This is a genomic window from Klebsiella sp. BDA134-6 (genome assembly GCF_015601345.1).
In the GTDB taxonomy this organism is placed as follows: Bacteria; Pseudomonadota; Gammaproteobacteria; order Enterobacterales; family Enterobacteriaceae; genus Klebsiella; species Klebsiella grimontii.
Window position 1 is genome coordinate 1,034,471 of sequence record NZ_CP064784.1, and the last position, 115,343, is coordinate 1,149,813.

General features: G+C 54.6%; 99 protein-coding genes, 4 tRNA genes and 3 rRNA genes (2 of these 106 running past the window's edge). 66 read left to right on the forward strand and 40 right to left on the reverse strand.

Annotated elements, in window-relative coordinates; translation table 11 throughout:
- A protein-coding gene (gene pulA, locus IYV58_RS04785; protein ID WP_195729458.1) for a pullulanase-type alpha-1,6-glucosidase crosses the window boundary here: on the forward strand, nt 1–2,453 show its 3' portion. The gene continues 820 nt to the left of window position 1, outside the view; the window shows 2,453 of its 3,273 coding nt (coding positions 821–3,273); the start codon falls outside the window, past its left edge; the stop codon is at nt 2,451–2,453.
- Between the two features lie 71 nt (nt 2,454–2,524).
- Complete coding sequence (gene gspB, locus IYV58_RS04790; RefSeq protein ID WP_142470431.1) at nt 2,525–3,049, forward strand: type II secretion system assembly factor GspB; 525 nt, start codon at nt 2,525–2,527, stop codon at nt 3,047–3,049.
- A 29-nt stretch (nt 3,050–3,078) separates the two neighbouring features.
- On the opposite strand, the gene pulS is transcribed toward gspB, so the two are convergent.
- Entirely contained in the window at nt 3,079–3,456 is a 378-nt protein-coding gene (pulS, locus tag IYV58_RS04795; protein WP_004129085.1) for a GspS family T2SS pilot lipoprotein variant PulS, read from the reverse strand.
- Nucleotides 3,457–4,151: 695 nt separating this feature from the next.
- On the opposite strand from pulS, the gene mrcB reads away from it, so the two are divergent.
- The 5 genes from mrcB to fhuB all read left to right on the forward strand — a co-directional run bounded on the left by mrcB (nt 4,152) and on the right by fhuB (nt 12,940).
- The gene (gene mrcB, locus IYV58_RS04800; protein ID WP_004129087.1) at nt 4,152–6,704 is read left to right on the forward strand and encodes a bifunctional glycosyl transferase/transpeptidase; all 2,553 of its coding nucleotides are present in this window, start codon (nt 4,152–4,154) and stop codon (nt 6,702–6,704) included.
- A gap of 274 nt (nt 6,705–6,978) precedes the next feature.
- A complete protein-coding gene (fhuA, locus tag IYV58_RS04805) occupies nt 6,979–9,228 on the forward strand; it encodes a ferrichrome porin FhuA (RefSeq protein ID WP_004129088.1) in 2,250 nt (749 codons plus the stop codon).
- 45 nt (nt 9,229–9,273) lie between these two features.
- On the forward strand, nt 9,274–10,071 hold the full coding sequence (fhuC, locus tag IYV58_RS04810; protein ID WP_004129090.1) for a Fe3+-hydroxamate ABC transporter ATP-binding protein FhuC: 798 nt from the start codon (nt 9,274–9,276) through the stop codon (nt 10,069–10,071).
- Nucleotides 10,071–10,961, forward strand: coding sequence for a Fe(3+)-hydroxamate ABC transporter substrate-binding protein FhuD (fhuD, locus tag IYV58_RS04815; RefSeq protein WP_004129091.1), 891 nt, complete (start codon nt 10,071–10,073; stop codon nt 10,959–10,961). Before fhuC ends, fhuD begins: the two co-directional genes overlap by 1 nt.
- Nucleotides 10,958–12,940, forward strand: coding sequence for a Fe(3+)-hydroxamate ABC transporter permease FhuB (gene fhuB, locus IYV58_RS04820; RefSeq protein WP_004129092.1), 1,983 nt, complete (start codon nt 10,958–10,960; stop codon nt 12,938–12,940). The genes fhuD and fhuB overlap by 4 nt, the downstream gene beginning before the upstream one ends.
- A gap of 118 nt (nt 12,941–13,058) precedes the next feature.
- On the opposite strand, the gene hemL is transcribed toward fhuB, so the two are convergent.
- Nucleotides 13,059–14,339 carry a glutamate-1-semialdehyde 2,1-aminomutase gene (gene hemL / locus IYV58_RS04825; protein WP_004129093.1) on the reverse strand — a complete coding sequence of 427 codons (1,281 nt, stop codon included), beginning with the start codon at nt 14,337–14,339 and terminating at the stop codon, nt 13,059–13,061.
- 304 nt (nt 14,340–14,643) lie between these two features.
- Between hemL and clcA the strand changes: the two genes are divergently transcribed.
- The gene (gene clcA, locus IYV58_RS04830) at nt 14,644–16,062 is read left to right on the forward strand and encodes a H(+)/Cl(-) exchange transporter ClcA (RefSeq protein WP_032742254.1); all 1,419 of its coding nucleotides are present in this window, start codon (nt 14,644–14,646) and stop codon (nt 16,060–16,062) included.
- Nucleotides 16,063–16,143: 81 nt separating this feature from the next.
- Complete coding sequence (erpA, locus tag IYV58_RS04835) at nt 16,144–16,488, forward strand: iron-sulfur cluster insertion protein ErpA (RefSeq protein WP_004098733.1); 345 nt, start codon at nt 16,144–16,146, stop codon at nt 16,486–16,488.
- 87 nt (nt 16,489–16,575) lie between these two features.
- Here the strand turns inward: erpA and IYV58_RS04840 are convergent, their stop codons facing one another.
- The 3 genes from IYV58_RS04840 to mtnN all read right to left on the reverse strand — a co-directional run bounded on the left by IYV58_RS04840 (nt 16,576) and on the right by mtnN (nt 18,871).
- The gene (locus IYV58_RS04840; RefSeq protein ID WP_004129095.1) at nt 16,576–17,199 is read right to left on the reverse strand and encodes a TRIC cation channel family protein; all 624 of its coding nucleotides are present in this window, start codon (nt 17,197–17,199) and stop codon (nt 16,576–16,578) included.
- A gap of 180 nt (nt 17,200–17,379) precedes the next feature.
- The gene (btuF, locus tag IYV58_RS04845) at nt 17,380–18,180 is read right to left on the reverse strand and encodes a vitamin B12 ABC transporter substrate-binding protein BtuF (RefSeq protein ID WP_142468512.1); all 801 of its coding nucleotides are present in this window, start codon (nt 18,178–18,180) and stop codon (nt 17,380–17,382) included.
- Nucleotides 18,173–18,871: a 5'-methylthioadenosine/S-adenosylhomocysteine nucleosidase gene (gene mtnN / locus IYV58_RS04850; protein ID WP_004129100.1), complete on the reverse strand. Its 699-nt coding sequence runs from the start codon at nt 18,869–18,871 to the stop codon at nt 18,173–18,175. Before mtnN ends, btuF begins: the two co-directional genes overlap by 8 nt.
- Nucleotides 18,872–18,955: 84 nt before the next feature.
- Here mtnN and dgt point away from each other — a divergent pair, with 84 nt between their 5' ends.
- From dgt to cdaR, 3 genes are all read left to right on the forward strand, one after another.
- Complete coding sequence (gene dgt / locus IYV58_RS04855) at nt 18,956–20,470, forward strand: dGTPase (protein ID WP_032742042.1); 1,515 nt, start codon at nt 18,956–18,958, stop codon at nt 20,468–20,470.
- A 134-nt stretch (nt 20,471–20,604) separates the two neighbouring features.
- Nucleotides 20,605–22,044: a serine endoprotease DegP gene (degP, locus tag IYV58_RS04860; RefSeq protein ID WP_004098740.1), complete on the forward strand. Its 1,440-nt coding sequence runs from the start codon at nt 20,605–20,607 to the stop codon at nt 22,042–22,044.
- Nucleotides 22,045–22,233: 189 nt separating this feature from the next.
- A complete protein-coding gene (cdaR, locus tag IYV58_RS04865) occupies nt 22,234–23,391 on the forward strand; it encodes a DNA-binding transcriptional regulator CdaR (protein ID WP_004098741.1) in 1,158 nt (385 codons plus the stop codon).
- 47 nt (nt 23,392–23,438) lie between these two features.
- Here the strand turns inward: cdaR and IYV58_RS04870 are convergent, their stop codons facing one another.
- The 4 genes from IYV58_RS04870 to map form a co-directional block, all read right to left on the reverse strand.
- Nucleotides 23,439–23,828, reverse strand: a complete 390-nt coding sequence (locus IYV58_RS04870; RefSeq protein WP_004098742.1) for a DUF3461 family protein — start codon at nt 23,826–23,828, stop codon at nt 23,439–23,441.
- 107 nt (nt 23,829–23,935) lie between these two features.
- Entirely contained in the window at nt 23,936–24,760 is an 825-nt protein-coding gene (dapD, locus tag IYV58_RS04875) for a 2,3,4,5-tetrahydropyridine-2,6-dicarboxylate N-succinyltransferase (protein WP_004129103.1), read from the reverse strand.
- A gap of 33 nt (nt 24,761–24,793) precedes the next feature.
- Entirely contained in the window at nt 24,794–27,457 is a 2,664-nt protein-coding gene (gene glnD, locus IYV58_RS04880; RefSeq protein WP_123828450.1) for a bifunctional uridylyltransferase/uridylyl-removing protein GlnD, read from the reverse strand.
- A 191-nt stretch (nt 27,458–27,648) separates the two neighbouring features.
- On the reverse strand, nt 27,649–28,443 hold the full coding sequence (map, locus tag IYV58_RS04885; protein WP_004129107.1) for a type I methionyl aminopeptidase: 795 nt from the start codon (nt 28,441–28,443) through the stop codon (nt 27,649–27,651).
- A 323-nt stretch (nt 28,444–28,766) separates the two neighbouring features.
- On the opposite strand from map, the gene rpsB reads away from it, so the two are divergent.
- From rpsB to tilS, 21 genes are all read left to right on the forward strand, one after another.
- On the forward strand, nt 28,767–29,492 hold the full coding sequence (gene rpsB / locus IYV58_RS04890; RefSeq protein ID WP_003856207.1) for a 30S ribosomal protein S2: 726 nt from the start codon (nt 28,767–28,769) through the stop codon (nt 29,490–29,492).
- 119 nt (nt 29,493–29,611) lie between these two features.
- Complete coding sequence (gene tsf / locus IYV58_RS04895) at nt 29,612–30,463, forward strand: translation elongation factor Ts (protein WP_004098746.1); 852 nt, start codon at nt 29,612–29,614, stop codon at nt 30,461–30,463.
- Nucleotides 30,464–30,609: 146 nt separating this feature from the next.
- Nucleotides 30,610–31,335: a UMP kinase gene (gene pyrH, locus IYV58_RS04900; protein ID WP_004098747.1), complete on the forward strand. Its 726-nt coding sequence runs from the start codon at nt 30,610–30,612 to the stop codon at nt 31,333–31,335.
- A gap of 205 nt (nt 31,336–31,540) precedes the next feature.
- A complete protein-coding gene (gene frr, locus IYV58_RS04905) occupies nt 31,541–32,098 on the forward strand; it encodes a ribosome recycling factor (protein WP_004098748.1) in 558 nt (185 codons plus the stop codon).
- A gap of 226 nt (nt 32,099–32,324) precedes the next feature.
- On the forward strand, nt 32,325–33,524 hold the full coding sequence (ispC, locus tag IYV58_RS04910; protein WP_004129108.1) for a 1-deoxy-D-xylulose-5-phosphate reductoisomerase: 1,200 nt from the start codon (nt 32,325–32,327) through the stop codon (nt 33,522–33,524).
- Nucleotides 33,525–33,766: 242 nt separating this feature from the next.
- Complete coding sequence (gene ispU / locus IYV58_RS04915; RefSeq protein WP_004129109.1) at nt 33,767–34,525, forward strand: (2E,6E)-farnesyl-diphosphate-specific ditrans,polycis-undecaprenyl-diphosphate synthase; 759 nt, start codon at nt 33,767–33,769, stop codon at nt 34,523–34,525.
- 12 nt (nt 34,526–34,537) lie between these two features.
- Nucleotides 34,538–35,395, forward strand: coding sequence for a phosphatidate cytidylyltransferase (cdsA, locus tag IYV58_RS04920; protein WP_004129110.1), 858 nt, complete (start codon nt 34,538–34,540; stop codon nt 35,393–35,395).
- 11 nt (nt 35,396–35,406) lie between these two features.
- Nucleotides 35,407–36,759 (forward strand): sigma E protease regulator RseP, encoded by a 1,353-nt coding sequence (gene rseP, locus IYV58_RS04925; protein WP_004129112.1) that lies wholly within the window; start codon nt 35,407–35,409, stop codon nt 36,757–36,759.
- 31 nt (nt 36,760–36,790) lie between these two features.
- Entirely contained in the window at nt 36,791–39,220 is a 2,430-nt protein-coding gene (gene bamA, locus IYV58_RS04930; RefSeq protein ID WP_004129114.1) for an outer membrane protein assembly factor BamA, read from the forward strand.
- A gap of 130 nt (nt 39,221–39,350) precedes the next feature.
- Nucleotides 39,351–39,836: a molecular chaperone Skp gene (gene skp, locus IYV58_RS04935; protein WP_004129116.1), complete on the forward strand. Its 486-nt coding sequence runs from the start codon at nt 39,351–39,353 to the stop codon at nt 39,834–39,836.
- 3 nt (nt 39,837–39,839) lie between these two features.
- On the forward strand, nt 39,840–40,865 hold the full coding sequence (lpxD, locus tag IYV58_RS04940; protein ID WP_004129118.1) for a UDP-3-O-(3-hydroxymyristoyl)glucosamine N-acyltransferase: 1,026 nt from the start codon (nt 39,840–39,842) through the stop codon (nt 40,863–40,865).
- 101 nt (nt 40,866–40,966) lie between these two features.
- Nucleotides 40,967–41,422 carry a 3-hydroxyacyl-ACP dehydratase FabZ gene (fabZ, locus tag IYV58_RS04945; RefSeq protein WP_004098761.1) on the forward strand — a complete coding sequence of 152 codons (456 nt, stop codon included), beginning with the start codon at nt 40,967–40,969 and terminating at the stop codon, nt 41,420–41,422.
- Between the two features lie 3 nt (nt 41,423–41,425).
- Nucleotides 41,426–42,214 carry an acyl-ACP--UDP-N-acetylglucosamine O-acyltransferase gene (gene lpxA, locus IYV58_RS04950; protein ID WP_004129120.1) on the forward strand — a complete coding sequence of 263 codons (789 nt, stop codon included), beginning with the start codon at nt 41,426–41,428 and terminating at the stop codon, nt 42,212–42,214.
- Nucleotides 42,214–43,362 carry a lipid-A-disaccharide synthase gene (gene lpxB / locus IYV58_RS04955; RefSeq protein ID WP_004129121.1) on the forward strand — a complete coding sequence of 383 codons (1,149 nt, stop codon included), beginning with the start codon at nt 42,214–42,216 and terminating at the stop codon, nt 43,360–43,362. The genes lpxA and lpxB overlap by 1 nt, the downstream gene beginning before the upstream one ends.
- Nucleotides 43,359–43,955: a ribonuclease HII gene (rnhB, locus tag IYV58_RS04960; RefSeq protein ID WP_195729459.1), complete on the forward strand. Its 597-nt coding sequence runs from the start codon at nt 43,359–43,361 to the stop codon at nt 43,953–43,955. The genes lpxB and rnhB overlap by 4 nt, the downstream gene beginning before the upstream one ends.
- A 38-nt stretch (nt 43,956–43,993) precedes the next feature.
- On the forward strand, nt 43,994–47,476 hold the full coding sequence (dnaE, locus tag IYV58_RS04965) for a DNA polymerase III subunit alpha (RefSeq protein WP_004129123.1): 3,483 nt from the start codon (nt 43,994–43,996) through the stop codon (nt 47,474–47,476).
- 12 nt (nt 47,477–47,488) lie between these two features.
- The gene (accA, locus tag IYV58_RS04970; protein ID WP_004129124.1) at nt 47,489–48,448 is read left to right on the forward strand and encodes an acetyl-CoA carboxylase carboxyl transferase subunit alpha; all 960 of its coding nucleotides are present in this window, start codon (nt 47,489–47,491) and stop codon (nt 48,446–48,448) included.
- Between the two features lie 188 nt (nt 48,449–48,636).
- Complete coding sequence (locus IYV58_RS04975; RefSeq protein WP_004129125.1) at nt 48,637–50,424, forward strand: chitinase; 1,788 nt, start codon at nt 48,637–48,639, stop codon at nt 50,422–50,424.
- 76 nt (nt 50,425–50,500) lie between these two features.
- Nucleotides 50,501–52,639: a lysine decarboxylase LdcC gene (locus IYV58_RS04980; protein ID WP_049123085.1), complete on the forward strand. Its 2,139-nt coding sequence runs from the start codon at nt 50,501–50,503 to the stop codon at nt 52,637–52,639.
- Between the two features lie 62 nt (nt 52,640–52,701).
- Entirely contained in the window at nt 52,702–53,091 is a 390-nt protein-coding gene (locus tag IYV58_RS04985; protein ID WP_004129130.1) for a VOC family protein, read from the forward strand.
- Between the two features lie 69 nt (nt 53,092–53,160).
- On the forward strand, nt 53,161–54,462 hold the full coding sequence (tilS, locus tag IYV58_RS04990; RefSeq protein WP_195729693.1) for a tRNA lysidine(34) synthetase TilS: 1,302 nt from the start codon (nt 53,161–53,163) through the stop codon (nt 54,460–54,462).
- A gap of 15 nt (nt 54,463–54,477) precedes the next feature.
- Here tilS and rof read toward each other — a convergent pair whose 3' ends face one another.
- Entirely contained in the window at nt 54,478–54,738 is a 261-nt protein-coding gene (gene rof, locus IYV58_RS04995) for a Rho-binding antiterminator (protein ID WP_004129134.1), read from the reverse strand.
- A complete protein-coding gene (locus tag IYV58_RS05000; RefSeq protein ID WP_004098778.1) occupies nt 54,725–54,925 on the reverse strand; it encodes a YaeP family protein in 201 nt (66 codons plus the stop codon). The genes rof and IYV58_RS05000 overlap by 14 nt, the downstream gene beginning before the upstream one ends.
- Nucleotides 54,926–55,121: 196 nt before the next feature.
- On the opposite strand from IYV58_RS05000, the gene IYV58_RS05005 reads away from it, so the two are divergent.
- From IYV58_RS05005 to nlpE, 3 genes are read left to right on the forward strand one after another with little or no spacing between them, the layout of a single operon-like run.
- Complete coding sequence (locus IYV58_RS05005; RefSeq protein ID WP_195729460.1) at nt 55,122–55,667, forward strand: YaeQ family protein; 546 nt, start codon at nt 55,122–55,124, stop codon at nt 55,665–55,667.
- On the forward strand, nt 55,664–56,077 hold the full coding sequence (gene arfB, locus IYV58_RS05010) for an alternative ribosome rescue aminoacyl-tRNA hydrolase ArfB (protein ID WP_004129138.1): 414 nt from the start codon (nt 55,664–55,666) through the stop codon (nt 56,075–56,077). The genes IYV58_RS05005 and arfB overlap by 4 nt, the downstream gene beginning before the upstream one ends.
- 20 nt (nt 56,078–56,097) lie before the next feature.
- On the forward strand, nt 56,098–56,820 hold the full coding sequence (gene nlpE, locus IYV58_RS05015; RefSeq protein ID WP_032742044.1) for an envelope stress response activation lipoprotein NlpE: 723 nt from the start codon (nt 56,098–56,100) through the stop codon (nt 56,818–56,820).
- On the opposite strand, the gene IYV58_RS05020 is transcribed toward nlpE, so the two are convergent.
- The 7 genes from IYV58_RS05020 to metN all read right to left on the reverse strand — a co-directional run bounded on the left by IYV58_RS05020 (nt 56,821) and on the right by metN (nt 63,275).
- Nucleotides 56,821–57,642: a YaeF family permuted papain-like enzyme gene (locus IYV58_RS05020; protein WP_004129142.1), complete on the reverse strand. Its 822-nt coding sequence runs from the start codon at nt 57,640–57,642 to the stop codon at nt 56,821–56,823.
- A 51-nt stretch (nt 57,643–57,693) separates the two neighbouring features.
- Nucleotides 57,694–59,412 (reverse strand): proline--tRNA ligase, encoded by a 1,719-nt coding sequence (gene proS / locus IYV58_RS05025; RefSeq protein WP_087829063.1) that lies wholly within the window; start codon nt 59,410–59,412, stop codon nt 57,694–57,696.
- Nucleotides 59,413–59,522: 110 nt separating this feature from the next.
- Entirely contained in the window at nt 59,523–60,230 is a 708-nt protein-coding gene (tsaA, locus tag IYV58_RS05030; RefSeq protein ID WP_004129147.1) for a tRNA (N6-threonylcarbamoyladenosine(37)-N6)-methyltransferase TrmO, read from the reverse strand.
- Entirely contained in the window at nt 60,227–60,634 is a 408-nt protein-coding gene (gene rcsF, locus IYV58_RS05035) for an Rcs stress response system protein RcsF (RefSeq protein WP_004098790.1), read from the reverse strand. The genes tsaA and rcsF overlap by 4 nt, the downstream gene beginning before the upstream one ends.
- A gap of 108 nt (nt 60,635–60,742) precedes the next feature.
- Complete coding sequence (gene metQ / locus IYV58_RS05040; protein ID WP_004098791.1) at nt 60,743–61,558, reverse strand: methionine ABC transporter substrate-binding lipoprotein MetQ; 816 nt, start codon at nt 61,556–61,558, stop codon at nt 60,743–60,745.
- A 39-nt stretch (nt 61,559–61,597) separates the two neighbouring features.
- Nucleotides 61,598–62,251 carry a methionine ABC transporter permease MetI gene (locus IYV58_RS05045; RefSeq protein WP_004129148.1) on the reverse strand — a complete coding sequence of 218 codons (654 nt, stop codon included), beginning with the start codon at nt 62,249–62,251 and terminating at the stop codon, nt 61,598–61,600.
- On the reverse strand, nt 62,244–63,275 hold the full coding sequence (gene metN / locus IYV58_RS05050) for a methionine ABC transporter ATP-binding protein MetN (RefSeq protein WP_142446310.1): 1,032 nt from the start codon (nt 63,273–63,275) through the stop codon (nt 62,244–62,246). Before metN ends, IYV58_RS05045 begins: the two co-directional genes overlap by 8 nt.
- Before the next feature lie 188 nt (nt 63,276–63,463).
- Here metN and gmhB point away from each other — a divergent pair, with 188 nt between their 5' ends.
- The 8 genes from gmhB (at nt 63,464) to dkgB (ending at nt 70,773) form a co-directional block, all read left to right on the forward strand.
- Nucleotides 63,464–64,030, forward strand: coding sequence for a D-glycero-beta-D-manno-heptose 1,7-bisphosphate 7-phosphatase (gene gmhB / locus IYV58_RS05055; RefSeq protein WP_004129150.1), 567 nt, complete (start codon nt 63,464–63,466; stop codon nt 64,028–64,030).
- A gap of 369 nt (nt 64,031–64,399) precedes the next feature.
- Nucleotides 64,400–65,939, forward strand: a 16S ribosomal RNA gene (locus IYV58_RS05060).
- A 72-nt stretch (nt 65,940–66,011) separates the two neighbouring features.
- Nucleotides 66,012–66,088: transfer RNA gene (locus tag IYV58_RS05065), tRNA-Ile, on the forward strand.
- A gap of 108 nt (nt 66,089–66,196) precedes the next feature.
- A tRNA-Ala gene (locus IYV58_RS05070) sits at nt 66,197–66,272 on the forward strand.
- Between the two features lie 178 nt (nt 66,273–66,450).
- Nucleotides 66,451–69,357, forward strand: a 23S ribosomal RNA gene (locus tag IYV58_RS05075).
- Between the two features lie 201 nt (nt 69,358–69,558).
- Nucleotides 69,559–69,674 (forward strand): 5S ribosomal RNA (rrf, locus tag IYV58_RS05080).
- Together the 16S, 23S and 5S rRNA genes with 3 tRNA genes alongside form the textbook arrangement of a ribosomal RNA operon.
- 55 nt (nt 69,675–69,729) lie before the next feature.
- Nucleotides 69,730–69,806: transfer RNA gene (locus IYV58_RS05085), tRNA-Asp, on the forward strand.
- A gap of 163 nt (nt 69,807–69,969) precedes the next feature.
- Nucleotides 69,970–70,773 carry a 2,5-didehydrogluconate reductase DkgB gene (dkgB, locus tag IYV58_RS05090; protein WP_004129152.1) on the forward strand — a complete coding sequence of 268 codons (804 nt, stop codon included), beginning with the start codon at nt 69,970–69,972 and terminating at the stop codon, nt 70,771–70,773.
- 30 nt (nt 70,774–70,803) lie between these two features.
- On the opposite strand, the gene yafC is transcribed toward dkgB, so the two are convergent.
- Nucleotides 70,804–71,706 carry a DNA-binding transcriptional regulator YafC gene (gene yafC / locus IYV58_RS05095; protein ID WP_004129153.1) on the reverse strand — a complete coding sequence of 301 codons (903 nt, stop codon included), beginning with the start codon at nt 71,704–71,706 and terminating at the stop codon, nt 70,804–70,806.
- Nucleotides 71,707–71,810: 104 nt separating this feature from the next.
- Between yafC and IYV58_RS05100 the strand changes: the two genes are divergently transcribed.
- The 3 genes from IYV58_RS05100 (at nt 71,811) to IYV58_RS05110 (ending at nt 74,759) form a co-directional block, all read left to right on the forward strand.
- On the forward strand, nt 71,811–73,001 hold the full coding sequence (locus IYV58_RS05100; protein WP_004129154.1) for an MFS transporter: 1,191 nt from the start codon (nt 71,811–71,813) through the stop codon (nt 72,999–73,001).
- A 103-nt stretch (nt 73,002–73,104) separates the two neighbouring features.
- A complete protein-coding gene (locus IYV58_RS05105; RefSeq protein WP_024359141.1) occupies nt 73,105–73,902 on the forward strand; it encodes an endonuclease/exonuclease/phosphatase family protein in 798 nt (265 codons plus the stop codon).
- 86 nt (nt 73,903–73,988) lie between these two features.
- Nucleotides 73,989–74,759 carry a class I SAM-dependent methyltransferase gene (locus IYV58_RS05110; RefSeq protein WP_004129155.1) on the forward strand — a complete coding sequence of 257 codons (771 nt, stop codon included), beginning with the start codon at nt 73,989–73,991 and terminating at the stop codon, nt 74,757–74,759.
- A 57-nt stretch (nt 74,760–74,816) separates the two neighbouring features.
- Here IYV58_RS05110 and mltD read toward each other — a convergent pair whose 3' ends face one another.
- Together mltD and gloB are read right to left on the reverse strand one after the other, a co-directional pair.
- Complete coding sequence (gene mltD / locus IYV58_RS05115; RefSeq protein ID WP_004129156.1) at nt 74,817–76,184, reverse strand: murein transglycosylase D; 1,368 nt, start codon at nt 76,182–76,184, stop codon at nt 74,817–74,819.
- A gap of 71 nt (nt 76,185–76,255) precedes the next feature.
- Complete coding sequence (gloB, locus tag IYV58_RS05120; RefSeq protein ID WP_195729461.1) at nt 76,256–77,011, reverse strand: hydroxyacylglutathione hydrolase; 756 nt, start codon at nt 77,009–77,011, stop codon at nt 76,256–76,258.
- A 32-nt stretch (nt 77,012–77,043) separates the two neighbouring features.
- Here gloB and IYV58_RS05125 point away from each other — a divergent pair, with 32 nt between their 5' ends.
- The gene (locus IYV58_RS05125) at nt 77,044–77,766 is read left to right on the forward strand and encodes a class I SAM-dependent methyltransferase (protein ID WP_004129158.1); all 723 of its coding nucleotides are present in this window, start codon (nt 77,044–77,046) and stop codon (nt 77,764–77,766) included.
- Here IYV58_RS05125 and rnhA read toward each other — a convergent pair.
- A complete protein-coding gene (rnhA, locus tag IYV58_RS05130) occupies nt 77,763–78,230 on the reverse strand; it encodes a ribonuclease HI (RefSeq protein WP_004129160.1) in 468 nt (155 codons plus the stop codon). The two genes, IYV58_RS05125 and rnhA, sit on opposite strands and share 4 nt — an antisense overlap.
- A 65-nt stretch (nt 78,231–78,295) precedes the next feature.
- Here rnhA and dnaQ point away from each other — a divergent pair, with 65 nt between their 5' ends.
- Together dnaQ and IYV58_RS05140 are read left to right on the forward strand one after the other, a co-directional pair.
- A complete protein-coding gene (dnaQ, locus tag IYV58_RS05135; RefSeq protein WP_004133854.1) occupies nt 78,296–79,027 on the forward strand; it encodes a DNA polymerase III subunit epsilon in 732 nt (243 codons plus the stop codon).
- A gap of 132 nt (nt 79,028–79,159) precedes the next feature.
- A tRNA-Asp gene (locus tag IYV58_RS05140) sits at nt 79,160–79,236 on the forward strand.
- A 245-nt stretch (nt 79,237–79,481) separates the two neighbouring features.
- On the opposite strand, the gene IYV58_RS05145 is transcribed toward IYV58_RS05140, so the two are convergent.
- Together IYV58_RS05145 and fadE are read right to left on the reverse strand one after the other, a co-directional pair.
- Complete coding sequence (locus IYV58_RS05145; protein WP_087828258.1) at nt 79,482–80,252, reverse strand: amidohydrolase; 771 nt, start codon at nt 80,250–80,252, stop codon at nt 79,482–79,484.
- A 183-nt stretch (nt 80,253–80,435) separates the two neighbouring features.
- Nucleotides 80,436–82,880 carry an acyl-CoA dehydrogenase FadE gene (gene fadE, locus IYV58_RS05150; protein ID WP_004129165.1) on the reverse strand — a complete coding sequence of 815 codons (2,445 nt, stop codon included), beginning with the start codon at nt 82,878–82,880 and terminating at the stop codon, nt 80,436–80,438.
- Between the two features lie 238 nt (nt 82,881–83,118).
- On the opposite strand from fadE, the gene lpcA reads away from it, so the two are divergent.
- Nucleotides 83,119–83,700 (forward strand): D-sedoheptulose 7-phosphate isomerase, encoded by a 582-nt coding sequence (gene lpcA / locus IYV58_RS05155; RefSeq protein WP_004099149.1) that lies wholly within the window; start codon nt 83,119–83,121, stop codon nt 83,698–83,700.
- A gap of 209 nt (nt 83,701–83,909) precedes the next feature.
- The gene (locus tag IYV58_RS05160; RefSeq protein ID WP_004129167.1) at nt 83,910–84,677 is read left to right on the forward strand and encodes a class II glutamine amidotransferase; all 768 of its coding nucleotides are present in this window, start codon (nt 83,910–83,912) and stop codon (nt 84,675–84,677) included.
- Here IYV58_RS05160 and dpaA read toward each other — a convergent pair.
- On the reverse strand, nt 84,648–85,388 hold the full coding sequence (gene dpaA, locus IYV58_RS05165; RefSeq protein WP_004129169.1) for a peptidoglycan meso-diaminopimelic acid protein amidase: 741 nt from the start codon (nt 85,386–85,388) through the stop codon (nt 84,648–84,650). The two genes, IYV58_RS05160 and dpaA, sit on opposite strands and share 30 nt — an antisense overlap.
- Nucleotides 85,389–85,801: 413 nt before the next feature.
- Here dpaA and IYV58_RS05170 point away from each other — a divergent pair, with 413 nt between their 5' ends.
- The 7 genes from IYV58_RS05170 to nqrM are packed head-to-tail and all read left to right on the forward strand — an operon-like array spanning nt 85,802 to nt 91,861.
- Nucleotides 85,802–87,145 carry a Na(+)-translocating NADH-quinone reductase subunit A gene (locus IYV58_RS05170; protein ID WP_004129173.1) on the forward strand — a complete coding sequence of 448 codons (1,344 nt, stop codon included), beginning with the start codon at nt 85,802–85,804 and terminating at the stop codon, nt 87,143–87,145.
- A gap of 3 nt (nt 87,146–87,148) precedes the next feature.
- Nucleotides 87,149–88,387: an NADH:ubiquinone reductase (Na(+)-transporting) subunit B gene (locus IYV58_RS05175; protein WP_004129175.1), complete on the forward strand. Its 1,239-nt coding sequence runs from the start codon at nt 87,149–87,151 to the stop codon at nt 88,385–88,387.
- Entirely contained in the window at nt 88,380–89,174 is a 795-nt protein-coding gene (locus IYV58_RS05180; RefSeq protein ID WP_004129178.1) for a Na(+)-translocating NADH-quinone reductase subunit C, read from the forward strand. Before IYV58_RS05175 ends, IYV58_RS05180 begins: the two co-directional genes overlap by 8 nt.
- Entirely contained in the window at nt 89,167–89,805 is a 639-nt protein-coding gene (locus tag IYV58_RS05185) for an NADH:ubiquinone reductase (Na(+)-transporting) subunit D (RefSeq protein WP_004099162.1), read from the forward strand. Before IYV58_RS05180 ends, IYV58_RS05185 begins: the two co-directional genes overlap by 8 nt.
- A 6-nt stretch (nt 89,806–89,811) precedes the next feature.
- Nucleotides 89,812–90,408, forward strand: coding sequence for an NADH:ubiquinone reductase (Na(+)-transporting) subunit E (gene nqrE / locus IYV58_RS05190; RefSeq protein ID WP_004129181.1), 597 nt, complete (start codon nt 89,812–89,814; stop codon nt 90,406–90,408).
- Between the two features lie 11 nt (nt 90,409–90,419).
- Nucleotides 90,420–91,643 carry an NADH:ubiquinone reductase (Na(+)-transporting) subunit F gene (gene nqrF / locus IYV58_RS05195; RefSeq protein WP_004129183.1) on the forward strand — a complete coding sequence of 408 codons (1,224 nt, stop codon included), beginning with the start codon at nt 90,420–90,422 and terminating at the stop codon, nt 91,641–91,643.
- A gap of 2 nt (nt 91,644–91,645) precedes the next feature.
- On the forward strand, nt 91,646–91,861 hold the full coding sequence (nqrM, locus tag IYV58_RS05200) for a (Na+)-NQR maturation NqrM (RefSeq protein WP_049114465.1): 216 nt from the start codon (nt 91,646–91,648) through the stop codon (nt 91,859–91,861).
- 33 nt (nt 91,862–91,894) lie between these two features.
- Here the strand turns inward: nqrM and IYV58_RS05205 are convergent, their stop codons facing one another.
- Nucleotides 91,895–92,752, reverse strand: a complete 858-nt coding sequence (locus IYV58_RS05205) for a glycerophosphodiester phosphodiesterase family protein (RefSeq protein ID WP_004129188.1) — start codon at nt 92,750–92,752, stop codon at nt 91,895–91,897.
- Nucleotides 92,753–92,911: 159 nt separating this feature from the next.
- Between IYV58_RS05205 and dinB the strand changes: the two genes are divergently transcribed.
- The 4 genes from dinB to prfH all read left to right on the forward strand — a co-directional run bounded on the left by dinB (nt 92,912) and on the right by prfH (nt 96,334).
- Nucleotides 92,912–93,967, forward strand: a complete 1,056-nt coding sequence (dinB, locus tag IYV58_RS05210; protein ID WP_004129190.1) for a DNA polymerase IV — start codon at nt 92,912–92,914, stop codon at nt 93,965–93,967.
- Between the two features lie 5 nt (nt 93,968–93,972).
- A complete protein-coding gene (locus IYV58_RS05215; RefSeq protein WP_406601391.1) occupies nt 93,973–94,425 on the forward strand; it encodes a GNAT family N-acetyltransferase in 453 nt (150 codons plus the stop codon).
- A gap of 173 nt (nt 94,426–94,598) precedes the next feature.
- Nucleotides 94,599–95,738, forward strand: coding sequence for an RNA ligase RtcB family protein (locus IYV58_RS05220; RefSeq protein ID WP_004129194.1), 1,140 nt, complete (start codon nt 94,599–94,601; stop codon nt 95,736–95,738).
- Nucleotides 95,735–96,334 carry a peptide chain release factor H gene (gene prfH / locus IYV58_RS05225; protein WP_087828262.1) on the forward strand — a complete coding sequence of 200 codons (600 nt, stop codon included), beginning with the start codon at nt 95,735–95,737 and terminating at the stop codon, nt 96,332–96,334. The genes IYV58_RS05220 and prfH overlap by 4 nt, the downstream gene beginning before the upstream one ends.
- A 56-nt stretch (nt 96,335–96,390) precedes the next feature.
- On the opposite strand, the gene pepD is transcribed toward prfH, so the two are convergent.
- Nucleotides 96,391–97,848: a cytosol nonspecific dipeptidase gene (gene pepD / locus IYV58_RS05230; RefSeq protein ID WP_087828263.1), complete on the reverse strand. Its 1,458-nt coding sequence runs from the start codon at nt 97,846–97,848 to the stop codon at nt 96,391–96,393.
- Nucleotides 97,849–98,106: 258 nt separating this feature from the next.
- Between pepD and gpt the strand changes: the two genes are divergently transcribed.
- From gpt to crl, 3 genes are all read left to right on the forward strand, one after another.
- The gene (gene gpt, locus IYV58_RS05235; protein ID WP_004129200.1) at nt 98,107–98,565 is read left to right on the forward strand and encodes a xanthine phosphoribosyltransferase; all 459 of its coding nucleotides are present in this window, start codon (nt 98,107–98,109) and stop codon (nt 98,563–98,565) included.
- A 106-nt stretch (nt 98,566–98,671) separates the two neighbouring features.
- The gene (gene frsA, locus IYV58_RS05240) at nt 98,672–99,916 is read left to right on the forward strand and encodes an esterase FrsA (RefSeq protein WP_004129202.1); all 1,245 of its coding nucleotides are present in this window, start codon (nt 98,672–98,674) and stop codon (nt 99,914–99,916) included.
- Between the two features lie 57 nt (nt 99,917–99,973).
- Complete coding sequence (crl, locus tag IYV58_RS05245) at nt 99,974–100,372, forward strand: sigma factor-binding protein Crl (protein ID WP_004099188.1); 399 nt, start codon at nt 99,974–99,976, stop codon at nt 100,370–100,372.
- A gap of 77 nt (nt 100,373–100,449) precedes the next feature.
- On the opposite strand, the gene IYV58_RS05250 is transcribed toward crl, so the two are convergent.
- The 13 genes from IYV58_RS05250 to gabD form a co-directional block, all read right to left on the reverse strand.
- On the reverse strand, nt 100,450–100,956 hold the full coding sequence (locus IYV58_RS05250; RefSeq protein ID WP_049114460.1) for a serine acetyltransferase: 507 nt from the start codon (nt 100,954–100,956) through the stop codon (nt 100,450–100,452).
- A gap of 2 nt (nt 100,957–100,958) precedes the next feature.
- Complete coding sequence (locus IYV58_RS05255) at nt 100,959–102,377, reverse strand: DUF4832 domain-containing protein (protein WP_112165907.1); 1,419 nt, start codon at nt 102,375–102,377, stop codon at nt 100,959–100,961.
- 2 nt (nt 102,378–102,379) lie between these two features.
- Entirely contained in the window at nt 102,380–102,790 is a 411-nt protein-coding gene (locus IYV58_RS05260; RefSeq protein WP_004129207.1) for a hypothetical protein, read from the reverse strand.
- Nucleotides 102,787–103,902: a glycosyltransferase family 4 protein gene (locus IYV58_RS05265; RefSeq protein WP_004129209.1), complete on the reverse strand. Its 1,116-nt coding sequence runs from the start codon at nt 103,900–103,902 to the stop codon at nt 102,787–102,789. Before IYV58_RS05265 ends, IYV58_RS05260 begins: the two co-directional genes overlap by 4 nt.
- On the reverse strand, nt 103,899–105,113 hold the full coding sequence (locus IYV58_RS05270) for a glycosyltransferase family 4 protein (RefSeq protein WP_142469192.1): 1,215 nt from the start codon (nt 105,111–105,113) through the stop codon (nt 103,899–103,901). Before IYV58_RS05270 ends, IYV58_RS05265 begins: the two co-directional genes overlap by 4 nt.
- On the reverse strand, nt 105,094–106,119 hold the full coding sequence (locus tag IYV58_RS05275; RefSeq protein WP_004129212.1) for a glycosyltransferase family 2 protein: 1,026 nt from the start codon (nt 106,117–106,119) through the stop codon (nt 105,094–105,096). Before IYV58_RS05275 ends, IYV58_RS05270 begins: the two co-directional genes overlap by 20 nt.
- Complete coding sequence (locus IYV58_RS05280; protein ID WP_087828268.1) at nt 106,112–107,494, reverse strand: capsular biosynthesis protein; 1,383 nt, start codon at nt 107,492–107,494, stop codon at nt 106,112–106,114. Before IYV58_RS05280 ends, IYV58_RS05275 begins: the two co-directional genes overlap by 8 nt.
- A complete protein-coding gene (locus IYV58_RS05285; RefSeq protein WP_004129214.1) occupies nt 107,485–108,702 on the reverse strand; it encodes a polysaccharide biosynthesis protein in 1,218 nt (405 codons plus the stop codon). The genes IYV58_RS05280 and IYV58_RS05285 overlap by 10 nt, the downstream gene beginning before the upstream one ends.
- Before the next feature lie 5 nt (nt 108,703–108,707).
- On the reverse strand, nt 108,708–110,795 hold the full coding sequence (locus tag IYV58_RS05290) for a GumC family protein (RefSeq protein ID WP_142446301.1): 2,088 nt from the start codon (nt 110,793–110,795) through the stop codon (nt 108,708–108,710).
- Nucleotide 110,796: 1 nt separating this feature from the next.
- On the reverse strand, nt 110,797–111,351 hold the full coding sequence (locus IYV58_RS05295) for a polysaccharide biosynthesis/export family protein (protein ID WP_004129216.1): 555 nt from the start codon (nt 111,349–111,351) through the stop codon (nt 110,797–110,799).
- Complete coding sequence (locus IYV58_RS05300; RefSeq protein WP_195729462.1) at nt 111,348–112,634, reverse strand: outer membrane beta-barrel protein; 1,287 nt, start codon at nt 112,632–112,634, stop codon at nt 111,348–111,350. The genes IYV58_RS05295 and IYV58_RS05300 overlap by 4 nt, the downstream gene beginning before the upstream one ends.
- The gene (locus IYV58_RS05305) at nt 112,624–114,027 is read right to left on the reverse strand and encodes an undecaprenyl-phosphate glucose phosphotransferase (RefSeq protein ID WP_004129221.1); all 1,404 of its coding nucleotides are present in this window, start codon (nt 114,025–114,027) and stop codon (nt 112,624–112,626) included. Before IYV58_RS05305 ends, IYV58_RS05300 begins: the two co-directional genes overlap by 11 nt.
- A 338-nt stretch (nt 114,028–114,365) precedes the next feature.
- A protein-coding gene (gene gabD, locus IYV58_RS05310; RefSeq protein ID WP_004129222.1) for an NADP-dependent succinate-semialdehyde dehydrogenase crosses the window boundary here: on the reverse strand, nt 114,366–115,343 show its 3' portion. Its footprint extends 471 nt past the window's final position; only the last 978 of its 1,449 coding nucleotides appear in the window; its start codon lies beyond the right edge, outside the window; the stop codon is at nt 114,366–114,368.

Below are 115,343 nucleotides of genomic sequence, written 5' to 3' on the forward strand. Positions count from 1 at the left end.
CAGAGGACGGGATCCTGATTTCCGCCACACAGGTGCAGACGGCGGGCGTCCTGGATGACACCTATGCCGAAGCGGCGGAAGCGCTGAGCTACGGCGCGCAGTTGACCGACGGCGGCGTCACCTTCCGCGTCTGGGCGCCGACCGCTCAGCAGGTGGATGTGGTGGTCTACAGCGCGGACAAAAAAGTGATTGGCAGCCATCCGATGACCCGCGACAGCGCTTCCGGCGCGTGGTCATGGCAGGGCGGTAGCGATCTGAAAGGCGCGTTCTACCGCTATGCGATGACGGTTTATCACCCGCAGTCGCGCAAGGTTGAACAGTACGAAGTCACCGACCCGTATGCGCATAGCCTGTCGACCAACTCGGAGTACAGCCAGGTTGTCGATCTCAACGACAGCGCGCTGAAGCCTGACGGCTGGGACAGCCTGACGATGCCGCATGCCCAGAAGACGAAAGCGGATTTAGCGAAGATGACGATCCATGAATCGCATATTCGCGATCTCTCTGCGTGGGACCAGACCGTTCCGGCCGAACTGCGCGGAAAATACCTTGCGCTGACCGCCGGCGACAGCAATATGGTGCAGCATCTGAAGAAGCTCTCCGCTTCAGGCGTCACGCACGTTGAGCTGCTACCGGTCTTCGATCTGGCGACGGTGAACGAGTTCAGCGACAAAGTCGCCGATATTCAGCAACCGTTCAGCCGCCTGTGCGAAGTGAACAGCGCGGTGAAAAGCAGCGAGTTCGCCGGATACTGCGACAGCGGCTCCACGGTGGAAGAGGTACTGAATCAGCTTAAGCAGAGCGATAGCCAGGATAATCCGCAGGTGCAGGCGCTGAATACGCTGGTGGCGCAGACCGACTCCTATAACTGGGGCTACGATCCGTTCCACTATACGGTTCCTGAAGGATCCTACGCGACCGATCCGGAAGGCACGGCGCGCATTAAAGAGTTCCGCACCATGATTCAGGCGATCAAGCAGGATCTGGGGATGAACGTCATTATGGACGTGGTCTACAACCACACCAACGCCGCGGGCCCGACCGACCGCACGTCGGTGCTGGATAAGATCGTGCCCTGGTACTATCAGCGTCTGAATGAAACCACCGGCAGCGTCGAATCCGCCACCTGCTGTTCCGACTCCGCGCCGGAGCATCGGATGTTTGCCAAGCTGATCGCCGACTCGCTGGCGGTGTGGACCACGGACTACAAAATCGATGGTTTCCGCTTCGATCTGATGGGCTATCACCCGAAAGCGCAAATTCTGTCAGCGTGGGAGCGCATTAAGGCCCTGAACCCGGATATCTACTTCTTCGGCGAAGGCTGGGACTCTAACCAGAGCGATCGTTTTGAAATCGCCTCGCAGATTAACCTGAAAGGTACCGGCATCGGCACGTTCTCCGATCGCCTGCGCGATTCCGTGCGCGGCGGCGGCCCGTTCGATTCCGGCGATGCGCTGCGTCAGAACCAGGGCGTCGGCAGCGGCGCGGGCGTGTTGCCAAACGAACTCGCCAGCCTGAGTGATGACCAGGTCCGCCATCTGGCCGATCTGACCCGTCTGGGGATGGCCGGTAACCTCGCTGATTTTGTGATGATCGACAAAGACGGCGCGGCGAAGAAAGGCAGCGAAATTGACTATAACGGCGCGCCTGGCGGCTACGCCGCAGACCCGACGGAAGTCGTCAACTATGTTTCGAAGCACGACAACCAGACGCTGTGGGACATGATTAGCTATAAAGCGTCCCAGGAAGCCGACCTGGCGACCCGCGTTCGCATGCAGGCCGTTTCGTTGGCGACGGTGATGCTGGGGCAGGGGATCGCGTTCGATCAGCAGGGCTCGGAACTGCTGCGTTCGAAATCCTTTACCCGCGACTCCTACGATTCCGGTGACTGGTTCAACCGCGTGGATTATTCCCTGCAGGATAATAACTACAACGTTGGCATGCCGCGCATCAGCGATGACGGCAGCAACTATGACGTAATTACTCGCGTCAAAGAGATGGTTGCCACTCCGGGCGAAGCGGAGCTGAAGCAGATGACCGCGTTCTACCAGGAACTGACCGAGCTGCGGAAATCCTCGCCGTTGTTTACCTTAGGCGACGGCAGCGCGGTAATGAAGCGCGTTGATTTCCGTAATACCGGTTCAGACCAGCAGGCCGGTCTGCTGGTGATGACCGTGGATGACGGGATGAAAGCGGGCGCCAGCCTGGATAGCCGCCTTGACGGCCTGGTAGTGGCGATTAACGCCGCGCCGGAAAGCCGCACGCTGAATGAGTTTGCCGGTGAAACGCTGCAGCTGAGCGCGATCCAGCAGGCGGTGGGCGAAAATTCGCTGGCAAACGGCGTGCAGATTGCCGCTGACGGCACCGTCACCCTGCCGGCCTGGTCCGTTGCGGTGCTGGAGCTGCCGCAGGGCGATGGCCAGGGCGCCGGGCTGCCGGTAAGCAGTAAGTAAAACCATAACCTCCCGGCCCGCGGGGCCAAAACCCCGGGCCGGGATGGTGTGTCTTGATTAAGGAGAAACCCGTGCTTATTCGCCCGCAAGAGCCGTACCCGCAGTCTGAGCCCCCGGCGGCGGTGGGAAGAATGGTGCAGATCCCCTACGTGACCGTACCGCTGTACGCCGCGCTGCTGATTGCGCTCGGATGGTTCGGCGGCGAGCAGTGGCGGAACAAACCCGAGCCGCAGTCGATGAGGCCGCCGGTAGCCCATGCGGCGTTAGTTCCGCTGAATCAACCTGCGGTCAAAGCTGCCGTGACGCCGGTTAACGCCGAGCCCGAAATTGAGGCTGAACCGGAAATAGCGATAGATGAAGATAACCTGCCGCCTCTGCGCTACAGCGCGCACGTCTACGCCTCGCTGGCGGAGAAACGCAGCATTGTATTAAACGGACAATCCTGGAGGGAGGGCGATTCACCGCTGGCAAACCTGGTTATTGAGCAGATTCAGCAGGATCTCACCGTATTTAGCTTCAACGGTAAAACATTTACCCTCGCGGCGCTGGATGACTGGCCGGGTGGGAAGATTGAGGAGAGTCCGCAGGCGGAATAAAAATTGCGCGAGCGGAATTAAAATAAGCGCTATTTATTGCCGCGCAGGCTATCAATAAAGGGCGCCAGCTGGCGATTAAACTGGCTGCATTTTGTCGCTTCCGGGGTACTGTCCTGCTGGAGTTGTTGATATAGCTGCGTGCTGCGTTGGCTTAAAAGATTAGCGTCAATATTCGCCCATCCGCGCTTTTTACCCACGTTTATTGCCGCACGGTTAATCGCTTCATCGGCGGGAAGATCGCTGCGGTTGCACTTATTCTTCAGATAGCGCGCCCCGGCAGCGACGGAGGCAAGCTGCTCTAGCTGGGCCTGACCGCTCACGGCAGGACTGAGGGTTGTCGGGCGATTTTGCTGACAACCTGAGAGCAGGACGACCGCCATCAGCGGAAATAGAATAAAGTTGCGCATAATATATTAATCGGAAAAATTAATTGGCTGACAGTTTAACAAATATTTATCCGTAGTCATCAGAAAATCTGCCAAATTATATACCCTAAATAATTCGTGTTGCTTAAAGGCGGCAAGGGAGTGAGTCCCCAGGAGCATAGATAACTATGTGACTGGGGGAATGAGCGTAGCCAACACATAAGCAACTTGAAGTATGACGGGTATAAATGTTAAGCGGCTCTCGTTTTTATCATTGTGCGCTTTTAAATTCCTTTTCTTTCATCTGCGTTATTCCTTTTTGCTGGCGGAAATACTATTTTCCGGCGTTGCCGTTCCGCTTTCTTTTGGCGGCATGTAGAAGGATACGGACGGACATGTTTATGTTGTTAAAAAACATAATAATTTCCCTTTTGTTACCTGATGAGCATGTAAAATGCTGGTTAAGAATGTCGCGGTTTAGTGCTATCCTGTATCGCCTGGACAACAAGTACCGTGTCCCGAACTATTCTGTCGATGAAGCCGGTAACAATATGATTTGTATGGTGAATTTTTAAAGTGAAAATCATGCGAGCGACATGATAACGCGTCGCGCAGTTCATAAATGGTCGCCTGAAAGCCAAAACGGTCGGGCGTCAATTTGAGAGATTTCTTCTTTCCCCCAATCGGGGAAACATTGAGAATCAGGCCTTTACGCCTGTAAGTTGCGGAGAAAAAGCATGGCGGGAGATGACCGCGAGCCGATCGGACGGAAGGGGAGACCCTCGCGCCCGGCAAAACAAAAGGTAACTCGTCGTCGGGTTCGGGAAGAGGACTACGATGACGATTACGATGATGACTATGAGGATGAAAAACCGATGCCGCGGAAAGGAAAAGGCAAAGGCGGTAAACCCCCTCGTCGTAAACGCGCCTGGCTATGGCTGCTGATTAAGATTGGGGTTGTCTGCGCGGTGTTGATTGCCGCCTATGGCGTCTACCTCGATCAGAAAATCCGTAGCCGCATTGATGGTAAAGTCTGGGATCTGCCCGCCGCGGTCTATGGCCGGATGGTCAACCTTGAGCCGGATATGCAGATCAGCAAAAACGAAATGGTGCGCCTGCTTAACGCCACGCAGTATCGCCAGGTGAGCGCGATGACGCGCCCGGGCGAATATACGGTACAGGCCAACAGTATCGAGATGATTCGCCGTCCGTTCGATTTCCCGGACAGTAAAGAAGGGCAGGTGCGCGCGCGTCTGACCTTCAACGGCGATCGCCTGGACACCATCGAGAATATGGATAATAACCGCCAGTTCGGTTTCTTCCGTCTCGATCCGCGCCTGATCACCATGCTGCAATCGGCCAACGGCGAACAGCGTCTGTTTGTTAAGCGCAACGGCTTCCCGGATCTGCTGGTTGATACCCTGCTGGCGACGGAAGACCGCCATTTCTACGAACACGACGGCATCAGTCTCTACTCGATTGGCCGCGCGGTGCTGGCGAACCTGACCGCCGGGCGTACGGTGCAGGGGGCGAGTACGCTGACCCAGCAGCTGGTGAAGAACCTGTTCCTCTCCAGCGAACGTTCTTACTGGCGTAAGGCTAACGAAGCCTATATGGCGCTGATCGTTGATGCCCGCTACAGCAAGGATCGTATCCTTGAGCTGTATATGAACGAAGTGTACCTCGGTCAGAGCGGCGATAACGAGATCCGCGGCTTCCCGCTGGCGAGCCTCTATTACTTTGGCCGTCCGGTGGAAGAGCTGAGCCTCGATCAGCAGGCGCTGCTGGTGGGGATGGTAAAAGGCGCGTCGGTCTACAACCCATGGCGTAACCCGAAACTGGCGCTGGAGCGACGCAACCTTGTGCTGCGTCTGCTGCAGCAGCAGCAGGTTATCGATCAGGAGCTGTATGACATGCTGAGCGCGCGTCCGCTGGGCGTACAGCCGCGCGGCGGGGTTATCTCTCCGCAGCCGGCGTTTATGCAGATGGTGCGCCAGGAGCTGCAGGCGAAACTGGGCGACAAAGTGAAAGATCTCTCTGGCGTGAAGATCTTCACCACCTTCGACTCAGTCGCGCAGGATGCGGCGGAAAAGGCGGCGACGGAAGGTATTCCGGCGCTGAAGAAACAGCGTAAGCTGCCGGATCTGGAAACCGCGATGGTGGTTGTCGACCGCTTCACCGGCGAGGTGCGGGCAATGGTCGGCGGGGCGGAGCCGCAGTTTGCCGGCTATAACCGCGCAATGCAGGCGCGCCGTTCGATTGGTTCACTGGCAAAACCGGCGACCTATCTGACCGCGCTGAGCCAGCCGAACCAGTATCGTCTCAATACCTGGATTGCCGATGCGCCAATCTCGATTCGTCTGTCTAACGGCCAGACATGGTCGCCGCAGAACGACGACCGTCGCTACAGCGATAGCGGTAAAGTGATGCTGGTCGACGCGCTAACGCGTTCAATGAACGTGCCGACGGTGAACCTCGGGATGGCGCTGGGCTTGCCGGCGGTGGTCGATACCTGGACTAAACTGGGCGCGCCGAAGAATCAGCTGAACGCGGTTCCGTCGATGCTGCTGGGGGCGTTGAACCTGACGCCGATTGAAGTGGCGCAGGCGTTCCAGACCATCGCCAGCGGGGGCAACCGCGCGCCGCTGTCAGCGCTGCGGTCCGTTATCGCCGAAGATGGTACCGTGCTCTATCAGAGCTATCCGCAGGCGGAGCGCGCGGTGCCGGCCCAGGCGGCTTACATGACGCTATGGACCATGCAGCAGGTTGTGCAGCGCGGTACCGGTCGCCAGCTGGGCGCGAAGTATCCGGGTCTGCATCTGGCGGGTAAAACCGGGACCACCAACAACAACGTTGATACCTGGTTTGCCGGTATTGACGGCGGTCAGGTGACCATTACCTGGGTGGGTCGCGATAATAACCAGCCGACCAAGCTGTACGGCGCCAGCGGCGCGATGTCGATTTATCAACGCTATCTGGCAAACCAGACCCCGACCCCGCTGGTGCTGACGCCGCCGGAAGATGTGGTGGATATGGGTGTCGATGGCAGCGGTAACTTTGTCTGCAGCGGCGGCATGCGTTCGCTGCCGGTATGGACGACCACGCCGGACGCGCTGTGCCGCCAGGGCGAACAGATCCAACAGCAGCAGCTTGAACAGCAACAGGCGAATAACCCGTTTAATCAGTCCGGGCAGCAGCAGCCGCAGCAAAACCAGCAGCAGCAACCGCCGAAGCAGGAGAAGAGCGATGGCGTCGCGGGCTGGATTAAGGATATGTTCGGCAGTAATTAACGATCCGCTTCATCCTTCAAGCCGACGTTTCGTCGCTTAAATGGATGCTGAAATAAAGGCCCCCTAATACCTCAGTATTAGGGGGCCTTTTTATATCGATAAATTAATTAACACCCGCTTAACTCCACACTTACCGTCTGGTTATTTATTCATCCTTTGATATTTCGTCAGGGGCATATTTCTTGCCTTGCCGCGATCGTTTCGCCTATTATGTCAGCCGTTATAATAATAATTCTCGTTTACGTTATCATTCACTTCTATTAGAGATATACCCATGGCGCGTCTTAAAACTGCTCAGCCAAATCACTCGCTGCGTAAACTCGCAGCTGTAGTAGCCACGGCGGTTAGCGGCATGTCTGTTTATGCACAGGCGGCAGTTGAACCGAAAGAAGAAACCATTACCGTTACTGCCGCTCCGGCCCCGCAGGAGAGCGCCTGGGGACCGGCAGCGACCATCGCGGCGCGACAATCGGCCACCGGAACCAAAACAGATACGCCTATTCAAAAGGTGCCACAGTCTATTTCCGTGGTGACCGCTGAGGAGATGGCGCTACATCAACCGAAGTCCGTTAAAGAAGCACTGAGCTATACGCCTGGTGTTGCCGTGGGAACGCGTGGTGCCTCTAATACTTATGACTATCTGATCATCCGCGGTTTCGCTGCTGATGGCCAAAGCCAGAATAACTTTCTGAATGGCCTGAAAATGCAGGGTAACTTCTATAATGATGCGGTGATTGATCCCTATATGCTGGAGCGTGCGGAAGTCATGCGCGGTCCGATTTCCGTACTTTACGGAAAGAGCAGTCCGGGTGGTTTGCTGAATATGGTCAGCAAACGTCCTACAACGGAGCCGCTAAAAGAAGTCCAGTTTAAAATGGGCACCGATAATCTATGGCAGACCGGTTTTGACTTCAGCGATGCGATTGACGAGGACGGCGTTTATTCTTATCGCCTGACTGGTCTGGCGCGCTCCGCTAATGCACAGCAGAAGGGCGCTGAGGAGCAACGTTACGCGATTGCACCCGCTTTTAGCTGGCGCCCGGATGACAAAACTAACTTTACGTTTCTCTCCTACTTTCAGAATGAGCCGGAGACTGGTTACTACGGGTGGTTGCCGAAAGAGGGAACGGTGTCACCGTTACCGAACGGTAATCGTCTCCCAACCGACTTCAACGAAGGCGCCAACAACAATACTTACTCACGTAATGAGAAAATGGTTGGCTATAGCTTTGACCACGAATTCAACGATACCTTTACGGTGCGCCAGAACCTGCGTTACGCGCAAAATAAAGTTTCGCAGAACAGTGTCTACGGCTATGGCATGTGTTCTGACCCACTTTATTCGAGCAACCCAACCACCAGCCCTTGCGCCAGTGTTCCTCAGTCACAATGGGGCCATACGCTGACCCGGCAGTACGTTATTGATAATGAAAAATTACAGAATTTCTCTGTCGATACCCAATTGCAAAGCAAGTTCGCAACCGGTTCAGTAGATCACGTTCTGCTGACTGGCGTCGATTTCATGCGGATGCGTAACGATATCGATTCCTGGTTTGGCTATGCGGGTTCAGTGACGCCATCCGATATCTATAATCTCGATCGCAGCGATTTTGATTTTGGTTCGCACCCAGGGCCATCAGGTGCTTATCAAGTGCTGAATAAACAGAAACAGACGGGTCTTTACGTACAGGACCAGGCGCAGTGGGATAAAGTGCTGGTTACTCTGGGTGGCCGTTACGACTGGGCGAAGCAGGATTCGTTGAACCGTGTTTCCGCTACGCAGAGCTCCAGAAATGATAAACAATTTACCTGGCGCGGTGGTGTTAACTACCTGTTCGATAACGGTATAACGCCTTATTTCAGTTATAGCGAATCGTTTGAGCCAGCCTCGCAGACCGGCGCAAGCGGTAATGTTTTTGCTCCGTCTAAAGGTAAACAGTACGAAGCTGGTGTGAAATACGTACCCAACGATCGTCCTATCGTGATTACCGGTGCCCTCTATCAGTTGACCAAAACCAATAACCTGATGGCCGATCCTGCAGGTTCGCTTTTCTCGGTTGAAGGTGGTGAAATTCGTTCGCGCGGCGTGGAGATTGAAGCCAAAGCTGCGCTTTCAGCTAGTGTCAACGTTGTCGGTTCTTATACCTATACCGATGCGCAATACACTACGGATACCTCCTACAAAGGTAACACGCCGGCACAGGTGCCAAAACATATGGCATCCCTGTGGGGGGACTACACCTTATTTAACGGTCCTCTGTCTGGACTGACATTGGGTACTGGCGCACGTTTCACTGGCTCCAGCTATGGTGATCCAGCGAACTCCTTTAAGGTGGGTAGCTACACGGTTGTTGATGCATTAGTCCGTTATGACCTGGCCCGCGTGGGTATGGCGGGTTCTAACGTGGCGCTTCACGTGAACAACTTGTTTGACCGAGAGTATGTGGCAAGCTGCTTTAATACTTATGGCTGCTTCTGGGGCGCTGAGCGCCAGGTTGTGGCGACCGCGACTTTCCGTTTCTAACCACTTAACGGGCGCGGTTCGCCGCGCCTCTGACCAGGTTCCGTTATGCAGGAAAACATTCCGCACTCCGATACGACGTTTTCACTGGACCGCGTGACCTTCCGCGTGCCCGGCCGAACGCTGCTGCATCCTCTGTCGTTAACCTTCCCGGCGGGAAAAGTCACCGGCCTGATTGGCCATAACGGCTCCGGTAAATCAACGCTGCTGAAAATGCTTGGCCGCCATCAGCCGCCGTCGGACGGGGATATTTTGCTCGACGGCCAGCCGCTCGACAGCTGGGGCAGCAAAGCGTTTGCCCGCAAAGTCGCCTATCTGCCGCAGCAGCTGCCGCCGGCGGAAGGCATGACGGTGCGTGAGCTGGTGGCGATCGGTCGCTACCCGTGGCACGGGGCGCTAGGGCGTTTTGGCGCGGCGGATCGGGAGAAAGTGGAAGAGGCGATAGCGCTGGTCGGGCTAAAACCGCTGGCCCACCGGCTGGTGGACAGCCTCTCCGGCGGTGAACGCCAGCGCGCGTGGATTGCCATGCTGGTGGCCCAGGATAGCCGCTGCCTGCTGCTTGATGAACCGACCTCGGCGCTGGATATCGCCCATCAGGTGGATGTGCTGGCGCTGGTTCATCGCCTCAGCCAGCAGCGCGGGCTGACGGTGATCGCCGTACTGCATGATATCAATATGGCTGCGCGCTACTGTGACTATCTGGTTGCGCTGCGCGGCGGTGAGATGATCGCTCAGGGAACGCCCGAGGCGCTGATGCGCAGCGAAACCCTGGAACAAATTTACGGCATCCCGATGGGGATCCTGCCGCATCCGGCTGGCGCAGCGCCGGTAAGTTTTGTCTATTGATGGAAAACCTCACATTCATCACGCGGCGGCGCCTGCTGACCGCGATGGCGCTGTCGCCCCTGCTATGGCAGATGCGCGGCGCGCGGGCGGCGGAAGTGGATCCGCAGCGTATTGTCGCGCTCGAATGGCTGCCGGTAGAGCTGCTGCTGGCGCTGGGCGTCACGCCCTACGGCGTTGCCGATATCCCTAACTACCGGCTGTGGGTCAATGAACCGGCGCTACCTGACTCGGTGATTGACGTCGGGCTGCGCACAGAGCCCAATCTGGAGCTGCTGACCCAGATGAAGCCATCGTTTCTGGTCTGGTCGGCGGGGTATGGACCTTCGGCGGAAAAGCTGGCGCGTATTGCGCCCGGGCGAGGATTTACCTTCAGCGACGGTAAGCGCCCGCTGACGATGGCTCAGCAGTCGCTGAGCGAAATGGCTGAACTGATCGGTAAGCAGCAGCAAGCGAAACGTCATCTGGCTGAGTTTGACGCGCTGATGGAGAGTCTGCGCCCGCGCTTTGCCCGGCGCGGCGATCGTCCGCTGCTGATGATCACTCTGCTTGATACCCGGCACGTGCTGGTTTTTGCGCAAAACAGCCTGTTCCAGGAAGTGCTCGACCGTTTTGCCATCAACAATGCCTGGCAGGGGGAAACCACCTTCTGGGGCAGCGTCACTGTGGGTATTGACCGGCTGGCGGCATATAAAGACGCTGACGTTATCTGCTTCGACCACGGCAATGCGCGAGAGATGGCGCAGCTTATGGCGACGCCGCTGTGGCGGGCTATGCCGTTCATTCGCGAAGGGCGTTTTCAGCGTGTCCCGGCGGTATGGTTCTATGGCGCGACGCTATCGGCGATGCATTTTGCCCGCGTGCTGGCCGATGCTCAGGGAGGCCCGGCGTGAGATCGCGAATTTCGCCATTGGCGGCATTACTGCTCTTAATTCTCCTTAGCGTGGCTTCGGCGCTAACGCTGTTCAACCTCAACGTGGCGCTGCCGCGAAGCGAGTGGGGACAGGCGCTCTGGCAGCCGAATATCGATAATATTGCCCAGATGCTGTTCCACTACAGCCTGCTGCCGCGGCTGGCGATATCGCTGCTGGTCGGCGCCGGGCTGGGGCTGGTGGGCGTGCTGTTCCAGCAGGTGCTGCGTAACCCGCTGGCGGAGCCGACGACGCTCGGCGTGGCGACCGGGGCGCAGTTAGGCATGACGGTGACCACGCTGTGGGCAATCCCTGGCGTGCTGGCGTCGCAGTTTGCCGCGCTGGCCGGAGCATGCATTGTCGGCGCGCTGGTATTTGGCGTTTCGTGGGGCAAACGCCTCTCGCCGGTGACGTTGATTCTGGCAGGATTGGTGGTGAGTCTCTACTGCGGCGCGCTTAATCAACTGATGGCGATCTTCCATCATGACCAGCTGCAAAGTATGTTCCTGTGGAGTACCGGCACCCTGACGCAGACCGACTGGAGCGTGGTGCAGCGGCTGTGGCCGCAGTTGCTGGGCGGAGCGATGCTAACCCTCCTGCTGCTGCGTCCGCTGACCCTGATGGGGCTGGACGACGGCGTGGCGCGCAACCTAGGTCTGGCGCTCTCGCTGGCGCGGCTGGGGGCATTGACCCTGGCGATTATCATCAGCGCCCTGTTGGTGAATGCGGTGGGGATTATTGGTTTTATCGGTCTGTTCGCGCCGCTGCTGGCGAAGATGCTGGGCGCTCGCCGACTGCTATCGCGCCTGCTGCTGGCGGCCCTGATTGGCGCGCTGCTGCTGTGGCTCTCCGATCAGCTCATCCTGTGGCTGGCCCGGGTGTGGATGGAGGTCTCCACCGGTTCGGTGACCGCGCTGATTGGCGCGCCGCTGCTGTTATGGCTGCTGCCGCGCCTGCGCAGCATTAGCGCGCCGGTGATGAACGGTGGCGATAAAGTGCTGGCTGAACGCCAACATGTGCTGTGGTTCGCGCTGGGCGGGCTGGCTATTCTGCTGCTGGCCATCGTCGCGTCGCTGGCTTTCGGCCGCGATGCGCAGGGCTGGCACTGGGCCAGCGGTACGTTACTGGATCAGCTGATGCCCTGGCGCTGGCCGCGCATTCTGGCGGCGCTGTTCGCTGGCGTGATGCTGGCGGTAGCGGGCTGCATTATCCAACGCTTAACCGGAAATCCAATGGCCAGTCCGGAAGTGCTCGGCATCAGCTCGGGCGCGGCGTTCGGCGTGGTGCTGATGCTGTTCTTGGTGCCGGGAAATGCCTTTGGCTGGCTGCTGCCCGCCGGTAGCCTCGGTGCGGCGGCGACGCTGCTGGTCATTCTGATTGCCGCCGGGCGCGGCGGATTTTCGCCGCACCGTATGCTGCTGGCGGGGATGGCGCTGAGCACCGCGTTTACCATGCTGCTGATGATGCTGCAGGCCAGCGGCGATCCGCGAATGGCGCAGATCCTGACATGGATTTCCGGCTCCACCTACAGTGCGACGCCGGAGCTGGTGGTGCGCAGCGGCGTGATGATGCTGATCCTGCTGGCGCTGGCCCCGCTTTGCCGCCGCTGGCTGACGATTCTGCCGCTGGGCGGCGAGGCGGCGAGGGCGGTCGGTATGGCGCTGACGCCGTCACGCATCGGGCTACTGCTGCTGGCGGCATGTTTGACCGCGACCGCGACGCTGACGATTGGTCCGCTCAGTTTCGTGGGGCTAATGGCGCCGCATATTGCGCGTATGATGGGCTTCCGGCGTACGATACCGCATATGGTGATCTCTGGCCTGATTGGCGGAGTGCTGCTGGTATTCGCCGACTGGTGCGGCCGAATGATGCTGTTCCCGTACCAGATCCCGGCGGGCTTGTTGTCGACTTTTATTGGTGCGCCGTACTTTATCTATCTATTAAGAAAACAGAGCCGGTAGCTTTTCCGCATCGCGATGCCCGGCGGGTGTCGCGATGTTATAAGCCGCTTATTGATTTTCAAAGAGTACAGCACTTCGGAGAGGCATTGCCGGGGCTGAGCAGCCCCGGCAATCAGAGTTACAGCTTCGCGAAGGCGTTACGCGCGGCGGCAACGGTGTTGTCGATATCTTCTTCGCTGTGGGCGATGGACATAAATCCAGCTTCAAACGCCGACGGCGCCAGATAGACGCCCTCTTCCAGCATCAGGTGGAAGAAGCGTTTGAAACGCTCTACGTCGCATTTGACCACGTCCTGGTAGCAGGTCACGGTTGGCGCGTCGGTAAAGAAAATGCCGAACATGCCGCCAACATTATTCACCACCAGCGGAATACCGGCATCGCGAGCGGCGTCCAGCAGACCCTGAGCCAGCTGGTTGGTCAGTTCGGTTAGCGTCTCGTGCACACCGGGCTGCGCCACTTCGCTTAAGCAGGCGAAACCTGCCGCCATCGCGATGGGGTTGCCGGAGAGGGTGCCTGCCTGATAAACCGGGCCGGTCGGCGCGAGGGCATCCATCACTTCCCGACGGCCGCCGAATGCGCCTACTGGCATACCGCCGCCGATGATTTTGCCAAGGCAGGTTAGATCCGGCACCACGCCGTAGTAATCCTGCGCGCCGGCCAGCGCCACGCGGAAGCCGGTCATCACTTCATCGATAATCAGCAGCGCGCCGAATTCGTCGCACAGCGCGCGCAGGCCTGGCAGAAACTCCGGCAGCGGCGGGATGCAGTTCATATTACCGGCCACCGGCTCAACGATGATGCAGGCGATATCCTGCGGGTACTGCTCGAACGCGGCGCGAACCGAGGACAGATCGTTATAGGTACAGGTCAGGGTGTGTTTAGCGAAGTCCGCCGGCACGCCCGGCGAATTCGGTTGGCCGAGCGTCAGCGCGCCTGAGCCGGCCTTCACCAGCAGGCAGTCGGCGTGGCCGTGGTAGCAGCCTTCGAACTTAATGATTTTGTCACGGCCGGTGAAGCCACGGGCCAGGCGAATGGCGCTCATGGTCGCTTCGGTACCGGAGTTCACCATGCGAACCATATCCATGGTCGGGACCAGTTCGGTAACCAGCGCCGCCATTTTGACTTCCATCTCGGTTGGCGCGCCAAAGCTTAAACCGCGTTCGGCGGCTTCAATGACCGCGTTGCGGATGGCCGGGTGGTTGTGACCCAGCACCATTGGGCCCCAGGAACCGACATAATCGATATACGCTTTACCATCAACGTCGTAAAGGTAAGCGCCGTCGGCGCGCTCGATAAACAGCGGCGTACCGCCGACGCCGGTAAAGGCACGTACCGGAGAGTTCACGCCGCCGGGAATAAGTTCACGCGCAGCGTTATACAGATTTTCAGATTTGCTCATTGCCTGGGTCCTGGTTCGTGAAAAATGTTTTGTCGGTTATTCTAAGTTATTCCAGGAAGGTTATATACCCGTCATACTTCAAGTTGCAGGTGTGTTGGCTGCGCTCGTTCACCCGAATCACTTACCAGAGTAAGCTCATCGGGATTCACTCTTTTGCCGCCTTCCTGCAACTCGAATTATTTAGGTATGAAAGTTTTGCCCAATTGAAACAATGGGCTCGCAGCGCATTTTTTTGACGACGGCGCTTGTCCGGTTGGCTAGAATGCCTTTCTTTCTATTTGTATTACTCATCATTGATAATGGCATGAAAGCAGAAAATCCCTCTTCTTCAGCACATCAGTTCGTACGCGTTCGCCGCAGCGATGCCGTGCGTCGGTTGATTCAGCGTGATAAGACGCCGCTGGCGGTGTTATTAATGGCCGCTGTTGTCGGAACGCTGGCGGGGCTGGTAGGCGTCGCGTTTGAGAAAAGCGTCAACTGGGTGCAGAACCTGCGTATTGGCGCGCTGGTAGAAGTGGCTGACCACTGGTTTCTGGTGTGGCCGCTGGCCTTTATTCTCTCCGCTTTGCTGGCGATGGTGGGCTATTTCCTCGTGCGGCGTTTTGCGCCGGAAGCGGGCGGCTCCGGGATACCGGAAATTGAAGGCGCGCTGGAAGAGCTGCGTCCCGTCCGCTGGTGGCGCGTGCTGCCGGTGAAGTTTATCGGCGGGATGGGTACGCTGGGCGCGGGAATGGTGCTGGGACGCGAAGGGCCGATGGTCCAGCTCGGGGGCAATCTGGGGCGCATGGTGGTGGACGTGTTCCGCATGCGCAGTCCGGAAGCGCGCCATACGCTGCTGGCGACCGGCGCCGCGGCGGGGCTCTCCGCTGCCTTTAACGCGCCGCTCGCCGGGATCCTGTTTATCATTGAGGAGATGCGCCCGCAGTTTCGCTACAATCTGATCTCTATTAAAGCCGTGTTTACCGGCGTGATTATGGCCACCATTGTTTTCCGTATCTTCAACGGCGATAAAGCGGTTATTGAGGTCGGTAAGCTCAGCAATGCGCCGGTCAACACCCTGTGGTTGTATTTGATCCTCGGGATGATTTTTGGCTGCATTGGCCCACTGTTTAATACGCTGGTGCTGCGTACCCAGGATATGTTCCAGCGGATCCACGGCGGCAATATCAAAAAGTGGGTGCTGATTGGCGGCCTGATCGGCGGCAGCTGCGGCGTGCTGGGGCTGATTCAGCCAACGGCGTCCGGCGGCGGGTTTAACCTGATCCCTATCGCCGCGGCGGGCAATTTTTCCGTTGGCCTGCTCCTGTTTATTTTTATCGCGCGGGTGATCACCACGCTGCTCTGCTTCTCTTCCGGCGCGCCCGGCGGTATCTTTGCGCCGATGCTGGCGCTGGGGACGCTGCTGGGGACGGCGTTTGGCATGGCGGCGACGCCGCTGTTTCCGGCCTATCATCTGGATGCAGGAACTTTTGCCATCGCCGGGATGGGCGCGCTGCTCGCCGCCTCGGTCCGCGCGCCGTTGACCGGCATCGTTCTGGTGCTGGAGATGACCGATAACTATCAGCTCATTTTGCCAATGATTATTACCTGTCTCGGCGCAACACTATTGGCACAATTCCTCGGCGGTAAGCCTTTATACTCGACAATCCTGCAGCGCACCCTGGCAAAACAAAAGGCGGAGCAGGAAGCCAAGGCGCAGCCGGTCGGCGGGGAGAATACTTGAACGATTTACTCGGGTATTGGATAATGGCTCAAAAGGTCGGGTTATTCTTTAACCGGTCAGAAGTATCAATGGGAGCATAAAATGAGTGATGACGTAGCGTTGCCGCTGGAGTTTACCGAAGCCGCAGCGATTAAAGTAAAAGACCTGATTGCTGATGAAGACAATCCCAACCTGAAACTGCGCGTATATATCACCGGCGGTGGCTGCAGCGGTTTCCAGTACGGTTTTACCTTCGACGATCAGGTTAACGAAGGCGATATGACTATTGAGAAGCAGGGCGTCGGCCTGGTGGTTGACCCAATGAGCCTGCAGTATCTGGTCGGCGGCGCCGTCGATTATACCGAAGGTCTGGAAGGTTCACGTTTTATCGTGACCAACCCGAATGCGAAAAGCACCTGCGGCTGCGGCTCCTCGTTCAGCGTCTAAAGATAGCGCGGCCTCCCCTGAACTCTCCCGCAGAGAGAGGGAGCCAACGCTAAAAACGGTAACGTTAAGGTTACCGTTTTGCTTTTCTTACCGCCCATTCTCATCAAGCGCAAAAGTTGGCAGCTTCAGATGCCAGCGGATTGCCGCCAGCCTGATGACCAGCGTGACCACCATACCTATCATCGCCGCGTTTTCTAACGGAACCTGAAAAGTGTAGTACGCCGTCGCATGCACGATGCCACCAACGATGCAGGCCGTCGCGTAGATTTCCGTACGCAGTATCATCGGGATTTCGCGCGCCAGCACATCGCGGATGATCCCCCCGCCGACGCCGGTGACGACGCCCATACAGACGGCCACCAGGGGCCCGCTATGGGCAATAAAGGCTTTGTTGACGCCGATACCGACAAACACCGCCAGACCAACGGCGTCCAGCACTGGCAGTACCCATTTAGGTAACCGGCGCGGCTGGCGCACCAGCAGGATAGTGAACATGCTGGTAACCATCGCCACCACCAGATCGGTAGGATCTTTAACCCAAAATACCGGGCCGTTAGCAAGGGCCATATCGCGAATGGTCCCGCCGCCCACCGCGGTAACCACGCCTAATACCAGCACGCCGAAAGGGTCCATGCGCAGCTTTCCAGCCAGCAGGACGCCGGAGATGGCAAACACGGCGGTGCCAATAATATCCAGCCAATAGACAAGCATCGTCAGTTCCCACTTATTGTCTATCCCATCAGGTTATTTCATTTGCCAGTTTGACCCTGGTCAGCGCTTACGAACCTCACGTACTGCGTGTACGCTGCGGTTGCTCCGCGCTGTCCTCCAAACTGGCTGCAACAATTGCGCCTGGTGGGATAGGTTCTGAGCACCTGGGTTAGCAGGTGGTTATTTTATCTGCTCGAGCGCAGTACAGAGTTGTTTTGCGGCGAGGATAATACGTGGGCTCGCGCGTTCAAACCAGTCGCCATGTAGCGCAATAAACGAAATTTTTAGCTGATTCTGCCAATAGCGCTCAACGGCGGGAAGTTGACTGGCGTCGCCGGCGATGACAATGGCCTGAGGCTGCCTTGCCAGTACCTGTTCACGGCTCACCTGCGGCCAGGGAACCCGGCTGGCGGCAAAAATGTTTTCTCCACCGCACAGGGTCAGAACCTGATCCTGAATCGATCCTTTTCTGGTGGTAAAGAGCGGGCTGGCGCCGAACTGTAAAAAAACGCGTTTTTTCGGCCCGCTCGCATAGCGGGCTTTTAAGGTCTGGTACTCGTCCTGCATTTTCTGCGCCGCCTGCCGCGCCTTTTCCGGCTGCGGGCTCCACTGCGCCAGTTGGCGAAGCGTTGCGATAATGTCTTCAATGGTCGCCGTTTCGACCCAGATGACTTTTATCCCGAGCGAGCTTAGCTGATTCACCTGACGTTCAGCGTTGCCGCCGCGCCACGCCAGCACCATGTCGGGCTTGAGGGCGACGATGCGTTCCAGATTCATCCCTTGCCAGCTGGAAACCTGCTCTATTTTTGCGGCTTCGGGGGGATAATCGGAATAGCTGCTGACGCCAACCGGCGTAATGCCGGCGGCAAACGCCAGTTCAGTATTGGCAGGAGAGAGCGTAATCACCCGCGGCGCGGCGAAAAGCCACGCCGGGGCGAGCAGCAACAGGACGGCAAGCGCCGCGTTGAGCGACTTAGCCACGGGCCAGGCGCTGCACCAGGTTTTCCACCATCAGGGTGGATTGCTTCGCGGCAACGGCGAGAAACTCGTCGAAGCTCAGATGCGACTGCTGGTCGGCAACGTCAGAGATCGCGCGAACGACAACAAACGGTACACCATAGTTGTGGCAGACGTGCGCGATGGCTGTGGCTTCCATTTCTACCGCGACGGCCTGCGGGAAGTTGTGGCGGATTTTTGCGAGGCCAATAGAACCGTTGATGAAGGCGTCGCCGCTGACGATCAGTCCGCGTACCGCATTCAGGTTCAGCGCCTTGATGCAGGTCTCCGCGGCGGCAATCAGCTTATCATCGGCTTTGAAACCGGCAGGGCAGCCCGGCAGCTGGCCATACTCATAGCCAAACGCGGTGACGTCCGCGTCGTGATAGCGCGTTTCGTCGGAGACGACGATATCGCCGACCTTCAGGGTTGATGCCAGACCGCCCGCGGAACCGGTGTTAATAATCACATCCGGCTTGCAGTGCTCCATCAGCAGGGTCGCGCCCATGGCGGCGGCCACTTTGCCAATACCCGATTTCAACAGAGCGACGTCAATACCCTGAAGCTGGCCGGTGTAGATTTCGCTGCCGCCGATAGTGAGGGTCTGGCGGTTGTCGATTTTGTCGCGCAGAAGGGTAACTTCTTCTTCCATTGCGCCAATAATACCGATTTTCATAGATTTACTCGCGATGTGTGGGTTTTAGCGGCATAGTCTATCATGCGCTTAGAAGGAAACGTTATTGCTCGCTCGGGGGAGATCATGGCTAAGATCGATTTTCGCAACAAGATTAACTGGCGTCGCCGCTATCGTTCACCGCAGGGCGTTGAGACGGAGCGTGAAATCCTGCGAATTTTCGAAAGCGATCGTGGGCGCATCATCAACTCTCCGGCGATCCGCCGGTTGCAGCAGAAAACCCAGGTTTTCCCGCTGGAGCGCAACGCCGCGGTGCGAACCCGTCTGACCCACTCCCTGGAGGTTCAACAGGTTGGCCGCTATATCGCTAAAGAGGTGCTGAGCCGCCTGAAAGAACAGAAGCTGCTGGAGAGCTACGGGCTGGATGAGCTCACCGGGCCGTTCGAAAGCATCGTTGAAATGGCCTGCCTGATGCACGATATCGGCAATCCGCCTTTTGGCCATTTTGGCGAGGCGGCCATTAACGATTGGTTCAGCCAGCGGCTTTTCCCCGGTGATGCGGCCAGCCAGCCGTTAACCGACGATCGCTGCGTGGTCGCGGCGCTGCGCCTGCAGGAAGGCGATAGCCAGCTGAATGAGCTGCGGCGTAAGGTTCGCCAGGATTTATGCTGGTTTGAAGGCAATGCCCAGGGCATTCGCTTAGTGCATACGCTGATGCGAATGAATCTGACCTGGGCGCAGGTGGGCTGTATTCTAAAATATACGCGTCCGGCATGGTGGCGCGGGGAACCGCCGGCCAGCCACAATTATTTAATGAAAAAACCCGGTTATTATTTAGCCGAAGAGGGCTATGTTGCGAGGTTGCGTAAAGAACTTGATCTGGCCCCTTACAATCGCTTCCCATTAACGTGGATTATGGAAGCTGCGGATGACATCTCATATTGCGTCGCCGACCTTGAAGATGCGGTAGAAAAACGCATCTTCAGCGTAGAGCAGCTTTATCAGCATCTCTATGAAGCCTGGGGCGTTCACGAAAAAGGTTCCTTGTTTAATCAAGTTGTCGAAAACGCCTGGGAGAAATCGCGTGCGAATTCTCTTAGCCGGAGTACCGAAGATCAATTTTTTATGTATTTACGGGTAAATACGCTCAATAGGCTGGTACCCTACGCGGCGCGTCGGTTTATTGATAATCTGCCGAAGATTTTTAGCGGCGATTTTAATCATGCGCTGCTGGAGGATGACAGCGATTGCAGTCAATTGCTTGAACTTTATAAAAATGTTGCGGTAAAACATGTGTTTAGCCATCCTGACGTCGAACAGCTGGAACTTCAGGGCTATCGTGTTATTAGCGGTTTACTCGATATTTATCAGCCGTTGCTAAAATTATCGCTGGATGAGTTTAGTCTGCTGGTGGAAAAAGAGCGGGTGAGAAGTTTACCGATTGCATCACGTCTTTTCCAGAAGCTTTCGACTCGTCATCGGTTGGCCTACGTAGAGGCGGTAAATAAAATTTCGCGCAATAATCCGGAATTCCCGGTGCTGGAATATTATTATCGCTGTCGTCTCATTCAGGACTATATCAGCGGCATGACCGACTTGTATGCATGGGATGAATATCGACGATTGATGGCCGTAGAATAAGGGTGAGTTTTGTAAAGACGGACAATAAATTTTTACTTTTACCCAAACTTCATTCCGGAACTTCGCGCTATAAAATGACTCTGATAGTCACCAACACAGCAACTATTCGTTATCTGAAATCGAGATTGAAACATATGAAAAAAACCACGTTAGCAATGAGTGCCCTGGCTCTGAGTTTAGGTCTGGCGTTGTCCCCTCTCTCTGCGAGCGCGGCGGAAACAGCTTCTTCGGCGACTAATGCGCAGCAAATGCCAAGCCTGGCCCCGATGCTGGAAAAAGTGATGCCGTCGGTCGTGAGCATTAACGTTGAGGGGAGCACCACCGTTAATACGCCGCGGATGCCGCGTAACTTCCAGCAGTTCTTTGGCGATAATTCGCCGTTCTGTCAGGATGGTTCTCCGTTCCAAAGCTCTCCGTTCTGTCAGGGCGGCGGGCAGGGCGGCGCGCCGGGTAGCGATGGCGGCCAGCAGCAGAAATTTATGGCCCTCGGTTCCGGGGTGATCATCGATGCCGCTAAAGGCTATGTCGTCACCAACAACCACGTGGTGGATAACGCCACCACGATCAAAGTTCAGCTGAGCGATGGACGTAAGTTCGACGCGAAAGTGGTGGGTAAAGATCCGCGTTCTGATATTGCGCTGATTCAAATTCAGGATCCGAAAAACCTGAGCGCGATTAAGCTGGCGGACTCTGACGCCCTGCGCGTCGGCGATTATACCGTAGCGATCGGTAACCCGTTTGGTCTGGGCGAAACCGTCACTTCGGGGATCGTCTCCGCATTAGGTCGTAGCGGCCTGAACGTTGAAAATTATGAAAACTTTATCCAGACCGATGCGGCGATTAACCGCGGTAACTCCGGCGGCGCGCTGGTTAACCTCAACGGCGAGCTGATCGGTATCAACACCGCGATTCTGGCGCCGGACGGCGGCAACATTGGTATCGGTTTCGCTATTCCGAGCAACATGGTGAAAAACCTGACCGATCAGATGGTCAAATTTGGCCAGGTTAAACGCGGTGAGCTGGGCATCATGGGGACCGAGCTGAATTCCGAACTGGCGAAAGCGATGAAAGTCGACGCTCAGCGCGGCGCCTTCGTCAGCCAGGTGATGCCGAACTCGGCGGCCGCGAAAGCGGGGATTAAAGCCGGTGACGTGATTACGACTCTGAACGGTAAGTCGATCAGCAGCTTTGCCGCGCTGCGTGCCCAGGTGGGCACCATGCCGATCGGCAGCAAAGTCGAGCTTGGCCTGCTGCGTGACGGTAAGCCGGTGACGGTGACCGTTGAGCTACAGCAAAGCAACCAGAATCAGGTTGATTCAAGCACTATCTTCAACGGTATTGAAGGTGCTGAAATGAGCAACAAAGGCCAGGACAAAGGCGTCGTGGTGAGCAATGTGAAAGCGGGAACGCCGGCGGCGCAGATTGGCCTGAAGAAAGGCGATATTATCGTTGGCGCTAACCAGCAGCCGGTGAAAAATATCGCCGACCTGCGCAAAATCTTTGATGCCAAACCGTCGGTTCTGGCCCTCAATATCCAGCGCGGCGATACGTCGATTTATCTGCTGATGCAGTAATTTCTGACGGTTCGCAAAGCCCCTTTTCTCCTTGCGGAGAGAAGGGGCTTTTTATTTCTTCCGGAGCTTCCCTTTTCGTTCTGTGACATCTTCCACAACTCCATACATCTTGTCCCGCCTTTGTGCGAATGCACAATGCGGCGTGTTGCCAACTCTTTTATGCTGGTCGCCTGCTCACGGGAGGGTTACATGGCTGGCTGGCATCTTGATACCAAAATGGCGCAGGATATCGTGGCGCGTACGATGCGCATCATTGATACCAATATTAACGTAATGGATGCCCGCGGGCGCATTATCGGCAGCGGAGACCGCGAGCGAATTGGTGAATTGCACGAAGGCGCGCTATTAGTGCTTTCTCAGGGCCGCGTTGTCGATATTGATGATGCTGTTGCCCGACATCTGCACGGCGTGCGCCAGGGGATCAACTTGCCGCTGCGTCTGGAAGGGGAGATCGTCGGCGTCATCGGCCTGACCGGCGAACCGGAATCGCTGCGTAAATACGGTGAACTGGTTTGTATGACCGCCGAGATGATGCTGGAACAATCGCGGTTGATGCATCTTCTGGCCCAGGATAGCCGTCTGCGCGAAGAGCTGGTTATGAACCTGATTCAGGCGGAAGAGAACACCCCGGCGCTGACCGAGTGGGCCCAGCGTCTGGGGATCGATCTCAATCAGCCTCGCGTGGTGGCGATGATAGAAGTAGATAGCGGCCAGTTGGGCGTAGATAGCGCGATGGCGGAGCTGCAGCAGCTCCAGACCGCGTTGACCACGCCGGACCGTAATAATCTGGTGGCCATTGTCTCGCTGACGGAAATGGTGGTGCTGAAACCCGCGCTGAATGCCTTTGGCCGCTGGGATGCGGAAGATCATTGCAAACGGGTCGAGCAGCTGATCAGCCGGATGAAAGAGAATGGTCAGCTGCGTTTTCGCGTGGCGTTGGGAAACTTTTTTACCGGGCCGGGCAGTATCGCCCGTTCATACCGCACCGCCAGGACCACGATGATGGTCGGCAAGCAGCGGATGCCGGAGAGCCGCAGCTATTTCTACCAGGATTTGATGCTGCCGGTGCTGCTTGATAGCCTGCGCGGCGGCTGGCAGGCCAATGAACTGGCGCGCCCGCTGGTTCGCCTGAAGGCGATGGATAACAACGGTCTGCTGCGCCGCACCTTACAGGCATGGTTTCGTCACAACGTGCAGCCGCTGGCGACCTCAAAGGCGCTGTTTATTCACCGCAATACGCTGGAATACCGTTTGAACCGCATTTCTGAGCTGACGGGGCTGGATTTAGGCAATTTTGACGATCGTCTGCTGCTGTATATTGCGCTGCAGCTCGATGAGCAGAGATAGAATACCGTTCCCGGCCAGGAGGATTAACGCCGGGAACAGGGCTCAACTTATTTATTGCGGGTCAGTTTTTCCAGATCGGATTCGATTTCGCTGATCTTATTGGTCACCACGCTTTCCAGGTGACGCAGATCGTCAAGGATCTTACGTTTCAGATCGATTTCGGTACGATCGCGCTGACAGATTTGATCCAATTCGTCGATGATATAGCGTAGGTTAGGGCTAATTTCCTGGACTTCTTTATATCCCTGGCCCACGCCGTCGGCGACCACGGTTTTGCGCTGACGCGGATATTTGAATTTGACGCTCTTAGCGAAGAACTCGCCTTTATCCTTCTGAAAGTAGATTTTCAGAATGTCGTTGTTGGCTTCCTGCCGCAGGCTATAGCGATCGATTTCATCAGGATTGGTAATACCAAGACTTTTCAGATTATCGTACATAACGGTACCTTTGATATCATCGTAATCTTTGAATAATTAACGAAAAAATCTATCTTCGCCAGCTTAATATATAAAAAAAGCGGGATGCCTCCCGCTTTTCATACTGCTTAGTCGATGGTACGCAGAAGTTCGTTGATTCCAACTTTGCCGCGGGTTTTGGCATCGACTTTTTTGACGATGACCGCGCAGTACAGGCTGTACTTGCCATCTTTTGACGGCAGGTTGCCGGAGACGACGACGGAGCCTGCTGGAACACGGCCATAGAACACTTCACCGGTTTCGCGGTCGTAGATTTTGGTGCTCTGGCCGAGGTACACGCCCATAGAGATAACGGAACCCTCTTCGACGATAACGCCCTCAACGACTTCGGAACGCGCGCCGATAAAGCAGTTATCTTCGATAATGGTCGGGTTAGCCTGCAGCGGCTCCAGTACGCCACCGATACCGACGCCGCCGGACAAGTGGACGTTTTTGCCGATCTGCGCGCAGGAACCGACGGTCGCCCAGGTATCCACCATGGAACCTTCGTCAACGTAGGCGCCGATGTTCACATAGGACGGCATCAGAACCGTATTGCGAGCGATAAACGCCCCCTGACGAACGGCTGCTGGCGGAACGACGCGGAACCCTTCTTTCTGGAAACGCGCTTCATCATAATCCGCGAACTTCATTGGGACTTTATCGAAGTAGCGGCTTTCCGCACCATCGATAACCTGGTTATCGTTAATACGGAAAGAGAGCAGAACCGCTTTCTTCAGCCACTGATGGGTGACCCACTGGCCGTCAACTTTTTCAGCGACACGCAGCGCGCCGGAATCAAGCAGAGAAATCACCTGGTTAACCGCTTCGCGGGTCACGGTATCCACGTTTGCCGGGGTGATGTCGGCGCGACGCTCAAAAGCGGACTCAATAACGTTCTGTAATTGCTGCATTGTTTACTCTTTCCATTTACTTAAAAAAATACGTTACCCTTTATCGTTTGGATTGAGGGCCTCTGTCAACCGTTGTTGCACTTCTTGCTGTAGCTCATTATTAAGGGCGCGCCGGTCTGCCGTGGCGATTATAAATAAATCTTCTACTCGCTCACCAATTGTCGTAATTCGCGCCCCGTGGAGCGAAATGCCGAGGTCGGCAAACACCTGGCCGACGCGCGCTAACAGACCCGGCTGATCGAGAGCAATCAGCTCAAGAAAGGATTTCCGGTCGGTATGCGTCGGCAGGAAATTCACCTCTGTCGGCACGGAAAAATGCCTCAGCTTCGCCGCCTGACGACGGGGCGCCGGCGGCTGCCAGCTGCGCTGGCTGATGGTCTGCTCCAGGCCCACGCGGATCATTTCGTGCCTGTCGGCGGAAAGCGGGCTGCCGTCCGGCTCAAGAACGATAAAGGTATCCATCGCCATGCCGTCTCGGGTGGTGAAGATCTGCGCATCGTGAACGCTAAGATTACGGCGATCCAGTTCGCCGCAAACGGCAGCAAAGAGGTAAGGGCGGTCCGGGCTCCAGATAAAAATCTCGGTGCCGCCGCGCGTGGCGTGGGAACTGAGCAGGATCATCGGCTTGCTGAGATCGTGCCGCAGCAGATTGCGCGCATGCCATGCGAGCTGGTTTGGCGTATGGCGCACAAAGTAGTTGGCGCGGCAGCGGTTCCAGATTTGGTGCAGCGCCTGTTCATTGATATTTTCCATCCGCAGCAGGGCCAGCGCCTGTAGCTGATGGTGACGCACCCGCTCGCGCATATCCGGCGTGTTTTGCATCCCCCGGCGCAGCTGTTTTTCGGTGGCGAAATAGAGCTCGCGCAGCAGGCTCTGCTTCCAGCTGTTCCACAGGTTTTCGTTGGTGGCGCAGATATCGGCGACGGTCAGGCAGACCAGATAGTGCAGACGATTTTCCGTTTGCACCTCTTCGGCGAACTGCTTAATCACTTCCGGATCCTGAATATCGCGACGCTGGGCGGTGACCGACATCAGCAGATGATGGCGCACCAGCCAGGCGACCAGCTGGGTTTCGCGCGAGTTAAGACCGTGAAGCTCGGCGAATTTCAGCACGTCCTGCGCGCCGAGAATCGAATGGTCGCCGCCGCGCCCTTTGGCGATATCGTGGAAGAGGGCGGCGATAAGGATCAGCTCCGGATGCGTCAGGCGTGGCCACAGTTCCACGCACAGCGGATGGCGGCTACGGGTCTCTTCTTTGGCGAAGCTCTCGAGCTTCAGCAGCACGCGGATGGTGTGTTCATCAACGGTATAGGCGTGAAACAGATCGAACTGCATCTGGCCGACAATATGCGACCATTGCGGCATATAGGCCCACAGCACGCTATGGCGGTGCATTGGCAGCAGCCCGCGGCTTACCGCGCCCTGATGGCGCAGCATACTGAGGAACAGGGTCCGCGCTTCCGGAATGTAGCAAAGCGGCTGCGCCAGATGACGGCGGGCGTGGCGCAGATGGCGAAGCGTGGTGGAGTAAATGCCGGTGATGCTGCTGTTGCGCACCATCGTATAGAACATGCGCAGAATGGCCTGCGGTTCACGGATAAACAGCGTGTCATCGCGCAGATCGATAAGCGTGCCGCGCAGTTGAAAATCATCATCAATCGGCCGCGGCTTCTCATCCTCGGTGAGCGCGAGAATCGCTTCTTCGAACAGTTGGATCAGCATTTGATTCAGCTCGCTCACCCGGCGGGTGACGCGAAAGAAATCCTTCATCATATGCTCAATCGGCTGGTTGCTTTCGCCTTCATAGCGCAGACGGCGGGCGACGCTGAACTGTCTGTCGAACAGCAGGCGATTATCGTAGCGGTTGAGCTCAAGATGTAGCGCAAAGCGAATGCGCCAGAGCTGATGCAGGCATTCATTAAGCTCGTTGCGTTCGGCTTCGGTCAGGAAGCCGAAGCCGACCATTTCATCAAGCGAGGTGGCGCCGAAATGGCGTCGCGCGATCCACTGTAGGGTGTGGATATCGCGCAGGCCGCCCGGGCTGCTTTTCACGTCTGGCTCCAGGTTATAGCTGGTCCCGTGATAGCGCTGATGGCGTACATTCTGCTCTTCAACTTTTGCCGCAAAGAACTTTTCCGATGGCCAGAAGCCGTCGCTGAATATGTGTTTTTGTAGTTCAAGGAACAGCGCGACGTCGCCAATAAGCAGACGCGATTCAATCAGGTTGGTGGCGACGCTGAGGTCCGACAGTCCCTCCAGCAGGCACTCTTCGAGGGTGCGCACGCTGTGGCCGACTTCGAGTTTGATATCCCACAGCAGCGTCAGCAGCTCGCCGACCTTTTGCGCCTGTTCATCGGGGAGCTTTTTGCGGCTCAAAATAAGCAGATCGATATCAGAAAGCGGGTGGAGTTCACCGCGGCCGTAGCCGCCGACGGCGACCAGCGCGATGTCGTTAATTGAACCGAAACCGTACTCGACCCACAGCCGCTGGAGCAGCTGATCGATAAATTCTGTACGTGCTTCAATCAATCTTTCCGCGGCAATACCGCTATCAAAAGCCTCGCCCAGCCAGCGCTGAAAAACGTCGATAAGCGCTTTAATCGTCGCGCAATTGAAATCACTTTTTGGCCACTCGCCCGGATTTTCTGGCTGAGCGTACAGGTCAGGGGGGACAGTATTAGATAGAGAGTTGCTCATTGCGCCACCATAAGAAAGAACTATCGCCCATAAAAAATCGCCGGGAGCGATTTTTAACGTCGCTTGCGGCGGCCCACAGGGTGACGGGCAGGACGCCCGTCATAAAAAATCGCCGGGAGCGATTATTAACGTCGCTTGCGGCGACCCACAGGATGCCCGTCATAAAAAAGCCGGCTGGCGCCGGCTTTTCATCATTCGTTGTGCGAGATTATCGCCGGGATAGTGTCATCCTGGCGTAACGTCAGTATTTCGCAGCCGTTATCTGTCACCACAATAGTATGCTCATACTGCGCAGACAAGCTCCGGTCTTTAGTTTTTACCGTCCAGCCGTCTTTCATGCTGCGGATCTCTTTTTTACCCGCGTTGACCATTGGCTCAATGGTAAAGGTCATACCGGGTTTGAGCACCACGTTGGTTTCCGGAGAGTCGTAATGCAGCACCTGCGGTTCTTCATGGAAACCGCGGCCGATACCGTGGCCGCAGTACTCGCGTACCACGGAGAAACCTTCGGCTTCAACGTATTTTTGAATAGCGGCGCCGATAGCGCGCAGATTAATCCCCGGTTTGACCATTTTGAGGGCCAGATAGAGGCTTTCCTGGGTGATGCGGCACAGGCGCTCGCCGAGAATAGTCGGTTTACCGACGATAAACATCTTCGAGGTATCGCCGTGGAAATCATCTTTAATGACGGTGACGTCAATGTTGACAATATCGCCATCTTTCAGCAATTTGCCGTCGTCCGGGATCCCGTGGCACACCACTTCATTAATAGAGATGCAGACGGATTTCGGGAAGCCGTGGTAGCCCAGGCAGGCGGATACGGCTTTTTGTTCGTTAACGATATAATCGTTGCAGATGCGGTCCAGTTCGCCGGTGCTGACGCCCGGTTTTACGTAGGGTTCGATCATTTCCAGCACTTCGGCGGCCAGGCGGCCGGCAACGCGCATTTTTTCGATGTCTTCAGATGTCTTGATAGAAATAGCCATGGATTGTGTCCAGCAGTGTCGATTTTTTCGACAATAATAGATTATGTCTGAACAATGTTAACAGTCCGGGCGTCCTGCTGCCAAATTGAGAATCATTAGCAGCACGCGACGTCAACAACAGTTGGTTTCCGATCCTGTTTTGTGGTATAAAGCGCGCCGGACTTCTGTTCCATTCTCAGATACACAAGATGGACTGAAGCGACAAATCTCACTTTGTGTAACAACACACACGTATCGACACATATTCCGGGGTGCCCTTTGGGGTCGGTAATATGGGATACGTGGAGGCATAACCCCAACTTTTATCTATAGAGGTTTTAAACATGGCAACTGTTTCCATGCGCGACATGCTCAAGGCTGGTGTTCACTTTGGTCACCAGACCCGTTACTGGAACCCGAAAATGAAGCCTTTCATCTTCGGCGCGCGTAACAAAGTTCACATCATCAACCTTGAGAAAACTGTACCGATGTTCAACGAAGCTCTGGCTGAACTGAACAAGATCTCTTCTCGCAAAGGCAAAATCCTTTTCGTTGGTACTAAGCGCGCTGCAAGCGAAGCGGTAAAAGACGCTGCTAACAGCTGCGACCAGTTCTTCGTGAACCATCGCTGGCTGGGCGGTATGCTGACTAACTGGAAAACCGTTCGTCAGTCTATCAAACGTCTGAAAGACCTGGAAACTCAGTCCCAGGACGGTACTTTCGACAAGCTGACCAAGAAAGAAGCGCTGATGCGCACTCGTGAGCTGGACAAGCTGGAAAACAGCCTGGGCGGTATCAAAGACATGGGCGGCCTGCCGGACGCGCTGTTCGTTATCGACGCTGACCACGAGCACATCGCAATCAAAGAAGCAAACAACCTGGGTATTCCGGTATTTGCTATCGTTGATACTAACTCCGATCCGGACGGCGTTGACTTCGTTATCCCGGGTAACGACGACGCAATCCGTGCAGTTAGCCTGTACCTGAGCGCTGTTGCTGCTACCGTTCGTGAAGGCCGTTCTCAGGATCTGGCTTCTCAGGCGGAAGAAAGCTTCGTAGAAGCTGAATAATAAGGCATACCCTTATTTAGTACCGTGTATAAATAGGGGCCTCTTAGCGGCCCCTTTTTCACTTTCAAATCTGTCTGGTTCCTGGAACCGGGCAGATCACATCTCCCGAGGAATAAAGAATGGCTGAAATTACCGCATCCCTGGTAAAAGAGCTGCGCGAGCGTACTGGCGCAGGCATGATGGATTGCAAAAAAGCGCTGACTGAAGCGAACGGCGACATCGAGCTGGCAATCGAAAACATGCGTAAATCCGGTGCTATTAAAGCAGCGAAAAAAGCAGGCAACGTTGCTGCTGACGGCGTAATCATTACTAAAATCGATGGCACCTACGGCATCATTCTGGAAGTTAACTGCCAGACTGACTTCGTTGCTAAAGATGGTGGTTTCCAGGCATTTGCTAACAAAGTTCTGGACGCAGCTGTTGCTGGCAAAATCACTGACGTTGAAGTTCTGAAAGCACAGTTCGAAGAAGAACGCGTTGCGCTGGTTGCTAAAATCGGTGAGAACATCAACATCCGTCGCGTTTCTTCTCTGGAAGGCGAAGTTCTGGGTTCTTACCAGCATGGCGCGCGTATCGGCGTTCTGGTTGCCGCTAAAGGCGCGAGCGAAGAGCTGGTTAAACAGCTGGCTATGCACATCGCTGCAAGCAAGCCTGAATTCGTTAAGCCGGAAGACGTTTCCGCTGAAGTGGTAGAAAAAGAGTACCAGGTTCAGCTGGACATCGCCATGCAGTCTGGTAAGCCGAAAGAAATCGCAGAGAAAATGGTTGAAGGCCGCATGAAGAAATTCACCGGCGAAGTTTCTCTGACCGGCCAGCCGTTCGTTATGGACCCGAGCAAATCTGTTGCTCAGCTGCTGAAAGAGCACAACGCTGACGTGACTGGCTTCATCCGCTTTGAAGTGGGCGAAGGCATTGAGAAAGTTGAGACTGACTTTGCAGCAGAAGTTGCTGCGATGTCCAAGCAGTCTTAATTTTCAAAAGGAGCCGCCTGAGGGCGGCTTCTTTTTGCGCTTAATGTGTAAATTCAGCCAACCGCTATAGTGGGTACGCTGAAAAGCGACGTACAATGTCGCCAGAATTAACTCATCTCATTCGTTGACAGTCTCAGGAAAGAAACATGGCTACCAATGCAAAACCCGTCTACAAACGTATTCTGCTTAAGTTAAGTGGCGAAGCTCTGCAAGGTTCAGAAGGCTTCGGTATTGATGCGAGCATACTTGACCGCATGGCTCAGGAAATCAAAGAACTGGTTGAGCTGGGTATTCAGGTTGGCGTAGTGATTGGTGGCGGTAACCTGTTCCGTGGAGCTGGTCTGGCGAAAGCGGGTATGAACCGCGTTGTGGGCGACCACATGGGCATGCTGGCAACGGTCATGAACGGCCTTGCAATGCGTGATGCACTTCATCGCGCCTATGTGAACGCCCGCCTGATGTCAGCGATTCCGCTGAATGGCGTGTGCGATAACTACAGCTGGGCGGAAGCTATCAGCCTGCTGCGTAACAACCGCGTGGTGATTCTTTCCGCGGGTACCGGTAACCCATTCTTTACCACCGATTCCGCTGCCTGCCTGCGCGGCATTGAAATTGAAGCCGATGTGGTACTGAAAGCAACCAAAGTCGACGGTGTATTTACCGCCGATCCGGCCAAAGATCCTTCCGCAACCATGTACGATCAGCTGACCTACAGCGAAGTACTGGATAAAGAGCTGAAAGTGATGGATCTTGCGGCCTTTACCCTGGCGCGTGACCACAAACTGCCTATTCGCGTATTCAATATGAATAAGCCTGGCGCGCTGCGCCGCGTGGTGATGGGTGAAAAAGAAGGCACATTAATTACTGAGTAATTCCCGTCAGCGTCAAATACGGGTAATATTCGGCCTTACTTTTTCGGGTTTTTGACCCGATGGTTTTCAACATGTTCTGTGGACGGAATGCTGCGGCTGACCCGTAGCCTGAAAGACGCTGAGCATAAACATGACTATACTTAGCTCACTTTTGCAGTGGGCGACCGTCTGGTCTGTCTGAGACAAGTTTTCAAGGATTCGTAACGTGATTAGCGATATCAGAAAAGATGCTGAAGTACGCATGGACAAATGCGTCGAAGCGTTCAAAACCCAAATCAGCAAAATACGCACGGGTCGTGCTTCTCCCAGCCTGCTGGATGGCATTATCGTGGAATACTACGGCACGCCGACCCCGCTGCGTCAGCTGGCTAGCGTAACGGTAGAAGACTCCCGCACCCTGAAGATCAACGTCTTCGATCGCTCCATGAGCCCGGCCGTTGAAAAAGCGATTATGGCTTCCGACCTCGGTCTGAACCCAAGCTCTGCGGGTAGCGATATCCGCGTTCCGCTGCCGCCGCTGACCGAAGAGCGTCGTAAAGATCTGACCAAAATCGTGCGTGGCGAAGCTGAACAAGCGCGCGTTGCCGTGCGTAACGTTCGTCGCGATGCCAACGATAAAGTCAAAGCGCTTCTGAAAGAGAAAGAGATCAGCGAAGATGACGATCGCCGCTCTCAGGAAGATGTGCAGAAAATGACTGACGCTGCTATCAAGAAAGTTGATGCGGCGCTGGCGGATAAAGAAGCGGAACTGATGCAGTTCTGATTCTCTGCCGACACGCAGGTCTGAGCATTGTCCTGCGTAAAATCTGAAACGCCGTACAGGAGACCGTACGCTCAATTTTCGGGATTGCGTTTAGACGGCTGGCCTTGTAGCCTTTGGCGCCATGTCAAAGGCTCGGCGCCTCCGCTCTATTATCCGATTATTGATGCATAAGGGTTTGCTGGCGGCGTTTTGCTTTTTATCCTGTCTTCATTTTTCTGGACGCCTCATGAAGCAATTAACCATTCTTGGTTCGACCGGTTCTATTGGCTGCAGCACGCTGGATGTGGTGCGCCATAATCCTGATAGCTTTTCTATCACCGCGCTGGTCGCCGGGAAAAATGTCGACCGTATGGTTGAACAATGTCTGGAATTTTCCCCTCGTTACGCGGTAATGGACGATGCGCACAGCGCGGAGCTGCTGCGGGCAAAACTGCGCGAGCAGGGTAGCCGTACGGAAGTCATGAGCGGCCAGCAGGCGGCGGCTGAGGTGGCGGCGCTGGACGAGGTTGAGCAGGTGATGGCGGCGATTGTCGGCGCAGCGGGCCTGGTGCCGACGCTTGCAGCCATCCGCGCGGGTAAAACGGTGCTGCTGGCGAACAAAGAGTCGCTGGTGACCTGCGGTCGTCTGTTTATGGAGGCCGTGCAGCAGTCCGGCGCACGATTGTTACCGGTTGATAGCGAGCATAATGCGATTTTTCAGAGTATGCCGGAAACAATTCAACATAATCTGGGATACGCTGATTTAACCCAAAACGGCGTGGCGTCGATCCTCCTCACCGGCTCTGGCGGCCCCTTCCGGGAAACGGCGATTTCTGAGCTGGCGGCGATGACTCCCGACCGGGCCTGTAAGCATCCAAACTGGTCGATGGGGCGCAAAATATCTGTCGATTCGGCCACCATGATGAATAAGGGGCTGGAGTATATCGAAGCCCGGTGGCTGTTTAACGCCTCGGCGGAGCAAATGGAAGTTCTGATCCATCCGCAATCGGTGATTCATTCGATGGTGCGTTATCAGGATGGTAGCGTCCTGGCGCAGCTCGGCGAGCCGGATATGCGTACGCCGATTGCCCACACGATGGGCTGGCCAAAACGCCTTAATTCTGGCGTGAAACCGCTGGATTTCTGTCAGTTGAGCAATCTGAGCTTCTCGGCGCCGGATTACGGCCGTTACCCGTGCCTGAAGCTGGCCATGGAGGCTTTTGATGTCGGTCAGGCGGCGACCACGACGCTGAATGCGGCAAATGAAGTGTCGGTCGCAGCGTTTCTGAACGGTGATATTCGCTTTACCGATATTGCGGCGATAAATCAGGCGGTGCTGGATCAACAGGCGTTAAATGAGCCGCAAAGTATTGATGAAGTGCTGGCTATTGATGCCATGGCCCGGGTAAGCGCAGGTCAGCTCCTGGCCGCGCGGCGCAAATTCTGATACTCGTTGTGATATTTGTGGGCGCTGTGCTTCAGTGATATAGTCTGCGCCATCCGATCGTTGCATTTTGTTGTGAAAGATTACGGTGGCCGTGGCAAGACACGGCTTTTTTGCGTAAAGCTTTTGGTTGTTCTCTGCGATTGGCCGTAGCTCCGGTACCGGATAAAAATGCGTATCCAGCGCTGACCGGTGGCCCGTGTTTAGTAGCTTAGCTAATCCTTATTATGGACTTAAAACGCGTTATGTTGTCTGCTAATCAAACTGTCAGCGAAATGTTGCCTGCGCATGGGTGCCGTCATGTGGCCATTATTATGGATGGCAACGGGCGTTGGGCAAAACGGCAAGGAAAGATCCGCGCCTTTGGCCATAAAGCCGGCGCAAAATCTGTTCGTCGCGCCGTTTCTTTCGCGGCGAATAATGGTATTGAAGCGTTGACGTTATACGCGTTCAGCAGTGAAAACTGGAATCGCCCGGCGCAGGAAGTCAGTGCGCTGATGGAGCTATTTGTCTGGGCGCTGGATAGCGAAGTGAAAAGTCTGCACCGACATAATGTGCGCCTGCGTATCATCGGCGAGACCACGCGCTTCAACGCGCGTCTCCAGGAGCGTATTCGCAAAGCCGAGGCGCTGACGGAGAACAACACCGGTTTGACCCTGAACATTGCTGCGAACTACGGCGGCCGCTGGGACATCGTTCAGGGCGTACGTCATCTGGCCAAACAGGTACAAGACGGGTTGCTACAGCCCGAGCAAATTACAGAAGAGATGCTGAGCCAGCAGGTCTGTATGCATGAACTTGCTCCCGTAGATTTAGTTATTAGGACCGGGGGAGAGCATCGCATTAGTAATTTTTTGATTTGGCAAATTGCCTATGCCGAACTTTACTTTACGGATGTTCTTTGGCCCGATTTCGCTGAACAGGACTTTGAAGGTGCACTCCATGCCTTTGTTAATCGTGAGCGTCGCTTCGGCGGCACTGAACCGGGCGGCAACAATGCCTGATGGGGGTCACTTTTGCTGAAGTATCGCCTGATTTCTGCTTTCGTCTTAATCCCCGTGGTGATAGCGGCGCTTTTTTTGCTGCCGCCCGCGGGTTTTGCCATCGTTACGCTAGTCGTCTGCATGCTCGCCGCGTGGGAGTGGGGGCAATTTAGCGGCTTCACTTCAACGGCGCAGAGAGTCTGGCTGTCAGTGCTTTGCGGTCTGCTGCTGGCGCTGATGCTATTCCTGATGCCGGAATATCATTATGACGTTCATCAACCGCTGGTTGAGGGGGCGCTATGGGCATCATTTGGCTGGTGGGTCGTCGCGCTGCTTTTGGTGCTGACTTACCCCACTTCAGCGGCTTTCTGGCGCAATTCAAAAACGCTACGTCTGATTTTTGGCGTCCTGACCATTGTGCCGTTTTTTTGGGGCATGCTGGCGCTTCGGGCCTGGCATTACGCCGATGATCATTATAGTGGCGCGCTGTGGTTGCTGTACGTGATGATTCTGGTCTGGGGCGCGGATTCCGGCGCTTACATGTTCGGTAAAATGTTCGGTAAGCATAAGCTGGCGCCGAAGGTTTCTCCGGGCAAAACCTGGCAGGGTTTTTTTGGCGGTCTGTTAACGGCAGCGGTTATCTCATGGGCTTACGGCTGGTGGGCTCATCTGGATGTCACGCCGATGGTGCTGCTGGTATGTTCCATTGTCGCGGCCCTGGCCTCGGTACTTGGCGACCTGACCGAGAGCATGTTTAAACGCGAAGCTGGCATTAAAGATAGCGGAAATCTGATCCCCGGACACGGCGGTATTCTCGATCGTATCGATAGCCTGACCGCTGCGGTGCCCGTATTTGCTTGCCTACTCTTGTTGGTTTTCAGGACGATTTGACGGAAGGTTTTATGCTGAGCGTTCTCTGGAATTTGGCTGCTTTTATTATTGCGCTGGGCGTGCTGATCACCGTCCATGAATTTGGCCATTTCTGGGTTGCTCGCCGCTGTGGTATCCGCGTTGAGCGTTTCTCTATCGGCTTTGGTAAAGCGCTTTGGCGCCGTTTTGATAAGCAGGGAACGGAGTTTATTATCGCCCTTATCCCGTTGGGCGGTTATGTCAAAATGCTCGACGAACGCGTTGAGCCCGTGGCGCCAGAGATGCGCCACGCCGCGTTTAACAACAAAACTGTTGGTCAGCGCGCCGCCGTTATCGCCGCAGGGCCCATCGCGAACTTCCTTTTTGCCATTTTTGCCTACTGGCTGGTCTTCATTATAGGTGTCCCGGGCATTCGTCCGGTCGTTGGCGACATAACGCCCAACTCGATCGCCGCGCAAGCACAAATTGCAAAAGGAACGGAACTTAAAGCGATAGATGGCATCGAAACGCCTGATTGGGATGCAGTACGGATGGCGCTGGTGGCGAAGATAGGCGATCGGCAAACAATAGTTACCGTCGCCCCTTTCGGGACCAATCAACGCCAGGATAAAATCCTCGATCTGCAGCACTGGGCGTTCGAGCCGGATAAACAAGATCCGGTTACCTCGTTGGGCATTCAGCCTCGCAGCGCGCAGATTGATACCGTCCTGGCTGAAGTACAATCTGGCTCGGCGGCGCAGAAGGCGGGTTTGCAAGCGGGCGACAGGATCGTTAAAGTCGATGGTCAACCGTTAACGCAGTGGATGACGTTTGTTAATCTGGTGCGCGATAATCCGGGTAGGGCATTAGTTCTGGACATCGAGCGGCAGGGTAGCCCCTTGTCGGTGAACTTGACGCCGGACACGAAGTCTACCAAAGGCAAAGCTGAGGGGTTTGCAGGGGTCGTACCTAAGGTCATCCCGCTGCCTGATGAATATAAGACAGTGCGTCAGTACGGGCCGTTTGCCGCCATCGCTGAAGCCACGGATAAAACCTGGCAGCTGATGTCGTTAACGGTCAGGATGCTGGGCAAATTGATAACCGGTGATGTCAAACTGAACAACCTCAGCGGGCCGATTTCTATCGCCCAGGGGGCTGGGATGTCAGCGGAATTTGGGCTGATTTATTATCTGATGTTTCTTGCGCTGATCAGCGTGAACCTTGGAATAATCAACCTGTTCCCGCTTCCCGTTCTTGACGGGGGACATCTGCTGTTTTTGGCGATTGAAAAGCTGAAAGGCGGACCGGTATCCGAGCGAGTTCAAGACTTTAGTTATCGCATTGGCTCAATATTGCTGGTGCTGTTAATGGGGCTTGCACTTTTCAATGATTTCTCTCGGTTGTAAGAGAGTTTGTTAGGAAGAACGCATAATAACGATGGCGATGAAAAAGTTGCTCATAGCGTCGCTGCTGTTTAGCAGCGCAACCGTATACGGTGCTGACGGGTTCGTGGTGAAGGACATTCATTTCGAAGGCCTTCAGCGTGTCGCTGTTGGTGCGGCCCTCCTCAGTATGCCAGTGCGTCCTGGCGATACCGTAACCGATGATGATATCAGTAACACCATCCGTGCTCTGTTTGCCACCGGCAACTTTGAGGACGTTCGCGTCCTGCGCGATGGTGATACCCTGCTGGTGCAGGTGAAAGAGCGTCCAACGATTGCCAGCATCACTTTCTCCGGTAACAAGTCGGTGAAAGATGACATGCTCAAGCAAAACCTTGAGGCATCCGGCGTACGCGTAGGGGAATCCCTCGATCGCACCACGCTTGCTGATATCGAAAAGGGGCTGGAGGATTTCTATTACAGTGTCGGTAAGTACAGCGCCAGCGTTAAAGCTGTCGTGACGCCGCTGCCGCGTAACCGTGTCGACCTGAAGCTGGTCTTCCAGGAAGGCGTCTCGGCCAAAATCCAGCAGATCAATATCGTCGGCAACCATGCATTTAGCACCGATGAACTGATTTCGACCTTCCAGCTGCGCGATGAAGTTCCGTGGTGGAACGTGGTGGGCGATCGTAAGTATCAGAAACAGAAGCTTGCAGGGGACCTTGAAACGCTGCGTAGCTACTATCTGGATCGCGGCTATGCTCGTTTCAACATTGACTCCACGCAGGTGAGCCTGACGCCGGACAAGAAAGGCATCTACATCACCATCAACATTACCGAAGGCGATCAGTACAAGCTTTCCGGTGTGCAGGTGACGGGCGACCTGGCGGGGCATTCGGCAGAAATCGAAGCGCTGACCAAAGTCGAGCCGGGCGAGCTGTATAACGGCACCAAAGTGACCAAAATGGAGAATGACATTAAAAAACTCCTCGGTCGCTACGGCTATGCCTATCCGCGCGTTCAGTCCCAGCCGGAAATCAGCGATACCGATAAGACCGTGAAGCTGCACGTGAACGTCGATGCGGGCAACCGTTACTACGTGCGTAAAATTCGCTTCGAAGGCAACGATACCTCGAAAGATGCCGTTCTGCGTCGCGAAATGCGTCAGATGGAAGGCGCCTGGCTGGGTAGCGACCTGGTCGACCAGGGTAAAGATCGTCTGAACCGTTTAGGCTACTTTGAAACGGTTGATACCGATACGCAGCGCGTGCCGGGCAGCCCGGATCAGGTTGACGTGGTTTATAAGGTTAAAGAACGTAATACCGGTAGCTTTAACTTCGGCGTCGGTTACGGTACGGAAAGCGGCGTCAGCTTCCAGGCCGGCGTTCAGCAGGATAACTGGCTCGGTACCGGCTATTCCGTTGGGATTAACGGCACCAAAAACGATTATCAGACCTATACTGAACTGTCGGTGACGAACCCGTACTTTACCGTGGATGGCGTCAGCCTCGGCGGTCGTGTGTTCTATAACGACTTCGATGCTAACGATGCGGACCTGTCTGACTATACCAACAAAAGCTATGGTACAGACATCACGCTGGGCTTCCCGGTTAACGAATACAATACGCTGCGCGCAGGCCTGGGCTATGTGCATAACAAGCTGTCCAATATGCAGCCTCAGGTATCCATGTGGCGTTATCTGAATTCGATGGGTCAGTATCCGGACAACACGAACGACAGAAACTCGTTCAGCGCTGACGACTTCACCTTCAACTACGGCTGGACGTATAACAAGCTCGACCGTGGCTTCTTCCCGACCGAAGGTTCACGCGTCAACCTGAATGGTAAAGTGACGATTCCGGGATCGGATAACGAATACTACAAAGCGACGCTCGATACCGCGACCTATGTACCGATCGATGACGATCACAAATGGGTCATGTTGGGTCGTACCCGCTTTGGATATGGCGATGGTCTGGGCGGTAAAGAGATGCCGTTCTATGAGAACTTCTATGCCGGTGGTTCAAGCACCGTGCGTGGCTTCCAGTCCAATACTATCGGTCCGAAAGCGGTTTATTTCCCAGCCAGCAGTCGTCATGACGACGACAGCAGCTACGATAACGAATGTAAGAGCAGCGAGTCCGCGCCGTGTAAGTCTGATGATGCGGTGGGCGGTAACGCCATGGCGGTTGCCAGCCTTGAGCTGATCACCCCAACGCCGTTTATTAGCGATAAATATGCGAACTCGGTACGTACCTCCGTCTTCTGGGATATGGGTACCGTGTGGGATACTCACTGGGATTCAGCCGCATATGGCGGTTACCCGGACTACAGCGATCCAAGCAATATCCGTATGTCTGCGGGTATCGCAGTACAGTGGATGTCGCCGTTAGGGCCGTTGGTATTCTCCTACGCTCAGCCGTTTAAAAAGTACGATGGAGACAAAGCCGAACAGTTCCAGTTTAACATCGGTAAAACCTGGTAATGATGTTGGCTACAATGGAATGTAAGTGCAGTTGCAGTATAGCGCTGACTATTGGCGATAACTGAGGTTATCGCCTGGCCACGCAAATAACGGTACCCCTGGGTACTCATGGGATGGTAAGGAGTTAATTGTGAAAAAGTGGTTATTAGCTGCAGGTCTGGGTTTAGCAATGGTTACTACCGCTCAGGCGGCAGATAAAATTGCAATGGTTAACATGAACAGCCTGTTCCAACAGGTTGCCCAGAAAACAGGCGTTTCTAACACGCTGGAAAACGAGTTTAAAGGCCGCGCGAGCGAGCTGCAGCGTATGGAAGGCGACCTGCAGTCTAAAATGCAGCGTCTGCAGTCCATGAAAGCGGGCTCTGACCGTACCAAACTGGAAAAAGATGTAATGGCTCAGCGCCAGACTTTCTCCCAGAAAGCACAGTCTTTCGAACAGGATCGCGCACGTCGTTCTAATGAAGAGCGCGGCAAGCTGGTGACTCGTATTCAGAGCGCCGTGCAGAGCGTGGCTAAAGATCAGAGCATCGATCTGGTTGTTGACTCTAATGCCGTCGCATACAACAGCAGCGATGTAAAAGACATCACCGCTGATGTGCTGAAACAGGTTAAATAAGTAATGCCTTCAATTCGACTGGCTGATTTAGCCCAGCAGTTGGATGCAGAATTACACGGTGATGGCGATATCGTCATCACCGGCGTTGCGTCCATGCAGTCCGCGCAAGCGGGCGATATTACTTTCATGGTAAATCCTAAGTACCGTGAACACCTGGCCGCTTGCCAGGCATCTGCCGTCGTGATGACGCAGGATGATTTGCCTTTTGCTCATCGCGCCGCGCTGGTAGTGCGTAATCCCTACCTGACCTACGCGCGCATGGCCCAGATTCTTGATACCACGCCGCAGCCGGCCCAGGATATCGCGCCCAGCGCGGTCATCGATGCCACGGCTAAGCTGGGTAATCACGTCGCCATTGGTCCGAATGCCGTTATCGAATCCGGCGCGATCCTCGGTGATAACGTGGTCATCGGCGCAGGTTGCTTCGTTGGGAAAAATACGAAAATAGGTGCTGGCTCGCGTTTATGGGCCAATGTCACCGTTTACCACAACATTGAGATCGGCGAGAATTGCCTGATCCAGTCCAGCACGGTGATTGGCGCGGATGGCTTCGGCTATGCGAACGATCGCGGCAACTGGGTGAAGATCCCGCAGTTGGGTCGCGTGATCATCGGCGATCGTGTAGAGATTGGCGCTTGTACGACCATTGACCGCGGGGCGCTGGACGACACCGTCATCGGTAATGGCGTCATTATTGATAACCAGTGTCAAATCGCGCACAACGTAGTGATTGGCGACAACACCGCGGTTGCTGGGGGCGTGATCATGGCGGGCAGCCTGAAAATTGGGCGCTATTGCATGATTGGCGGAGCAAGCGTGATCAACGGTCACATGGAAATCTGCGATAAAGTCACCGTCACGGGGATGGGGATGGTTATGCGTCCTATCACCGAGCCAGGGGTTTACTCTTCAGGTATCCCGCTGCAGCCGAATAAGGTCTGGCGTAAGACCGCTGCGCTGGTACTGAATATTGATGATATGAGCAAGCGTCTCAAAGCCATTGAGCGCAAGGTTAATCAGCAAGATTAGTGCTTCATCCAGCCACATTAAATTTTCGGCCTGTTGCATTCATGAGATTGCCGCAGGCCGTGTTATTATTGCCTTTTAGGATATTTGACAGGAAGAGTATTTTGACTACTGACACTCATACTCTGCACATTGAAGAGATTCTGGAACTTCTGCCTCACCGTTACCCGTTCCTGCTGGTCGATCGCGTGCTGGATTTTGAAGAAGGTCGTTTTCTACGCGCAGTTAAAAATGTTTCTGTAAATGAGCCGTTTTTCCAGGGACACTTCCCTGGTAAGCCGATTTTACCGGGCGTACTGATTCTCGAAGCCATGGCTCAGGCCACCGGTATTCTGGCATTCAAAAGCGTTGGAAAACTGGAACCGGGCGAGCTGTATTATTTTGCCGGGATTGACGAAGCGCGTTTCAAACGTCCGGTCGTGCCAGGCGACCAGATGATTATGGAAGTCACTTTTGAGAAAACCCGCCGTGGCCTGACTCGTTTCAAAGGCGTTGCGACGGTTGACGGAAAAGTGGTTTGCGAAGCAACGATGATGTGTGCCCGTAGCCGGGAGGCCTGATACGTGATTGATAAAACCGCCTTTATTCATCCTTCCGCCATTGTAGAAGAAGGCGCCGTTATTGGCGCTAACGTCCACATTGGCCCGTTTTGTATTGTTGGCGCTAACGTCGAAATCGGCGAAGGTACCGTACTGAAGTCTCACGTTGTTATTAACGGGCATACCAAAATTGGCCGCGATAACGAGATATATCAGTTTGCTTCCATTGGTGAAGTTAACCAGGATCTGAAATATGCTGGCGAACCGACCCGCGTGGAAATTGGCGATCGCAACCGCATCCGCGAAAGCGTCACCATTCATCGTGGCACAGTACAGGGCGGTGGATTAACGAAGGTGGGCAGCGATAACCTGCTGATGATCAACGCCCACGTGGCGCACGATTGTACGCTGGGCGACCGCTGTATTCTGGCGAATAACGCGACCCTCGCGGGCCACGTTTCGCTGGATGATTTTGTTATCATCGGCGGCATGACCGCAGTGCATCAGTTCTGCATTATTGGCGCGCACGTGATGGTTGGCGGCTGCTCCGGCGTTGCGCAGGACGTTCCGCCGTTCGTGATTGCTCAGGGCAACCACGCAACGCCGTTTGGCGTCAACATAGAAGGGCTGAAACGCCGCGGCTTCAGCCGTGAGGCGATCACAGCAATTCGTAACGCGTACAAGCTGCTGTACCGCAGCGGTAAAACGCTGGACGAAGCGAAAGCTGAGATCGCCGAGCTGGCGGCGCAGTACCCTGAAGTGCAGACATTTACCGACTTTTTTGCCCGCTCCACCCGCGGCCTGATTCGTTAATGGCTGAATCGCGTCCCCTGACGATTGCCCTGGTCGCCGGAGAAACTTCCGGCGATATTCTTGGCGCCGGTCTTATCCGCGCGCTCAAAGCTCGCATCCCTGATGCCCGCTTTGTCGGCGTTGCCGGGCCGTTGATGCAGGCGGAAGGCTGCGAGGCCTGGTATGAGATGGAAGAGCTGGCGGTGATGGGCATTGTGGAAGTGCTTGGTCGCCTGCGTCGGCTGCTGCATATTCGCGCCGATCTCACCCGTCGATTGACCGAGCTCAAGCCGGACGTGTTCGTCGGCATTGATGCGCCTGACTTCAACATTACCCTCGAAGGTAATCTGAAGAAGCAGGGTATCAAAACTATTCATTACGTCAGCCCGTCGGTATGGGCATGGCGGCAAAAACGCGTTTTCAAAATTGGCAGATCCACCGATCTGGTACTGGCATTCCTGCCTTTCGAAAAAGCGTTTTATGACAAATTTAACGTTCCCTGCCGGTTTATCGGCCACACGATGGCGGATGCGATGCCGCTGGATCCGGACAAAGGCGCGGCGCGCGACCGTCTGGGAATCGATCGTAACGTGCACTGCCTGGCGCTACTGCCGGGAAGCCGCGGGGCGGAAGTTGAGATGCTCAGCGCCGATTTCCTGAAAACGGCGCAGATCCTGCGAGACTCTTACCCCGATCTCGAAGTGGTTGTCCCTCTGGTCAACGCGAAGCGGCGGGAACAGTTCGAGCGTATCAAAGCGGAAACTGCGCCGGATCTTGCCGTACATCTGCTGGATGGGCGGGCGCGCGATGCGATGATCGCTAGCGATGCTGCGCTGCTGGCCTCCGGAACGGCTGCGCTGGAATGTATGCTGGCTAAGTGTCCGATGGTCGTCGGCTATCGGATGAAGCCGTTTACCTTCTGGCTGGCGAAACGGCTGGTTAAAACCGACTACGTATCGCTGCCGAATTTACTGGCCGGGCGTGAACTGGTTAAAGAACTGCTGCAGGATGAATGCCGGCCGCAGGCGCTGGCCGAGGCGCTGAAGCCGCTGCTGGCCGACGGTAAAACCAGCCACGATATGCATGAAACCTTTCGCGCGCTGCATCAGCAGATCCGCTGCAACGCTGATGAGCAGGCGGCGGATGCAGTACTGGAGTTAGCAAAATGATGGAGTTCGTTTACCCGCATACCCATCTGGTTGCGGGAGTCGATGAAGTCGGGCGCGGTCCGCTGGTCGGCGCGGTGGTGACTGCCGCAGTTATTCTCGATCCGGCAAAACCGATTTTGGGTCTTGCCGACTCGAAAAAGCTCAGCGAGAAGCGGCGCCTTGCGCTATTTGATGAGATCAAAGAAAAAGCGCTGTGCTGGAGCCTCGGTCGTGCGGAGCCGCATGAAATCGATGAGCTGAATATTCTACATGCGACCATGCTGGCCATGCAGCGCGCCGTTGCGGGCTTGAGCATTTCCCCTGAGTTTGTTGTTATTGATGGTAACCGCTGTCCGCCGCTACCAGTGCCTTCACTGGCGGTCGTTAAAGGCGACAGCCGAGTGGCGGAAATCAGCGCCGCGTCTATTCTGGCTAAAGTGACGCGGGATGCTGAAATGGCCGTACTGGACCGGGAGTTCCCGCAGTACGGTTTTGCGCAACATAAAGGTTATCCCACCGCTTTTCATCTGCAAAAGCTGCTGGAACATGGCGTAATCGAGCAATACCGGCGCAGCTTTGGCCCGGTGAAGCGCGCGCTGGGCCTGGCGTCCTGAACCGACACGCAAGCAATTAAGTAACGCGGAATCTGAAGATGGCTGAACCACGTTTCGTACACCTGCGGGTGCACAGCGACTATTCCATGATCGATGGCCTGGCGAAAACCGGACCGTTGGTAAAAAAGGCGGCCGCGCTCGGCATGCCTGCGCTGGCGATCACTGATTTTACCAACCTCTGCGGGCTGGTGAAGTTCTACGGAGCGGGGCACGGCGCCGGAATTAAACCCATTGTCGGGGCAGATTTTCACGTCCAGAGCGAGCTGCTTGGCGATGAACTGAGCCAGCTGACGGTACTGGCGACGAACAACGTTGGCTATCAGAATCTGACGCTGCTGATCTCCAAAGCTTATCAGCGCGGCTACGGTGCGGCGGGCCCGATTATCGATCGCGACTGGCTGATCGAATTAAAAGAAGGGCTGATTTTGCTCTCCGGTGGGCGCATGGGCGACGTGGGCCGTAGCCTGCTGCGCGGCAACATGGCGCTGGTGGATCAGTGCGTTGATTTTTACGAACAACATTTCCCTGACTGCTATTTTCTTGAGCTGATTCGCACCGGCCGTCAGGATGAAGAGCCCTATCTGCATGCTGCGGTAGAACTAGCGGAAACCCGGGGCTTACCGGTGGTGGCGACCAACGATGTTCGCTTCCTTGAGCCGGGCGACTTCGACGCCCATGAAATCCGCGTGGCTATCCATGATGGCTTCACCCTCGACGATCCTAAGCGTCCGCGTAACTACTCGTCGCAGCAGTATATGCGCAGCGAAGAGGAGATGTGCGAGCTCTTTTCCGATATTCCCGAAGCGCTGCAAAACACCGTGGAGATCGCCAAACGCTGTAACGTGACCGTGCGTCTTGGCGAGTACTTCCTGCCGCAGTTCCCGACCGGGGATATGACCACCGAAGATTATCTGGTCAAGAAATCCAAAGAAGGCCTGGAAGAGCGCCTGGAATTCCTGTTTCCCGATCCGGATGAGCGGGCTAAACGCCGTCCTGAATATGATGAACGCCTGGACATTGAGCTGCAGGTGATTAACCAGATGGGGTTCCCTGGCTACTTCCTGATCGTTATGGAGTTTATCCAGTGGTCGAAGGATAACGGCGTGCCGGTAGGGCCGGGACGTGGTTCCGGCGCCGGTTCGCTGGTCGCCTATGCGCTGAAAATTACCGACCTCGATCCGCTGGAGTTCGATCTGCTGTTCGAACGTTTCCTTAACCCGGAACGTGTCTCCATGCCCGACTTCGACGTTGACTTCTGTATGGAGAAGCGCGACCAGGTGATTGAACACGTCGCGGACATGTACGGTCGCGATGCGGTATCGCAGATTATTACCTTCGGTACCATGGCGGCGAAAGCGGTTATCCGCGACGTTGGCCGCGTGCTGGGCCATCCGTACGGTTTTGTGGACCGCATTTCCAAGCTGGTGCCGCCTGACCCGGGTATGACGCTGGCGAAAGCGTTTGAAGCCGAGCCGCAGCTGCCGGAAATTTACGAGGCGGATGAAGAGGTTAAAGCGCTGATCGACATGGCGCGTAAGCTCGAAGGGGTCACCCGTAACGCCGGTAAACATGCGGGTGGGGTGGTGATCGCGCCAACCAAAATTACCGATTTTGCCCCGCTTTATTGTGATGAAGCGGGCCAGCATCCGGTTACCCAGTTTGATAAAAACGACGTTGAATATGCCGGGCTGGTGAAGTTTGACTTCCTCGGCCTGCGTACGCTCACCATCATTAACTGGGCGCTGGAGATGATCAACGCCCGCCGCGAGAAGAACGGCGAGGGGCCGCTGGATATCGCCGCGATCCCGCTCGACGATAAAAAAAGCTTCGACATGCTGCAGCGTTCGGAAACCACCGCCGTTTTCCAGCTTGAATCGCGCGGTATGAAGGATCTGATCAAGCGTCTGCAGCCCGACTGCTTCGAAGATATGATCGCTCTGGTGGCTCTGTTCCGTCCGGGGCCGCTGCAGTCGGGGATGGTGGATAACTTTATCGACCGTAAGCACGGTCGCGAAGAAATATCGTACCCGGACGTGCAGTGGCAGCACGAATGCCTGAAACCGGTACTCGAGCCAACTTATGGCATCATCCTGTACCAGGAACAGGTCATGCAGATTGCCCAGGAGCTTTCCGGCTATACCCTTGGCGGCGCGGATATGCTGCGTCGTGCGATGGGTAAGAAAAAGCCGGAGGAGATGGCGAAGCAGCGCGGCACCTTTGAAGAAGGGGCGAGGAAGCGCGGTGTAGACGGTGAACTGGCGATCAAAATCTTTGACCTGGTGGAGAAATTCGCCGGATATGGATTTAACAAATCGCACTCCGCCGCTTATGCTTTAGTGTCCTATCAGACGCTGTGGCTAAAGGCGCACTATCCGGCTGAATTTATGGCGGCGGTGATGACCGCGGATATGGATAACACCGAGAAAGTCGTCGGCCTGGTGGATGAGTGCTGGCGGATGGGGCTGAAAATCCTGCCGCCGGATATTAACTCCGGCCTGTATCATTTCCACGTTAACGACGATGGCGAAATCGTTTATGGTATCGGCGCGATTAAAGGCGTCGGCGAAGGCCCGATTGAAGCGATTATTGAAGCCCGTAATCAGGGCGGCTATTTCCGCGAACTGTTTGATCTCTGCGCGCGTACGGATATTAAAAAGCTCAACCGCCGGGTGCTGGAAAAACTGATTATGTCCGGGGCTTTCGACCGCCTCGGGCCGCATCGCGCGGCGTTAATGAATTCACTGGGCGATGCGCTAAAAGCCGCCGATCAGCACGCCAAAGCCGAAGCTATCGGTCAGGCGGACATGTTCGGCGTACTGGCGGAAGAGCCGGAGCAAATCGAACAGTCATACGCCAGCTGCCAGCCGTGGCCGGAACAGGTGGTGCTAGATGGAGAAAGGGAGACCCTGGGGCTGTATCTGACCGGGCACCCGATTAACCAGTATTTGAAAGAGATCGAGCGCTACGTTGGCGGCGTGCGACTCAAAGACATGCATCCGACCGATCGTGGTAAAGTGACCACGGCGGCCGGGCTCGTTATTGCCGCGCGGGTCATGGTCACCAAGCGCGGCAATCGTATCGGCATCTGTACGCTGGATGACCGTTCCGGGCGTCTGGAGGTGATGTTGTTCACCGACGCCCTGGATAAATACCAGCAATTGCTGGAAAAAGACCGCATACTTATCGTCAGCGGACAGGTCAGCTTTGATGACTTCAGCGGGGGGCTTAAAATGACCGCTCGTGAAGTCATGGATATTGACGAAGCCCGGGAAAAATATGCTCGCGGGCTTGCTATCTCGCTGACGGACAGGCAAATTGATGACCAGCTTTTAAACCGACTCCGTCAGTCTCTGGAACCCCACCGTTCGGGAACTATTCCAGTACACCTCTATTATCAGAGGGCGGATGCACGCGCGCGGTTGCGTTTTGGCGCAACATGGCGCGTCTCTCCGAGCGATCGTTTACTTAACGATCTGCGTGGCCTTATCGGCTCGGAGCAGGTGGAACTGGAGTTTGACTAATACAGGAATACTATGAGTCTGAATTTCCTTGATTTTGAACAGCCGATTGCAGAGCTGGAAGCGAAAATCGATTCTCTGACAGCGGTAAGCCGCCAGGATGAGAAACTGGATATTAACATCGATGAAGAAGTGCATCGCCTGCGTGAAAAAAGCGTAGAGCTGACGCGCAAGATCTTCGCCGATCTTGGTGCATGGCAGGTTGCGCAACTGGCTCGCCATCCACGTCGCCCATACACCCTGGATTATGTCCGCCTGGCTTTCGACGAATTCGACGAACTGGCCGGTGACCGCGCCTACGCTGACGATAAAGCGATCGTTGGCGGGATTGCGCGTCTGGACGGACGTCCGGTGATGATTATCGGCCACCAGAAAGGGCGCGAAACCAAAGAGAAAATTCGCCGCAACTTCGGTATGCCGGCGCCGGAAGGCTATCGTAAGGCGCTGCGCCTGATGGAGATGGCCGAGCGCTTTAAAATGCCGATTATCACCTTCATCGACACCCCGGGCGCTTATCCGGGCGTTGGCGCGGAAGAGCGCGGTCAGTCTGAAGCGATTGCGCGCAACCTGCGTGAAATGTCGCGCCTGAGCGTACCGGTTATCTGTACCGTTATCGGTGAAGGCGGCTCCGGCGGCGCGCTGGCAATCGGTGTGGGCGATAAAGTGAATATGCTGCAGTACAGCACTTATTCCGTTATCTCCCCGGAAGGCTGCGCGTCCATTCTCTGGAAAAGCGCCGACAAAGCGCCGCTGGCCGCCGAGGCGATGGGCATTGTTGCCCCGCGTCTGAAAGAGCTGAAGCTGATTGACTCCATTATTCCTGAGCCGCTGGGCGGCGCGCATCGTAATCCGGAAGTGATGGCCGCCTCTCTGAAAGCGCAACTGCTGGCCGATCTGGCTGACCTCGATATTCTGAGTGAGGAAGAGCTGCTGAACCGTCGCTATCAGCGTTTGATGAGCTACGGCTACGCCTGATTATCGATCTCATTTTTTCTCTAAGGGCCGGATTTTCCGGCCCTTTTTTTATGTGTTGTTGACTGAGATTAGATGAGATGGACAAGAGCTAATGTGATTAGCGGATGATGCCGGTCTCCCCTGAAACTGCAGCAACTGCCAGGTATTGCGAACCGGCAGTCAGTTAACAAGGATAAAGGAGAAATACTATGGCATTGCATAAAACCGTCGCGTTAAGCGCCGTGGCCGCAGGGATCATGTTAAGCCTGGGGGCCGCACAATCCGCGCCGCTGCTTGGCGCAACGGAAGCGATAACTCTTAAGGCGAGCGATCTGACCGCGAAAGAAAAAGCCTTAACCGACTTTCCGCTCATGGCGTCGGTAAAATCATCGATTCAAACGCTGTCTAACAGCGCGGTTGAAAAAATCGAACCGGGTCTGGCGACCAACCCGACCAACGTTAAGCGTGTGGAAAGCATCCTGTCCGAACAGGACTGGGAATATCTGTTTCCGATGCGCGCTGCAGAATATACCTACTCTAACTTTCTGAAAGCTATTGGTAAATTTCCCGCGGTTTGCGGGACCTATACCGACGGACGCGACAGCGATGCCATCTGCCGTAAATCTCTGGCAACCATGTTTGCCCACTTTGCTCAGGAAACCGGCGGCCATGAAAGCTGGCGCGATATTCCCGAGTGGCGTCAGGCGCTGGTGTATCTGCGTGAAGTGGGTTGGGTTGAAGGTCAGAAAGGCGGCTACAACGGGGAATGTAACCCGGATATCTGGCAGGGCCAGACCTGGCCTTGCGGCAAAGATAAAGACGGCGACTACCTGAGCTATTTTGGTCGCGGCGCGAAACAGCTCTCCTATAACTACAATTATGGTCCGTTCTCCGATGCGATGTACGATGGCGACGTTCGTCCTCTGCTGGATAAACCAGAGCGGGTGGCGGATACCTGGATGAACCTGGCGAGCGCGGTCTTCTTTTTCGTTTACCCGCAGCCGCCGAAGCCCTCTATGCTGCACGTCATCGATGGAACCTGGGTGCCAAACGATCATGATAAAGCGAATGGCCTGGTGGAAGGCTTTGGGGTCACCATTCAGATCATCAACGGTGGCGTTGAGTGCGGCGGGGCGGAAGAGAACGCGCAGTCTCTGAACCGTATCGCCTACTACAAAGAGTTCGCAAACTACCTGAAAGTGCCGATTGCCGGTGATGAAGTTCTCGGCTGCAAAAATATGAAGCAGTTCGATGAAGGCGGCGCGGGCGCATTGCCGATTTACTGGGAAGAGGACTGGGGATGGAGCGCCGACACCGCCGACGGTAAGACCAACGCCTGTCAGCTGGTGGGTTACCAGACGCCGTATACCGCCTTTAAAGAAGGCGATTATGCCAAATGCGTCCAAAGCCACTTCAATGTCAACATCATCGATGACAGCGGCCAGGGCGACACCACTCCGCCTGCGCCCGAGGATAATACTCCTGCGCAGGAAACAAACGTGGCGCCGGTTGCCCGTATCACGGGTCCGATCGGCGCTATCGAAGCGGGGGCCACGGTTTCCCTGAGTGCGGAGAGTTCTACCGATGCGAACGGCGACAAGCTTATCTACACCTGGATGTCGCAGGACGGCCAGACTCTCGGCGGGCAGGATAAAGCCGTGATTACCTTTACCGCGCCGACAACCGATCGGGACGCGCAATATGTTGTTAGCCTGACGGTCAGCGACGGTACGTTGTCCAGTACGACCACCTATACCCTGAACGTGAAGGCCAAAGCCGCTTCTGCGGATGAAACGACGGATGGCAAAGACAGCGACACCATCAGCTATCCTTCCTGGAGCAGCACCCAAACCTGGAATGCGGGCGATATCGTCAACAACCACGGTGCGCTTTATCAGTGTAAACCGCTGCCTGAAGGCGCATGGTGCAACGTAGCGCCGACGTACTACGAGCCTGGAGTAGGTATTACCTGGGGCGATGCCTGGAAAGCGCTTTAATAGAGATAAATCCGCCAGTGCTTAGCGCTGGCGGGGTGCTATTATGCTTTCCTTAGGTAAATTCCAGGAGGAAAGCGTGAATATCATTGCGATCATGGGGCCCCACGGCGTCTACTATAAAGACGAACCGATCAAAGAACTGGAAGCCGCCCTGCAACGGCAAGGCTTCCAGACCATCTGGCCGCAAAATAGCGCCGATCTTTTGCAATTTATCGAGCATAATCCGCGGATCTGTGGAGTTATTTTCGACTGGGATGAATACAGCGTTGACCTGTGCAGTGATATTAATCGCTTAAACGAATACCTGCCGCTTTACGCATTTATCAACGCCCATTCGACGATGGACGTCAGCAGTCAGGACCTGCGCATGACGCTATGGTTCTTTGAATACGCGCTGGGGCTGGCGGAAGAGATCGCTACCCGCATCGGTCAATACACCCGCGAATACCTCGATAATATAACCCCGCCGTTTACCAAAGCCTTGTTCAACTATGTGCAGGAGGGAAAATATACCTTCTGTACCCCCGGGCATATGGGCGGCTCGGCTTATCAAAAAAGCCCGGTGGGCTGTCTGTTTTACGATTTCTTTGGCGGGAATACCTTAAAGGCCGACGTCTCTATATCCGTGACGGAACTGGGGTCGTTGCTCGATCATAGCGGCCCGCATCTGGAAGCTGAAGAGTATATTGCCCGCGCATTCGGCGCCGAACAGAGCTATATGGTAACCAACGGGACCTCGACGTCGAATAAGATTGTCGGGATGTATTCCGCCCCGGCGGGTAGCACCCTGCTTATCGATCGCAACTGCCATAAATCGCTGGCCCATTTACTGATGATGAGCGATGTGGTGCCGCTGTGGCTAAAACCGACGCGCAATGCGCTGGGGATCCTCGGCGGTATACCCAAGCGCGAATTTACCCGCGACAGTATTCAGCAAAAGGTGAATGCGACAGGCGGCGCCGGGTGGCCTGTGCATGCGGTGATCACTAACTCTACCTATGACGGGCTGCTGTATAATACCACCTGGATAAAAGAGACTCTCGACGTGCCGTCAATCCACTTTGATTCCGCATGGGTGCCCTATACCCATTTTCATCCGATCTATCAGGGCAAAAGCGGGATGAGCGGCGATCGCGTTCCGGGGAAAGTGATCTTTGAAACGCAGTCGACGCATAAAATGCTGGCCGCGCTATCCCAGGCTTCGCTGATTCATATTAAAGGCAGCTATGATGAAGATACCTTCAATGAAGCCTTTATGATGCACACCTCGACGTCCCCCAGCTACCCGATCGTTGCCTCCATCGAAACGGCTGCCGCGATGCTGCGCGGCAATTCCGGCAGGCGTCTGATTCAGCGTTCAATTGAACGGGCGCTGGATTTTCGTAAAGAGGTGCAGCGGTTACGCGAAGAGTCTGACGGCTGGTTCTTTGATATCTGGCAGCCGGAAGAGGTGGGGGAAGCGCAGTGCTGGCCGGTATCGCCGGGTGAACCGTGGCATGGCTTTCAGGATGCCGATGACGACCATATGTTCCTCGATCCGGTGAAAGTGACCATTCTGACGCCCGGTATGGACGAACAGGGCAACATGGATAGCGAAGGCATTCCGGCCGCGCTGGTGGCGAAGTTTCTGGATGAGCGCGGTGTGGTGGTTGAGAAAACCGGGCCCTACAATCTGCTGTTCCTTTTCAGTATCGGCATTGATAAAACCCGAGCGATGGGTCTGCTGCGCGGGTTAACCGAATTCAAACGCGCTTACGATCTCAATTTACGGGTGAAAAATATGCTGCCGGATCTGTATGCCGAAGATCCGGATTTTTACCGCAACATGCGCATTCAGGATCTGGCGCAGGGTATCCATCGCCTGATTCGCCAGCACCAGCTCTCGCAGCTGATGCTGAGCGCCTTTGACGTTCTGCCGGAGATGAAAATGACGCCACATCAGGCCTGGCAGCGGCAGATTAAAGGCGAAGTGGAAACCATCGAACTGGAGAATCTGGTCGGGCGTATTTCAGCGAATATGATCTTACCGTACCCGCCGGGCGTGCCGCTGCTGATGCCCGGCGAGATGATCGTCGAGGAGAGCCGGGCGGTGCTCGATTTTCTGTTAATGCTGTGCTCTATCGGCCGCCACTATCCGGGCTTCGAAACCGATATCCACGGCGCGAAACGCGATGAAGATGGCGTGTACTGGGTTCGAGTCTTAAAAAATGACTAAGCGCTTGCGCAATAACGAACTGAACGAGTAACGTTGTTGGCTTCAACGGGAGGAGTTTGAGCATGCTGGGTTTAAAACGGGTTCATCATATCGCCATCATTGCGACGGATTATGCAAAGAGTAAAGCGTTCTACTGCGACATTCTGGGGTTCACTCTGCAGGGCGAGTTTTACCGCGCAGAGCGTGATTCATGGAAGGGCGATCTGGCGCTGAATGGCGAATATGTTATTGAACTGTTTTCTTTCCCGTTTCCCCCAGCGCGCCCGAGCCGCCCCGAAGCCTGCGGGTTACGCCATCTGGCATTTAGCGTCGACGATGTTGATGCCGCCGTTACCCATCTTGAGGCGCACGGCGTAACTTGTGAAGGCGTTCGTATCGACCCCTTCACCGGTAAGCGGTTCACCTTTTTTAACGATCCGGACGGTCTACCGCTGGAGATTTATCAGCAGTAATTCTTGTCAGAGCGTGTTCTGCCGGGTAACGTGCCGGACACGCTTTCCTCAGTTAGTGCTCTCATGATGATGATCCCAGATATTGCGCAAACGCTCCGTCCGCATCGCCAGTTTTTGGTGGCCTTTAGCGGCGGCCTGGATTCGAGCGTGCTCTTATATCGCCTGGTTCGCTGGCGCGAACAGGATCCCACCGTTCAGCTGCGGGCGATGCATATTCACCACGGACTCAGCGCGAACGCTGACGATTGGGTGGCGCACTGCCGGAAAATATGTCAGCAGTGGCAGGTGCCGCTTTTGGTTGAACGTGTAGTCCTCGCCGATGAGGGGCTGGGGATTGAGGCCCATGCGCGTCAGGCGCGCTATCAGGCTTTCCGTTCGGCGCTGCTGCCCGGCGAAGCGCTAGTGACCGCGCAGCATCTTGACGACCAGTGTGAAACCTTCCTGCTGGCGCTTAAGCGGGGGAGCGGTCCCACCGGGCTCTCGGCAATGGCCGGCGAGACCGATTTTGCCGGAACGAAACTGCTGCGTCCGTTGCTTAACGAAAGTCGCGACTCTCTGCACCGGTGGGCGATAGCCCATCAGCTCAGTTGGATTGAAGACGAAAGTAACCAGGACGATGCCTACGATCGCAATTTTCTCCGCCTGCGGATTGTTCCGCTGCTTAACGCCCGCTGGCCGCACTTTGCCGAGGCCGTGGCGCGCAGCGCCAGCCTGTGTGGCGAACAGGAACGGCTGCTGGATGAAATGCTGGCAGCGGAGCTGGCAACGCTGGTGACTGAGGATGGCGCGTTGGCTATCGAACCGTTGACGGCCATGAGCGCGCCGCGTCGGGCCGCGCTGCTGCGCCGTTGGCTGGCTGGACTCAATGCGCCAATGCCTTCGCGCGAGGTGCCTGAGCGTATCTGGCGTGAAGTGGCGATGGCGCGCGAGGACGCGTTTCCCTGTCTGCGTCTTGGTCAATTTACCGTCCGTCGCTTCCAGCAGCGGCTGTACTGGGTGAAATATCTCCCCGGCCAGAGCGAGACGGTACTGGCGTGGCCCGATATCGCTAAGCCGCTGCCGTTACCCGACGGCCTCGGTGAACTGAGGCTCCTGCCCTGCGGCCCGTTACGCAGCCCGCGCCAGGATGAAGCGGTAACTATTCGCTTTCGCGCCAGCGGTCATCTTCATATCGTCGGTCGCCACGGTGGCCGCAAGCTGAAGAAAATCTGGCAGGAGCTGAACGTGGCTCCCTGGCGGCGCGATACCACGCCGCTGCTGTTTTACGGCGAAACGCTAATCGCCGCAGCCGATGGTCTGTTTATTACCGTCGATGGGAAAGTTCAGGAAGGTGAAGGCGTGCAGTTGTTATGGATGAAAACGGGCGGCTAAGCCACCCGTTTTGCTTCAGGACTCGCTGACCACTACCGTACCGATTTCCGGATGGCTGAAGCTGGCGATTTTATCCAGGCGTACCTCGCGAACGTCGCCGGCGAGCTCCACGACCAGATACTCGATATTTTTGCGCGAGATAAGATCGTTGGCCTTCGCTTGCAGCTGTTCGCCATCTTTGAGCTCCAGCGCCAGGACCAGATGGTGCTGACAGGCAAGTTCGAGGTTGTCATAATCATCGCAATTGATGGGTTGATAAGTATCATTCATTGACATAATCGCTCACCAGTAAGTTTGCCGCCGCATATGCGGCCTTTTCCCTGACTGACTCAGCAAGGGCCTGATCCGCCGCAACCTCATTCAATACTTTCAACACGCAACCTAGCGCATCCGGTATATACCCAAGGTCCCCGCTGGCTATTTCCGCATACCGCTTGCGTATTAACTCACAATATTTGTCCACATGCCCTCCTGTCAGCGTTCTGACTTAACCGTGGGATGTAAGTTTAAGCCTACGAAGATAAACTCTGTTTAGCAAGGTGACTATACCATAGTCATTTAAGCAATATCAGCAGGATGAAATGGGATCCTGCGATTGCTGACAGCCTTTTGCCGCCAGTTTCGCTACAATGTACGCCATTTTTATCAGGAGTTTCCTCATGGCGCTGAAAGCGACGATTTATAAAGCGACGGTGAACGTGGCCGACCTGGACCGCAACCAGTTTCTGGATGTCAGTTTGACCCTTGCGCAGCATCCGTCAGAAACCCAGGAGCGTATGATGCTGCGCCTGCTGGCGTGGATTAAATACGCCGACGAACGTCTGCAGTTTACCCGCGGCTTGTCTTCTGATGATGAAGCTGAACTCTGGCTGCTAAACGATTATCTGGGCGTTGATCTATGGATAGAACTGGGGCTGCCGGACGAGCGGCGGATTAAAAAAGCCTGCTCGCGAGCGCAAGAGGTCGCGCTGTTTGCCTATAATAGTCGGGCGGCAGAAATCTGGTGGCAGCAGAATAAAAGTAAAATGGCACAGTTTTCAAAGTTGACCGTATGGTATTTAGATGATACTCAGCTGGCGCAGCTCAGTGCTTTTGCCGATCGGACGATGTCGCTACAGGCGACTATTCAGGATGGCGGAATTTGGTTATCTGACGCTAAGAATAATCTGGAAATTCATTTAACGGCCTGGCAAACATCCTCATGATTACGATTAGCCGCAGCGTGACGATTGCGGATGATGAAGTTTCACTTTCCGGGATACGCGCGCAGGGGGCGGGCGGCCAGCACGTTAATAAAGCATCGACGGCTATTCATTTACGTTTTGATATTAAAGCATCGAGCCTGCCTGAGTTTTATAAGGAACGCCTGCTGACTTCCAGCCATCACTTAATTTCTGCCGATGGTGTGGTTATCATTAAGGCTCAAGAATATCGCAGCCAGGAGATGAATCGTGAAGCGGCGATTGCGCGCCTGGTTGCCTTAATACAAGAATTAACCGCAGTACAGAAAAGTCGTCGGGAGACGCGACCGACCAGGGCGTCGAAAGAGCGCCGGCTTGCCTCAAAGGCGCAAAAATCTTCAGTTAAAGCGCTGCGTGGAAAAGTTCGCCATTAAGGGTATGGCGAACCGGTGGAATGGATGATAAGGAATTTACAGTGAAGAAAATCGTGTTTTCAGTGGTGGCGGCCTGTTCGCTTTTTGCCTTATTCGGCTGCAACCATCGTGCGGAGATGGACACGCTACAACCGACACCGATGGAAGAGCTAAAGCCGATGCAGCAGAGCTGGCGCGGCGTGCTGCCGTGCGCCGACTGCGAAGGTATCGAAACCTCACTCTTTCTTGAGAAAGACGGCACCTGGGTGATGAATGAGCGATATCAGGGCGTCAGGCGCGAGCCCTCCTCTTTTGCTTCATACGGTACCTGGGCGCGCACGGCCGATAAGCTGGTGCTGACCGACAGCAAAGGCGAGAAATCTTACTATCGGGCGAAAGGCGACAAGCTGGAAATGCTCGATCGCGACGGTAATCCCATCGAGTCAACGCTGAACTATACGCTGGAGTCCGTCAAAGCCAGCCTGCCCATCACGCCGATGGCGATGCGCGGCATGTACTTCTATATGGCTGATGCCGCGACCTTTACCGATTGCGCAACCGGCAAGCGAGTGGCAGTTACGAATAACGCGCAGCTCGAGCGTGATTATGCCGCAGCGCGCGGAACGGATACTCGCCCGGTGCTGCTGGTGGTCGAGGGGCACTTTACGCTGGAAGCGAACCCGGATTCGGGAGCGCCGATTAAAGTTCTGGCGGTGGATTCACCGGGCAAGTTTTATCAAAAAGAAGACTGCAATTCTCGTTAGTTAATTGAGTCCTACGAGACGGCTTGTCTTGATATAAATTCCCAATTTAAGATGCCCGATATACTGCAATTGTGTTTCGGGCGTAAAGTTTGCCACGTCCCCCTCACGCATATGAAGCAGGTCTGATGGGCTAATCCAGCCCGGTTGAGCCAGGGTCAGCGGGTGTCCGGCCTTCGCGAAGGCATCGCTGACAAACTCAGAACAAAACCACATTTTTTTGTCCCCGGAAACGGCATCGCTAAGCTGAGCTTTGGCCAGACCATTCACGCACTGCTGGCGGAAGTCTTTCGAGAAGGGATTCAGTGAGCAGAGCTGTTTGGTTACCATAAAGGGTACAAATTCAATGATGCCGCGATAGTTATAGCCGCTGTTTCTGTTTTTATAGGCGAAATGTTTAATGCCTGCGGCCTGTTGCGGCGTGAGGTCAGGCGCTCTTAGGGCAAACAGCTTATCGCTGTGCTGCATCGCTTGCTGAAGAGAAACAATCTGCACCCCGGCGCCAGTTGCCTCCGCAACCTGGTTATCACCGATATAGATAGCGACATGGCTAACGGAGGATGTGCTAAATGCACGAATCCCCAGGGACGTCACGCCAATGCTGGAAGAGAAAAGGAGATCGCCGGGGAGCAGGTCTTGTGCGTTAATTTCAGCTAGCGTGGTATTAGCCACTGAGCTCTGGCGCTGAAATTTAACCGCCCATTGCTGCGATGGTGGCTTAATAGCGGAAGCGGAAGGCGTGGATCGGCTGACGTCTAGCGTGCAGGCCGAAAGTAAGAACAATGCGGGAAAAAGCAGGACATGATTTGCCCGTCGTTTAGCCATGATTACAATCCTTGTAAAAAAGAGGCTCTGAAACCAGAGCCTCTTTTGGCGTTAAGCTTTAATTTGTTGTACCAGGTAATTCACGATATCACCGGTTTTAATCAACTGCTTCTCGCCGCTGCGACGATATTTATATTCGATATCGTCGTTGTCGAGGTTACGGTCGCCCAGCACGATGGTGTGCGGAATACCGATAAGCTCCATATCGGCGAACATTACGCCCGGACGCTCTTTACGGTCGTCCATCAGCACGTCGATACCCAACGCGGTTAGCTCAGCATACAGCTTCTCGGCCAGCTCTTGTACGCGGTAGGATTTATGCATGTTCATCGGCAGAATCGCAACCTGGAAAGGGGCGATAGCTTCCGGCCACAGGATCCCGCGATCGTCAAAGTTCTGCTCAATGGCTGCCGCCACCACGCGAGTCACCCCGATACCGTAGCAACCCATCGTCAGGATCTGGTTACGGCCATCTTCACCCTGGACGGAGGCTTTCATCGCTTCAGAGTATTTGGTACCCAGCTGGAAGATGTGGCCCACTTCGATACCGCGTTTAATCAGCAGCGTGCCTTTGCCGTCCGGGCTCGGGTCGCCCGCTACCACGTTACGGATATCAGCCACTTCAGGGGTCGCGACATCGCGATCCCAGTTGATGCCGAAGTAGTGTTTACCATCGATGTTCGCGCCTGCGGCAAAATCGCTCATTGCGGCAACGGTACGGTCAATAATCACCGGAATCGGCATGTTAACCGGGCCCAGAGAACCGGGACCCGCATGCACCAGCGCGCGGATCTCTTCTTCGGTGGCGAAGGTCAGCGGGCTGGCGACCTGCGGCAGTTTTTCCGCTTTCACTTCATTCAACTCATGATCGCCGCGAACCAGCAGGGCAATCAGCGGAGACTTGCTGTCTTCTACCGCTTTTACCAGCAGGGTTTTCACCGTTTTCTCAATCGGCAGATTGAACTGCTCAACCAGCTCGGCGATGGTTTTGGCGTTCGGCGTATCGACCAGGGTCATTTCCTGAGTAGCGGCCGCGCGCGGCTCTTTCGGCGCAACGGCTTCGGCGAACTCGATGTTGGCCGCGTAGTCGGAAGAGTCAGAGAAGATCACGTCATCTTCGCCGCTCTGCGCCAGCACCTGGAATTCGTGGGATGCACTACCGCCGATAGAACCGGTGTCAGCCTGTACCGCGCGGAAATCCAGGCCCATACGGCTGAAAATTTTGCTGTACGCGGCGTACATCGCGTCGTAGGTTTCCTGCAGAGATTCCTGAGAGGTATGGAAAGAGTAAGCATCTTTCATCAGAAATTCACGGGAACGCATCACGCCGAAACGCGGGCGCACTTCGTCACGGAACTTGGTTTGGATCTGATAGAAGTTCAGCGGCAGCTGTTTGTAGGAGCTCAGCTCGTTACGAATCAGGTCGGTGATCACTTCTTCATGAGTCGGGCCGAGCACGAATGGACGTTCGCCACGGTCAGCAATACGCAGCAGTTCCGGGCCGTACTGTTCCCAACGACCACTCTCTTGCCACAGCTCAGAGGGCTGAACTACCGGCATTAACACCTCGATTGCACCGGCGTTGTTCATCTCTTCACGCACGATGTTCTCGACTTTTTTCAGGACGCGCACGCCGGTCGGCAGCCAGGTATATAACCCGGAGGCCAGCTTGCGGATCATCCCGGCGCGCAGCATCAGCTGATGGCTGATAACCTCGGCGTCGGCAGGTGTCTCCTTCAGAGTGGAGAGCAGGTATTGGCTAGTACGCATGTTGTTACGGTTCCATTTGGACGATCGATACAGGCTGGAAGCCAGCCTGACACAAAAAAGTGGTTTAGTTTACCAGTGTGGCAAAGATGCCAAAAGAGAGGAAAATAAAATTAGCGTGGTTCGAGAGAAAAGACTTCAAAACCGGACGAAATCACCCGCCAGCGCACGTTAAAATCCAGCAGCCAGACGGCATAGGTCTTTCCCGGGTTTTCTTCTTTACGATATGCCGGCCGCGGATCTTGTGCCAGAACTTCGCTAATAAACGCCTTAAGGCGGGGATAGCGGTTTTCCAGAGCGAAAAGCTGGGCTTCGGTTTCCGGCGTGAAGCTTACCGCCACTTCCGCCTGCGGCGCCTGCTGAGCGTAGCTCGCGCTGGCTTCCGGCAGCGCTTCGGCAAAGGGCAGGTAAGGTTTGATGTCGACTACCGGCGTACCGTCCACCAGGTCAAGACTGCCTAACTCAAGAACGACGCGCTCTTTCTGGCAGTGAATACCCTTTAGCTCGACCAGCGACATACCGATTGGATTAGGACGAAAGGTAGAGCGGGTGGCGAAAACACCCATCCGCGCGTTGCCGCCGAGGCGGGGAGGGCGTACGGTCGGGCGCCAGCCGCCTTCCATGGTCTGATGAAACACAAACAGGACCCACAGATGGCTGAAGTTTTCCAGGCCGCGTACGGCCTCGGCCTGGTTATAAGGAGGCAGAAGATGTAATTCGCCGCCGCCGTTTTTAACCAGCCCAGGCTGGCGGGGAACGGCAAATTTTTCTTTATAGGGCGAGCGAATAACGCCTATCTGCGCAAACTGAAAATCACTCATTGCGCCGTAACGTTAAGCGCTGAACCAAGGCAGACGGCCTGGCGGTAGCAGCCCGGGGTTCCGCTGGTGACTTCGCAGCGGTGCAGCAGCACGGCATTGGCTTTCATTTTTGCAGCGTTAATCTGCATACGCTTGCGGGCCGTCGGGATATTGGGTGGAGAGTCTTGATTCGAGGCCTGGCAGGATTCACCGGTGACTTCGCCGAGTTCGCGGAAAGGTTTACCCACCAATTCTGTTGCATCGGTATAGATTCTTACCGGGGCCGGACGCGTCGCTTTCGGTTTTGCCGGTTCCGATTTGGCAGGCGGGGTTACGGTGCTTTGTACAGGCTCGACGGGAGATCTGCTTAGCATAGAACAACCGCTTAACATGAGTGCTAACAAACAGACCGGTAAAGCACGCATAGTATTTCCTCAATAAATAATAAAACAGGGCGCTATTGAATCAGGTGCTTGCATAAATGACAAGACGGGCATAAAGCCCGTCCTGAATGATATTACGCTGAGAAAAGATTACCAGCCTTTCACTGCACCGCCGTTAAAGATTTTGTTAGCCGCTTCGTAAACTTCGTCACTCTGGTAAGCTTGAACAAATTTCTTAACATTTTCCGCATCTTTATTGTCTTCGCGAGCGACAATCAGGTTCACGTACGGAGACTCTTTACCTTCCACGAAAATACCGTCTTTTGCCGGCGTTAAGCCAATCTGGCTGGCATAGGTGGTATTGATAACCGCCAGAGCGATTTGCGCATCATCCAGAGAGCGCGGCAGCTGCGGGGCTTCCAGCTCAACAATTTTCAGGTTTTTCGGGTTTTCAATAATATCCAGAGAGGTTGGCAGCAGACCAACGCCTTCTTTCAGTTTGATCAGGCCAACCTGCTGCAGCAGCAGCAGAGAGCGGCCAAGGTTGGTGGGATCGTTAGGAATCGCGACCTGGGAGCCCGGCTGCAGTTCGTCCAGCGATTTGATTTTTTTCGAATAACCCGCAATCGGGTAAACAAAAGAGTTACCTACGGAAACCAGCTTGTAGCCGCGGTCTTTGATTTGCTGGTCAAGATACGGTTTATGCTGGAAGGCGTTAACGTCGATATCGCCTTTGCTCAGCGCTTCGTTCGGCAGAACGTAGTCGTTGAAGGTTACCAGTTCGACATCAAGGCCGTATTTTTCTTTTGCTACTTTCTGCGCGACTTCCGCAACCTGCTGCTCCGCACCGACGATTACGCCGACTTTAATATGGTTAGGATCTTTTTCGTCCTGACCGCAACCCACCAGAGCCAGAGAACCGATTAACGCGCCGACTGCCGCAAAGGTTTTGAAATTAAAGGCCATGTTATTTCCTTCCTGTAAGATTCTGTATTGTGTGTAATGTTATTTGTGAGTCACAGCCCGGACGATACGATCGCCAGAGAATTGAATTAAGTACACCAGAATAACCAGCAGCACCAGTACGGTATTCATTACCGTTGCATTGTAGCCGATATAACCGTACTGATAGCCAATCTGCCCGAGACCACCGGCGCCCACCGCGCCGCCCATAGCGGAATAGCCGACCAGCGTAATGAGGGTAATGGTCGCCGCGTTCACCAGACCCGGCAGCGCTTCCGGCAGCAGGACCTTACGCACAATCTGCATCGGCGTTGCGCCCATGGCGCGGGATGCTTCGATAAGGCCGGTGGGGATCTCCAGCAGGGCGTTTTCAACCATTCGGGCGATAAAAGGCGCTGCGCCGACCGTTAGCGGAACAATTGCCGCCTGCAGGCCGATGGATGTCCCTACGATGACGCGGGTAAAGGGGATCATCCAGACCAGCAAGATAATAAAAGGAATCGAGCGGAAAATATTCACCACCGCCGAAAGCGTGCGGTAGAGTTTTGCATTAGCGGCAATTTGCCCCGGTCGGGTGACGTAGAGCAGAACCCCGACCGGCAGGCCGAGAACAAAACCGAAGAAGCCGGAGACGAAAGTCATGGCCAGCGTTTCCCATACGCCGCGAACCAGCAGCCAAATCATTGGTTCAGACATACCCCAGTACCTCTACTTTTACATGGTGTTCCTGTAGCCAGGCGATCGCGGCCTGGGTATCTTCCTGCGTGCCGTGCATCTCGGTCAGCATAATGCCGAACTTCACGCCACCCGCGTAATCCATCTGCGCGCTAATAATGTTGTTGTTTACATTAAAGCGACGGGCAGTTTCAGAAAGCAGCGGGGCATCAACGGAGTGGCCCGTGAACTCCATGCGCAGCATGGGTACGCTATCGGGAAGAGCCTCAGACTTCAGACGCGCCTGATAATCATCCGGGATATCCAGGTGCAGCGTTGACTGTATAAACTGTTGCGCCAATGGAGTTTTGGGATGAGAAAAGACCTCGCTCACCGTATCCTGTTCAATCAATTGACCGTTGCTGATCACGGCAACGCAATCACAGATCCGTTTGACAACATCCATTTCGTGGGTAATCAGCAAAATCGTCAGGCCCAGACGACGGTTGATATCTTTCAGCAGTTCCAGAATCGAACGCGTGGTAGCCGGATCCAGAGCGCTGGTGGCTTCGTCGCAGAGCAGGACTTTTGGATTGCTTGCCAGCGCACGGGCGATGGCGACGCGCTGTTTTTGACCGCCGGAGAGGTTTGCCGGATAGCTATCGTGCTTATCCCCCAGGCCGACGAGATCGAGAAGCTCGGTAACCCGGCGTTTAATTTCTTCCTTCGGAGTATTGTCGAGCTCCAGCGGCAATGCCACATTACCGAATACGGTACGGGAGGCTAGCAGGTTAAAGTGCTGGAATATCATGCCGATCTGGCGACGCGCGCGCGTCAACTCTTTTTCGGACAGCGCCGTTAGCTCCTGACCGCCCACCTTTACGCTGCCCTGAGTTGGACGTTCAAGCAGGTTAACGCAGCGGATTAACGTACTTTTACCCGCGCCCGAAGCGCCGATGACGCCATAAATTTGCCCGGCGGGAACATGCAGGCTGACATCGTTCAGCGCCTGTATGCTGCGATTTCCCTGCTGGAACACTTTGGTAATCTTCGAAAGTTTAATCATCAGTTATTTATTATCGTTTAGCCGTTTGCCGTGGCATTTTCTTCTGCCGTGTCCAGGCGATGCCTGTCAATGAAATGGATGTTAAGGCATCCAGACGTCTAAATCAATCTGACTCTGTATAATGAGCACTTTCTTGCGTCGGGAAACATGCGATACTACGCGCATTAGCCTTTATCAGGAGCAGACCGGTGGCAATATCAGTACCCGCAATTTTTCTTGACCGTGATGGCACGATTAATGTCGATCACGGCTACGTCCATGAAATCGACAACTTTGAATTTATCGATGGCGTTATTGACGCAATGCGTCAATTAAAGGAGATGGGCTACGCGCTGGTGGTGGTGACCAACCAGTCCGGCATCGCCCGCGGTAAGTTTACTGAAGAGCAGTTTGAAACGCTGACCGAGTGGATGGACTGGTCGCTGGCCGATCGCGGCGTTGACCTGGATGGCATCTATTATTGTCCGCACCACCCGCAGGGAACCGTCGAAGAGTTTCGCCAGACCTGCGACTGCCGTAAGCCCCACCCGGGTATGCTGATCTCGGCGCGTGACTATCTGCATATTGATATGGCTGCTTCCTATATGGTCGGCGATAAAGTCGAAGATATGCAGGCAGCTTTGGCTGCCAATGTCGGCATGAAAGTATTAGTGCGTACCGGCAAGCCAGTCACTCCTGAAGCGGAAAGCGCCGCTGATTGGGTGCTTAATAGCCTGGCGGACCTGCCGGATGCTATCAAAAAGCAGCGAAAATAAGCGTTATGTATAAAAGATGAGCGGTTGAAATAAAATTGTATTTTACCGCTTGTCAGCGCCGAATAACTCCCTATAATGCGCTCCCACTGACACGGCAGATGTGAATCACTTCACACAAACAGCCGGTTGGTTGAAGAGAAAAAATCCTGAAAAACAGGGTTGACTCTGAAAGAGGAAAGCGTAATATACGCCACCTCGCAACGGTGAGCGAAAGCCGCGTTGCACTGCTCTTTAACAATTTATCAGACAATCTGTGTGGGCACTCAAAGTGACATGGATTCTTAACGTCGCAAGACGAAAAATGAATACCAAGTCTCTGAGTGAACATACGTAATTCATTACGAAGTTTAATTCACGAGCATCAAACTTAAATTGAAGAGTTTGATCATGGCTCAGATTGAACGCTGGCGGCAGGCCTAACACATGCAAGTCGAACGGTAGCACAGAGAGCTTGCTCTCGGGTGACGAGTGGCGGACGGGTGAGTAATGTCTGGGAAACTGCCTGATGGAGGGGGATAACTACTGGAAACGGTAGCTAATACCGCATAACGTCGCAAGACCAAAGAGGGGGACCTTCGGGCCTCTTGCCATCAGATGTGCCCAGATGGGATTAGCTAGTAGGTGGGGTAACGGCTCACCTAGGCGACGATCCCTAGCTGGTCTGAGAGGATGACCAGCCACACTGGAACTGAGACACGGTCCAGACTCCTACGGGAGGCAGCAGTGGGGAATATTGCACAATGGGCGCAAGCCTGATGCAGCCATGCCGCGTGTATGAAGAAGGCCTTCGGGTTGTAAAGTACTTTCAGCGGGGAGGAAGGCGATAAGGTTAATAACCTTGTCGATTGACGTTACCCGCAGAAGAAGCACCGGCTAACTCCGTGCCAGCAGCCGCGGTAATACGGAGGGTGCAAGCGTTAATCGGAATTACTGGGCGTAAAGCGCACGCAGGCGGTCTGTCAAGTCGGATGTGAAATCCCCGGGCTCAACCTGGGAACTGCATTCGAAACTGGCAGGCTGGAGTCTTGTAGAGGGGGGTAGAATTCCAGGTGTAGCGGTGAAATGCGTAGAGATCTGGAGGAATACCGGTGGCGAAGGCGGCCCCCTGGACAAAGACTGACGCTCAGGTGCGAAAGCGTGGGGAGCAAACAGGATTAGATACCCTGGTAGTCCACGCTGTAAACGATGTCGACTTGGAGGTTGTTCCCTTGAGGAGTGGCTTCCGGAGCTAACGCGTTAAGTCGACCGCCTGGGGAGTACGGCCGCAAGGTTAAAACTCAAATGAATTGACGGGGGCCCGCACAAGCGGTGGAGCATGTGGTTTAATTCGATGCAACGCGAAGAACCTTACCTACTCTTGACATCCAGAGAACTTAGCAGAGATGCTTTGGTGCCTTCGGGAACTCTGAGACAGGTGCTGCATGGCTGTCGTCAGCTCGTGTTGTGAAATGTTGGGTTAAGTCCCGCAACGAGCGCAACCCTTATCCTTTGTTGCCAGCGATTCGGTCGGGAACTCAAAGGAGACTGCCAGTGATAAACTGGAGGAAGGTGGGGATGACGTCAAGTCATCATGGCCCTTACGAGTAGGGCTACACACGTGCTACAATGGCATATACAAAGAGAAGCGACCTCGCGAGAGCAAGCGGACCTCATAAAGTATGTCGTAGTCCGGATTGGAGTCTGCAACTCGACTCCATGAAGTCGGAATCGCTAGTAATCGTGGATCAGAATGCCACGGTGAATACGTTCCCGGGCCTTGTACACACCGCCCGTCACACCATGGGAGTGGGTTGCAAAAGAAGTAGGTAGCTTAACCTTCGGGAGGGCGCTTACCACTTTGTGATTCATGACTGGGGTGAAGTCGTAACAAGGTAACCGTAGGGGAACCTGCGGTTGGATCACCTCCTTACCTTAAAGAACCTGCCTTTGTAGTGTCCACACAGATTGTCTGATGAAAAATAAGCAGTAAGAAAATCTCTGCAGGCTTGTAGCTCAGGTGGTTAGAGCGCACCCCTGATAAGGGTGAGGTCGGTGGTTCAAGTCCACTCAGGCCTACCAAATTTCTGCTGATGCTGCGTTGCGGCGACACTCGCATACTTTAAGTATGCTTCGTGTCACCCCGCTTTGCCTCAACAGAAATTAAGGTTGATGAGATTTAACTACGATGGGGCTATAGCTCAGCTGGGAGAGCGCCTGCTTTGCACGCAGGAGGTCTGCGGTTCGATCCCGCATAGCTCCACCATCTTTACTGCACACCACAAGAAAACTTCAGAGTGTACCTGAAAAGGTTCACTGCGAAGTTTTGCTCTTTAAAAATCTGGATCAAGCTGAAAATTGAAACGACACACATGTTATGTGTGTTCGAGTCTCTCAAATTTTCGCGACACGACGATGTTTTACGAAACATCTTCGGGTTGTGAGGTTAAGCGACTAAGCGTACACGGTGGATGCCCTGGCAGTCAGAGGCGATGAAGGACGTGCTAATCTGCGAAAAGCGTCGGTAAGGTGATATGAACCGTTACAGCCGGCGATGTCCGAATGGGGAAACCCAGTGCAATTCGTTGCACTATCGTTTGATGAATACATAGTCAAACGAGGCGAACCGGGGGAACTGAAACATCTAAGTACCCCGAGGAAAAGAAATCAACCGAGATTCCCCCAGTAGCGGCGAGCGAACGGGGAGCAGCCCGGAGTCTGAATCAGCTTGTGTGTTAGTGGAAGCGTCTGGAAAGTCGCAGGGTACAGGGTGATACTCCCGTACACTAAAACGCACAGGTTGTGAACTCGAAGAGTAGGGCGGGACACGTGGTATCCTGTCTGAATATGGGGGGACCATCCTCCAAGGCTAAATACTCCTGACTGACCGATAGTGAACCAGTACCGTGAGGGAAAGGCGAAAAGAACCCCGGCGAGGGGAGTGAAAAAGAACCTGAAACCGTGTACGTACAAGCAGTAGGAGCCCACTTGTTGGGTGACTGCGTACCTTTTGTATAATGGGTCAGCGACTTATATTCTGTAGCAAGGTTAACCGTATAGGGGAGCCGCAGGGAAACCGAGTCTTAACTGGGCGTTAAGTTGCAGGGTATAGACCCGAAACCCGGTGATCTAGCCATGGGCAGGTTGAAGGTTGGGTAACACTAACTGGAGGACCGAACCGACTAATGTTGAAAAATTAGCGGATGACTTGTGGCTGGGGGTGAAAGGCCAATCAAACCGGGAGATAGCTGGTTCTCCCCGAAAGCTATTTAGGTAGCGCCTTGTGAACTCATCTTCGGGGGTAGAGCACTGTTTCGGCTAGGGGGTCATCCCGACTTACCAACCCGATGCAAACTACGAATACCGAAGAATGTTATCACGGGAGACACACGGCGGGTGCTAACGTCCGTCGTGAAGAGGGAAACAACCCAGACCGCCAGCTAAGGTCCCAAAGTCATGGTTAAGTGGGAAACGATGTGGGAAGGCCCAGACAGCCAGGATGTTGGCTTAGAAGCAGCCATCATTTAAAGAAAGCGTAATAGCTCACTGGTCGAGTCGGCCTGCGCGGAAGATGTAACGGGGCTAAACCATGCACCGAAGCTGCGGCAGCGACGCTTATGCGTTGTTGGGTAGGGGAGCGTTCTGTAAGCCGTTGAAGGTGGCCTGTGAGGGTTGCTGGAGGTATCAGAAGTGCGAATGCTGACATAAGTAACGATAATGCGGGTGAAAAACCCGCACGCCGGAAGACCAAGGGTTCCTGTCCAACGTTAATCGGGGCAGGGTGAGTCGACCCCTAAGGCGAGGCCGAAAGGCGTAGTCGATGGGAAACAGGTTAATATTCCTGTACTTGGTGTTACTGCGAAGGGGGGACGGAGAAGGCTATGTTGGCCGGGCGACGGTTGTCCCGGTTTAAGCGTGTAGGTGTGTGTTCCAGGTAAATCCGGTTCACTTTAACACTGAGGCGTGATGACGAGGCACTACGGTGCTGAAGTGACAAATGCCCTGCTTCCAGGAAAAGCCTCTAAGCATCAGGTAACATCAAATCGTACCCCAAACCGACACAGGTGGTCAGGTAGAGAATACCAAGGCGCTTGAGAGAACTCGGGTGAAGGAACTAGGCAAAATGGTGCCGTAACTTCGGGAGAAGGCACGCTGATACGTAGGTGAAGTGGTTTACCCATGGAGCTGAAATCAGTCGAAGATACCAGCTGGCTGCAACTGTTTATTAAAAACACAGCACTGTGCAAACACGAAAGTGGACGTATACGGTGTGACGCCTGCCCGGTGCCGGAAGGTTAATTGATGGGGTTATCCGTAAGGAGAAGCTCTTGATCGAAGCCCCGGTAAACGGCGGCCGTAACTATAACGGTCCTAAGGTAGCGAAATTCCTTGTCGGGTAAGTTCCGACCTGCACGAATGGCGTAATGATGGCCAGGCTGTCTCCACCCGAGACTCAGTGAAATTGAACTCGCTGTGAAGATGCAGTGTACCCGCGGCAAGACGGAAAGACCCCGTGAACCTTTACTATAGCTTGACACTGAACACTGGTCCTTGATGTGTAGGATAGGTGGGAGGCTTTGAAGTGTGGACGCCAGTCTGCATGGAGCCATCCTTGAAATACCACCCTTTAATGGCTGGTGTTCTAACGTGGGCCCCTAATCGGGGTTGCGGACAGTGTCTGGTGGGTAGTTTGACTGGGGCGGTCTCCTCCTAAAGAGTAACGGAGGAGCACGAAGGTCAGCTAATCCTGGTCGGACATCAGGAGGTTAGTGCAATGGCATAAGCTGGCTTGACTGCGAGCGTGACGGCGCGAGCAGGTGCGAAAGCAGGTCATAGTGATCCGGTGGTTCTGAATGGAAGGGCCATCGCTCAACGGATAAAAGGTACTCCGGGGATAACAGGCTGATACCGCCCAAGAGTTCATATCGACGGCGGTGTTTGGCACCTCGATGTCGGCTCATCACATCCTGGGGCTGAAGTAGGTCCCAAGGGTATGGCTGTTCGCCATTTAAAGTGGTACGCGAGCTGGGTTTAGAACGTCGTGAGACAGTTCGGTCCCTATCTGCCGTGGGCGCTGGAGAATTGAGGGGGGCTGCTCCTAGTACGAGAGGACCGGAGTGGACGCATCACTGGTGTTCGGGTTGTCATGCCAATGGCATTGCCCGGTAGCTAAATGCGGAAGAGATAAGTGCTGAAAGCATCTAAGTACGAAACTTGCCCCGAGATGAGTTCTCCCTGACCCTTTAAGGGTCCTGAAGGAACGTTGAAGACGACGACGTTGATAGGCCGGGTGTGTAAGCGCAGCGATGCGTTGAGCTAACCGGTACTAATGAACCGTGAGGCTTAACCTTACAACGCCGAAGATGTTTTGGCGGATTTGAGAAGACAACAATTTCAGCATTGATTACAGATTTTCGGGAACGAAAGATTTTACGCTGAGGCAAGGCGGCAAATGAAGTAAAGGAAGGAGCATACTGAGGTATGTGACTGACTTTACGAATGCAGCCAACGCAGCATCGGTGTAAAAGATTCGTTTCTGACAACAGAATTTGCCTGGCGGCGATAGCGCGGTGGTCCCACCTGACCCCATGCCGAACTCAGAAGTGAAACGCCGTAGCGCCGATGGTAGTGTGGGGTCTCCCCATGTGAGAGTAGGGAACTGCCAGGCATCAAATTAAGTAGTAAGCCGGTGTATTAAGCCGGTGGTTACAGAAGTATTCGGTGGAGCGGTAGTTCAGTCGGTTAGAATACCTGCCTGTCACGCAGGGGGTCGCGGGTTCGAGTCCCGTCCGTTCCGCCACTTATTAAAAGCCCTGAGCATTTGCTCAGGGCTTTTTCTTTATCTGTCGTTTAATTATTGCTTTTTTAGCAAAAATCCTCTGCATTTAGCACTCTTTTTCTCAATCTTCTCGTTGGTCATAATTATTCTCGTTAACCGATATGAATGAATAAAGAGGAAAGTCATGACAATCCCTGCATTTGGTCTTGGGACCTTCCGTCTGAAAGATGACGTGGTTATTGCATCTGTAAAAACGGCGCTTGAACTGGGCTATCGCACCATTGATACCGCGCAAATCTATGATAATGAAGCTGCTGTGGGCCAGGCAATTGCAGAAAGCGGCGTTGCGCGCGATGAACTGTTCATCACCACCAAGATCTGGATTGAGAATCTCAACAAAGAGAAGCTGATCGCCAGCCTGAAAGAGAGTCTGCAGAAGCTGCGTACTGACTATGTCGACCTGACGTTAATCCACTGGCCGTCGCCAAACGATGCCGTTGCGGTTGAAGAGTTTATGGCCGCGCTGCTGGAAGCGAAAAAACAGGGGCTAACCCGGCAGATTGGTATCTCTAACTTCACAATTCCGCTGATGGAGCGCGCAATTGCTGCCGTTGGCGCGGAGAACATCGCGACCAACCAGATTGAACTTTCCCCGTATCTGCAGAACCGTAAAGTGGTTGATTGGGCACGTGAACACGGCATCCACATCACCTCTTATATGACGCTGGCCTACGGTAAGGCGCTGAAAGATGAAGCGATCGCACGTATCGCGGCAAAATACGATGCTACGTCGGCACAGGTTATCCTGGCCTGGGCAATGGGCGAAGGTTATGCGGTAATCCCATCTTCGACTAAGCGCGAAAACCTGGCAAGCAATCTTAAAGCTCAGGATCTGCAGCTGGATGAAGACGATCGCCAGACGATCGCCGCGCTGGACTGCAACGATCGTCTGGTTAGTCCGGACGGTCTGGCGCCTGAATGGGACTAATTTAATCCCCATCGTTACTCTACAACCCTGTTACAGCTCCTTCGGGAGCTGTTTTACATGTTCGCTAAGAAAGTCGATAAAGGCTCTGATCCGCGTGCTTACGGCCCTGTCGCTGTAGTAAACCGCACTAAACGGCATTTCAATCGGCAACCGTTTGTCAGCCAGCAGCTCTACAAACGCCCCTTCAGCAAGCTCCTTATCCACCATATAGTCCGACAGACAGGCGATTCCGTTACCGGCCAGGCATAGCTGCTTAAGCGTTTCTCCGCTATTGGAAGATATCTCGCTTTCGATTTCAAGCAGCTGACCATCGCAGCAGGAGATTGGCCATGTATTCAATGAAACGGGTTCGCTAAAGCCCAGACACTGATGATGTTTTAGCTCAGCGACGCTTTGCGGCGTTCCATGGCGAGCAAGATAGTCCGGTGAAGCAATAATTTTGCGGTAGCTATTAAACAATGGCCTGGCGCGCAGGCTGGAGTCGGTCAGCGTGCCGGCGCGGATCGCGACATCGACTTTCCGCTCGATCAGATTGATAAAGGTTTCTGACGAGACCAGCGTAAGGTTCATCTCCGGGTAGCGCTCGCGAAAAGGTCTTATCAAAGGCATCAGGAAATGCAGGATCACCGGCGTTGCGGCATCAACACGTAACAGGCCTCTTGGCGTCGTGCGGCTCTCCAGAAGCTCATTCTCGGCTGCGGCCATTTCCTGAAGCACAACCTGCATGCGACGGAAATAACGCTCCCCCTCTTCGGTCAGGCTTAGCTGACGGGTCGTACGATTAAGCAGGCTCACGCCGAGCTTTGATTCGAGCTTTTTCACCGCCCGGCTGACGGCGGAATTAGCCTGACCTAGTTGTTCGGCTGCGCGACTAAAGCTGCCGCTCTCAACCACGGCGACAAAAATGGCGATTTCTTCTGAGGTAGCTCTCATTATTGCACCTGTGGCAAAATTCTATTGATACTTTGGCTATTTTTGTTATTAAAACACCTCTTCATACTACGTGTCATCTTAATCATGTTGATACGGAGTACATTATGCCGCTGGCGCTACTTGCCTTAACTATCGGTGCCTTTGCTATTGGCACGACCGAATTTGTCATCGTGGGCCTGGTGCCCACGATTGCAGAACAACTTGCTATTTCGCTTCCCTCTGCGGGGCTGCTGGTTTCTATCTATGCACTTGGCGTGGCGATCGGCGCCCCGGTGCTCACCGCGCTGACCGGGCGGATGCCGCGTAAGCAACTGCTGCTGGCGTTAATGGCGCTGTTTACCGCCGGTAACCTGCTGGCCTGGCAGGCGCCAGGTTATGAAACTCTGGTTCTGGCGCGCCTGCTGACGGGGCTGGCGCATGGGGTATTCTTTTCGATCGGCTCGACAATTGCGACCAGCCTGGTACCGAAAGAGAAAGCGGCTTCGGCGATTGCGATTATGTTTGGCGGTCTGACCGTTGCGCTAGTGACCGGCGTGCCTTTAGGTACCTTTATCGGCCAACACTTTGGCTGGCGTGAGACGTTCCTCGCCGTGTCGATCCTTGGCGTCATCGCGTTAATGAGCAGCCTTATTCTGGTGCCGAATAATATTCCTGGACGCATCAGCGCGGGATTGCGCGCCCAGCTGCAGGTTCTGACCCATCCTCGTTTACTGATTATCTACGCCATTACTGCTTTGGGATATGGCGGCGTATTTACCGCTTTTACCTTCCTGGCGCCGATGATGCAGGATCTTGCCGGATTTAGCCCGGCGGCCGTTAGCTGGATCCTCCTGGGTTACGGTGTTTCTGTGGCGGTGGGCAACGTATGGGGCGGAAAGCTGGCGGATAAACACGGCGCCGTGCCTGCGCTGAAGCTGATTTTTGCCGCGTTAGTTGCTTTACTTCTGATCTTTCAATTTACGGCCAGTTTGCAGTATGCGGCGCTGGCGACGGTATTGGTGATGGGCATCTTTGCTTTTGGTAACGTTCCGGGCCTGCAGGTGTACGTGGTGCAGAAAGCGGAGCAGTATACCCCTGGCGCGGTTGACGTTGCTTCTGGCCTGAATATTGCCGCCTTCAATATTGGGATTGCCTTAGGATCGGTGATTGGCGGTCAGACGGTAGAGCATTATGGTCTGACTCAGACGCCGTGGATTGGCGCGCTGATTGTTCTGGTCGCGCTGTTACTGGTGGTTCTCAGCGGGCGGCTCGATAGGCCTCGGCGCCGTGCTAAGGCTCTTTCCGTAGAAGGATAAAGGTTTCTGGCAAATTGCATTGAAAGTGTATACAAAAATCCCTATAACAGAAGAACCAGCTGCAGTCGGGCTGGTTTCCTGTTATCGAGGTTTGATGCCTAAATTGCGAAAGAATACCTATGCCATGCGCTATGTCGCCGGACAACCCGCGGAGAGAATCTTACCTCCGGGGTCGTTTGCTGGTATGACTCCGGCATTTCCGGCCGGGGTACCGTTAAGCTCGGATGAGAAAATCCGCGTTCTGGTGTGGAACATCTTCAAACAACAGCGCGCCGAGTGGAAATCCGTGCTTAATAATTTCGGTAAAGATGCTCACCTGGTGTTATTGCAGGAAGCGCAAACCACGCCTGAGTTAGTGAAATTCGCCACGTCCAACTATCTGGCCGCGGACCAGGTTCCTGCTCTGGTGCTCCCGCAACATCCTTCCGGGGTCATGACGTTAGCTTCCGCGCATCCCATTTACTGCTGCCCTCTGCGCGAACGAGAGCCTATCCTGCGGCTGGCAAAGTCAGCGTTGGTCACCGTTTACCCGTTACCGGATTCCCGTCTGCTGATGGTGGTGAATATCCACGCGGTCAATTTTAGTCTTGGCGTTGATGTCTACAGCAAACAGTTGCTGCCGATTGGCGACCAGATCGCCCATCACAGCGGGCCGGTGATAATGGCGGGCGACTTTAACGCCTGGAGCCGTCCGCGAATGAACGCTTTGTATCGCTTTGCGCGTGAAATGTCGCTGCGCGAAGTCCGCTTCTCTGACGATCAGCGCCGCCGCACTTTTGGTCGTCCGCTTGATTTTGTGTTTTATCGGGGGTTAAGCGTGCACGATGCTTCCGTGCTGGTGACCCGCGCCTCCGATCACAACCCTCTACTAGTCGAATTCAGTCCCGGCAAGCCTGATTAATTAAGGTACATCAGGCCTGCCATGGGGCAGGCCTGCGTATGCATGGTGCTGCCTTTATTACTCAAAAAAAACCGAAGGACAATGCAATGACAACACGCTCTCATCATGACAACGTTGAAAAACAGTTTGGCTCACAGGCCAGCGCCTACCTGAGCAGTGCCGTACACGCTTCAGGGCGCGATCTGCAGCGACTGGCCGAACGGCTGGCGGACTTCCCTCAGGCCCACGTGCTGGATATGGGATGCGGTGCCGGACACGCCAGCTTTGCGGCGGCAGGGCAGGTTGCCCAGGTAACGGCATATGATTTATCCAGCCAGATGCTGGAGGTGGTGGCTCAGGCCGCAAGGGATAAAGGTTTTACTAATATTGCCACGCAGCAGGGCTATGCCGAATCTTTGCCTTTCGCTGATGCCAGCTTTGATGTCGCGATCAGCCGTTATTCTGCGCATCATTGGCATGATGTTGGCCAGGCATTGCGTGAAGTGAAGCGGGTGCTGAAACCGGGCGGAGTGATGATTATTATGGATGTGATGTCTCCCGGTCACCCTGTTCGCGACGTCTGGCTGCAGACGGTTGAGGCGCTGCGCGATACCTCCCATGTTCGCAACTACTCCAGCGGCGAATGGCTGACAATGGCGAGTGAGGCCGGTTTGGTGATAAATCATCTGCTGACCGATCGCCTGCCTCTGGAGTTCAGCTCCTGGGTCGCGCGGATGCGGACGCCAGCGGCGCTGACGGAAGCGATTCGTTTATACCAGGAGAGCGCATCGGCGGAGGTCAAAGCCTATTTTGCCTTGCAGCAGGATGGTTCTTTCACCAGCGATACGATTATGTTTGAGGCCCATAAGGCCATCTAACGCAGAGATAAAACAAAAGGCACCGCATGGGTGCCTTTTTTAATGCCTGCTGAATTATCAGGATTCTGGTCTGTCGCTGTTTTTCACAAACAGCGTCAGCTGATCGCCAGGTTTCAGGTTGCCGGTATCGCTGTTCCAGCGCATCACATCGCGGATGTTCACGCCATGACGTTTCGCAATGCTCGACAGAGAGTCGCCTTTACGTACGCGATAGGTAATGCTATCGCTATTGTTCGCCAGACGTTCCGCGCTGCTGCCTGCGCCAATCACCAGATTCTGACCGACCTTCAGGTTAGAACCGCGAATACCGTTCCACTGCTGCAGATCTTTCGTTGATACGCCGAGACGCGATGCAATGCCGGAGATGGTGTCACCGGAGCGCACCTGGTAGCTGCGGCTGGTCAACGGCTTGTTGTCAGCCAGCAGCGTCGGCTGCACGGCGGCAATATCACCTGAGGCCAAAGATTCACGCAGCTGCGCTGCATGCTTCTGCGGTACCAGTACGTAATTGGGGCCGTTTGCACCCAGAGTCGACCCCTTCACGCCGGCATTGAACGTTTTCAACTTGCTGACGGGCATTCCTGCCATATCCGCCAACTGTGAAATCTCAACCGGACTGTCGAGGCGTACACGCGCCAGGGCACGGCTTTCGTCTGCCGTCGGCAGCCTTACGCCATACCGCTTGCTGTTCTTGAGTATATCGCTCAGGGCCAGCATTTTTGGTACGTATATTTTGGTTTCCTGCGGTAATGACAGCGACCAGAAATCGGTGGGTTTACCCCGTGATTTGTTGGCTTTGATAGCCTTCATTACCCGGCCTTCGCCACTGTTATATGCTGCGACGGTTAACAACCAGTCGCCGTCGAACATTTTGTTCAGACGTTGCATCATGTTTAACGCTGCCGTGGTTGAGGCAACGATATCACGACGCGCATCGTAACTGCGGGTCTGTTTCAAACCATAATTGCGCCCGGTGCTCGGAATGATCTGCCAAATGCCTGCGGCATTGGCGCCAGACGTTGCGTGCGGGTCAAAAGCGCTCTCCACTATGGGTAGTAATACCAGCTCCATTGGCATGTTACGTTTCTTAACTTGCCCGGCTATCCAGTACATATACGGCTCTGCCCGTAAAGTTACATCGTGGAGATAGCTCTTATTTCTTAAGTACTTCTGTTTTTGTTCGCGAATCCGGACGTTTTCCGGAATTCCCATCTTTAGCTCGTCGCCTATCGAAGTCCACAGATCCTGGTCTTGCGCGTAGAAGGTTCCATCATCTAACCAGCGCGCTCGACTTGTGAACTTGCTTGCTTCCCCTTGACTCGCTGCAGAAAGGCTCTGTGCGTGCTGTTGTACGGTGCCATCGTTCTTAGACGCCTGGCACCCCACCAGCAGGACAGAGGCGAGTAAAATCGCTCGTGCCTTCATGTGTGTGTCAATAGTTGCTTAAAAGACGAGCAAGGATAACGGTGAAGTCGGCTGAAGACAAGAATTAAATATCAGAAGTCGTCTTTCTTTGACCTTAACCATGCAAATCGCTGAGCAGAGTGTTGCAAATTTGTTTCTTTGCTAATTTCTTTAATTAAATCAGCATCATCTGTGCGCAGAAATAAATTTATACGCCGCTCATTTTTCAGAATTACGGGGAGTGTTTTTTGGTTTTTTGCACGTAACTCATTAACTTTGTGATAGTAATCATTTATATCCCTATCATGGGGAAGGATGCTCATTGCAAACTTCATATTTGCTAAAGTGTACTCATGTGCGCAACATATTAATGTTTCATCAGAGAGGGCGTTAATCTTCTTAAATGATTGATACATCTGCTCTGCAGTCCCTTCGAACAGTCTACCGCAGCCGCCGGAAAACATTGTATCGCCACAAAATAGATAAGGTGCGCTGAAGAAACAGATGTGTCCTAAAGTGTGACCTGGCGTGGCAAAAATAGAAAATTCACGGCCCAAAACAGAGATGCTTTCTCCGTCCTTGACGATGCGGGTTGTACCTTTATCCTGGGTTTCTGCCGGTCCGTAAACCGCTATAGCCGGAAATTTTTCCCGCAGTTGTTTTACGCCGCCAACGTGGTCGTGGTGATGATGCGTCAACAGGATAGCTTCCGGCTGCCAGCGGTTTTGTTCAATGGCGGCGAGCACTGGAGCGGCTTCGCCCGGGTCGACTATCAGGCAGCGCCCGCTATCTTCACTAAGAACCCAGATGTAGTTGTCCTGAAATGCGGGAATACTGATAAGATTCATAAATTACCTCTAATGCGTAGCGGAAGGTTGCGATGAAGCCGGCAAGGATACCTCAAACAGTTACAGCGCCAGAGCACTGGTCCAGCATGCCGTGGGGCGAATACTACCGCGAATCGCTGGAACGGCAGATGAAGCCCTGGCTCGCTAAATTATATGGCTTTCATTTACTTAAGATTGGCAATCTGAGCGCGGAAATCAATACCGAATCCTGCGCGATTTCCCATCAGGTGAATGTCTCTTTACAAGGAAATCCTGTGCAGGTAAAGGCCGATCCGCTGCATTTGCCTTTTGCCGAGAAGTCGGTTGATGCCTGCCTGCTGGCGCATACCTTACCGTGGTGCAGCGATCCGCATCGACTGCTACGGGAAGCGGATAGAGTGCTGATCGACGATGGCTGGATAATTTTAACCAGTTTTAATCCCATGAGCCTGATGGGGTTACGTAAGCTGGTGCCAGTGTTACGCAATAAGCCCCCCTATAACAGCCGCATGTTCACCTTAACGCGTCAGATGGACTGGCTGGGGGTGCTTAATTTTGAAGTTATGCACTATGGCGGCTATCAGGTCCTTCCCTGGTCGCGCCACGGGGGGAAAATGCTCAGTACGCATCTCCCGGCGTTGGGATGTCTGCAGCTGATTATTGCCCGTAAACGCACTATCCCGTTGACGCTAAACCCGATGAAATCGGGCAAAGCAAAAAAACGGATACCGCAGGCGGTAGGCGCCACGCGTCAGTGGCGCAAGGGGCAGAATTAGCTTTCCGCCTGATAACCGATGTCGTCCCGGGTTGGGTTAGATGCCGCCGCGCGCGCCAGTTCGTCGCAGCGTTCGTTTTCCGGATGCCCGGCGTGGCCTTTAACCCATTCCCATTTGATCTTGTGTTGACCCAGCGCGGCGTCCAGGCGCTGCCAGAGATCGACATTTTTTACCGGTTTCTTGTCCGCCGTCTTCCAGCCGCGTTTTTTCCAGTTGTGGATCCACTGCGTAATCCCCTGACGCACGTACTGGCTGTCGGTACTGAGGATCACTTCACAATGTTCTTTCAGCGCTTCCAGGGCGACGATGGCGGCCATCATCTCCATGCGGTTGTTCGTCGTAAGGTTGAAGCCTTCGCTAAAAGTTTTTTCTTTCCCGCGATAGCGTAAAATCGCACCGTAGCCGCCGGGGCCTGGATTTCCCAGGCAAGAACCATCGGTGAAAATTTCTACCTGTTTGAGCATCTCTGGTAGACTTCCTGTAATTGAAATCGATACGTAAAACGGTAAGTCTGACATAAATGACCGCTATGAGCACTGCAATTACGCGACAGATCGTTCTCGATACCGAAACCACCGGTATGAATCAGATTGGTGCGCACTATGAAGGGCACAAGATAATTGAAATCGGTGCGGTGGAGGTGATCAACCGCCGCCTGACCGGAAACAACTTCCACGTTTATCTAAAGCCGGACCGGCTGGTGGATCCTGAAGCGTTTGGCGTTCACGGTATTGCGGACGAATTCCTGATGGATAAGCCCGCGTTTGGCGATGTGGTCGATGAGTTCATCGACTATATCCGCGGGGCGGAGCTGGTCATCCATAACGCATCGTTTGATATCGGCTTTATGGATTATGAATTTGCGAAGCTGAATCGCGGAATTCCGAAGACGGATACCTTCTGTAAGGTGACCGACAGCCTGGCCCTGGCGCGTAAAATGTTCCCGGGCAAGCGTAACAGCCTTGATGCCCTCTGTTCACGTTATGAAATAGACAACAGCAAGCGAACGCTGCATGGCGCGTTGCTCGATGCCCAGATTCTTGCCGACGTCTATTTGATGATGACCGGCGGCCAGACGACGATGGCTTTCTCAATGGAAGGGGAAGGTCAGCAGCAGGCCGGAGAAATGGGCATTCAACGCGTTGTTCGCGCCGCCAGCAAATTACGGGTGGTTTATGCCTCCGATGAAGAGCTGATGAACCATGAATCGCGGCTCGATCTGGTGCAAAAGAAAGGCGGAAGCTGCCTGTGGCGTGCCTGATTTGCCCGTAAACGCGCTAAAAATAGCCTGATGGGCGATTTTTGCAGCAAGCGATTCAAAAATGAAGAAAAAGCGTTGACGGGGTAGAGGGGAATCCGTAATATTCGCCTCGTTCCCAAGGGAACAGTAAGTGGAGCGGTAGTTCAGTCGGTTAGAATACCTGCCTGTCACGCAGGGGGTCGCGGGTTCGAGTCCCGTCCGTTCCGCCACTATTCAGGAAGCCTGAATCAGCAATGATTCAGGCTTTCGTCGTTCTGGCCCGTGCCGTTTCCTGAGCCAGGCCTTCAGACACGCTTCCATTCCCTCGACAATATGCCGGACTCACGGCGCAGCCTGCATGCCTTGCGCAAACCGCATTGATGGGTGACAGGTAAACTTTATTTGGCTTTATTGCCGGCCCAACGCGCGTTTGCGGCATAAGAAAGGGAGCCCAGGCTCCCCGGGTTTGCTTGCCTTAGTTGAGCGTGAAGGGGTCCGCGTCCTGCCAGGCCGGAAACTTCTCGCGATACTCTTTTAGCGACGTCAGCGAAAGCTCAGCGTCCAGGCGGGTCGCCTGATGCGGCTCAGCCGTGGCGATAATCTCGCCCTGCGGGGTAATTATCCGGCTATCGCCCCGATAATGGTGCCCGTTGCCATCGGTGCCGACGCGATTGCACCCGGCTACATAAGCCTGATTTTCGATAGCCCTGGCGACAAGCAGCGACTGCCAGTGCATTGAGCGTGGGGCGGGCCAGTTGGCAACGTACAGCGCTAAATCGTAGTCGTTATGGTTGCGCGACCACACCGGGAAACGCAGGTCGTAGCACACCAGCGGCAGAATTCTCCAGCCGCGCCATTCAAAAATAACCCGTTCGTTACCCGCCTCGTAATGATGATGTTCATCCGCCATGCGAAACAGGTGTCGTTTATCATAGAAATGGATTTGACCGTTGGGCTCAACTAGCAAAAAACGGTTAACCGGACCGCGGTCCGTTTGTAGCGCGGCGCTACCGGCAATCAGCGCGTTGGTTTGCGCGGCTTTAGCTTCCATCCAGGTAACCACTTCCTCTTGCGATAGCGACTGTTTTGCTGCCTCCATCGCGAAGCCGGTGGTAAACATTTCGGGTAAAACAATGAGGTCACGCCCGGTTATCCCTTCCAGTTGACGATCGAAATGGCGCAGGTTGGCGGGACCATCCATCCACACCAGCGGTTGTTGTAAAAGGGTAATTTTCAGTCCGGGCACGGTGGTGAACTCCAGTATGATGAGAGGAATTATAATGACTTTAACACCATATCAGCCGACGGACGGCTCAGGGAATATTTTGTAAAAGAATGACAGCCCTGGAAATACCTTCCGCTGAATTGTCAGAAAAAAGAGAGGCGGGGAAATCCCCGCCTCGATCGTGATGTGTTTATTTTTTCGTTTTTAAGCCGCTTCGATCTTGCGCACTTTCTCCGGCAGCTTTACCGGGCGGGTCGCCAGTTCATCCGGGGCAAAATCGTCGACGTTTATGCTGCGCAGTCGGCTGGTTTCCGCACGGACCAGGATGTCCGCCTCTTCCTGATTGATTAACCCTTTTGCCAGCGCATTACCGGCCAGTTCATCAAGACGCGTAAACGACAAATTCTTGCCCAGTTCTTTGCACAGTCGCTGGTGGATAGGGTCTGCTGCCATAACATCAAGCAGCGCCTCTTCCAGCAGGCCGACCGGGTTATGCTCGCTCGGCGTCAGATACTGACCGCGGCCGATACGGGAACGCGTCGCGCTCGGAACCTGCAGGATTTTCGCTACCTTATGATCCAGTTTGTCTGAAGGCGCCAGGTAGTGACGCCCGGTCGGGAAGATAGCCACGCGGAGCGCCCCGGCGACCAGACGATTCGGGAAGTTGACCAGCAGATCGTCAATCGCCTGTTCGGCCTGATACAGCGCATCCTGCACGCCCCAGTGAACCAGTGGTAAGTCCGCTTCGTTACGCCCCTCATCGTCATAGCGTTTCAGGACCGCCGACGCCAGGTAGAGCTGGCTCAGTACATCGCCCAGACGTGCAGAAATTCTTTCACGACGCTTCAGACTACCACCCAGTACCGCCATTGAGACATCGGACAGCAGAGCCAGGTTGGCGCTCAGGCGATTCATGTGCTGATAGTAACGACGAGTGGCATCGCGAGTCGGCGTGCTGCTGGTAAGACCGCGGGTCAGGCCCAGCCAGAAACTGCGTACCTTATTGCTGCCCACGTGCCCGATGTGTTTAAACAGCAGCTTATCGAAAGCGTTAACGTCGTTATTCTGCGCGGCCGCCATTTCATCCAGCACGTACGGATGACAGCGAATCGCTCCCTGACCGAAGATCATCATGCTGCGGGTCAGGATATTCGCCCCTTCAACGGTGATGGCGATCGGCGCGCCCTGATAGGCCCGCGCCAGGAAGTTTCCGGTGCCGAGCATAATGCCCTTACCACCGGTAATATCCATTGCGTCAATAATGGAGCGCTGACCACGGTGAGTACAGTGGTACTTCACAATTGCCGACAGTACCGCTGGTTTTTCGCCAAGCATGATGCCGTAGGTAATCAGCGAGGCGGCGGCATCCATTACGTAGGCGTTGCCTGCGATACGCGCCAGCGGTTCTTCGATCCCTTCCATTTTACCGATAGAGATTTTGAACTGACGGCGAATGTGTGCATAGGCGCCGGTAGCCATGGCGACGGATTTCAGGCCGCCGGTGGCGTTTGATGGCAGGGTGATGCCGCGTCCCACGGATAAACACTCAACCAGCATCCGCCAGCCCTGGCCGGCCATCGACGGGCCGCCAATAATGTAATCGATAGGAACGAAAATATCTTTCCCCTGGGTCGGGCCGTTCTGGAACGGAACGTTCAGCGGGAAATGCCGACGCCCAATTTCAACACCGGGGGTACTGGTGGGGATGAGCGCGCAGGTGATGCCCAGTTCCTCTTCTCCACCCAGCAGGCGATCTGGATCGGAGAGTTTAAACGCCAGTCCCAGCACGGTGGCGATAGGCGCAAGGGTGATATAGCGTTTGTTCCAGGTCAGGCGCATTCCCAGCACCTGCTGGCCCTGCCATTCGCCCATGCAGACGACGCCGGTATCCGGAATGGCGCCGGCATCTGAACCCGCTTCCGGGCTGGTCAGTGCGAAGCAAGGAATCTCCTGACCGCGAGCCAGGCGCGGCAAATAGTGGTTTTTCTGTTCTTCTGTGCCGTAATGCTGCAGCAGCTCGCCCGGGCCTAATGAGTTCGGTACGCCGACGGTAATCGCCAGGATCCCGGAGACGCCCGACAGCTTTTGCAGGACGCGAGCCTGCGCGTAAGCGGAGAATTCCAGTCCGCCGTACTCTTTCTTAATGATCATCGCGAAGAAGCGATGCTCTTTCAGATAGGCCCACAGCTCCGGCGGCAGATCGGCCATCTCGTGGGTAATTTCGAAGTCGTTCGCCATACGGCAGGCTTCTTCGACCGGACCGTCAATAAAGGCTTGTTCTTCAGCGGTGAGGCGCGGCTGCGGATAGTTGTGCAGTTTCTGCCAGTCGGGGTTGCCACGAAACAGATCGCCTTCCCACCAGGTTGTGCCAGCGTCAATCGCTTCTTTCTCGGTGCGCGACATCGGCGGCATGACCTTACGGAAAGCGCGGAAGGCCGGGACTGAAATCATGGATTTACGCATCGGCGCAAGGTTGAACGGCAGTAAAACGATCGCCAGCGGAATGAGCAGCCAGATATTCCACAGCCCCGCAGCGCCGAGCGCGGCGGTCCAGACAAGTAAAATTGCGCTGCTGAGCAGCAGATTGATTCGGTGATAGAAGAGCGCACCGAGTAAAGCAACGGTTGCAACAATACTCAAAATCATCATAGAGAAATGCTCCCTGTCTTGTAGGAGGTCTGACCACTTGTGATGATATGGTTGTAGTGGATGTAATTTGTTTTAGCAATGTGTTTACAAAATAATTACAACCTTGCTCACATTGTTGTACGGAAATGCGGCACATAAAATCAAAAGCACAGGGGATTGCATCGCGTGCTGCTTCTCGCTGCGTCGGCTATCCGGTAAACTGCCTGGGTTATCCCACAAATACTGAAGGATTATCCTCATGTACCAGGATCTTATTCGTAACGAACTGAATGAAGCCGCTGAAACGCTGGCTAACTTTCTGCAGGACGAAGCCAACATTCACGCGATTCAGCGTGCTGCGGTGCTGCTGGCGGATAGCTTTAAAGCTGGCGGCAAAGTCCTTTCCTGCGGTAACGGCGGTTCGCACTGCGATGCGATGCATTTTGCGGAAGAACTGACCGGGCGCTATCGTGAAAACCGCCCAGGCTATCCGGCAATTGCGATTTCAGACGTGAGCCATCTCTCTTGCGTCAGCAATGATTTCGGATATGAATATGTTTTCTCTCGCTACGTAGAATCAGTGGGTCGTGCAGGCGACGTATTACTGGGGATCTCCACTTCGGGTAACTCCGGTAACGTAATCAAAGCGATCGAAGCCGCTCGCGCTCAGGGGATGAAAGTGATTACTCTGACCGGAAAAGATGGCGGTAAAATGGCGGGATCGGCGGATGTCGAAATTCGCGTACCGCATTTTGGCTACGCCGACCGCATTCAGGAAATTCATATTAAAGTGATTCATATTCTGATTATGTTGATCGAAAAAGAGATGGTTAAAGCTTAAAAGGCTAGTTTGTTAGCCATTTTGAACCCGGGCAGTGCTCAGACAAAACTCACCGAGTTTTGAACGCCCTTCAGGGCGGGCCGAAGGGGGAGCGTAGCGAATCATCCTCACGTACATGAAGTACGCTCCGGTTTCTGCGCGCTGGCCGTGTCCAAACTGACTGCACCAATAACGCCTTTTATGTTTCAGTAAGTTGTATGAGGTGATCTATGTGCGAACTGCTCGGGATGAGCGCGAATGTGCCAACTGATATTTGTTTCAGCTTTACCGGGCTGGTGCAGCGCGGTGGCGGAACCGGGCCGCATAAAGACGGCTGGGGCATTACTTTTTATGAAGGTAAGGGCTGTCGCACATTTAAAGATCCGCAGCCTAGCTTTCAGTCGCCCATAGCCAAGCTGGTGCAAGAATATCCTATCAAGTCCTGCTCGGTCATTGCCCATATTCGCCAGGCCAACCGGGGTATCGTTGCGCTGGAAAATACTCACCCCTTTACCCGGGAGCTATGGGGACGCAACTGGACTTATGCCCATAATGGTCAACTGGAAGGGTATGAGAATCTCGTGACGGGCAACCTGCATCCCATTGGGGAAACCGATAGCGAAAAAGCGTTTTGCTGGCTGCTGCACAGCATCACCGAGCGCTATCCGGAAATGCCGGGCGATATGGTGGAGGTATTCAGCTTTATCGCCACGCTTGCCGGAGAGCTGCGTGAAAAAGGCGTATTTAACATGCTGCTCTCCGATGGACGCTACGTGATGGCGTTCTGCTCGACGAATTTATACTGGATTACGCGACGGGCGCCGTTTGGCGTAGCGACGCTGCTGGATCAGGATGTAGAAATAGATTTTCAACGCGAGACCACACCGAATGATGTGGTCTCCGTTATCGCCACTCAGCCGCTGACCGGCAACGAAACCTGGAATAAAATTATGCCAGGCGAGTGGGCGTTATTTTGCCTCGGGGACCGAGTAGTTTGACGCGAGCTGCGGCTGCACAACTTCGTGGCTGAGCGGTTTGCTCACCACGTAGCGGCCATCGGCTACCGAAACCACCGGCGGCTTATGCGTCTGCCGGAAGTAGTCGTACCCGGGTTTAAGCTGCTGCCAGAAATCCGCGAAGTAGGAATATTTGTGACGCGCCATGTTGGCATCGGTCATGCGGAAAGGATAAATACTCACCTGAACGTTGGGTTGGCCGAAGACTAACGCGCCGGTGACGAACTGGAAGATTTCATCAATACCGGTATCGGTCATGGCGTAACAGCCAACGGATACGCAGGCACCGTGAATCATCAGATACTTCCCTTCATATCCATGCGCGCGATCGTAAGCGTTCGGGAAACCGATATTGATCGCTTTGTAGAAACGGCTGTCGGGTTTTAGCTGATTGCGGGAAACGTTATAGAAACCTTCGGGGCTCTTGAAATCGCCCTGGCGCTGCTTTGGACCGAGCCCGCCGGAGTAGTTACAGATCCGATAGCTGTCGAGAAGCTGGTATGTTTCGCCCATCTTGACGTAAAGATCGAGCATGCGCTCTTCTTTGAAGATCTCAATGTAGACCGGCGAACCCATGAGCTGCTGTTTGTACTCTTTGCTCATCGGTGTTGTCGAGCTGTTACTGCTAAGTAGCCCTGCGAATGAAACGCACGGCAACAGAAGCATCGCAATAAATAATGCGATTTTGCGCATACTACTTGTTCCTTGATAAAACAAATAACCACATTGCCAGGACGGCAAGAGAGACCCGAAATCAGAGTTTTCTGGTTTTAGAGCGCTCACATTAGCATCACGGCATTTTTTCGCAAGCACGATGTGCCACGTTTACGTTTTAGTTTTCCGTTATAGCGAATATTCAGGTAAAGCGCAGTCAGAACTTTGCGTAATAGCTCGCATTTTAGAACGACTTAATTGCAGTTTGTCTACAGGCGCTGCTCACGAAATGTTACACTTGCTCCGCTAAATACTCAGGGTAAGAAAGGATGCTTCTCTCCCGTCTTGTGAATTATCAGGACTACGATGTTCCTTTCTTCCTCTTATTTTCCATTAATTATGCTGGCCTCGGTCTGATGCCGGGGTTTACGTAACGGATACCTGCTAACGATATGATTAAAATCACGAAAGGGCTGAATTTGCCCATAGCTGGCATGCCATCACAGCAGATTTCTTCGAAGACTGCGGTCAAGCGCGTTGCGCTGTTGGGTGAAGAGTACATCGGTATGCGCCCTTCGATGGCGGTGCGTGAAGGAGACCGGGTACAAAAAGGTCAACTTCTGTTTGAAGATAAAAGAAATTCTGGCGTGCGGTTTACTGCCCCTGCGAGTGGAACCATCAGCGCCATTCATCGCGGCGAACGGCGGGTACTGCAATCGGTCGTTATTGACGTAGATGGCGATGATGCCGTTCATTTTCCCCGCTATGAATTAGCCGATCTTGCCGCGTTGACGCGCGAGGCCGTGCAGCAGCAACTGATGGAGTCGGGGATGTGGACGGCGTTTCGCACCCGCCCTTTCAGCAAAATACCCGCGCCAGCCAGCGTTCCAGCGGCCATATTTGTCACCGCCATAGATACAAATCCACTGGCGGCAGACCCCCAGCCAATCATTCTGGCCCAGCGCGAGGCTTTTGACGCGGGCTTAACCCTGTTGACGCGGTTGACCGACGGTAAGGTCCACGTCTGCCAGGCCAGCGGTGGCAAGCTTGGCGGGCATCCCGTAGGCCAGGTGACCTTCAACCAGTTTGCCGGGCCGCATCCGGCCGGGCTGGTCGGGACCCACATCCATTTTCTCGAGCCGGTTAGCCTGAAAAAGCAGGTCTGGCACCTTAACTATCAGGACGTTATCGCCGTTGGCAAATTGTTCCTTGAAGGGGAGTTGTCTAGCGAACGCATCGTTGCGCTCGGCGGCCCGCAGGTGAAAGAGCCTCGTTTATTAAAGACCTGCTCTGGCGCCAGCCTTGATGAACTGCTGGCAGATGAACTTCTGGATGATGAAAACCGCGTTATTTCTGGTTCAGTCCTCAGCGGAACGCATGCTCAAGGGCCCCATGCTTTTCTTGGCCGCTTTCATTTACAGATAAGCGTCGTAAAAGAGGGGCGTGAGAAAGAGCTGTTCGGCTGGGTAATGCCCGGGAAAGATAAATTTTCCATTACCCGCACCACGCTCGGCCATTTCATGAAGCGTAAGCTATTTAATTTCTCGACGGATACCAACGGCGGTGAGCGGGCTATGGTGCCGATTGGCAACTATGAGCGAGTGATGCCGCTGGATATTCTGCCCACCATGCTGCTGCGTGATTTGCTGGCGGGGGATACTGACAGCGCGCAGGCACTGGGCTGCCTGGAACTGGATGAAGAAGACCTGGCGCTTTGCACCTACGTATGTCCCGGCAAGTACGAATATGGCCCGGCATTGCGCAGCGTGTTAACCCAGATAGAGCAGGAAGGATAAGTGATGGGCTTAAAGAAACTGTTTGACAAAATTGAGCCGCACTTTACGCACGGCGGCAAGCTGGAAAAATACTATCCGCTGTTTGAAGCGACGGCGACGCTGTTCTACACCCCCGGGCAGGTCACGCGCGGCGCGGCGCACGTCAGAGACGCCATCGATCTCAAGCGGATGATGATTCTGGTGTGGTTTGCCGTTTTCCCAGCGATGTTTTGGGGAATGTATAACGTTGGCCTGCAGACTATTCCGGCACTGCATAAATTATACGGTGCTGAGCAGCTGCAGCAGGTTATCGCCGGGAACTGGCACTACAGCATCGCGCAGTGGTTGGGGGTGAACTTCACCGCTGACGCCGGTTGGCTCAGTATGATGACCCTGGGGGCGGTATTTTTCCTGCCTATCTACATCACCGTGTTTCTTGTCGGCGGGTTCTGGGAAGTCTTGTTTGCTATCGTGCGCAAGCACGAAATAAACGAAGGCTTCTTCGTGACGTCAATTCTGTTCGCGCTGATTGTGCCTCCATCGCTGCCGCTATGGCAGGCCGCGTTCGGGATCACCTTTGGCGTCGTCATGGCCAAGGAGATTTTTGGCGGAACCGGGCGTAACTTTCTCAACCCGGCGCTGGCGGGGCGCGCGTTTTTATTCTTTGCCTGGCCGGCGCAAATTTCCGGCGACCTGGTGTGGACTGCGGCGGATGGTTTCTCCGGCGCGACGCCGTTATCTCAGTGGGCAAGCGGCGGCGGTGAATCGCTGGTTAACGTCTCTACCGGTCAGCCGGTAAGCTGGATGGACGCCTTCCTCGGCAATATACCGGGGTCGATTGGCGAAGTCTCGACGCTAATGATTCTCATCGGCGGCGCCATCATCATTTTTGGTCGCGTGGCCTCGTGGCGCATTGTCGCAGGGGTTTTCATCGGTATGGTGGCCACCGCGACGCTGTTTAACTTTATAGGCTCTGATACCAACCCGATGTTTGCCATGCCGTGGTACTGGCATCTGGTGCTCGGCGGTTTTGCCTTCGGCATGATGTTTATGGCGACGGACCCGGTGTCCGCGTCGTTTACGGATAAAGGTAAATGGAGCTACGGCCTGCTGATCGGTGTGATGTGCGTCCTGATTCGCGTGGTCAACCCGGCCTATCCGGAAGGGATGATGCTGGCGATCCTCTTCGCCAACCTCTTCGCGCCGCTGTTTGATTACCTGGTGGTGCGGGCCAATATTAAGCGGAGGAAATCGCGTGGCTGAGAATAAAAGTAACGATAGCATCGGCAAAACGCTGCTGGTGGTGCTGGTGCTTTGTCTGGTCTGCTCAATTGTGGTCGCCGGTTCTGCCGTGGGGCTAAAATCGCGCCAGCAGGAGCAGCGCGCTCTCGATAAACAGCGCAATATCCTGGCGGTTGCCGGTCTGATGAAGCAGGGAATGAGCGCAGATGAAGTGGCTGACATTTTTAAGGCCCATATCTCTCCGCGTTTAGTCGATTTAGCCAGCGGTGAGCTGCTGGATAAAGATCCGGGCAAGTTTAATCAAGCCCAGGCCCTGAAAGACCCTCAGCAGAGCTTACAGCTGGAGGCGAGTCAGGATCCTGCCGGTATCAAACGCCGCAGTAATATTGCCGAAATTTACCTGGTGCGCGATGAAAAGCAGCAGATTCAGGAAGTCGTACTGCCGATTTACGGTAACGGCCTGTGGTCGGTGATGTACGCTTTTGTTGCGCTGGAAACCGATGGCCGCACGGTCAAAGGGATCACCTATTACGAACATGGTGAGACGCCGGGACTGGGCGGGGAAATTGAAAACCCCAACTGGCGCCAGCAGTTCGTTGGTAAACAAGTGCTTGATGATAAAGGGATGCCTGCGCTGAGAATCGTCAAAGGCGGCGCGCGTCCTGGCGACCTGCACGCCGTTGATGGCCTGTCGGGTGCAACGCTGACGTCAAACGGCGTGCAACATAGCTTTGATTTCTGGATGGGCAAACTCGGCTTTGGCCCATTCCTGCAAAAGGTGCGAGAAGGGGAGCTGAATAATGGCTGATTTGGGCGACATGAAAGAAATGAAGCGCGTGCTGGTGGGGCCGCTTATCGCTAATAACCCTATCACTCTGCAGGTTCTGGGCGTCTGCTCCGCGCTGGCGGTGACCACCAAGCTGGAGACCGCTTTTGTAATGACCATCGCGGTGACGCTGGTTACGGCATTCTCCAGCATGTTTATCTCCATGATTCGCCACCACATTCCGAATAGCGTGCGCATCATTGTACAGATGGCGATTATCGCTTCGTTGGTTATCGTCGTCGATCAGGTGCTACGCGCGTTTGCCTATGAGATTTCGAAACAGCTTTCGGTTTTTGTCGGTTTGATCATCACTAACTGTATCGTGATGGGGCGCGCCGAAGCCTATGCCATGAAGTCGCCGCCGTTGGCGAGCTTTATGGACGGTATTGGCAACGGTCTGGGATACGGGGCGATCCTAATCATCGTCGGTTTCCTGAGAGAGCTGATCGGCAGTGGTAAGCTATTCGGTATTACCGTGCTGGAAACGGTGCAGAACGGCGGCTGGTACCAGCCAAATGGTCTGTTTCTTCTGGCGCCCAGTGCGTTCTTCATTATCGGTTTGTTGATTTGGGCGGTGCGCAGCTGGAAGCCTGAACAACAGGAAAAGGAGTAACCGATTATGGCTCATTATATTAGCCTTTTTGTCCGCGCCGTATTTGTTGAAAATATGGCGCTGGCCTTCTTTCTTGGGATGTGTACTTTCCTCGCGGTATCGAAAAAGGTCTCGACCGCTTTCGGACTCGGCGTTGCGGTAACGGTCGTACTTGGGCTGGCGGTGCCGATCAATAACCTGGTGTATAACCTGGTGCTGCGCGACGGCGCGCTGGTGGAAGGCGTTGATCTGAGCTTTCTGAACTTTATTACCTTCATTGGCGTTATTGCCGCGCTGGTTCAGATCCTGGAGATGATCCTCGATAAGTACTTCCCGACGCTCTATAACGCGCTGGGGATCTTCCTGCCGCTCATTGCCGTCAACTGTGCGATTTTTGGCGGTGTCTCCTTCATGGTGCAGCGTGACTATAACTTAAGCGAGTCGATCGTTTACGGCTTAGGTTCCGGCATCGGCTGGCTGCTGGCAATTGTGGCGTTGGCGGGTATCCGTGAAAAAATGAAATACGCAAACGTGCCCGCGGGTCTGCGCGGGTTAGGGATCACCTTTATTACCACGGGTCTGATGGCGCTGGGCTTTATGTCATTCTCCGGTGTGCAGCTATAAGGGCGGAAAGTATGGAAATAATTCTTGGCGTAGTGATGTTCACGCTGATCGTCCTGGTGCTATCGGGGCTGATACTTGTCGCGCGTTCGAAATTAGTGAATGCGGGCGACGTGGTCATTGAAATCAATAACGAAGCGGATAAACAAATTCGTACTCCGGCCGGTGACAAGCTGCTGAATACGCTCTCCAGCAACGGAATCTTCGTTTCGTCGGCCTGCGGCGGCGGCGGCTCCTGTGGCCAGTGCCGGGTGACGGTGAAAGAGGGCGGCGGTGATATTCTGCCTACCGAACTCTCTCATATCACCAAGCGTGAGGCGAGAGAGGGCTGCCGTCTGGCCTGCCAGGTCGCGGTGAAGCAGAACATGAAAATTGAGCTGCCGGAGGAGATTTTTGGCGTTAAGAAGTGGGAGTGTGAAGTTATCTCGAATGATAACAAAGCCACTTTTATCAAGGAGCTGAAGCTGCGCGTGCCGGACGGTGACGCGGTTCCGTTCCGCGCCGGCGGATATATTCAGATCGAATGCCCCTCACACAAGGTTGCCTATGCCGATTTTGACGTTCCGGACGAGTATCGCGGCGACTGGGATAAATTTAACCTTTTCCGCTATGTCTCCGACGTGAAAGAACCAACGTTGCGCGCCTACTCCATGGCTAACTATCCGGAAGAGAAGGGTATCATCATGCTCAACGTGCGTATTGCCACGCCGCCGCCGCAGGTGCCTGATGCGCCGCCGGGGATTATGTCCTCGTATATCTGGTCGCTGAAGCCTGGTGATAAAGTGACGATCTCCGGGCCGTTTGGGGAGTTCTTTGCCAAAGAAACGCAGGCGGAGATGGTGTTTATCGGCGGCGGGGCAGGGATGGCACCGATGCGCTCGCATATTTTCGACCAGCTTAAGCGGCTACACAGTACACGTAAAATCAGCTTCTGGTACGGTGCGCGGTCTCTGCGAGAAATGTTCTATGATGATGAGTTTGAACAGCTTGCGCGGGAAAACCCGAACTTCACCTTCCACGTGGCGCTCTCCGATCCGCAGCCGGAAGATAACTGGACCGGCCATACTGGCTTTATTCATAACGTCCTGTATGAAAACTATCTGCGCGATCACCCGGCGCCGGAAGATTGTGAGTTTTACATGTGCGGTCCGCCGGTGATGAACGCCGCGGTCATCAAAATGCTTAAAGATCTCGGCGTTGAGGATGAAAACATCATGCTGGACGACTTTGGAGGCTGATGATGCTGACAGTATTTGTCGCGACCTTCGTGATTTTCGCGCTGGTTATCCTGGGAATGTCGCTTGGTTATCTGGTCAAGCGCAAAACGCTTCAGGGCAGCTGCGGCGGGATCTCATCGCTGGGTATGGAAAAGGTCTGCGACTGTCCTGAGCCCTGCGATGCGCGTAAAAAACGCATGGCTCGCGAAGCGCAGCGCAAACGGGATCGCATCATTTAAACAGCAGGCCGCCTTATCGCGGCCATTTACGATTTACCAGGTTTTCGCTTTCGCCGGCGAGTCTACCATCACGCCATCGGCGCCCAGTTCGCTTGCCTTACGAAAATCATCGGCACTATTAATGCCGAAGAAGACAACATGGGCTTTGCCCTGAGAGCGGAAACAGTCCATTGCTTCTTTATCCCAGGTGAGGGTTGCAGGCGACACGCCTTCGCCGAGGGTGAACTTCTCCACGATTTCTACCTTGCGTTTCAGCTCCAGACCGTACCAGTAGTCATCGCCCGGCTGTGTGGTTGGCTGGCACTGGTGGCTAAGGGAAATATTAGCCAGTTTCGTTCGCGTTTCGCCCCGGCTGACGAAATGGGGAATAGATTCTGGTAGCGCCGCGATATAGCGGTCTTCGGTGGAATAAACCCGCACGCGCGAGAGGCTATGGGTCGTTTGCAATACTTCACTAAGACGCGAAGCCATAATTGCCGGGTCGGCATCAGGCGATTTAATATCGATGTAAAAGAAGGTCTGTGGCCATTGCTCCAGCACTGATTGCAGCGTTGGAATGGTTGCATTTTTACCGCGCCAGGGGTGAGTTTCACCGCCCCATTTCCATCCCGCGTCCATGCGGGCCAGTTCGGCAGCGCTAAAGCTTGAGATCTTCCCGGTATGGTCAGTCAGGGCGGATAAATCGCTTGGGCGATATAAGACCGGAACGCCATCCTGGCTTAATTGTACCGTTATCCAAATCGCCTCGGCCTTATTCTCCAGCGCCAGTTTTATCGCAGGAAGGGTGTTTTCCGGCGCATCGCCGGTGCCTCCCCGATGAGCAATGAGCTGCGGCGCAGCGCAGGCGCTGCTGGCAATAAGCAAACCAAGCGCAGTAAGTATTGATTTCATGATTGCATTCACCTTATTCATTAATGTAACTATATGAAAAATAAATCATATTTGTTGCATTTTTATGTTGTAGCATGTTTTTTATGGCGAGGGTTTTAAAAAGATTAAATTTCGCCGACTTTTGCTATACTGTACGCATGTACAGTCTAAGGTTTGGCTATGCGTAAGATCATCCACGTTGATATGGACTGCTTCTTCGCGGCGGTGGAGATGCGGGACAACCCGGCACTGCGCGACATCCCTATCGCCATTGGCGGTAGCCGGGTGCAGCGCGGTGTGATCAGTACGGCCAACTATCCGGCGCGTAAATTCGGCGTGCGTAGCGCCATGCCCACCGCCACAGCGCTCAAGCTTTGTCCTCACCTGACGCTGCTTCCCGGCCGCTTTGATGCATATAAAGAGGCGTCGAACCATATCCGGGAGATTTTTTCCCGCTATACCTCGCTAATCGAGCCTTTATCGCTGGACGAAGCATATCTCGACGTTAGCGACAGCGTTCATTGTCAGGGGTCAGCGACGCTGATGGCGCAGGAGATCCGCGAGACCATCCATCGTGAGCTAAATTTGACCGCCTCCGCAGGCATTGCGCCGGTAAAATTTCTCGCAAAAATCGCCTCGGACCTGAATAAACCCAACGGCCAGTTTGTGATTGCGCCGCATCAGGTCGCGGAGTTTGTCAAAACGTTGCCGCTAGCGAAGATCCCGGGCGTCGGCAAGGTTTCCGCCGCGAAGCTGGAAAGCATGGGGCTGAGGACCTGTGAAGATGTACAAAACAGCGATCTGGCAATGTTGCTCAAACGCTTTGGTAAATTCGGGCGGATACTATGGGAGCGCAGCCAGGGGATTGATGAACGAGAAATCAGCAGCGAGCGCCAGCGCAAATCGGTGGGCGTTGAGCGAACCCTGATAGAGGATATCCATGAATGGGCGGAGTGTGAGTCGATTATTGAGAACCTCTATCCGGAGCTGGAACGGCGCCTGGCGAAGGTTAAACCGGATTTGCTGATCGCCCGGCAGGGGGTCAAGCTCAAGTTTAATGATTTCCAGCTCACCACCCAGGAGCATGTCTGGCCCCGATTGAATAAAGATGATTTGATCACCACTGCCCATAAAGCCTGGAACGAGCGGCGCGGAGGTCGGGGAGTCAGGCTGGTGGGGCTGCACGTGACGCTGCTCGATCCGCAACTGGAGCGACAATTGGTTCTGGGGTTATAACAATGCTGAAAATAAGACCGTATGAAGAGCATGATTTTGCCGCGCTATGCGTGATTTTTTTACGGGCGATTAAAGAGACGGCCAGCGCCGATTATTCTCCCCGGCAGATTGCCGCCTGGGCTCAGGTTGATGAAGCCCACTGGCGGCAAAAACTAGCGGCATCATGCGTACTGGTGGCAATAAATGATGCCTCGCCGGTCGGGTTTATTACCGCCGTGGATGACTATATCGATTTACTGTTTGTCTCTCCCGACCATAGCCGCCAGGGCGTCGCCAGCGCGCTGCTCAATACGCTATTGAGGCAGCTTCCTGAGCGCGTTTACACGGTAGAGGCCAGTATTACGGCAAAGCCCTTTTTTGCGCGTCACGGCTTCACGGTTATTCAGCCACAGGAAGTGACGGCGCGCGGTGAACGATTTCTTAATTATTTGATGCGGCGGCAAATCGGCTTGCAATAGATATAACGCCTGATTACTATACGCGCACTTTCACTTATTTATTGACTGCAAAGGAGGTTCACCATGAATACAGATTTCCAGAACATACTTTGCAGGCCTTCCCAGGAATAACTCTCTTTTTGCCCTGGTAACGTCTGCCACATCCTTTATTTATTTTTTATATGGATTGGTATATGGGCAATAATGTTCATTATACGTCTGAAGGTATTTCTTATATTAGTTCAGACGATCTGTGGATCGAAGATTTAGCGATCCAGCAATTACACACGACGGCAAAGTTACCTCACATGCAGCGCGTGGTAGGGATGCCTGATTTACATCCCGGGCGCGGCTACCCAATCGGCGCGGCCTTCTTTTCGCTCGGTCATCTCTACCCGGCACTGGTGGGTAACGATATCGGCTGCGGCATGGCGCTATGGCAAACGGATATCCTCGCGCGAAAATATAATGCGGATAGGTTTGAGAAGAAGCTGTCAGCCATGGATGACGCAGCGGAAGAACGCTGGCTGGATGAACATCTGGCGGAGAATCTGCTAACCCATCCCTGGCGCAGCGCGCTGGGCTCTATTGGCGGCGGTAACCACTTCGCTGAACTGCAGCAGGTGGATCGGGTCATCGATCGCCAGCGTCTTCAGCAGGCCGGTCTGGATGCTCAGCATCTGCTGCTGCTGGTGCACAGCGGGTCGCGCGGCCTGGGACAGTCTATCCTGCAACGCCATATCACGGCTTTTTCTCACGATGGTCTGGCGGAAGACAGTGCTGCGGCTCAGGATTACCTGGCGGAACATCAAGATGCGCTGGCTTTTGCCCGCGTGAATCGGCAGCTGATCGCTACCCGCATTCTGCAACAGGTACGAGCTGACGGACAGAATGTGCTGGACGTCGCGCATAACTTTGTCGAGGCCCGTTCTGTTAACGGACGGCAGGGTTGGCTGCATCGCAAAGGGGCGACGCCGGACGACCGCGGCCTGGTGATTATTCCGGGCTCTCGCGGCGACCACAGCTGGCTGGTTCACCCCGTGGTCAGCGAAGAAACGCTGAATTCGCTCGCTCACGGCGCCGGGCGTAAATGGATGCGTACTGATTGCAAAGGGCGCTTATCTGGTAAATACAGTGCGGCACAGCTGGCCCGTACTGAACTGGGAAGCCGGGTGATCTGTCGCGATCGTCAGCTGATCTACGAGGAGGCGCCGCAGGCGTACAAATCTGTGGAAAGCGTATTTAACTGTCTGGTGCAGGCCGGACTGGTTGAACCGATCGCCCGCCTGCGTCCGCTGCTGACGCTCAAAACCAGCGGAGGGAAAGGCGCATGATGTTATTACAACTCTCTTCCGCTCAGGGGCCGGATGAGTGCTGCCTGGCGGTGAAACTCTCGTTGGATCGACTCATAAAAGAAGCTGCAGAGCAGAGGGTTTCCATTACTCTGCTGGAAAGCGAGCCAGGTCGGTATTCTGGCACGCTCCGCTCCGCTCTGCTTTCTCTTGATGGCGACAATGCGTTTGCCTTAAGTGAACGCTGGTGCGGCACGCTGCAATGGATTTTTCCCAGCCCATTCAGGCCGCATCACGGACGTAAAAACTGGTATGTCGGCGTAGGGCGTTTTTCTTGCGATGAACAAAAGCAGTCCGAAGAGATCCGCTTTGAAACGCTGCGCGCTTCCGGACCCGGCGGGCAGCACGTCAATAAGACCGACTCAGCGGTACGCGCCACGCACCTGGCAAGCGGGATTAGCGTCAAGGTGCAGTCGGAACGGAGTCAGCATGCCAATAAAAGGCTGGCGCGCCTGCTGATTGCGTGGAATCTGGAACAGCAGCGGCAGAGTGACGGCGCGGTGTTGAAGTCTGAACGGCGAATGTTCCATCATCAAATTGAACGCGGTAATCCGCTGCGGACGTTTAGCGGGCGTTAATGAGCGAGTCGTTATAAAGAAAAGGCCCACTCTCTGGGGAGTGGGCCTGTGCTGTCTTACTTCGCCGGAATGGATTTCAGCAGCTCGGTCAGCAGCGTCCAGTACTGGCCAACGCTTTCAATGTGAACCTGCTCGTCCGGGGAGTGGGGGCCGGTAATGGTTGGCCCGATAGAAACCATGTCCAGGTCCGGATACGGTTTTTTGAACAGACCGCACTCCAGGCCCGCGTGGATAATCTGGATGTTCGGCGTCTTGTTGAACAGACGCTGATAGGTTTCACGCACCAGATGCATCACCGGCGAGCTGGCGTCCGGCTGCCAGCCTGGATAGGCGCCTTTCGCTTCGGTTTTCGCGCCGGCCAGCTTGCCCAGAGAATCCAGCATGCTGACGACATAATCTTTACCGCTGTCGATCAGGGAGCGAATCAGGCAGTGAATCTGCACGTTATCGCTGGTCATGGTCACCACACCGACGTTCAGCGAGGTTTCCACCACGCCTTTTGCCACATCAGAGTTGCGGATGACGCCGTTCGGCGTGGCGTTAAGCAGGCGTACAAAGGTATCACGAGATTGGGACGTTAGCGCAGGCTGGTCGTTCGCAGCCGATTCCAGCAGTACTGTTAGATTTTTCTCTTTGGCCGCCAGCTCGTTTTTCAGGATCGTCAGGTACTCATTAGCCAGCGCTTTCAACGTATCCGCTTTGTTCGCGGCCACGGCGACTGTGGCGAACGCCTCACGGGGGATAGCGTTGCGCAGGGTGCCGCCGTTGAAATCGACCAGGCGCAGATCCAGCTCTTCAGCATGGCCTGCGAGGAAGCGTGCCAGCAGCTTGTTGGCATTACCTAAACCGACGTGGATCTCGCCGCCGGAGTGGCCGCCTTTGAGTCCTTTAAGGGTCAACTTAAAGCTCTGGAAACCGGCCGGAACGGTTTCACGGGTCAGCGCGAGGTCAGAGGTGAAGTCGATCCCACCGGCGCAGCCCATGTAAATCTCACCTTCTTCTTCGGAGTCGGTGTTGATCAGGATGTCCGCCTGCAGCCAGTTGGCCTGCAGGCCAAACGCGCCGTCCATACCGGCTTCTTCCGTCATGGTCAGCAGCACTTCCAGCGGGCCGTGAACGACGTTATCGTCAGCCAGCACCGCCAGCGCGGAAGCCATGCCGATACCGTTGTCGGCGCCCAGGGTGGTGCCGCGCGCTTTGACCCACTCGCCGTCGATGTACGGCTGAATCGGGTCCTTAGCGAAGTCGTGAACGGTATCGTTGTTTTTCTGCGGCACCATATCAAGGTGCGCCTGCAGCACCACCGGTTTACGGTTTTCCATACCGGCAGTCGCGCCTTTACGAATCAGAATGTTGCCAACCTGGTCGCGTTCCGCGTGTAAGCCTTTTTCTTTTGCCCAGCCCATAATGTGCTCAGCGAGCTGTTCTTCGTGATAGGAGGGGTGAGGAATAGAGCAGATTTTGGCAAAAATATCCCACAGCGGCTGAGGGGATAATTGAGACAGTTCAGACACGATAAGTCTCCTTACAATCACCTGCAAAAGTCGTTTGCAGATCGAGGGGTTAGCAATCAAATACACTACAAGCCCGGGCTTGCGCGATGGGGTTGAGAATACCACTTTCCGTGTACTCTGGTAGTGTAAACCACGTAAAAAGAGTCGCGGTGGCCGCTTAACGCTGGTTTTTAGCGCGTCAGATCTCTATAATCTCGCGCAACCATTTTCCCCCTCGAACATTATTTAAGCCGTATTACACAGGCTGGGACACTTCACATGAGCGAAAAATACGTCGTCACCTGGGACATGTTGCAGATTCACGCCCGCAAGCTGGCAACTCGCCTGCTGCCGGTTGAACAGTGGAAAGGCATTATTGCCGTTAGCCGCGGCGGTCTGGTACCGGGAGCACTACTGGCGCGTGAACTGGGTATTCGTCATGTTGATACCGTTTGCATCTCAAGCTATGACCACGATAATCAGCGTGAACTGACTGTGCTGAAACGTGCGGAAGGCGATGGCGAAGGCTTTATCGTGATCGATGACCTCGTCGACACCGGCGGTACCGCCGTAGCCATCCGCGAAATGTATCCGAAAGCACATTTTGTCACTATCTTCGCAAAACCGGCAGGTCGCCCACTGGTTGATGATTATGTCGTTGATATTCCCCAGGATACCTGGATTGAACAGCCGTGGGATATGGGCGTGGTGTTCGTACCGCCTATCGCAGGCCGTTAATTTCCCGCATAAATGCTAATTACCACGCCCGGTTTTGCCGGGCGTGGTTTTTTTTACCCTTGCGCAGGTTACAATAGCTTCAGTGGCAACATGATGGAGGCTGCACATGTCCCAGGCTAACCTTAGCGAAACGCTGTTTAAACCCCGATTCAAACATCCGGAAACCTCCACGCTGGTGCGTCGGTTTAATACCGGAGCGCAGCAACCGATCCAGTCTGCGCTCAGCGGTAATCACGTTGATCACTGGTATCGATTGATTAACCGTCTGATGTGGATCTGGCGTGGCGTGACGCCGCAGGAAATCCTCGATGTGCAGGCGCGCATCGTCATGAGCGATGCCGAGCGAACCGATCCAGAGCTTTACGATACGGTCGTCGGCTATCGCGGCGGCAACTGGATCTTTGAATGGGCCAAACAGGCGATGGACTGGCAGCAGAAGGCCGGTCAGGAAGAGAATCTTCTGGTAAGCGGTCGTCACTGGCTCCATGCGGCAAACCTTTACAGCATTGCTGCCTATCCGCACATCAAGGGCGATGAGCTGGCGGAACAGGCGCAGGTGCTGGCTTACCGGGCTTATGAAGAAGCCGCCCAGCGCTTGCCCGGCAAGCTGCGAGAGCTGGAGTTCTCCATCCCTGGCGCTGCGCCGATCACCGGTTTCCTGCATATGCCGCCAGGCGATGGGCCGTTCCCGACGGTGCTGATGTGCGGCGGGCTTGACGCGCTACAGACCGATTATTACAACCTGTATGAAAACTATTTTGCGCCGTTGGGTATCGCTATGCTGACCGTGGATATGCCTTCCATCGGTTTTTCCTCAAAATGCAAGCTGACCCAGGATACCAGTCTGCTGCACCAGTATGTGCTGCAGCATCTGGCTAATGTGCCCTGGGTCGATCATACCCGCGTGGCCGCCTTTGGCTTCCGCTTCGGCGCGAACATCGCCGTCCGGCTGGGCTATCTTGAGTCCCAGCGCCTGAAGGCGGTGGCCTGCCTGGGGCCGGTGGTACACGGCCTGTTAGTGGACCCGCTGCATCAGGGGCGGGTGCCGGAGATGTATCTTGATGTTCTGGCTTCGCGGCTGGGGATGCATGACGCTTCCGACGACGCGCTGCGGGTTGAGCTTAACCGCTATTCCCTCAAGGTTCAGGGCCTGCTGGGGCGTCGCTGCCCTACGCCGATGCTCTCCGGTTTCTGGAAGGACGATCCGTTCAGTCCGGAAGAGGAGTCGCGTTTAATCACTTCATCCTCCTCCGACGGCAAGCTGTTGGAGATCCCGTTCAATCCGGTCTACCGTAATTTCGATCACGCTCTGCGGCAGATCGCCCGCTGGATTAGCCATAGATTTAGTTAATATATTGCTAAATTCTATTGATTTGGTAACGTCATAGCATCACTAAAGGAGATCGCAATGACGTTACCGAGTGGACACCTGAAGAGTAAGCTGATTAAGAAATTCACGGCGCTTGGCCCTTACATCCGTGAGGAGCAATGTGAAGACAACCGCTTCTTTTTCGATTGCCTGGCAGTTTGCGTCAACGTAAAACCAGCGCCTGAAAAACGCGAGTTCTGGGGATGGTGGATGGAGATGGAAGCGCAGGCTTCGCGCTTCACCTATAGCTATCAGTTTGGATTGTTCGATAAAGAAGGCGACTGGCGTCCGGTCGCGATTGACGATCCTGAAGTCACTGAAAAGCTCGAAAAGACGCTACGCGATTTTCACCAACGAGCCGAAGCACTATTGGCAACGTTTAACCTTAAGCTGGAGCCCGCCGATGATTTTAGCGAGCCGGTTAAGCTGAGGGCCTAAGTTCCGGCCATTTTTGCCATCCCGCTTTAAAACCCGCTTTTCTATCAGCGTGGGTTTTGTCCCCAGACAAACCTACGCTAATCGCCGTTTAGTACCCGGTATGGCTGACCGACGGCAATCATGCCTGCGGCCAGATCTTTGGTCACCACCGTGCCCGCGCCGACTTTGACATTATCCCCTAGCGTGACCGCGCCAATCACCACGGCGTGGGCGCCAAATTCCACGTTATCGCCAATTCGCGGGCTAGCGCCTTCCCGGCCCTGACTATCGGTCACGCTGCCAATGGTGACGCCCTGGCGCAGGGTGCAGTTCTGGCCAATGACCGTTCCCCGGTTTATCACGATGCAGTGCGGATGATACAGCTTCAGCCCATAGCCAATGTGCGCTCGCCACGGCAGCTCAATGCAAAATAAACACTCGTTAATCACGATATTGAGAATAACGAAGGGGATCCCGCAGATCTTCCACAGAGGATTACGGCTGCGATAGAGCGTCGCCAGACGATAAAGCAGAACCGCGATTTTCGCTTTGATGCCGCCGCAGGATTTGATCTCCCGGCCGACCTGTCTGATAGCCTCAAACATGGTTATTCCTTAAGGTTAAACGAAGCCAGTGAATACCATCCATCACCGGTTTGACCTTCGTTAGCGAGTTGAATACGCGGTTGCCCCTGCTGATTGGTCAGGGCCGTTTGCAGGCGATATTGACCGTCAGGGAGCCCAGTAGGCAGCGCTAGCGTAGCGCGGCTTTGATGAGCTCCAGGCAACCACTGGCGAACGTCATCCGCCGTTTTGATTTGCGTAATGGTATCGCCCGCCGCATTGACTATCCGCCATTGCACAAGCCAGGGGAGATAGGCCGGGGCGACGCCGTCGTTACGCCAGGTGACATTCAGCGTAAGCGGCATGCCGCTACGTACGGGCGTATCAAATTCCAGCTGGCTCACCCGGTAGCGATAGCCGATGCGTAGTAACGCATTATCAACGATATCGCGATACGCCGCCGGCACCGGCCGCGATTTCAGATTCAGGGTACTGGCGTGTTGCGCTAATGCCCAGTCGAAGCTTGCCTGGACCTCTTCACGAGTGTAATGCTGCACGCTTTCCCACTCTGCCATATAGCCGCAAATCTCGAGGCTCACGGGGGCGTGCTGCCAGCCGTCATTAAAACCGCCCCATGCCGCCTGCGCGGCGGCCAGACGTTGAGGATAGTCATCGCGCATGTGGCTCCAGGATGTGGAAAAGTTATGCCAGTCTCCCCAGCAATCCGCGCGCCATCCGGCGCCTTTTTGGCTGGCCCAGGCCAGCGAGTCGCCGCCGCTGATCAACATGATTTTGGGCGTTTTAGGGAAACTGCTGAAGTGCATATCAACGTAGCGATTGAGCTGCTCAGAGGTGTATTTCTCGCGCAATGGCGCCACGTCAGGGAAATTGGAGTTGTGCCATTCTCCCCACGAACCCACCATACCGATATCGACAAATGCGAGCTCCGGATTACCGTCATAATGCGCGCCGAGGGCATTCAGCAGTTTTTGCGCATAGGCGATAAAGGTTGGATCGCTGAGGTCCGGCACAAAGGTTTTACCGTTTTCGACCCATTGTCCCTGAATGCCTTTTTCAATAAGCCAGGCGGGGATTTTCGAGCCCGATTGCGGTTCATCGAGCGCCATAAAACGCAATCCGACGTTCATCGCCGGCTGATGCTGGGCGGCAACGCTGAAGGCATGATCGATCGGCGCAAAATTATAGACGCCTTCCTCGGGCTCCAGATCGCTCCAGTAAAAGCGATCGTATTCAAACCCGGTGTCCGGATACTCTTGCAGAGAGGGTTTCTGGCCATAACCATCGTGGAAACTGGCCACGCCGATCCCTGGGTTTGTTAACAGACCGGTAAAGGCCGGTGGGGTGATAATCGTGCGTTCAGCCAGTACCGCTGCAGACGGAATGATTCCGGCCAGCAGTAGCGCCAAAAAGAGCGCGGCGCGGCGCGGTGAAAAAGAGCTCATCGTTAATTCACTTTGTCGTGGAGGTTCACAAACCATGTCCAGATACCGACGTGGAAGTTCTTAAACACATCGATTCCCAGCGCGGATTTCAGCATATAGAGCGCCAGTAGCACCGCAAGAATCGCGAACAGCACGGCAAACGTAATCGCCAGAGTGGAAAATAGACGCCCGAGCAGCGTACTTTCCCGCGGGATTTTGCGCAGATCGCGACCGCATAAAAAGACCACGAAATAGCGGCGATGCAGAAAAGGAAAACTGTGGCGAAAATCGATGCGATGGCGGGAAGCCAGGCTCGCTCTCACCAGCGCCTGTTCAATACCGCGCTTTTGCTCCGGCGTTAACGAGGCTTCTGTTTCCGGATCAAGCGCGGAATAAAAACGCTCGATGACCAGGTCGGATGTTGATTTTGTCACGGTTGACTCTTATTCGTTAATCGCTGATAGACCTGAGACGTTTTCGCTGCAATGTCCGGCCAGCGGTATTTGGCCATTAACTGGCTGTAATCCGCGGCTTCATCACCGCGCCAGGACTGGAGCTTTTGCGCCAGCGCGGCGACATTGCCCGTCGGAAAATAAACTTCCGCAGGCAGGTCGATCTCCAGGTTGGCGGGGATATCGCTGACGATAACCGGTAAGGACCAGGACATGGCCTCCAGCAGGGCAATAGGCAGCCCTTCATGGTAAGACGGTAGAACAAAAAGCCCGGCCTGTGAGAACAGGGTATGCAGCGGATCGCCGCTAATAAAACCGGTCATGATCGTTCCCGGGGTAGCGGCAGCCTGCTTCTTCAGCCGCTCGCTGTACTCATCAGGATGGTCGGCATCGCCAATCAGCACCAGCGGCAGCGAACAGTTCGAGGCTTTGTAGGCGGCAAGCAGATCGTGCAGCCCTTTTTCTTCGACAAAACGGGCGACGGCGACAATGTATTGCCCGGCTTTCAGCGAATACTGATTCAGCGTGGCCTGTCGCGTTTCTTCGGCGGGAAGCGGCGGTTGGCGCACGCCGTTATAGATCACGTTAGCGTTGGTACGGCCGTGTTTGGTCTTAATGAGCGTATTAATCACTTCCGAGATAACAATAACCTCATTGGCATATTTCACCGCCCATTTCTCACCAAGACGCAGCATCTCTTTCGCCATTTTGCCCCACTTCTGGCGATCGTAGTCCGGGCCGTGGTGGGTAAAAACGACGCGCTTGCCGAGCAGGCGCAGCAGCGGGACCACCAGTCCAGGGCCGACCGCATGAACGTGAACCACATTTGAGCCGTCAAACAGGGTGCTGAAGGCGGCCAGCGTTGAGTGAATAATGGCTTCGAACTTGCGGCTTTTAGGCGCCCACAGGCTTTTTAACCGCACGCCTTTATATTCGCTACGGCGGTAGTCAACGTACGGTGAGCGGGCAATGACGCAGATATCGGCGTGATTCTGTTGATAGATTTCCGGATAGAGATTCTGGCAATGGGTCTCAACGCCGCCCTGTACATTCGGAATACCGCGGGTGCCAAGCACCGTCACTTTTAGCTTCATTTCGCTTCCCCCACGAGCTGCTGATAGAGTTCCTGCAGAACCTGCATATGCCGGGCGAGATCGTATTTATCCTCTAAACGCTGGCGCGCGTTGATGCCCATTTCCCGCGCCTGCTGCGGATTGGCTGCCAGGTTATCCATGATGCGCGCCAGCGCGTCGGCATCCCCGGGTTCCACCAGATAACCATCAATGCCATCGCGGATTTGCTCAGGAATGCCGCCGATATTGCCGCCGACGACGGGGCGAGCGAACGCCATCGCCTCCAGTACCGACATCGAGCAGTTTTCATAATATTCGGAAGGGACGATCACCGCCCGCGCGCCGCGAATCAACGCGTTGAGCGCTTCTCCGTGGCGCATATAGCCGAGAAATTCCGGACCGCTAAAGCGGGCGCGCAGGTCGTTGCCGAGAGGGCCATCGCCGACGATTTTCAGCGGCATGGGCTGCTGCATTTTTTGCTGCGCCAGCGCCAGGGTAGCGACGCCTTTCTCACGGCTCAAGCGGCCGATATAGAGGAAATAATCCCCCGCCGTATCGCCCGGGATCGTGGCGCTGGCATCAATACCGTTGACGATCGTCTCGATCCGCGACCGGGGTAATTTACGCAGCAGCGTCTGACGCATAAATTCGCTGGGAGCGATGATGCAATCGAGCATGGCATAATTTTGCGCGAACTTTTGCCAGTAGGCCTCAAGCGACAGCAGCAGGCTTTTAAAGGTGTCGCCCTGCTGGCAACGATGGCGGAAGGCGTTGCTCACCGAACCGGTAAGACAGTCATCGCAGACGTGGCCATCGCGCAGCATGGTGTACGATGGACAAACGATTTTATAATCGTGCGCAGTCAACACCGTTTTACAGCCAAAGCGTTTGGCGACGCCGATTAGCGCCGGCGTCAGCTGGTGGTAAATATTATGAAAGTGCACAATATCCGGGCGTTGCGCCAGCAGCAACGTATTGAGCTTGTTGCAGGCCTCCGCATTGTAGATAAAGTCGATACCCGCTTTGAGCTTGCCTGTCAGCCCGTGGTTTTGATGGTAGTCCACGTTGTGTACGAAGAAGCTTTCCCAGGGCGAGGGTTTATTTTCTGCATGCTGCATGCTGAAGTCGACAACCTGATAGCCCGCTTGCAGCATGGCGTCTCGCTCCTGGAAAAATACGGTTTCCGCTCCGCCCTTAATAAAAAAGAATTTGTTAACGAATAATATTTTCATGTTCTGTCTGGATATGTTTTGGGTTGGAGACGGTCACGGCGGGTTGTTTCATCGGATCGCGAACGGAGTTCATGAGGCCTCGCACCATACCTGCGGAAAATAACGATAAGTTGATAACGCTCTGTACACCGTCCCGCAGCGACTTATTTTTAATCGCCTTCAGGGCGATAAACGCCAGCAGTGGAAGCAGGGCGATAATAATCAAACCGGGATTTAACGACAGCAGGCAAATAATCAATACCAGGATATACAGCGTGAATATCAATTCGTTGCGAACAATCTTAAGCGCGGCAGGGAAATGCTTTTTCCCCCAGCAGTTGCGTAATAGCTCACCGGGCGCCCATAAAAAACCGTTCTTCCAGCGATAGGTCAACATTTTAAATGTCGGCATGGTATAGGAAGCATGGCTAAAATAGGGCGCAGCGAGGCGGTGGAGTTTATAGCCCGCGGCCTGCAAGCGGATCCCCAATTCGGCTTCTTCATAGCCATGGAGATTAAGGTTAGTCAGATAGCCAATTTTCTCGATTGCCGAGCGGCGATAGAGTCCGCCGCCGCCAAGGTGGTCGGTATCCCCCTGCGGGTAAATAAGATGCAGGCGCTGCTTGCGCGATTTAAACTCATAGTTAGCGGCATCATCCATCTCGACGCTGCCCGCCACGCCAGCGTATTCGGGATGTTCTTCGAGAAAGGCGACGGCGGTGTCGAGAAAACCTGGCTCCAGCTCCATATCGCCGTCCAGCAGCAGCAGATAGTCCCCTTCGCTGAATAACCAGCCCAGCTGGTGGCCTACGCCGCAGCAGCGATCTTTCGCATTATCAAGGCAGACCACCATCGCATCTTTGGCGATGGCCAGCTCCCGTGTATTGTCGGTGGAGAGGCTATCGGCGACGATAATTTGATGCGGATAAGGCTGCAATTGCTTGCGGACGCTGTCGATCGTTTTTTCAATCCCCTGCGCTTCGTTGAGGGTTTTAATGCTGACGGTAATTGATGGCGTTTTATTCATATTGGGTACCGGAGTTCAGACGAACGGAACGATGAATGACAATGAGCGCCCCGAGGGCCAGCCATAATAAAAACTGTAGCATGGGAATGATCATCAGGATCTGACTGTAGGGAAGGCTGAGTAAACAGCCGATGGCAAAGACGTAAAACGCAGGCGCGGAGCTGAGCAGCTGTAAATCTTCATGTTTAAGATCGTAGCGGGAAAAGGTCTCTTTGGGCCGCATGCCGATAAGAATAGAAGCAATCATGGCGATAAATAAGATCACGCCGATAATACCCACTTCCCACAGCATCATGCTTAGCGCGGTGGAGTCGAGTATCAGATGATACCAGGCGCCGATATAGCCTGGAGAGACCGTACTGCCGCTGTTGGTCGCGTTCAGGCCGTAGCCAAATAGCATTCCGCCGGGGCCAAAAAGTTCGTTATGCTTAAGCCAGAAGAAAATAGTAGTAAACCGGCCGAGCTCGCCGCTTTCCATAATGTAGTTAGTATCAAAAATATAACCGAGAGAATCGATAAATACCGAGAGCGCGCTTTTGGTCGGATCCCCGCCGAAGGCCGACGAGTAGTTGGAGGCGAGAATGGTGATAGCGGCAAAAATTAACACCACCATTCCGGCGGCGATTATCATCAACGAGCGCAGGGTGACTTTGCTGATGCCGCTGACGTAAGCGGGCATGATCCACAGCAGCGCCAGTAAGAACGGCGACAGCAGAATCACGAATTTTACCTCGCCGACCACGCAGAGGAAAAAGGCCAGCACGATATGCGCCGCCATCGACTTGAACGAGCAAATACCGTGCTTAAATTCGGACACCTTCAACAGCATAATCAGCAGGCAGAACATCCCCATGGCCGCGGTATTGCCGCCGCCCATCGGGTCGCCGCCAAACGTGCCGACCACCGAATCCCATTTTTCATCCTCACCGCGCAGGGCGACGCGTTTTGGCACCACCACCAGCACCTGATAGATAGCCAGCGGAAACTGGACGTAGAACAGCCAGTAAAAAAGCTGAGTCAGGCGATGCAGCTGCGACTCGCGAAACATACCAAGCAGCATGCAAAACATCACCAGCGACAAGGCCAGTTCGTTTTTAAAACCGACGATGGCGGTGACGATACCGGATTGTAAAACGGTGGCGCAGAGGCTGAGGATAATAAAGGTCAGATACAGCGCTAGCACCACCTTCTCGCGCGAGCTGAGCGCCAAAGGCTGCTGCCGGCTTTGCATCATCAACAAAACCACCATGACCAGCACCATGAAAAACGGAAGCCATAATACGGCGACAACGCCGGTGAAATACTGCACCGTGCCGCAGAAGACGATGGTCGTCAGCGCGAATATTTCCAGATAGCGACCGGTGTTTAGCTGCATATTTTCTGCTCCTGCCGGGAGAGCTGCAGCGCCCGCTTATTCATTTTCAACAGAATGAACAGATAGCGAATGCTGGTAAGAACAGAGAAAGTCAGCAGGGCAATTTCATAGCTTTGGCCCAATTCAGGTAGAGCGATAAAAGCGACGATAATGATCAGCAACTGCTCTATCTGAATGCGTAAAAAATAGCGTTTAGAACCAAAGATAAGCTCGATAACGGTCAGCGGACTGACGGCCAGGGCGGCGAACAGATAAGGCAGCATATAGCGTGAGGTCGGGATCGAATTGAGCCACTCCTGGCTGAAACCCAGGCGCATGACCAGTGGATAGAAAATCCAGATCCCAAGGATACAGATCAGCGCCGCGGCCATCAGCAGCAGGCGAATTTTTTTGTATTCCGCATAGTTAAAGGTGTTGTTACGAAAATCCATCGACCATTTTGAAAAGATGGAATTGCGCACCGCGTTACCGACAATCATCACCGGTGATAAGCAGAAGCGGCTCACCACCGAGAAATAACCCGCGACCAGCGGTGAAAACCAGACGTTAATCAACATTGTCGGCAGATTGTTGCTGGCCATCGCCAGCACTTCCGCACTACCGACGCGGCTGAGATGCTGCCAGTGCTGGCGCGCGAAAAGACCGTTCGCCCGCGGTGAAAAGTGTGCCGGTGTCAGGGTGCTGAAGCGAAACAAGCGCAGCAGGCAGAGGCTGAGCAGCAGCAAAATGCCCACCATCCAGGCAATATAGAACAGCGTGGTATTCGGCATCGCCAGCAGGGCTATTGCCACCACCAGCGATACGGCGATGCGCTGAAAGGTGAGGAACGGATAGTTACCGCCGCGCAGCGAGAGGTTCTCGGCGATCAAAACCAGTGCATAGCCGAAGGTGAGCAGATAGAGAAACACAATATTGAGATGGAACATCAGTCCCGTGACCACTGCCCAGGGGAGCGCCAGGAGCAGGCTTTGCAGCAGGCAAAATACCACGTTCTGCCCCAGTTCATGCTCTTCCTGGCGCGGGATCAGCAGCTGCGACGCAAAAGTGCAAACCTGAGCGCCAATCAGCACGTTGCTGTAGATCATCGCGTAGTGCCCGACTTCCGCCATGCCGTAGCGATGGGAAATCAGCCATACAGAGAAGGCGCCGATCGCCTGCGAGAGGACCGAGGAGCTGGCGATTGAAGAAATACTCTTAATTAAGTTCATAATCGCTACTTCGGTGAAATCAGTTCGCCCATGCCGCGCTCGGGCAGGCGTTTGCCCTCCTGCGTCTCCAGGTTCTCTTCTTGCACCCGGTTAAGCATGGTGGCGACAGGGGTTGGCGCGGCGGCTTGCAGACGATTTTGCGCATCGCGGATGCGCGACGCCTGCTCGCCAGCGTTGACCACCAGCAGGCTGATATCGACGTGCGGCGCCAGCAGCAGGGCGTCCTGGGCCAGCCCGAGCGATGGCGCATCAATGATCAGATAATCGTAGGTCTGCCGCAGCGTGGTCAGCAGCGCCGGGAGCTGTTGCGAGGTGAACAGCAGCAGCGTCGAGTCGTTCAGTTCGCCGCGCGGCATAAAATCAAGATTGTCGGCCAGAGAGACGACCGCCTGCGACGTGGCGCAGCGGTCATCAAGACACACGCTGAACCCTGTTTTATGCTGAGGATAGCGCGCGGAGAGCCCTGCGCTTGCGAGATAATCTATATCGATAAGTAAGGTTTTGCCTGACTTAGCGGCGGACCACGCCAGCATTTCGGCAATCAGGCTGCTGCCGGCATGGGCCTGTGCCGAGGTCACCAGTATCGTCCCGCTATGATTATTCTGGCCGAGCAGCGCCAGGCGCAGGCTGTGGAGCATATCGGCATACAGCAGGTTCTGGAACGTCAGCTGCGCGCTGTTCACCTGAGGTAATAGCGGAAACTCACCGCTGCCATCAAGGCCCGTTTTGGCTTTGAGTTCGCTGATGCTGTTCACCGTTTTATCGAGCGCGGTGCTGACTATCAGGTACATGATGTACAGTGCGAGCGCCATCAGGGTAGCCATCACGATAAGCAGACCGCGCTGCGGTTTAGAGGGAAGATTTGGCGGCACTGCGGCATCGTAGATCACTTCATCAGGAACCGAAAAGCTCTCGGAGAGCTTCTGCTCATTCGCCCGCTGATACAGCGATTTATACAGCTCTTCAGTTTTGTTCAGCGCGGTCATCATGGTGTTGTATTTGTCGCGCTTGGCGCCCAGCGCCTGAAAGCCGGCTTTCTGGTCGTTGAGCATCTTCTGATAGTGCTGCTCATCGTCCAGCGCAATCTGATACTGCTGGCGTAAGCCGTTAAGCAGTTCCCCCAACACCTGGCCTATCTGCCCGTTCACGACCTGCAGTTGGGCCTGAGCCTGAAGATATTTCGGATGCTTAGGGCCATAGTGTTTCGCCGCTTCCGATAGGTTACGCCGGGTCTGGATTAGCGCGATGCGCAAATCCTGAATCTGCGGATGGCCGGAAATTTCCGGCAGTGAGATGATCGCTTCCGGCGGTTTCCCCTGCTGACGGCGCACTTTGTCCCATACCGTTTGCGCTTTCAGACGGCGCTGGGTGGCGTCGGCAAGATGGTTAATCACGATGCCCAACTGCTCGGTCTCGTAGCCATCCATGCTGCGGAAGGTCAGCAGGCCATTCTTTTTAAGAAAATCATCGATGTCGGCTTTCTGGCGATCGAGCTTATTGCGCAGATCGTCCATCATTTTTTCGTTCCAGCCCTGGGCCTGGAGCAGGATTTTCTGCTTCTGCGCCAGGCTGTAATCGATAAACGCCTGCGCCACGCCGTTGGCGATATCGGCGGCTTTTTGCGGCGATTTTGCCTCCATCGAAACGGAAACCAACTGCGTGGTGCGCACGCCGGAGATGGTCAGGTTTTTTTGCAGGGCGCGCACGGCATTATTGACGCGCGCGGCCTCATCAAGCTTATCCCCGCCGTTAAATTCCGGGTCCTGATCCAGCTTTAGCGCTTTTACCGCGGCTTCCAGTACCACGCGGGAGCCCATCAGCGCGTATTTGGTTTCATAGTAATCGCTGCGGGTGGAATCGTAGTTTTCCAGCCGCGGCAGGGGAGTGACGTCCTGCGACTGCGCTTTAAACAGCACCGTCGCGGTTGCGGTATAGCTGGATGACATAAAGCGCGTCAGGATCCACGACGCCGCTGCCGCCACCACGACCACCACCAGGCACCAGATCAGCTTGTGCTTAATTTTGTTGAAGTAAGGCGTGAAGTCGATAAAGCCTTCTTTCTTTTTTCCATTTTCAACTAATGAAATAGCCATATCAGAAGAAACTCATGCCAATGATGATGGTATCTCCAGCCTGTACGGAGGAGTCGGCGGCGACGTTTTCCAGCAGTTTACCGCTGCGAAACTGACGAATGCGGATGTCATGGCGATCGGCGCGATCGGTAAATCCACCGGCCAGCGCAATGGCTTTTTCAGCGGTTAAGCCCGGTTCCCAGGCGTAACCGTCCGGTTTTTTGACTTCGCCTAACAGATAAATTTTACGGTATTCGGCAATGCTCACGGTCACCATGGGCGCCTGTAGATAGTTACCGCGCAGCTTATCGGCAATTTCGTTGCCGACCTGTTCCGGCGTTTTTCCTTTCAGCATCAGGGAGCCTATATAAGGATAATCAACGCTGCCGCTATTATCGATTTTTACGCGCATAGTGAGATCCTGCTCGCCGGAAACCGCGATATTGATCTCATCCCCCTGGTCCAGATGATAAACGGCATCCGGCGGCGTTCGGATCGTCTGCGGCGGCGCTGAACAGCCCGCCAGCCATAGCGCCAGAAGAGAAACCATCACCCGTTTTCCATAGTTAAGGATCATATTTGTACCTGCGTCATAAAAATAACGGCCGAGTCGTTGTAGCCCAGCGTGCGCTCGACCTCATGGTTATAATCCGGGCCAATATAAAAGGCATCTTTTTCTTTATTAGAATGCATCGTGTTCCATTGCAGCTTCAGCTGAAAATTAACGGATGGACGGTAGTCGTAGTTGAAGGTGAGCGACACGAGATTTGATTGATCTTTGCGTCCGTTGGTCTGGTGTTTGTAATCCTCTGTAATATAAGAGTAATCAACCAGAGTGGAGAATCTGTCGACCAGCCAATGGTGCTCATATCCCACACCGAAATTTGATACCAGAATATAGCCGCCGGAGTCGGTGGGATCTTTTATTCGTTGTGAACTGTGTAAGTTGAGCTTTATCTGTTCAAGCGGTTTCCAGTCGGCGTTAATATCCCAGTTCAGGCCGTTGAACCCCTGTGAGTCGGGGTTATGGATGAAATCTTTATATAGCCAGGCGACGTTACCGTTGATCTCGGTCTTGCCGGAAAGGCGATTTTTCATGCCGACCAGCAGATAATATTCATTACTGTCTTTTAACGGGTTGAGCTCATAGCGACGCTGGTTGGTAATAAAACTGTAGCGATAGCGCAGCGTTTTGGCTTTTTGATCAAAAAGTTCGGCGACCAGGCTGTTTTCATGCCACTCCTGATCGTGCATGTAGTAATGAAAGTCGGCGCTGGCGTCCTCAATGCTGTCGAGATTGCGAAAGCGCAGCTGCTTATGCATTAGCGCAACTTCTGCTTTGCCGCGCCCTTCCGGGGCGCCGTAGCTATAGCGCAATTCGCTGTTAAAGAAGCGCGTGGCGATAGGCTGATTAATGCCAAATTCTTTAAACTGCTCGGGGAGAAAACCCTCGGTGGTATCGCGGCCGCGCTCTTCATGGCCGAACGTTTCATCGAGATCCAACGACAGCCCGTGCATGCTGCCGAAGCGCCACTTGCCGTTAAACATAAAAAAATGGTTGTCGCGGTTATCTGCGCTATCGCTGGCGTAGCGGCGGTAATCGCCGGAGTACATCAGTAAATAGCGGTCCTCGTAGCGCTCGCCGATGGCTTTAAAAATCGGCTTAACACCTTGATAAGCTGAGCCGATTTCATTCCCGCCGTAGCGTTGCCAGGTCACGTTGTCATTGTAACCGACGTCATAACCCACCTGGCTCTCGAAATCGATGCCAGCCACACCGGTATGGGGTTTTGCCTGCAGGTCAGCCCATGCGTAAGGCATCGCCAGCAAACCTGCGAGAAAAGTGAGTTCAGAACGCATTCTTCCCCACAAATCCGCGGAAAAACGTTAAAAACACAATCTTGATGTCCAGCAGCAGCGACCACGACTGAATATATTCCAGATCGTACTGAATGCGTTTTTCCATTTTATCAATCGTGTCGGTTTCGCCGCGAAAACCGTGTATTTGCGCCAGCCCGGTAATGCCGGGCTTCACTTTATGGCGGATCATGTAATTTTCCACCAGCACGCGATACTGCTCATTATGCGCGACCGCGTGAGGGCGTGGACCCACAATCGACATGGTTCCCTGCAGCACGTTAAAAAACTGCGGCAGTTCATCAAGCGAGGTTTTTCGTAAAAAGGCGCCGAAGCGGGTAATGCGCGGATCGTTACGCGTCGCCTGGGTCACTACCGCGCTGTTTTCCATCACGCGCATGGTTCTGAACTTCCAGACGGGGATCTGTTTACCGTTCAGGCCGTAACGGTTTTGTTTAAACAGCACCGGGCCCGGCGAAGTTAGCTTAATGCCGATCGCCACCGCCAGCATGACCGGCAGGCTGACCAGGGTAAAAAAAGCGCCAAGCACGATATCTTCAATACGCTTGAGTACCGCGCCTTCACCTTCGAAAGGCGATGTAAAAATGCTGATTGTCTGAATATTGCCGAACATCCGCAACTGAGAAATATGTGAGCTGTAGGAAAAGAGGTCCGGCACCAGGAATACGTCCACGGTGGTGTCGGAAAATTCATTCAAGAACTGGCGAATACGCTGCTGGGCGACCATCGGCAGGGCAATATAGACTTCATCGATTTCTCCGGCTTTCGCCAGCGCCAGCAGGTCTCGTGAGTTGCCTTTTTTCTCAATGCTTAGCAGGCGACTGTCGCGCTGAACGGCGCGATCCTCAAAGAAGGTTATATCAATCCCGTCGTGGGTATACTCCTTAAACAGCGCCTGCTCGATGGCCAGCCCGGCTGGCGTTATGCCTAAAATAGCTACCTTGAGTCTGGATTTGAAAAAATAGCGGCTGGTGATAACGCGAATAAGAAACATGCTAATAAATATGGCCATCGAACACAGCACAATAATTTCAGCTAAGCGCACCGCGTTTGTGCTGGCGTGATTGTTCAACAATAGTTCGGCGCTTACGAATAATAAAAATGATAACAAGCCGCTTATACTGACGCTGAAAAACAATTTAGTTAATTTTTTTAAATATTGTCCCTTGAACTGACCGGAATATAACTGAAAGTGTTCATTAGCCCGGATAAAAATCAGAGAATATATGATTCCCAGGAACAGAGAGGCCGTTGAGGGTTCGACGAAAAAGTATTTTAAATAAGCGAAAATGAACAGGTTGACGGCAAAAAAATCCAGTAACTTCATCAGCTTACTATAGCGGGCGTTGTAAATTTTAATGGTGCTATCCGTCATCTTTTTGCTCGTTTTATAGTCAATAAAATGATGTCCTGTCCTTCTCTAGAGCTGAATTTATGTCTATGAATCTATTCAAAAATTAAGCTTTAGCTTGGCGTTGATTATTGTAGCCTACGATTAATCTTATGTCGAACATGCCCCGGACTGAGGGGAGATAACTTTTCCTTCCGGGCAATAATACTTTTATCATGATCTTAAGCATAAAGAAGGACGATTACGGTTAAATAGGGGGAGACCCGGGTGGCAAACTAACGGCCGTCCTGGCGACATTTCCTGGCCGATCCGTACTCGAGCGTTAAAAAATCCGCGCCAGCGGAGACTGGCGCGTTTATCGGCTAAAGACCAATACACATATATTTGATTTCTAAGTAATCCTCAATGCCATACTTCGAACCTTCGCGGCCGAGACCGGAAGATTTCACGCCGCCGAACGGGGCGACCTCGGTAGAGATAAGGCCGGTGTTAATCCCGATAATGCCGTACTCCAGCGCCTCGCCGACGCGAAAAACGCGGCTCAGATCGCGGGCGTAGAAATAGGCCGCGAGGCCGAACTCGGTGTCGTTGGCCTGAGCGATGACATCCGCTTCATCTTTAAAGCGGAATAGCGGGGCGAGGGGGCCAAAGGTCTCTTCTTTCGCCACTTTGGCGTCGCCGGGGACATCCACCAGAATCGTTGGCTGAAAGAAATTACCGCCCAGCTCATGGACTTTCCCGCCGGTTACTACCCGCGCGCCTTTGCCCAGCGCATCGGCGATATGCTCCTGCACTTTAGCGATCGCTTTCTCGTCAATCAGCGGCCCGATAGTGACATTCGGCTGTAGACCATCGCCAATTTGCAGCTTACTGACCGCCTGCTGAAGCTTTTCGGCGAAGCGATCGTAAACCCCATCCTGGACGTACAGGCGATTGGCGCAGACGCAGGTCTGTCCGGCATTACGAAACTTGGAGGCCAACGCGCCTTCGACGGCCTTATCCAGATCGGCGTCGTCAAAAACGATAAACGGCGCGTTGCCGCCGAGCTCCAGCGAGACCTTCTTGATATCTTTCGCGCACTGTTCCATCAGCTGGCGGCCAATTTCCGTCGAGCCGGTAAAGGAGAGTTTGCGCACTAACGGGTTGCCGGTGAGCTCACCGCCGACCTCGCTGGCCGAACCGGTAACGACGTTAAATACCCCTTCGGGGATCCCGGCGCGGTTGGCGAGCTCCGCCAGCGCCAGCGCGGAGAACGGGGTCTGGCTGGCGGGCTTGAGCACCATCGTGCAGCCAGCGGCCAGCGCCGGGCCCGCCTTGCGGGTGATCATCGCCGAGGGGAA

Excerpts from the sequence above, each read along its gene's own strand:
- mrcB (WP_004129087.1), top strand. The coding sequence starts at position 4,152 with ATGGCGGGAGATGACCGCGAGCCGATCGGACGGAAGGGGAGACCCTCG.
- IYV58_RS05285 (WP_004129214.1), bottom strand. The coding sequence starts at position 108,702 with ATGAACTTAATTAAGAGTATTTCTTCAATCGCCAGCTCCTCGGTCCTC.
- IYV58_RS05020 (WP_004129142.1), bottom strand. The coding sequence starts at position 57,642 with ATGGCTAAACGACGGGCAAATCATGTCCTGCTTTTTCCCGCATTGTTC.
- dapD (WP_004129103.1), bottom strand. The coding sequence starts at position 24,760 with ATGCAGCAATTACAGAACGTTATTGAGTCCGCTTTTGAGCGTCGCGCC.
- tsf (WP_004098746.1), top strand. The coding sequence starts at position 29,612 with ATGGCTGAAATTACCGCATCCCTGGTAAAAGAGCTGCGCGAGCGTACT.
- ispC (WP_004129108.1), top strand. The coding sequence starts at position 32,325 with ATGAAGCAATTAACCATTCTTGGTTCGACCGGTTCTATTGGCTGCAGC.
- mltD (WP_004129156.1), bottom strand. The coding sequence starts at position 76,184 with ATGAAGGCACGAGCGATTTTACTCGCCTCTGTCCTGCTGGTGGGGTGC.
- erpA (WP_004098733.1), top strand. The coding sequence starts at position 16,144 with ATGAGTGATGACGTAGCGTTGCCGCTGGAGTTTACCGAAGCCGCAGCG.
- lpxD (WP_004129118.1), top strand. The coding sequence starts at position 39,840 with ATGCCTTCAATTCGACTGGCTGATTTAGCCCAGCAGTTGGATGCAGAA.
- IYV58_RS04975 (WP_004129125.1), top strand. The coding sequence starts at position 48,637 with ATGGCATTGCATAAAACCGTCGCGTTAAGCGCCGTGGCCGCAGGGATC.
- IYV58_RS05125 (WP_004129158.1), top strand. The coding sequence starts at position 77,044 with ATGAAGCCGGCAAGGATACCTCAAACAGTTACAGCGCCAGAGCACTGG.
- yafC (WP_004129153.1), bottom strand. The coding sequence starts at position 71,706 with ATGAGAGCTACCTCAGAAGAAATCGCCATTTTTGTCGCCGTGGTTGAG.
- IYV58_RS04985 (WP_004129130.1), top strand. The coding sequence starts at position 52,702 with ATGCTGGGTTTAAAACGGGTTCATCATATCGCCATCATTGCGACGGAT.
- dgt (WP_032742042.1), top strand. The coding sequence starts at position 18,956 with ATGGCTAAGATCGATTTTCGCAACAAGATTAACTGGCGTCGCCGCTAT.
- nqrE (WP_004129181.1), top strand. The coding sequence starts at position 89,812 with ATGGCTCATTATATTAGCCTTTTTGTCCGCGCCGTATTTGTTGAAAAT.
- cdaR (WP_004098741.1), top strand. The coding sequence starts at position 22,234 with ATGGCTGGCTGGCATCTTGATACCAAAATGGCGCAGGATATCGTGGCG.
- rseP (WP_004129112.1), top strand. The coding sequence starts at position 35,407 with ATGCTGAGCGTTCTCTGGAATTTGGCTGCTTTTATTATTGCGCTGGGC.
- IYV58_RS05250 (WP_049114460.1), bottom strand. The coding sequence starts at position 100,956 with ATGTTTGAGGCTATCAGACAGGTCGGCCGGGAGATCAAATCCTGCGGC.
- accA (WP_004129124.1), top strand. The coding sequence starts at position 47,489 with ATGAGTCTGAATTTCCTTGATTTTGAACAGCCGATTGCAGAGCTGGAA.
- IYV58_RS05185 (WP_004099162.1), top strand. The coding sequence starts at position 89,167 with ATGGCTGATTTGGGCGACATGAAAGAAATGAAGCGCGTGCTGGTGGGG.
- metN (WP_142446310.1), bottom strand. The coding sequence starts at position 63,275 with ATGATTAAACTTTCGAAGATTACCAAAGTGTTCCAGCAGGGAAATCGC.
- lpcA (WP_004099149.1), top strand. The coding sequence starts at position 83,119 with ATGTACCAGGATCTTATTCGTAACGAACTGAATGAAGCCGCTGAAACG.
- mtnN (WP_004129100.1), bottom strand. The coding sequence starts at position 18,871 with ATGAAAATCGGTATTATTGGCGCAATGGAAGAAGAAGTTACCCTTCTG.
- IYV58_RS05270 (WP_142469192.1), bottom strand. The coding sequence starts at position 105,113 with ATGAAAATATTATTCGTTAACAAATTCTTTTTTATTAAGGGCGGAGCG.
- tilS (WP_195729693.1), top strand. The coding sequence starts at position 53,161 with ATGATCCCAGATATTGCGCAAACGCTCCGTCCGCATCGCCAGTTTTTG.
- crl (WP_004099188.1), top strand. The coding sequence starts at position 99,974 with ATGACGTTACCGAGTGGACACCTGAAGAGTAAGCTGATTAAGAAATTC.
- glnD (WP_123828450.1), bottom strand. The coding sequence starts at position 27,457 with ATGAGCAACTCTCTATCTAATACTGTCCCCCCTGACCTGTACGCTCAG.
- hemL (WP_004129093.1), bottom strand. The coding sequence starts at position 14,339 with ATGAGCAAATCTGAAAATCTGTATAACGCTGCGCGTGAACTTATTCCC.
- degP (WP_004098740.1), top strand. The coding sequence starts at position 20,605 with ATGAAAAAAACCACGTTAGCAATGAGTGCCCTGGCTCTGAGTTTAGGT.
- frsA (WP_004129202.1), top strand. The coding sequence starts at position 98,672 with ATGTCCCAGGCTAACCTTAGCGAAACGCTGTTTAAACCCCGATTCAAA.
- fadE (WP_004129165.1), bottom strand. The coding sequence starts at position 82,880 with ATGATGATTTTGAGTATTGTTGCAACCGTTGCTTTACTCGGTGCGCTC.
- nqrM (WP_049114465.1), top strand. The coding sequence starts at position 91,646 with ATGCTGACAGTATTTGTCGCGACCTTCGTGATTTTCGCGCTGGTTATC.
- dkgB (WP_004129152.1), top strand. The coding sequence starts at position 69,970 with ATGACAATCCCTGCATTTGGTCTTGGGACCTTCCGTCTGAAAGATGAC.
- nlpE (WP_032742044.1), top strand. The coding sequence starts at position 56,098 with ATGGATGATAAGGAATTTACAGTGAAGAAAATCGTGTTTTCAGTGGTG.
- ispU (WP_004129109.1), top strand. The coding sequence starts at position 33,767 with ATGTTGTCTGCTAATCAAACTGTCAGCGAAATGTTGCCTGCGCATGGG.
- pulS (WP_004129085.1), bottom strand. The coding sequence starts at position 3,456 with ATGCGCAACTTTATTCTATTTCCGCTGATGGCGGTCGTCCTGCTCTCA.
- IYV58_RS05280 (WP_087828268.1), bottom strand. The coding sequence starts at position 107,494 with ATGCAGCTAAACACCGGTCGCTATCTGGAAATATTCGCGCTGACGACC.
- IYV58_RS04840 (WP_004129095.1), bottom strand. The coding sequence starts at position 17,199 with ATGCTTGTCTATTGGCTGGATATTATTGGCACCGCCGTGTTTGCCATC.
- IYV58_RS05170 (WP_004129173.1), top strand. The coding sequence starts at position 85,802 with ATGATTAAAATCACGAAAGGGCTGAATTTGCCCATAGCTGGCATGCCA.
- IYV58_RS05255 (WP_112165907.1), bottom strand. The coding sequence starts at position 102,377 with ATGAGCTCTTTTTCACCGCGCCGCGCCGCGCTCTTTTTGGCGCTACTG.
- IYV58_RS05100 (WP_004129154.1), top strand. The coding sequence starts at position 71,811 with ATGCCGCTGGCGCTACTTGCCTTAACTATCGGTGCCTTTGCTATTGGC.
- rof (WP_004129134.1), bottom strand. The coding sequence starts at position 54,738 with ATGTCAATGAATGATACTTATCAACCCATCAATTGCGATGATTATGAC.
- fhuA (WP_004129088.1), top strand. The coding sequence starts at position 6,979 with ATGGCGCGTCTTAAAACTGCTCAGCCAAATCACTCGCTGCGTAAACTC.
- map (WP_004129107.1), bottom strand. The coding sequence starts at position 28,443 with ATGGCTATTTCTATCAAGACATCTGAAGACATCGAAAAAATGCGCGTT.
- IYV58_RS05290 (WP_142446301.1), bottom strand. The coding sequence starts at position 110,795 with ATGGCTATTTCATTAGTTGAAAATGGAAAAAAGAAAGAAGGCTTTATC.
- rcsF (WP_004098790.1), bottom strand. The coding sequence starts at position 60,634 with ATGCGTGCTTTACCGGTCTGTTTGTTAGCACTCATGTTAAGCGGTTGT.
- prfH (WP_087828262.1), top strand. The coding sequence starts at position 95,735 with ATGATGTTATTACAACTCTCTTCCGCTCAGGGGCCGGATGAGTGCTGC.
- dinB (WP_004129190.1), top strand. The coding sequence starts at position 92,912 with ATGCGTAAGATCATCCACGTTGATATGGACTGCTTCTTCGCGGCGGTG.
- lpxB (WP_004129121.1), top strand. The coding sequence starts at position 42,214 with ATGGCTGAATCGCGTCCCCTGACGATTGCCCTGGTCGCCGGAGAAACT.
- gpt (WP_004129200.1), top strand. The coding sequence starts at position 98,107 with ATGAGCGAAAAATACGTCGTCACCTGGGACATGTTGCAGATTCACGCC.
- bamA (WP_004129114.1), top strand. The coding sequence starts at position 36,791 with ATGGCGATGAAAAAGTTGCTCATAGCGTCGCTGCTGTTTAGCAGCGCA.
- gloB (WP_195729461.1), bottom strand. The coding sequence starts at position 77,011 with ATGAATCTTATCAGTATTCCCGCATTTCAGGACAACTACATCTGGGTT.
- dnaE (WP_004129123.1), top strand. The coding sequence starts at position 43,994 with ATGGCTGAACCACGTTTCGTACACCTGCGGGTGCACAGCGACTATTCC.
- IYV58_RS04870 (WP_004098742.1), bottom strand. The coding sequence starts at position 23,828 with ATGTACGATAATCTGAAAAGTCTTGGTATTACCAATCCTGATGAAATC.
- dnaQ (WP_004133854.1), top strand. The coding sequence starts at position 78,296 with ATGAGCACTGCAATTACGCGACAGATCGTTCTCGATACCGAAACCACC.
- proS (WP_087829063.1), bottom strand. The coding sequence starts at position 59,412 with ATGCGTACTAGCCAATACCTGCTCTCCACTCTGAAGGAGACACCTGCC.
- fhuD (WP_004129091.1), top strand. The coding sequence starts at position 10,071 with ATGGAAAACCTCACATTCATCACGCGGCGGCGCCTGCTGACCGCGATG.
- IYV58_RS05275 (WP_004129212.1), bottom strand. The coding sequence starts at position 106,119 with ATGAATAAAACGCCATCAATTACCGTCAGCATTAAAACCCTCAACGAA.
- rnhA (WP_004129160.1), bottom strand. The coding sequence starts at position 78,230 with ATGCTCAAACAGGTAGAAATTTTCACCGATGGTTCTTGCCTGGGAAAT.
- IYV58_RS05160 (WP_004129167.1), top strand. The coding sequence starts at position 83,910 with ATGTGCGAACTGCTCGGGATGAGCGCGAATGTGCCAACTGATATTTGT.
- IYV58_RS05005 (WP_195729460.1), top strand. The coding sequence starts at position 55,122 with ATGGCGCTGAAAGCGACGATTTATAAAGCGACGGTGAACGTGGCCGAC.
- fhuC (WP_004129090.1), top strand. The coding sequence starts at position 9,274 with ATGCAGGAAAACATTCCGCACTCCGATACGACGTTTTCACTGGACCGC.
- IYV58_RS05295 (WP_004129216.1), bottom strand. The coding sequence starts at position 111,351 with ATGATCCTTAACTATGGAAAACGGGTGATGGTTTCTCTTCTGGCGCTA.
- rnhB (WP_195729459.1), top strand. The coding sequence starts at position 43,359 with ATGATGGAGTTCGTTTACCCGCATACCCATCTGGTTGCGGGAGTCGAT.
- IYV58_RS05300 (WP_195729462.1), bottom strand. The coding sequence starts at position 112,634 with ATGCGTTCTGAACTCACTTTTCTCGCAGGTTTGCTGGCGATGCCTTAC.
- IYV58_RS05175 (WP_004129175.1), top strand. The coding sequence starts at position 87,149 with ATGGGCTTAAAGAAACTGTTTGACAAAATTGAGCCGCACTTTACGCAC.
- IYV58_RS05305 (WP_004129221.1), bottom strand. The coding sequence starts at position 114,027 with ATGACGGATAGCACCATTAAAATTTACAACGCCCGCTATAGTAAGCTG.
- rpsB (WP_003856207.1), top strand. The coding sequence starts at position 28,767 with ATGGCAACTGTTTCCATGCGCGACATGCTCAAGGCTGGTGTTCACTTT.
- IYV58_RS05265 (WP_004129209.1), bottom strand. The coding sequence starts at position 103,902 with ATGAAGCTAAAAGTGACGGTGCTTGGCACCCGCGGTATTCCGAATGTA.
- metQ (WP_004098791.1), bottom strand. The coding sequence starts at position 61,558 with ATGGCCTTTAATTTCAAAACCTTTGCGGCAGTCGGCGCGTTAATCGGT.
- arfB (WP_004129138.1), top strand. The coding sequence starts at position 55,664 with ATGATTACGATTAGCCGCAGCGTGACGATTGCGGATGATGAAGTTTCA.
- IYV58_RS05220 (WP_004129194.1), top strand. The coding sequence starts at position 94,599 with ATGGGCAATAATGTTCATTATACGTCTGAAGGTATTTCTTATATTAGT.
- IYV58_RS05205 (WP_004129188.1), bottom strand. The coding sequence starts at position 92,752 with ATGAAATCAATACTTACTGCGCTTGGTTTGCTTATTGCCAGCAGCGCC.
- pyrH (WP_004098747.1), top strand. The coding sequence starts at position 30,610 with ATGGCTACCAATGCAAAACCCGTCTACAAACGTATTCTGCTTAAGTTA.
- IYV58_RS05045 (WP_004129148.1), bottom strand. The coding sequence starts at position 62,251 with ATGTCTGAACCAATGATTTGGCTGCTGGTTCGCGGCGTATGGGAAACG.
- IYV58_RS05110 (WP_004129155.1), top strand. The coding sequence starts at position 73,989 with ATGACAACACGCTCTCATCATGACAACGTTGAAAAACAGTTTGGCTCA.
- nqrF (WP_004129183.1), top strand. The coding sequence starts at position 90,420 with ATGGAAATAATTCTTGGCGTAGTGATGTTCACGCTGATCGTCCTGGTG.
- dpaA (WP_004129169.1), bottom strand. The coding sequence starts at position 85,388 with ATGCGCAAAATCGCATTATTTATTGCGATGCTTCTGTTGCCGTGCGTT.
- clcA (WP_032742254.1), top strand. The coding sequence starts at position 14,644 with ATGAAAGCAGAAAATCCCTCTTCTTCAGCACATCAGTTCGTACGCGTT.
- tsaA (WP_004129147.1), bottom strand. The coding sequence starts at position 60,230 with ATGAGTGATTTTCAGTTTGCGCAGATAGGCGTTATTCGCTCGCCCTAT.